This is a genomic window from uncultured Aliiroseovarius sp. (genome assembly GCF_947497285.1).
In the GTDB taxonomy this organism is placed as follows: domain Bacteria; phylum Pseudomonadota; class Alphaproteobacteria; order Rhodobacterales; family Rhodobacteraceae; genus Aliiroseovarius.
In genome coordinates this window covers 333,789-444,679 of record NZ_CANMFT010000004.1, presented here as the reverse complement: position 1 = coordinate 444,679, position 110,891 = coordinate 333,789, and the positions used below count along the sequence as shown (strand labels likewise).

Annotated in this window: 119 protein-coding genes, 2 tRNA genes and 2 pseudogenes (2 of these 123 cut by a window edge); 59 read left to right on the top strand and 64 right to left on the bottom strand. The window is 58.2% G+C overall.

What is annotated here, in order from left to right; genetic code table 11:
- Positions 1–547, bottom strand: partial view of a hypothetical protein gene (locus Q0864_RS10090; RefSeq protein WP_298568809.1) — the 5' portion only. Its footprint begins 8 nt before the window's first position; 547 of the gene's 555 nt are visible here — the first part of the coding sequence; the start codon lies at positions 545–547; the stop codon falls past the left edge of the window.
- 197 nt (positions 548–744) lie between these two features.
- The gene (locus Q0864_RS10085) at positions 745–1,257 is read right to left on the bottom strand and encodes an acyloxyacyl hydrolase (RefSeq protein WP_298568807.1); all 513 of its coding nucleotides are present in this window, start codon (positions 1,255–1,257) and stop codon (positions 745–747) included.
- A gap of 144 nt (positions 1,258–1,401) precedes the next feature.
- On the opposite strand from Q0864_RS10085, the gene Q0864_RS10080 reads away from it, so the two are divergent.
- Positions 1,402–1,478: transfer RNA gene (locus tag Q0864_RS10080), tRNA-Met, on the top strand.
- Positions 1,479–1,797: 319 nt separating this feature from the next.
- Here the strand turns inward: Q0864_RS10080 and Q0864_RS10075 are convergent.
- Genes Q0864_RS10075 through Q0864_RS10055 form a run of 5 tightly spaced genes read right to left on the bottom strand, consistent with a single transcriptional unit; the run spans position 1,798 to position 5,885 of the window.
- Complete coding sequence (locus Q0864_RS10075; protein WP_298568805.1) at positions 1,798–2,580, bottom strand: ABC transporter permease; 783 nt, start codon at positions 2,578–2,580, stop codon at positions 1,798–1,800.
- Complete coding sequence (locus Q0864_RS10070) at positions 2,580–3,290, bottom strand: ATP-binding cassette domain-containing protein (protein ID WP_298568803.1); 711 nt, start codon at positions 3,288–3,290, stop codon at positions 2,580–2,582. Before Q0864_RS10070 ends, Q0864_RS10075 begins: the two co-directional genes overlap by 1 nt.
- Positions 3,287–3,724 (bottom strand): hypothetical protein, encoded by a 438-nt coding sequence (locus tag Q0864_RS10065; protein ID WP_298568801.1) that lies wholly within the window; start codon positions 3,722–3,724, stop codon positions 3,287–3,289. The genes Q0864_RS10070 and Q0864_RS10065 overlap by 4 nt, the downstream gene beginning before the upstream one ends.
- 12 nt (positions 3,725–3,736) lie before the next feature.
- Positions 3,737–4,705, bottom strand: coding sequence for a PQQ-dependent catabolism-associated beta-propeller protein (locus Q0864_RS10060; protein WP_298568799.1), 969 nt, complete (start codon positions 4,703–4,705; stop codon positions 3,737–3,739).
- A 4-nt stretch (positions 4,706–4,709) separates the two neighbouring features.
- Positions 4,710–5,885, bottom strand: a complete 1,176-nt coding sequence (locus Q0864_RS10055) for an ABC transporter substrate-binding protein (protein WP_298568797.1) — start codon at positions 5,883–5,885, stop codon at positions 4,710–4,712.
- Positions 5,886–6,004: 119 nt separating this feature from the next.
- Here Q0864_RS10055 and pedF point away from each other — a divergent pair, with 119 nt between their 5' ends.
- A complete protein-coding gene (gene pedF / locus Q0864_RS10050; RefSeq protein ID WP_298568794.1) occupies positions 6,005–6,712 on the top strand; it encodes a cytochrome c-550 PedF in 708 nt (235 codons plus the stop codon).
- Positions 6,713–6,717: 5 nt separating this feature from the next.
- Positions 6,718–7,629, top strand: coding sequence for a transporter substrate-binding domain-containing protein (locus tag Q0864_RS10045; protein ID WP_298568792.1), 912 nt, complete (start codon positions 6,718–6,720; stop codon positions 7,627–7,629).
- A 3-nt stretch (positions 7,630–7,632) separates the two neighbouring features.
- Here the strand turns inward: Q0864_RS10045 and Q0864_RS10040 are convergent, their stop codons facing one another.
- From Q0864_RS10040 to Q0864_RS10020, 5 genes are read right to left on the bottom strand one after another with little or no spacing between them, the layout of a single operon-like run.
- Positions 7,633–8,517 carry an FAD:protein FMN transferase gene (locus Q0864_RS10040; RefSeq protein ID WP_298568790.1) on the bottom strand — a complete coding sequence of 295 codons (885 nt, stop codon included), beginning with the start codon at positions 8,515–8,517 and terminating at the stop codon, positions 7,633–7,635.
- Complete coding sequence (locus Q0864_RS10035; RefSeq protein WP_298568788.1) at positions 8,514–10,541, bottom strand: 4Fe-4S binding protein; 2,028 nt, start codon at positions 10,539–10,541, stop codon at positions 8,514–8,516. Before Q0864_RS10035 ends, Q0864_RS10040 begins: the two co-directional genes overlap by 4 nt.
- Before the next feature lie 50 nt (positions 10,542–10,591).
- A complete protein-coding gene (locus Q0864_RS10030) occupies positions 10,592–11,197 on the bottom strand; it encodes an ATP-binding cassette domain-containing protein (RefSeq protein ID WP_298568786.1) in 606 nt (201 codons plus the stop codon).
- Entirely contained in the window at positions 11,184–11,942 is a 759-nt protein-coding gene (locus tag Q0864_RS10025) for an ABC transporter permease (RefSeq protein ID WP_298568784.1), read from the bottom strand. The genes Q0864_RS10030 and Q0864_RS10025 overlap by 14 nt, the downstream gene beginning before the upstream one ends.
- Positions 11,943–11,950: 8 nt before the next feature.
- Positions 11,951–12,910 carry an ABC transporter substrate-binding protein gene (locus tag Q0864_RS10020; RefSeq protein ID WP_298568782.1) on the bottom strand — a complete coding sequence of 320 codons (960 nt, stop codon included), beginning with the start codon at positions 12,908–12,910 and terminating at the stop codon, positions 11,951–11,953.
- Between the two features lie 149 nt (positions 12,911–13,059).
- Between Q0864_RS10020 and Q0864_RS10015 the strand changes: the two genes are divergently transcribed.
- From Q0864_RS10015 to Q0864_RS10000, 4 genes are all read left to right on the top strand, one after another.
- The gene (locus Q0864_RS10015) at positions 13,060–14,811 is read left to right on the top strand and encodes a PQQ-dependent methanol/ethanol family dehydrogenase (RefSeq protein ID WP_298568780.1); all 1,752 of its coding nucleotides are present in this window, start codon (positions 13,060–13,062) and stop codon (positions 14,809–14,811) included.
- Positions 14,812–14,885: 74 nt separating this feature from the next.
- On the top strand, positions 14,886–15,578 hold the full coding sequence (locus Q0864_RS10010; protein ID WP_298568778.1) for a response regulator transcription factor: 693 nt from the start codon (positions 14,886–14,888) through the stop codon (positions 15,576–15,578).
- A gap of 31 nt (positions 15,579–15,609) precedes the next feature.
- Entirely contained in the window at positions 15,610–16,755 is a 1,146-nt protein-coding gene (locus Q0864_RS10005; protein WP_298568776.1) for an FIST N-terminal domain-containing protein, read from the top strand.
- Positions 16,748–18,985 (top strand): PAS-domain containing protein, encoded by a 2,238-nt coding sequence (locus Q0864_RS10000; protein WP_298568774.1) that lies wholly within the window; start codon positions 16,748–16,750, stop codon positions 18,983–18,985. Before Q0864_RS10005 ends, Q0864_RS10000 begins: the two co-directional genes overlap by 8 nt.
- Positions 18,986–19,087: 102 nt before the next feature.
- Here the strand turns inward: Q0864_RS10000 and Q0864_RS09995 are convergent, their stop codons facing one another.
- Positions 19,088–20,608 carry an aldehyde dehydrogenase family protein gene (locus tag Q0864_RS09995; RefSeq protein WP_298568772.1) on the bottom strand — a complete coding sequence of 507 codons (1,521 nt, stop codon included), beginning with the start codon at positions 20,606–20,608 and terminating at the stop codon, positions 19,088–19,090.
- Positions 20,609–20,907: 299 nt separating this feature from the next.
- On the opposite strand from Q0864_RS09995, the gene Q0864_RS09990 reads away from it, so the two are divergent.
- The 5 genes and pseudogenes from Q0864_RS09990 to Q0864_RS09970 form a co-directional block, all read left to right on the top strand.
- Complete coding sequence (locus Q0864_RS09990) at positions 20,908–21,399, top strand: sel1 repeat family protein (protein WP_298568770.1); 492 nt, start codon at positions 20,908–20,910, stop codon at positions 21,397–21,399.
- A gap of 30 nt (positions 21,400–21,429) precedes the next feature.
- Positions 21,430–22,050, top strand: a complete 621-nt coding sequence (locus Q0864_RS09985; protein ID WP_298568768.1) for a pyridoxamine 5'-phosphate oxidase family protein — start codon at positions 21,430–21,432, stop codon at positions 22,048–22,050.
- Between the two features lie 131 nt (positions 22,051–22,181).
- Complete coding sequence (locus Q0864_RS09980) at positions 22,182–22,598, top strand: c-type cytochrome (protein ID WP_298568766.1); 417 nt, start codon at positions 22,182–22,184, stop codon at positions 22,596–22,598.
- Positions 22,599–22,741: 143 nt separating this feature from the next.
- Positions 22,742–23,092, top strand: a complete 351-nt coding sequence (locus Q0864_RS09975; RefSeq protein WP_298568764.1) for a DUF779 domain-containing protein — start codon at positions 22,742–22,744, stop codon at positions 23,090–23,092.
- A gap of 73 nt (positions 23,093–23,165) precedes the next feature.
- Positions 23,166–23,357 (top strand): annotated as a pseudogene (locus Q0864_RS09970) (IS3 family transposase); the annotation flags it as partial.
- 136 nt (positions 23,358–23,493) lie between these two features.
- Here the strand turns inward: Q0864_RS09970 and Q0864_RS09965 are convergent.
- The 4 genes from Q0864_RS09965 to Q0864_RS09950 all read right to left on the bottom strand — a co-directional run bounded on the left by Q0864_RS09965 (position 23,494) and on the right by Q0864_RS09950 (position 27,165).
- The gene (locus tag Q0864_RS09965; protein ID WP_298568762.1) at positions 23,494–24,513 is read right to left on the bottom strand and encodes a TRAP transporter substrate-binding protein; all 1,020 of its coding nucleotides are present in this window, start codon (positions 24,511–24,513) and stop codon (positions 23,494–23,496) included.
- 14 nt (positions 24,514–24,527) lie between these two features.
- Complete coding sequence (locus Q0864_RS09960) at positions 24,528–25,838, bottom strand: TRAP transporter large permease subunit (RefSeq protein ID WP_298568760.1); 1,311 nt, start codon at positions 25,836–25,838, stop codon at positions 24,528–24,530.
- Positions 25,835–26,353 carry a TRAP transporter small permease subunit gene (locus Q0864_RS09955; protein ID WP_298568758.1) on the bottom strand — a complete coding sequence of 173 codons (519 nt, stop codon included), beginning with the start codon at positions 26,351–26,353 and terminating at the stop codon, positions 25,835–25,837. The genes Q0864_RS09960 and Q0864_RS09955 overlap by 4 nt, the downstream gene beginning before the upstream one ends.
- A 164-nt stretch (positions 26,354–26,517) precedes the next feature.
- Complete coding sequence (locus Q0864_RS09950) at positions 26,518–27,165, bottom strand: HAD family phosphatase (RefSeq protein WP_298568757.1); 648 nt, start codon at positions 27,163–27,165, stop codon at positions 26,518–26,520.
- A gap of 265 nt (positions 27,166–27,430) precedes the next feature.
- Here Q0864_RS09950 and Q0864_RS09945 point away from each other — a divergent pair, with 265 nt between their 5' ends.
- The 3 genes from Q0864_RS09945 to Q0864_RS09935 are packed head-to-tail and all read left to right on the top strand — an operon-like array spanning position 27,431 to position 31,749.
- On the top strand, positions 27,431–28,456 hold the full coding sequence (locus Q0864_RS09945; RefSeq protein WP_298568755.1) for an ABC transporter substrate-binding protein: 1,026 nt from the start codon (positions 27,431–27,433) through the stop codon (positions 28,454–28,456).
- A 3-nt stretch (positions 28,457–28,459) separates the two neighbouring features.
- Complete coding sequence (locus Q0864_RS09940) at positions 28,460–30,673, top strand: iron ABC transporter permease (RefSeq protein ID WP_298568753.1); 2,214 nt, start codon at positions 28,460–28,462, stop codon at positions 30,671–30,673.
- Positions 30,674–30,675: 2 nt separating this feature from the next.
- The gene (locus tag Q0864_RS09935; RefSeq protein WP_298568751.1) at positions 30,676–31,749 is read left to right on the top strand and encodes an ABC transporter ATP-binding protein; all 1,074 of its coding nucleotides are present in this window, start codon (positions 30,676–30,678) and stop codon (positions 31,747–31,749) included.
- Here Q0864_RS09935 and Q0864_RS09930 read toward each other — a convergent pair.
- On the bottom strand, positions 31,746–32,534 hold the full coding sequence (locus Q0864_RS09930; RefSeq protein WP_298568749.1) for an inositol monophosphatase family protein: 789 nt from the start codon (positions 32,532–32,534) through the stop codon (positions 31,746–31,748). The two genes, Q0864_RS09935 and Q0864_RS09930, sit on opposite strands and share 4 nt — an antisense overlap.
- Positions 32,535–32,743: 209 nt before the next feature.
- Positions 32,744–33,685, bottom strand: a complete 942-nt coding sequence (locus Q0864_RS09925) for a zinc-ribbon domain-containing protein (protein ID WP_298568747.1) — start codon at positions 33,683–33,685, stop codon at positions 32,744–32,746.
- Between the two features lie 157 nt (positions 33,686–33,842).
- Here Q0864_RS09925 and Q0864_RS09920 point away from each other — a divergent pair, with 157 nt between their 5' ends.
- From Q0864_RS09920 to Q0864_RS09905, 4 genes are read left to right on the top strand one after another with little or no spacing between them, the layout of a single operon-like run.
- A complete protein-coding gene (locus Q0864_RS09920) occupies positions 33,843–34,517 on the top strand; it encodes an ATP-binding cassette domain-containing protein (protein WP_298568745.1) in 675 nt (224 codons plus the stop codon).
- Positions 34,514–35,419: an FtsX-like permease family protein gene (locus Q0864_RS09915; protein WP_298568742.1), complete on the top strand. Its 906-nt coding sequence runs from the start codon at positions 34,514–34,516 to the stop codon at positions 35,417–35,419. Before Q0864_RS09920 ends, Q0864_RS09915 begins: the two co-directional genes overlap by 4 nt.
- On the top strand, positions 35,419–36,150 hold the full coding sequence (locus Q0864_RS09910; protein ID WP_298568739.1) for a lysophospholipid acyltransferase family protein: 732 nt from the start codon (positions 35,419–35,421) through the stop codon (positions 36,148–36,150). Before Q0864_RS09915 ends, Q0864_RS09910 begins: the two co-directional genes overlap by 1 nt.
- Positions 36,150–36,755, top strand: coding sequence for a pyridoxamine 5'-phosphate oxidase family protein (locus tag Q0864_RS09905; RefSeq protein ID WP_298568833.1), 606 nt, complete (start codon positions 36,150–36,152; stop codon positions 36,753–36,755). Before Q0864_RS09910 ends, Q0864_RS09905 begins: the two co-directional genes overlap by 1 nt.
- 17 nt (positions 36,756–36,772) lie before the next feature.
- On the opposite strand, the gene Q0864_RS09900 is transcribed toward Q0864_RS09905, so the two are convergent.
- From Q0864_RS09900 to Q0864_RS09885, 4 genes are all read right to left on the bottom strand, one after another.
- Positions 36,773–37,111, bottom strand: a complete 339-nt coding sequence (locus Q0864_RS09900) for a carboxymuconolactone decarboxylase family protein (protein ID WP_298568736.1) — start codon at positions 37,109–37,111, stop codon at positions 36,773–36,775.
- A gap of 22 nt (positions 37,112–37,133) precedes the next feature.
- Positions 37,134–38,099: an acetyl-CoA carboxylase carboxyltransferase subunit alpha gene (locus Q0864_RS09895; RefSeq protein ID WP_298568733.1), complete on the bottom strand. Its 966-nt coding sequence runs from the start codon at positions 38,097–38,099 to the stop codon at positions 37,134–37,136.
- 111 nt (positions 38,100–38,210) lie between these two features.
- Positions 38,211–38,639: a Spy/CpxP family protein refolding chaperone gene (locus Q0864_RS09890; protein WP_298568731.1), complete on the bottom strand. Its 429-nt coding sequence runs from the start codon at positions 38,637–38,639 to the stop codon at positions 38,211–38,213.
- Between the two features lie 172 nt (positions 38,640–38,811).
- Positions 38,812–39,771, bottom strand: a complete 960-nt coding sequence (locus Q0864_RS09885; RefSeq protein ID WP_298568728.1) for an L-malyl-CoA/beta-methylmalyl-CoA lyase — start codon at positions 39,769–39,771, stop codon at positions 38,812–38,814.
- Between the two features lie 282 nt (positions 39,772–40,053).
- On the opposite strand from Q0864_RS09885, the gene dgcN reads away from it, so the two are divergent.
- From dgcN to Q0864_RS09870, 3 genes are all read left to right on the top strand, one after another.
- Positions 40,054–41,055, top strand: a complete 1,002-nt coding sequence (gene dgcN / locus Q0864_RS09880) for an N-acetyltransferase DgcN (RefSeq protein WP_298568726.1) — start codon at positions 40,054–40,056, stop codon at positions 41,053–41,055.
- Between the two features lie 75 nt (positions 41,056–41,130).
- Positions 41,131–42,096 carry an N-acetyl-D-Glu racemase DgcA gene (dgcA, locus tag Q0864_RS09875; RefSeq protein ID WP_298568723.1) on the top strand — a complete coding sequence of 322 codons (966 nt, stop codon included), beginning with the start codon at positions 41,131–41,133 and terminating at the stop codon, positions 42,094–42,096.
- A gap of 10 nt (positions 42,097–42,106) precedes the next feature.
- Positions 42,107–42,961: a D-amino-acid transaminase gene (locus Q0864_RS09870; protein WP_298568720.1), complete on the top strand. Its 855-nt coding sequence runs from the start codon at positions 42,107–42,109 to the stop codon at positions 42,959–42,961.
- Positions 42,962–43,008: 47 nt separating this feature from the next.
- Here Q0864_RS09870 and Q0864_RS09865 read toward each other — a convergent pair whose 3' ends face one another.
- The 5 genes from Q0864_RS09865 to Q0864_RS09845 all read right to left on the bottom strand — a co-directional run bounded on the left by Q0864_RS09865 (position 43,009) and on the right by Q0864_RS09845 (position 45,276).
- On the bottom strand, positions 43,009–43,404 hold the full coding sequence (locus tag Q0864_RS09865; protein ID WP_298568717.1) for a hypothetical protein: 396 nt from the start codon (positions 43,402–43,404) through the stop codon (positions 43,009–43,011).
- Positions 43,394–43,801 (bottom strand): DUF5671 domain-containing protein, encoded by a 408-nt coding sequence (locus Q0864_RS09860; protein ID WP_298568715.1) that lies wholly within the window; start codon positions 43,799–43,801, stop codon positions 43,394–43,396. The genes Q0864_RS09865 and Q0864_RS09860 overlap by 11 nt, the downstream gene beginning before the upstream one ends.
- Entirely contained in the window at positions 43,798–44,031 is a 234-nt protein-coding gene (locus Q0864_RS09855; protein ID WP_298568711.1) for a hypothetical protein, read from the bottom strand. Before Q0864_RS09855 ends, Q0864_RS09860 begins: the two co-directional genes overlap by 4 nt.
- A gap of 93 nt (positions 44,032–44,124) precedes the next feature.
- Complete coding sequence (locus Q0864_RS09850; RefSeq protein ID WP_298568708.1) at positions 44,125–44,442, bottom strand: DUF1244 domain-containing protein; 318 nt, start codon at positions 44,440–44,442, stop codon at positions 44,125–44,127.
- Between the two features lie 93 nt (positions 44,443–44,535).
- Entirely contained in the window at positions 44,536–45,276 is a 741-nt protein-coding gene (locus Q0864_RS09845) for an N-formylglutamate amidohydrolase (protein ID WP_298568705.1), read from the bottom strand.
- A 131-nt stretch (positions 45,277–45,407) separates the two neighbouring features.
- Here Q0864_RS09845 and pyk point away from each other — a divergent pair, with 131 nt between their 5' ends.
- From pyk to rplT, 4 genes are all read left to right on the top strand, one after another.
- Positions 45,408–46,856 (top strand): pyruvate kinase, encoded by a 1,449-nt coding sequence (pyk, locus tag Q0864_RS09840; RefSeq protein ID WP_298568702.1) that lies wholly within the window; start codon positions 45,408–45,410, stop codon positions 46,854–46,856.
- Between the two features lie 44 nt (positions 46,857–46,900).
- Positions 46,901–47,137, top strand: a complete 237-nt coding sequence (locus Q0864_RS09835; RefSeq protein WP_298568699.1) for a hypothetical protein — start codon at positions 46,901–46,903, stop codon at positions 47,135–47,137.
- Positions 47,138–47,270: 133 nt separating this feature from the next.
- A complete protein-coding gene (rpmI, locus tag Q0864_RS09830) occupies positions 47,271–47,471 on the top strand; it encodes a 50S ribosomal protein L35 (RefSeq protein WP_298568697.1) in 201 nt (66 codons plus the stop codon).
- 14 nt (positions 47,472–47,485) lie between these two features.
- A complete protein-coding gene (gene rplT / locus Q0864_RS09825) occupies positions 47,486–47,851 on the top strand; it encodes a 50S ribosomal protein L20 (protein WP_298568694.1) in 366 nt (121 codons plus the stop codon).
- A 119-nt stretch (positions 47,852–47,970) separates the two neighbouring features.
- Here the strand turns inward: rplT and Q0864_RS09820 are convergent, their stop codons facing one another.
- Positions 47,971–48,477: a GNAT family N-acetyltransferase gene (locus Q0864_RS09820; RefSeq protein WP_298568691.1), complete on the bottom strand. Its 507-nt coding sequence runs from the start codon at positions 48,475–48,477 to the stop codon at positions 47,971–47,973.
- A gap of 160 nt (positions 48,478–48,637) precedes the next feature.
- On the opposite strand from Q0864_RS09820, the gene pheS reads away from it, so the two are divergent.
- The 7 genes from pheS to Q0864_RS09785 all read left to right on the top strand — a co-directional run bounded on the left by pheS (position 48,638) and on the right by Q0864_RS09785 (position 54,207).
- Entirely contained in the window at positions 48,638–49,711 is a 1,074-nt protein-coding gene (pheS, locus tag Q0864_RS09815) for a phenylalanine--tRNA ligase subunit alpha (protein ID WP_298568688.1), read from the top strand.
- On the top strand, positions 49,708–50,058 hold the full coding sequence (locus Q0864_RS09810; RefSeq protein WP_298568686.1) for a DUF2513 domain-containing protein: 351 nt from the start codon (positions 49,708–49,710) through the stop codon (positions 50,056–50,058). The genes pheS and Q0864_RS09810 overlap by 4 nt, the downstream gene beginning before the upstream one ends.
- A gap of 31 nt (positions 50,059–50,089) precedes the next feature.
- Positions 50,090–50,536, top strand: coding sequence for an ASCH domain-containing protein (locus Q0864_RS09805; protein WP_298568683.1), 447 nt, complete (start codon positions 50,090–50,092; stop codon positions 50,534–50,536).
- Entirely contained in the window at positions 50,533–52,929 is a 2,397-nt protein-coding gene (gene pheT, locus Q0864_RS09800) for a phenylalanine--tRNA ligase subunit beta (RefSeq protein WP_298568680.1), read from the top strand. The genes Q0864_RS09805 and pheT overlap by 4 nt, the downstream gene beginning before the upstream one ends.
- 47 nt (positions 52,930–52,976) lie before the next feature.
- Positions 52,977–53,426 carry a YtoQ family protein gene (locus tag Q0864_RS09795; RefSeq protein WP_248368509.1) on the top strand — a complete coding sequence of 150 codons (450 nt, stop codon included), beginning with the start codon at positions 52,977–52,979 and terminating at the stop codon, positions 53,424–53,426.
- 134 nt (positions 53,427–53,560) lie between these two features.
- Entirely contained in the window at positions 53,561–53,989 is a 429-nt protein-coding gene (mscL, locus tag Q0864_RS09790) for a large conductance mechanosensitive channel protein MscL (RefSeq protein ID WP_298568675.1), read from the top strand.
- 141 nt (positions 53,990–54,130) lie between these two features.
- Positions 54,131–54,207 (top strand) — tRNA-Met (locus Q0864_RS09785).
- 81 nt (positions 54,208–54,288) lie between these two features.
- Here Q0864_RS09785 and Q0864_RS09780 read toward each other — a convergent pair.
- Positions 54,289–54,699 carry a DUF1801 domain-containing protein gene (locus Q0864_RS09780; RefSeq protein WP_298568672.1) on the bottom strand — a complete coding sequence of 137 codons (411 nt, stop codon included), beginning with the start codon at positions 54,697–54,699 and terminating at the stop codon, positions 54,289–54,291.
- Between the two features lie 84 nt (positions 54,700–54,783).
- Complete coding sequence (gene ald / locus Q0864_RS09775) at positions 54,784–55,902, bottom strand: alanine dehydrogenase (RefSeq protein ID WP_248368517.1); 1,119 nt, start codon at positions 55,900–55,902, stop codon at positions 54,784–54,786.
- Positions 55,903–56,065: 163 nt separating this feature from the next.
- On the opposite strand from ald, the gene Q0864_RS09770 reads away from it, so the two are divergent.
- Positions 56,066–56,524 (top strand): Lrp/AsnC family transcriptional regulator, encoded by a 459-nt coding sequence (locus Q0864_RS09770; protein ID WP_248368520.1) that lies wholly within the window; start codon positions 56,066–56,068, stop codon positions 56,522–56,524.
- Here the strand turns inward: Q0864_RS09770 and Q0864_RS09765 are convergent.
- Positions 56,521–57,762 (bottom strand): MFS transporter, encoded by a 1,242-nt coding sequence (locus Q0864_RS09765; protein ID WP_298568659.1) that lies wholly within the window; start codon positions 57,760–57,762, stop codon positions 56,521–56,523. The genes Q0864_RS09770 and Q0864_RS09765 overlap by 4 nt on opposite strands.
- Positions 57,763–57,860: 98 nt before the next feature.
- On the opposite strand from Q0864_RS09765, the gene zapE reads away from it, so the two are divergent.
- A complete protein-coding gene (gene zapE, locus Q0864_RS09760) occupies positions 57,861–58,943 on the top strand; it encodes a cell division protein ZapE (protein ID WP_298568656.1) in 1,083 nt (360 codons plus the stop codon).
- Positions 58,944–59,388: 445 nt separating this feature from the next.
- Here zapE and Q0864_RS09755 read toward each other — a convergent pair whose 3' ends face one another.
- The 3 genes from Q0864_RS09755 to Q0864_RS09745 are packed head-to-tail and all read right to left on the bottom strand — an operon-like array spanning position 59,389 to position 62,633.
- The gene (locus tag Q0864_RS09755; protein ID WP_298568653.1) at positions 59,389–60,663 is read right to left on the bottom strand and encodes a folylpolyglutamate synthase/dihydrofolate synthase family protein; all 1,275 of its coding nucleotides are present in this window, start codon (positions 60,661–60,663) and stop codon (positions 59,389–59,391) included.
- Positions 60,660–61,655 (bottom strand): acetyl-CoA carboxylase, carboxyltransferase subunit beta, encoded by a 996-nt coding sequence (gene accD, locus Q0864_RS09750; RefSeq protein ID WP_298568650.1) that lies wholly within the window; start codon positions 61,653–61,655, stop codon positions 60,660–60,662. The genes Q0864_RS09755 and accD overlap by 4 nt, the downstream gene beginning before the upstream one ends.
- A gap of 30 nt (positions 61,656–61,685) precedes the next feature.
- The gene (locus tag Q0864_RS09745; protein ID WP_298568646.1) at positions 61,686–62,633 is read right to left on the bottom strand and encodes a type II CAAX endopeptidase family protein; all 948 of its coding nucleotides are present in this window, start codon (positions 62,631–62,633) and stop codon (positions 61,686–61,688) included.
- 231 nt (positions 62,634–62,864) lie between these two features.
- Between Q0864_RS09745 and Q0864_RS09740 the strand changes: the two genes are divergently transcribed.
- The 7 genes from Q0864_RS09740 (at position 62,865) to Q0864_RS09710 (ending at position 69,484) form a co-directional block, all read left to right on the top strand.
- Positions 62,865–63,584: a hypothetical protein gene (locus Q0864_RS09740; RefSeq protein WP_298568643.1), complete on the top strand. Its 720-nt coding sequence runs from the start codon at positions 62,865–62,867 to the stop codon at positions 63,582–63,584.
- Between the two features lie 119 nt (positions 63,585–63,703).
- A complete protein-coding gene (locus Q0864_RS09735) occupies positions 63,704–64,477 on the top strand; it encodes a DUF6478 family protein (RefSeq protein ID WP_298568640.1) in 774 nt (257 codons plus the stop codon).
- A 29-nt stretch (positions 64,478–64,506) separates the two neighbouring features.
- On the top strand, positions 64,507–64,887 hold the full coding sequence (locus tag Q0864_RS09730; protein WP_298568638.1) for a hypothetical protein: 381 nt from the start codon (positions 64,507–64,509) through the stop codon (positions 64,885–64,887).
- A gap of 3 nt (positions 64,888–64,890) precedes the next feature.
- Positions 64,891–65,382: a DUF523 domain-containing protein gene (locus Q0864_RS09725; RefSeq protein ID WP_298568636.1), complete on the top strand. Its 492-nt coding sequence runs from the start codon at positions 64,891–64,893 to the stop codon at positions 65,380–65,382.
- Positions 65,383–65,458: 76 nt separating this feature from the next.
- Positions 65,459–67,486: an NADPH-dependent 2,4-dienoyl-CoA reductase gene (locus Q0864_RS09720; protein ID WP_298568633.1), complete on the top strand. Its 2,028-nt coding sequence runs from the start codon at positions 65,459–65,461 to the stop codon at positions 67,484–67,486.
- A gap of 38 nt (positions 67,487–67,524) precedes the next feature.
- Positions 67,525–68,445 (top strand): AEC family transporter, encoded by a 921-nt coding sequence (locus Q0864_RS09715; protein WP_298568630.1) that lies wholly within the window; start codon positions 67,525–67,527, stop codon positions 68,443–68,445.
- A gap of 133 nt (positions 68,446–68,578) precedes the next feature.
- Positions 68,579–69,484 carry a LysR family transcriptional regulator gene (locus tag Q0864_RS09710; RefSeq protein ID WP_298568627.1) on the top strand — a complete coding sequence of 302 codons (906 nt, stop codon included), beginning with the start codon at positions 68,579–68,581 and terminating at the stop codon, positions 69,482–69,484.
- Between the two features lie 78 nt (positions 69,485–69,562).
- Here the strand turns inward: Q0864_RS09710 and Q0864_RS09705 are convergent, their stop codons facing one another.
- Genes Q0864_RS09705 through Q0864_RS09690 form a run of 4 tightly spaced genes read right to left on the bottom strand, consistent with a single transcriptional unit; the run spans position 69,563 to position 72,543 of the window.
- Positions 69,563–70,465 carry an OmpA family protein gene (locus Q0864_RS09705; RefSeq protein ID WP_298568625.1) on the bottom strand — a complete coding sequence of 301 codons (903 nt, stop codon included), beginning with the start codon at positions 70,463–70,465 and terminating at the stop codon, positions 69,563–69,565.
- Between the two features lie 35 nt (positions 70,466–70,500).
- Positions 70,501–71,076, bottom strand: a complete 576-nt coding sequence (locus Q0864_RS09700) for a peroxidase-related enzyme (RefSeq protein WP_298568623.1) — start codon at positions 71,074–71,076, stop codon at positions 70,501–70,503.
- 4 nt (positions 71,077–71,080) lie between these two features.
- Positions 71,081–71,818: a GNAT family N-acetyltransferase gene (locus Q0864_RS09695; protein ID WP_298568622.1), complete on the bottom strand. Its 738-nt coding sequence runs from the start codon at positions 71,816–71,818 to the stop codon at positions 71,081–71,083.
- The gene (locus Q0864_RS09690) at positions 71,815–72,543 is read right to left on the bottom strand and encodes a molybdopterin-binding protein (protein WP_298568619.1); all 729 of its coding nucleotides are present in this window, start codon (positions 72,541–72,543) and stop codon (positions 71,815–71,817) included. The genes Q0864_RS09695 and Q0864_RS09690 overlap by 4 nt, the downstream gene beginning before the upstream one ends.
- A gap of 38 nt (positions 72,544–72,581) precedes the next feature.
- Between Q0864_RS09690 and sfsA the strand changes: the two genes are divergently transcribed.
- From sfsA to Q0864_RS09675, 3 genes are all read left to right on the top strand, one after another.
- Positions 72,582–73,280, top strand: coding sequence for a DNA/RNA nuclease SfsA (sfsA, locus tag Q0864_RS09685; RefSeq protein WP_298568616.1), 699 nt, complete (start codon positions 72,582–72,584; stop codon positions 73,278–73,280).
- Positions 73,281–73,316: 36 nt separating this feature from the next.
- Positions 73,317–74,165, top strand: a complete 849-nt coding sequence (gene map / locus Q0864_RS09680; protein ID WP_298568614.1) for a type I methionyl aminopeptidase — start codon at positions 73,317–73,319, stop codon at positions 74,163–74,165.
- Between the two features lie 232 nt (positions 74,166–74,397).
- Positions 74,398–75,456, top strand: coding sequence for a TRAP transporter substrate-binding protein (locus Q0864_RS09675; protein WP_298568611.1), 1,059 nt, complete (start codon positions 74,398–74,400; stop codon positions 75,454–75,456).
- A 47-nt stretch (positions 75,457–75,503) separates the two neighbouring features.
- On the opposite strand, the gene rsmD is transcribed toward Q0864_RS09675, so the two are convergent.
- Both rsmD and Q0864_RS09665 read right to left on the bottom strand, forming a co-directional pair.
- Positions 75,504–76,067 carry a 16S rRNA (guanine(966)-N(2))-methyltransferase RsmD gene (gene rsmD / locus Q0864_RS09670; RefSeq protein WP_298568608.1) on the bottom strand — a complete coding sequence of 188 codons (564 nt, stop codon included), beginning with the start codon at positions 76,065–76,067 and terminating at the stop codon, positions 75,504–75,506.
- On the bottom strand, positions 76,064–77,272 hold the full coding sequence (locus Q0864_RS09665) for an FAD-dependent oxidoreductase (protein ID WP_298568605.1): 1,209 nt from the start codon (positions 77,270–77,272) through the stop codon (positions 76,064–76,066). The genes rsmD and Q0864_RS09665 overlap by 4 nt, the downstream gene beginning before the upstream one ends.
- 82 nt (positions 77,273–77,354) lie before the next feature.
- Here Q0864_RS09665 and Q0864_RS09660 point away from each other — a divergent pair, with 82 nt between their 5' ends.
- Complete coding sequence (locus Q0864_RS09660) at positions 77,355–77,849, top strand: peroxiredoxin (protein WP_298568602.1); 495 nt, start codon at positions 77,355–77,357, stop codon at positions 77,847–77,849.
- Here Q0864_RS09660 and Q0864_RS09655 read toward each other — a convergent pair.
- From Q0864_RS09655 to Q0864_RS09635, 5 genes are all read right to left on the bottom strand, one after another.
- Positions 77,846–79,033, bottom strand: coding sequence for a GNAT family N-acetyltransferase (locus Q0864_RS09655; RefSeq protein ID WP_298568599.1), 1,188 nt, complete (start codon positions 79,031–79,033; stop codon positions 77,846–77,848). The two genes, Q0864_RS09660 and Q0864_RS09655, sit on opposite strands and share 4 nt — an antisense overlap.
- 31 nt (positions 79,034–79,064) lie before the next feature.
- The gene (locus Q0864_RS09650) at positions 79,065–79,832 is read right to left on the bottom strand and encodes a glycerophosphodiester phosphodiesterase family protein (RefSeq protein WP_298568596.1); all 768 of its coding nucleotides are present in this window, start codon (positions 79,830–79,832) and stop codon (positions 79,065–79,067) included.
- On the bottom strand, positions 79,829–80,290 hold the full coding sequence (locus tag Q0864_RS09645; RefSeq protein WP_298568593.1) for a RidA family protein: 462 nt from the start codon (positions 80,288–80,290) through the stop codon (positions 79,829–79,831). Before Q0864_RS09645 ends, Q0864_RS09650 begins: the two co-directional genes overlap by 4 nt.
- 133 nt (positions 80,291–80,423) lie before the next feature.
- On the bottom strand, positions 80,424–81,725 hold the full coding sequence (locus Q0864_RS09640) for an HlyD family type I secretion periplasmic adaptor subunit (RefSeq protein ID WP_298568590.1): 1,302 nt from the start codon (positions 81,723–81,725) through the stop codon (positions 80,424–80,426).
- A complete protein-coding gene (locus Q0864_RS09635) occupies positions 81,725–83,461 on the bottom strand; it encodes a type I secretion system permease/ATPase (protein WP_298568587.1) in 1,737 nt (578 codons plus the stop codon). Before Q0864_RS09635 ends, Q0864_RS09640 begins: the two co-directional genes overlap by 1 nt.
- Positions 83,462–83,657: 196 nt before the next feature.
- On the opposite strand from Q0864_RS09635, the gene Q0864_RS09630 reads away from it, so the two are divergent.
- Entirely contained in the window at positions 83,658–84,401 is a 744-nt protein-coding gene (locus Q0864_RS09630) for a VacJ family lipoprotein (protein WP_298568584.1), read from the top strand.
- Positions 84,402–84,480: 79 nt separating this feature from the next.
- Positions 84,481–84,999 (top strand): ABC transporter substrate-binding protein, encoded by a 519-nt coding sequence (locus Q0864_RS09625; protein WP_298568581.1) that lies wholly within the window; start codon positions 84,481–84,483, stop codon positions 84,997–84,999.
- Positions 85,000–85,081: 82 nt separating this feature from the next.
- On the opposite strand, the gene Q0864_RS09620 is transcribed toward Q0864_RS09625, so the two are convergent.
- Entirely contained in the window at positions 85,082–87,286 is a 2,205-nt protein-coding gene (locus Q0864_RS09620) for a transglycosylase domain-containing protein (RefSeq protein WP_298568578.1), read from the bottom strand.
- A gap of 269 nt (positions 87,287–87,555) precedes the next feature.
- On the opposite strand from Q0864_RS09620, the gene Q0864_RS09615 reads away from it, so the two are divergent.
- From Q0864_RS09615 to Q0864_RS09605, 3 genes and pseudogenes are all read left to right on the top strand, one after another.
- A complete protein-coding gene (locus tag Q0864_RS09615) occupies positions 87,556–87,894 on the top strand; it encodes a P-II family nitrogen regulator (protein WP_298568576.1) in 339 nt (112 codons plus the stop codon).
- A 19-nt stretch (positions 87,895–87,913) separates the two neighbouring features.
- Positions 87,914–89,230, top strand: coding sequence for an ammonium transporter (amt, locus tag Q0864_RS09610; protein ID WP_298568574.1), 1,317 nt, complete (start codon positions 87,914–87,916; stop codon positions 89,228–89,230).
- Positions 89,231–89,440: 210 nt separating this feature from the next.
- A pseudogene (locus Q0864_RS09605) lies at positions 89,441–89,728 on the top strand (4a-hydroxytetrahydrobiopterin dehydratase); the annotation flags it as partial.
- Between the two features lie 197 nt (positions 89,729–89,925).
- Here the strand turns inward: Q0864_RS09605 and Q0864_RS09600 are convergent.
- From Q0864_RS09600 to Q0864_RS09560, 9 genes are all read right to left on the bottom strand, one after another.
- Positions 89,926–91,110 carry an amino acid aminotransferase gene (locus Q0864_RS09600; RefSeq protein ID WP_298568572.1) on the bottom strand — a complete coding sequence of 395 codons (1,185 nt, stop codon included), beginning with the start codon at positions 91,108–91,110 and terminating at the stop codon, positions 89,926–89,928.
- 3 nt (positions 91,111–91,113) lie between these two features.
- Entirely contained in the window at positions 91,114–91,968 is an 855-nt protein-coding gene (gene sseA / locus Q0864_RS09595) for a 3-mercaptopyruvate sulfurtransferase (protein ID WP_298568569.1), read from the bottom strand.
- A 146-nt stretch (positions 91,969–92,114) separates the two neighbouring features.
- Positions 92,115–92,405, bottom strand: coding sequence for a hypothetical protein (locus tag Q0864_RS09590; protein ID WP_298568566.1), 291 nt, complete (start codon positions 92,403–92,405; stop codon positions 92,115–92,117).
- Positions 92,406–92,539: 134 nt separating this feature from the next.
- A complete protein-coding gene (locus tag Q0864_RS09585) occupies positions 92,540–92,992 on the bottom strand; it encodes a YaiI/YqxD family protein (protein WP_298568563.1) in 453 nt (150 codons plus the stop codon).
- A gap of 6 nt (positions 92,993–92,998) precedes the next feature.
- Positions 92,999–93,832 (bottom strand): S-formylglutathione hydrolase, encoded by an 834-nt coding sequence (gene fghA, locus Q0864_RS09580; RefSeq protein WP_298568560.1) that lies wholly within the window; start codon positions 93,830–93,832, stop codon positions 92,999–93,001.
- A 36-nt stretch (positions 93,833–93,868) separates the two neighbouring features.
- The gene (locus tag Q0864_RS09575) at positions 93,869–94,981 is read right to left on the bottom strand and encodes an NnrS family protein (RefSeq protein WP_298568558.1); all 1,113 of its coding nucleotides are present in this window, start codon (positions 94,979–94,981) and stop codon (positions 93,869–93,871) included.
- Positions 94,978–95,904, bottom strand: a complete 927-nt coding sequence (locus tag Q0864_RS09570) for an AEC family transporter (protein WP_298568555.1) — start codon at positions 95,902–95,904, stop codon at positions 94,978–94,980. Before Q0864_RS09570 ends, Q0864_RS09575 begins: the two co-directional genes overlap by 4 nt.
- Positions 95,905–96,035: 131 nt before the next feature.
- On the bottom strand, positions 96,036–97,013 hold the full coding sequence (gene mbfA, locus Q0864_RS09565) for an iron exporter MbfA (protein WP_298568552.1): 978 nt from the start codon (positions 97,011–97,013) through the stop codon (positions 96,036–96,038).
- Positions 97,014–97,144: 131 nt separating this feature from the next.
- On the bottom strand, positions 97,145–98,257 hold the full coding sequence (locus Q0864_RS09560) for an S-(hydroxymethyl)glutathione dehydrogenase/class III alcohol dehydrogenase (protein ID WP_298568549.1): 1,113 nt from the start codon (positions 98,255–98,257) through the stop codon (positions 97,145–97,147).
- Between the two features lie 112 nt (positions 98,258–98,369).
- Between Q0864_RS09560 and Q0864_RS09555 the strand changes: the two genes are divergently transcribed.
- Entirely contained in the window at positions 98,370–98,651 is a 282-nt protein-coding gene (locus Q0864_RS09555; RefSeq protein ID WP_298568546.1) for an I78 family peptidase inhibitor, read from the top strand.
- Positions 98,652–98,730: 79 nt separating this feature from the next.
- Here Q0864_RS09555 and Q0864_RS09550 read toward each other — a convergent pair whose 3' ends face one another.
- From Q0864_RS09550 to paaI, 4 genes are all read right to left on the bottom strand, one after another.
- Positions 98,731–99,174, bottom strand: a complete 444-nt coding sequence (locus tag Q0864_RS09550) for a cytochrome c (protein WP_298568543.1) — start codon at positions 99,172–99,174, stop codon at positions 98,731–98,733.
- 106 nt (positions 99,175–99,280) lie between these two features.
- Positions 99,281–99,859: a TetR/AcrR family transcriptional regulator gene (locus tag Q0864_RS09545; RefSeq protein ID WP_298568540.1), complete on the bottom strand. Its 579-nt coding sequence runs from the start codon at positions 99,857–99,859 to the stop codon at positions 99,281–99,283.
- A gap of 3 nt (positions 99,860–99,862) precedes the next feature.
- Positions 99,863–101,170, bottom strand: a complete 1,308-nt coding sequence (gene paaK / locus Q0864_RS09540) for a phenylacetate--CoA ligase PaaK (protein WP_298568538.1) — start codon at positions 101,168–101,170, stop codon at positions 99,863–99,865.
- A gap of 36 nt (positions 101,171–101,206) precedes the next feature.
- The gene (paaI, locus tag Q0864_RS09535; protein ID WP_298568536.1) at positions 101,207–101,638 is read right to left on the bottom strand and encodes a hydroxyphenylacetyl-CoA thioesterase PaaI; all 432 of its coding nucleotides are present in this window, start codon (positions 101,636–101,638) and stop codon (positions 101,207–101,209) included.
- A gap of 367 nt (positions 101,639–102,005) precedes the next feature.
- Here paaI and Q0864_RS09530 point away from each other — a divergent pair, with 367 nt between their 5' ends.
- Positions 102,006–102,353, top strand: coding sequence for a DUF2794 domain-containing protein (locus Q0864_RS09530; protein WP_298568533.1), 348 nt, complete (start codon positions 102,006–102,008; stop codon positions 102,351–102,353).
- A 16-nt stretch (positions 102,354–102,369) separates the two neighbouring features.
- Here the strand turns inward: Q0864_RS09530 and Q0864_RS09525 are convergent, their stop codons facing one another.
- The 3 genes from Q0864_RS09525 to Q0864_RS09515 all read right to left on the bottom strand — a co-directional run bounded on the left by Q0864_RS09525 (position 102,370) and on the right by Q0864_RS09515 (position 105,040).
- Complete coding sequence (locus tag Q0864_RS09525; RefSeq protein ID WP_298568530.1) at positions 102,370–103,191, bottom strand: NlpC/P60 family protein; 822 nt, start codon at positions 103,189–103,191, stop codon at positions 102,370–102,372.
- A complete protein-coding gene (locus Q0864_RS09520) occupies positions 103,191–104,573 on the bottom strand; it encodes a leucyl aminopeptidase family protein (RefSeq protein WP_298568528.1) in 1,383 nt (460 codons plus the stop codon). Before Q0864_RS09520 ends, Q0864_RS09525 begins: the two co-directional genes overlap by 1 nt.
- A gap of 86 nt (positions 104,574–104,659) precedes the next feature.
- Positions 104,660–105,040 (bottom strand): hypothetical protein, encoded by a 381-nt coding sequence (locus Q0864_RS09515; protein ID WP_298568526.1) that lies wholly within the window; start codon positions 105,038–105,040, stop codon positions 104,660–104,662.
- A 141-nt stretch (positions 105,041–105,181) separates the two neighbouring features.
- Here Q0864_RS09515 and Q0864_RS09510 point away from each other — a divergent pair, with 141 nt between their 5' ends.
- From Q0864_RS09510 to Q0864_RS09490, 5 genes are read left to right on the top strand one after another with little or no spacing between them, the layout of a single operon-like run.
- A complete protein-coding gene (locus Q0864_RS09510; RefSeq protein ID WP_298568524.1) occupies positions 105,182–105,829 on the top strand; it encodes a carbonic anhydrase in 648 nt (215 codons plus the stop codon).
- A gap of 15 nt (positions 105,830–105,844) precedes the next feature.
- Positions 105,845–106,483 carry a lysophospholipid acyltransferase family protein gene (locus Q0864_RS09505; protein ID WP_298568523.1) on the top strand — a complete coding sequence of 213 codons (639 nt, stop codon included), beginning with the start codon at positions 105,845–105,847 and terminating at the stop codon, positions 106,481–106,483.
- Positions 106,480–107,421, top strand: a complete 942-nt coding sequence (locus tag Q0864_RS09500) for a phosphatidate cytidylyltransferase (protein WP_298568521.1) — start codon at positions 106,480–106,482, stop codon at positions 107,419–107,421. The genes Q0864_RS09505 and Q0864_RS09500 overlap by 4 nt, the downstream gene beginning before the upstream one ends.
- A gap of 17 nt (positions 107,422–107,438) precedes the next feature.
- The gene (locus Q0864_RS09495) at positions 107,439–108,056 is read left to right on the top strand and encodes a CDP-alcohol phosphatidyltransferase family protein (protein WP_298568518.1); all 618 of its coding nucleotides are present in this window, start codon (positions 107,439–107,441) and stop codon (positions 108,054–108,056) included.
- Between the two features lie 48 nt (positions 108,057–108,104).
- Complete coding sequence (locus tag Q0864_RS09490) at positions 108,105–108,638, top strand: SRPBCC family protein (RefSeq protein ID WP_298568515.1); 534 nt, start codon at positions 108,105–108,107, stop codon at positions 108,636–108,638.
- 418 nt (positions 108,639–109,056) lie between these two features.
- On the opposite strand, the gene Q0864_RS09485 is transcribed toward Q0864_RS09490, so the two are convergent.
- Positions 109,057–110,079: an aspartate-semialdehyde dehydrogenase gene (locus Q0864_RS09485; protein WP_298568512.1), complete on the bottom strand. Its 1,023-nt coding sequence runs from the start codon at positions 110,077–110,079 to the stop codon at positions 109,057–109,059.
- 402 nt (positions 110,080–110,481) lie between these two features.
- Between Q0864_RS09485 and Q0864_RS09480 the strand changes: the two genes are divergently transcribed.
- Positions 110,482–110,891, top strand: the start of a protein-coding gene (locus tag Q0864_RS09480; RefSeq protein ID WP_298568509.1) for a DEAD/DEAH box helicase. 919 nt of this gene lie beyond the right edge of the window; 410 of the gene's 1,329 nt are visible here — the first part of the coding sequence; its start codon is at positions 110,482–110,484; its stop codon lies off the right edge, out of view.

Genomic DNA, 110,891 nt, shown 5'->3' with positions numbered 1-110,891 from the left:
CCGTTGCACACCCCAGAAACCGCTCCACCCGGGCCTGAACCTCCGCCCACATCGGCAGCAGGTCCGCGCTGTAGTCCAGCACCACGCCAACGCCCCGCGTCCGCAACTCGTGAGTGCAGGTTTGGCGCGGTGTGGTCTTTGATCTCGAACATTCGATGATGGCACGGGGTGTGCCATTGGGCTGTGTGGCGACATAGATTTCGCGTTGCGGGTTGGCATCCGTGTTGGTCATTGGAATAAGGCCCAAATCATCCGGGGCGACTTTCGACCGTCCTTCGGTCAGCGTTCTCAGACGTGTCTCCAGTTTCTGGAAGTCACCGATCAGAATGGTGATAAACGCCGCCTGTTGGGAAAACCCTTTTTGAGTGTCGTGCAACACCTGTGCTTGCGCCCGGGTTACCGGCACAAAGCTTTTCAGCATCACCCGCAACAAGACCGACCCGTGGCGTAACCCGCTTAGTTGATCTGCAGGCTCTTCCAGATAGGAAAGGGGCAAGTTGATCTCTACCTCCCCATCGGACCCCATATCGAGGTAGAGCACCACCATGTCCGCCTCCGCCGTGAATAGGTGACAGGGATCCATTTTGGGAGTGCTCAGAAGCGTATCGTCACTGACCGCGCGCGCAGGCAAGGTGTTTGCGAGCGCGATGAAGCCAGTGGTTATCAGTGCGGAACAAATCTTCACACCTAACTATGCGTCCGTTTCCGCGTTTCGGCAAATCGGGAACTGGAGCAGGTGGTTGTCTATGGGTTGGGGATTGATACGCGAAGTTGAAGGGATTCCAGCCCCGGATTGACCGGCACGATGTCACCATTCGACCGATGATCAAGCGAGATGCTGTAGCGCATACCGTCCGGGCGCTCATATCCGGCATCTATGCCTGAGCGAAACTCAACCGGATGGCCCATGATCGGCCCTTTGCCGCGCAGCCAGATGCCGGGCATGAAAGAGAGTTGTGTGAACGCTTTTCCGTCCCAAAGATGAAAGGCATTCACCGCGCCAAGCCCGACCCAAGCATCTCCAAGGCTGTCAATCGATGCCCCGATTGTGGGTTGGAAGGGGCCAAAGCGAAGCGGTAAATCGTGGCGGTAATAGACCTCGGCGCCGATGGAATCAGCCTCGAAGATCAGGTCACCGGCGGACAAGACGTGGCGTGAAATTGCGGCCACTGGTTTCACACAGCTCGAGGCACAGTGATTGACCCACATGTCAATCAAGCCCGTCAGCAGAAACAAGACCGCAAGTGTGCCATCCATTGAGATAACCTTCCGTGTTCTCAGTTGGTTACCCAATTGAACTGACGATGTCACGCAACTCAAAACCAGTTCGGGTTTTTGTATCAGTTTTTTGCCATATAAGCTTGTGGTTCGCAAACCGTGCGCCTATATACACGACATTGGCGCGGGATGGAGCAGCCCGGTAGCTCGTCAGGCTCATAACCTGAAGGTCGTAGGTTCAAATCCTACTCCCGCAACCAACAAAACCGACACCCCGCCCGTAAAACGGCGGGGTTCGTCGTTTTTAGGTGCCGAGGACGCTAGGATCGCGGCCAACTCGCCATACAATTCAAAGTCATGACAGTCCGGCGCGTTTACATTTGGATGCAGCCGGACTTCCGACATCAAAGACCGCAGTAGTTCGATAGCTTGCGGCCTCGTGTTCACCTCTTAGAAGCTGTCGCTTGGCCTCTCTCCTGATCGATCCACGGCACCTCGGCATCAGGTTTCGCGGGGTTGGAATTCAATCGAACGGCATGGAGAACCTGATTGACCACGAGGGCTAAGAGTGAACCTTCCCTACCGAACTTTTCTGCTGAACAAAGATTTTCCGGGGTCATAGCCCCACAGGCTGAGAAGAAAGAAGCCGCATGTGCAGGCGCACACCCAAATCAGCGCATTCAGCTCAAGCTTCTGATACAGCGCGAACCGGACCAGTTCGACCGCGTAGGTGAAGGGGTTCCACACAACCACGGACGCAATATGCGGGGCGTTTTCTTGCATGCGCCACAGCGGGTAAAGCGCTGTCGACAGAAAGAACATCGGGAAGATGACAAAGTTCATGACTCCGGCAAAGTTTTGAAGCCGCGTGATCATGGAAGACAGAAAAAGCCCCATCGCGCCGAGCATCAAGCCGACAAGAAAGAGCGCCGGCAGCACGGCGCCGTAGCCGCCCAACGGCATGCGGATGTCAAACATCCACGCGATCACAAGAAAGACGACGCATTGCAGCACCGACACAAATGCGCTTGCGATGAGCTTTGCCAGCAATATCCACCAGCGCGGCACCGGTGCGGTCAATAGCAGCCGCATTGACCCCATTTCGCGGTCATAGACCATCGAAAGCGACGATTGCATCGCGTTGAAAAGAACGATCATCGCGCACAGGCCGGGCACGATGTAGGTCTCGTATTTGATGTAGGTCTCGTAAGGGGGGATGATAGACAGGCCAAGGGCCGCGCGAAATCCAGCGCCAAAGATGAACAACCAGACCAGCGGTCGAACGAGGGCGGCAAGGAACCGTTCGCGCTGATGCAGGAAGCGAAGCAGCTCGCGAATGACGATGGCTTTGAAAGCGGTCATCATAACTGCGGTCTTTCGTGGCCTGCATAGTGCTCGGACAATCCTTTTGCCCCTCCGAGTTCGGCAAAGCTACCTCGACTTACGACCTGACCAGCCTGCATCACGATCACGTCGTCTTCAGGCCAAAGCTCATCAAGCAAATGGGTGATCCAAAGGACGGTTACGCCCTGCGCGCTCATCGCGTGGACCGCATCGACGATGGCCTGCTTTGACGCAGGGTCCAGCCCAGATGTTGGTTCATCAAGCAACAGGATCTCGGGGCTTGGCAGAAGGGCGCGCGCGATCTCAAGGCGGCGGCGATGGCCGCCGTTCAAGTCGCGCACAGAACTGCCCTCGCGACCTTCAAGGCCAAGCTGCGCAAGAAGGCGCTCTATCTCGGAGTTCGGGTTTTTCATGCCGTGCAGCCCGGCAAAATAGCGCAGGTTCTGGACAACCGACAATTCAAGGTCCAAGGCGGATTGCTGAAACACCATGCCGACATGACGCAGCCCTGCGCGAGAGTGCGACGTTGACTTCCCCATCACGCGGACCTCGCCGCTGTCTGGGCGCAGCAAGCCCGCAATCAGATTGAAAACCGTGGATTTCCCGGCCCCATTCGGACCAAGCAATGCCGTGAACGACCCCGGCGCCAACCGCAAAGTAAACTGCGACAGAACAGACCGAGGCCCATAGCTTAGGTCCACAGCATCAAGGGTCACTGCATCCGTCATTCGATTGTGATCTCGATCCTTTGGCTGTCCCCGGTGCTGCCCGGAATGCGCAGCTCATAGCTGCCCGGCTTGATGGCGACAAACCCGATTTCCATCGTGCCTGCATCATCGAATTCGATTGAGTGAAGTGCATAGGGGCGCGTTTCCAGCCCTTCGATCACGACCTCATCTACCCAGATTGCACGAAAGAAGTCGGACCCCGCAAGACCGATTTCACCCGACCCATCTGCGGTGAACTCGACCTCGTAGTATTTGCCGGATTTAAGAACCCAAGGCGCGTCGGCGAGGGGTTCGCCGACGGAAAGAATGACCTCTGGCAGATCCACTTTGTTCGCGCCGGACAATAGCCCCGCCATGCCCAGACCGTCGTCATCGTTGTCTGCGATTGCAGCATTGGCCGCGAGAAGGCTGGCAAGAACAATTGCTTTTTTCATTTAATAGACTCCTTAGTTGGTTGGGCGTGCGACTGCGCCCCAAGGGAAGCGGCCAACTTTTATGGATTTGATGGCTTTGTTGGTCGCCAGATCGACAACACTGACGTCGCCAGAAACGCCATTGGTCGTGAACAGCTTTGTGCCGTCAGGTGAAAAAGCCATGTGCCAGACACGGCGCCCAACCAGGATATAATCAAGCACCTCGTAGTTTGCTGTATCGACCACCGCGACGTGGTTAGAGGGGCCAAGCGCCACATAGGCAAGGCTGTTGTCGTCGTTGAGTTCAACCCCAACGGGCTGCACCTTGTCATGGTGAACGCCGGTGATATCAAACTCGATCTTAGCGATCTGGCTTTGGTCAGAGGTGTTGAACACAGCAACCGTGCCGCCGATCTCAGAGCTGATCCACAGCTTCGATCCATCATCCGTAAACTCAGCATGACGTGGGCGCGCATCAACCAGCGAGTTGGCGTAGATGCTGTTGGTCTCGGTGTCGATCCAATGCGCCATGTTGGTGGTTTCGGATGTTGTGATGGTCGTTTTGCCGTCCGGGCTAACGGCCATGCCTTCGGGTTCAACGCCGACGTTGATCTGCGTGATTACGTGATGTGTTTCGGTGTCCACAACCGTGGTCACGGCGTCATCCTCGTTCGCGATGTAAAGTAGCTTTCCATTCGGATGCAGCGCGAATTGCTCGGGGTCTTCGCCAGACGGCAGCTCGTGTATGATCTTGCCAGCTTCGACGTCGAACACCTGCACCGCGTCGGAATCTGACGCGCAGATATAGAGATACTTGTAGTCGTGTGAAAACAGGATACCGCGCGGGCGTTCACCCACATCGTATTCCCGAACGACCTCAAGCTGATCAACGTCGATCACCGAGATCGTGTCGCTTTTTTCATTCGAAACCCAGATTTCGTCGCCAAGTGCTGCGGCTGGAAGCGTTGCGGCGAGGGTCATCAGACAGGTTTGTATCTTCATTGCTCTATTCTCCAAACGCGGTGCATTGGCTTTCCGGCGCATCAATACCAAGGCTGTCGAGCTCGTTTTCGGCATGCAGGAAACCTTCAAGCGGTGCCATCGCAACGAGGGCAGACGCATGCGTTAACCCAATGGGTTGGCGCATCTGGCCATTCCAGTTCCTGAATGAAAGCGGACGACCTTTGAAACCCGCCAACTCAATGCCATTCAGCAGGAAGGCGCGGATGTCTTTGTGGTCGGCAAAATCGGTCCGAAGCTGAGCTTCGTCCACCGCACGCAATGCAGCCCAAGCGGCGTAGTCAACATCCTGCATGTCGCGCCCAGCCAAGTCGTGAAAACGGCTTTGCAACTGGGCCGCCCCCCATTGTTCATTGACACGCGCCCAACCGGTCGCACGCAACCCGTCGCCGCCAACAATTGGGCGCGCAAGCCAGGTATTATACGCAAGGTAACGGGCAAAATCGTTGTGTTCATCCGCGACGATCAGCACATCGTAGTCATCAAGCTGCTGCGTCAATAACGGCACTTCGGCCCCGGCTTGCCGCCGCAAATCGCCGTCAAGCACCCACGGCACTTCGCTCTCGATGCTCATACCGAATTTGCGGGACGATTTGCGCAGCGCATCCGCAAACTTTGTATCCTCGGACGCGTTGCCGGTAATGAGCGCCAGATTTTCCCAACGCTTTTTCAACATGAACTGCATCAGCGCATCGGTGCGCATGGCGTAGCTTGGAATTGTGTGAAGCAGCGTGGCCCGACAGTTCTCGCCCCTAAGACTGTCGTCATACGACCGCACATTGAGAAAGAGCCGGTCTTCACTGCCGTCAACAAGGCTCATCATCTCATCCGCGCTCATGTCCAATACGACATAGCGTGCTTCGCTTGCCTGCAACGCCGCGCGTGCAGCGTCCAGATCGCCTTCGTCCAGATCGATCGTATCGAGGATGAACTGATACCCCATGAAACTGCCTGTCGTGTTGTTGTCGGCAACCGCTAGCTGGGCACCCGCAAGACCAAGGTCATCGGGGAGGGGGTCTAGGTTGGAAAAAACGGGCCGTTCAGGCGTGGCAATCCGCAGGTAAAGCACGGCCACATCGCGCAGCTCGCTTGCTGCGCTGATCGTCGTGGACATCAATCCGACAACCAGCACACTTAAAAGCGCTTTTATCAGTTTCGCCATATGGTCCTCCCCTCAGGGCAGTCTGGCCGAAGAGGCGATAATCGAGAAGTTGGACCAAGGTCGAATAGTGCGGTTCCAGAATGCCAATTACAAAGTTGCAAAAGAATGGAGGAGACACGATGAAACTCTCACTACAGTTACTTGTGCCGCCGCTCGTTTTGGCTGCCGCTGCCGCTTTTGCACATGGCGACGTTGCCCCGCAGGCTGTTGATACAGCCGGACTTCCTGACCTTGGCGAAGAGTGGCTTGAGGAGAACCCCTGGCGCGATCCGGCCGGTGAAAACTGGCAAACCGCCATTGATGTTGGCGCATCCGGTTACAACCAGAACTGCGCGCGCTGCCACGGGCTTGAAGTTGTCTCGGGCGGGTTGGCACCTGACCTGCGCTATCTCAGTGCGGACTGGGATGGTGACGAATGGTATCTGGAGCGCTTTCGCTATGGTATGACGCAAAACGGAACCACAAAAATGCCAGCCTTTGGTGACTTGCTTGGGCAGGAAGCCGCTTGGGCGATCCGCACCTATGTGGAAACCCGACCAGATGACGGGGCATTTGACGACCATCAGCCCCGGCTCGCTGCGATCCGCGATCTGCTGAACGCGCGTGCAAGCGAATTTCAGGGTGCCGACGACACATCTTCGTTGAGTGAGGAAATTGAAGCTTTGAAGACCGAACTGGCGGGGATAAATGCGACTGCCGAGACGGGTTCTGAAGCGCCCGTCGCAGAATCTGCCGTGTCGCGCGCGGCTCTGGCTCTTGATGGCAGCGCTGCGAGCTTTGCGAAAGCAGCCGAGCTGTTGACCATCGGCCTGTCTGCGGCGCACTGATCATCGTGCGTTTTTGGTCTCATATTGTCTTGGTTCTTGGCCTGTTGATCGGCTCGGCTCAAGTGGGCTGGGCACGGTGCGAAGATTTGGCCAAGGGCTATGGCGATGTGATTCCCAAACGATCGGACACTCGGATAGATGTCGGTCAGGACTTTGACACGATCCTCGAGCGTGGCTTTCTGACCTTTGCCGTTTATGAAAACTTTGCCCCTTTCTCATGGGAGGATGGGGGCAAACCCATGGGCATTGATATCGAGATTGCGCGAATCATCGCCGCGGATATCGGTGTCGAGGCCCGCTTTAACTTTGTGGCGGCTGACGAAAGTGTAGATGCCGATCTGCGCAATCAGATATGGAAAGGGCCATTGATCGGTGGGCAGGTGTCGAACATCATGATGCATGTCCCATACAGCAAGGACTTGCAGTGCCGGAACGAGTTCGTTGTCCTTAACGGCCAGTATTTCAACGAAACGCTGGCCACCGCCTACCGCGTCGATGTTTTCCCGGACGAACCACCGACGACGCCCTTTTACCGTTTTCACAAGGTCGGTGTTGAAAACCACACGATCTCGGATTTCTATCTGTCGAACTTCAATGGCGGAATGCTGTTGTCCAACATTCGCCACTACCCTGAGCATGAAGATGCCTTTGCAGCCATGGAAGCAGGAGAGGTTGACGCGGTGATGGGCGTGAAAAGCGTGTTGGAGTATCTGGACCAAAGCGACGAGATCGCAGTGGCGACGCCACCCTTGGTGAACTTCGCGCTCGACACCTGGACCCTTGGTGTTGCCGTGCGCCACAATTTCCGCGAACTTTCTTACGCTGCTGACTACGCGATTTCTGATGCAATTGCAGATGGGCGAATTGCCGAGATTTTCATACGCTTTGGCGTAACGCACACTGCTCCGGATTATTGATCGCTAGGTGATCTTCTCCACCACGCCATTCTGATCTTCCAACCAAATCGTTGTTATTCCCAGTGACCGCAGAGAGAGCCTGTCGATCTGCTGCTTCGGCATGAGCGCCACGGCCGTCGAAAACCCATCCGCAATCGCAGAGCTACGCGCCTCGACCGTCACCGTCTTCCAAATCGGAGTTTTGCCGAAGGGGTGGACAATGTGTGCCTGACCATTCGCGCGCGTCATTGCTCCGGGTGAGCTTGTTGCCAAGCCGAGATTTTCCAGATCTGTGTGCGCGACCCTTTGGGCGTCATCGTTTTCGATCGCCAACCGCCACGGCCCGTCCCCGGCCGCAAATTCACCGAGGTTGATCAGATGCTCTGCGTGGCCCCGGCGGCGCAACAAACGCGCCAAGCGGTCACTTGCATAGCCTTGCGCGATCCCATTCAGCGTAAGGGCGGCCCCCGCTTCTGCAAGCTGAATGAAGTCGTGTCCAATCTCGACCTGTTCGAAACCCATAGCCGGGTTCAGCGCATGTCCTTCAGCGCTCCAGACAGTTTGCACGGTCGGGTCAAACAGCCCCCCTGTCGCAGTCCAGATCAGCTTTGAGAGTTGGAGCAACTCGACCAGTTCTTCTGGCGGGTTTTGCATGACGCCGTTCCGATTCAGTCGCGACAGTGCTGAAGCTGGGCGGAATAGGCTGAACACGTCTTCCAGCCGCTCAACCTCTCGCTCGATTGCGGCGAAAGTCTGCGCTGTGTCGTTGTTGTTTTCATAGAAAATCACGGACAGATCAGCGCCAAACCCTTTCCCAGTCCAAACCCGTCGACTGGGTTCGTATTGCGCCAAAGCCAGCGCACCGATAGCCGCTGTTCCGAGCTTAAGAACGGTTCTTCGCTGCATCATGACGCCCGTGCCTTTCGCTTATCCGTGACGATCAAAGGCACGCATTTGTTGCGATCCTCAAAGATGTCGACGCAGTCCAAACACCCGAAACATTCTGAGTAATCGATTTTTCCGGTCGCTTTGATGGCTCCGTAATCGCATTTGACCTTGCAAAGCTGGCAAGGTGACCCGCATTCCGTGCGCCGTTCGATCCAGGGGGTAAGGCGCAACCACCCACCAATGGCCATCAATGCGCCAAGCGGACAGAGGTAGCGGCAGTAGGCCTTGAAGACGACAGCCGACGCGAGCAGGCAGAGAACCGCGTAAAAGACATAGAACCACTCGCGCTGAAAGAAGACCGAAATTGCTGTCTTGAAAGGTTCGACTTCAGCAGCCTTTTCGACATGTTCAGGGCGGTAGAACATGATGATCAACAGACCCAAAAGCACCAAATACTTCAGGGACTTCAAGCGCTGGTCCCACCGATCTGATACTTTCACCTGCTGCACGTTAAGGCGCTTTGCAACAGCCCCCACGAACTCCTGCATCGCACCAAACGGGCAGAGCCAACCACAAAACAGGGCGCGGCCCCAGATGAAAAACCCGATGATGGTTGCGCCCCAGATGATCAGCGAGAAGGGATCATAAAGTAGAAAGCTAAGCGACTTCCCGGCCAACATTGCAGAGAGGGTTGCAATGGGCGTCAGGATCGACAGTTGTCCCTGACCCCACCAACCGACAAATCCTAGTGTCGTTGCAAGCACGGCGTATCGGAACACGCGGTATTCGCGCCGCTTCACAAAGGCGCGGTTAAACGCCATGATCGCGAACACCAGCGCCACAAAACCACCAAGCAAAAGCAGATCAACCCGTCGGTTCAGCACCGCGCTTTCGAACGGGGAAAGCGGTTTGGGAGGGGTCAGAACATCAAAGAACCGTTCGTCTGCTTTGACCGTCCAGCTAAAGCGCGCCTGACCCTCTTCTGGCTGAAGCATACCGTGTTGGCGAACGGCAAGTAGGCTAAGGTCCCATTCCCGCACCGGATTAAATCCCAAGCGGCGATCCAGACGCAGCACCATGGCTTGTCCCTCGGGCACGTCGTCTTTCAGGTTGATCAGAAGGTCTGCGTCCCTTGCCGAAACCGGAAACTCGTCTTGGGCCGCTTCGATCCAGGACGGGGCGGTGTTTCTAACGAAATCTTCTGAGACAAGGCCGTGGTCTCCTGCCTCGATCAGCAATACGGTCTGATCATCCGGGGATATATCACCCAGCCGTTCCCAATCGCGAAGCATCCGGTCCCCCATGACGGCGCGCGCAACCGAGGGGGCAGTGACATCCACAATCCACAAGTCAATGAACAGATCACTGTCCGAGGCATCGGGAAAAGGATCGTCGCTCTGCCATATGGTGCCCGCAAATCCTGCGCGCACCTCGCCATGCGTGGTCGTCACATGGCGCGCGATCCCTTGATCGACCAAGTCCTGCCACGTGAAGGACAGGTCGAGATCTGGTTTGGGGACCACCTTTTCTTGCGGCCGAGAGATACCCTTTAGCTTCTGACGCGCCACTTCGCGCGCTGCTGCCATGACGCTTTCATGTGCAATCCTGACAGAAGCCGTCGCCTTGGTCACGCCATCCAGATACACCAAGGACCCACCACCGCCGGACCCATAGTTGGTGCCGATGGTGATCGGTGTGTTGATCGACAGCCCGCGATACTGCTCGAGGAACTGGCGAAATGGCGCTTCGCCCAGACCGGACACGAAGATGGGTTCGCTTTGGTTCAACAGTTTTACGTCGATGAACCCACCATCAAGGTCCAACACAACCATCACATTGATTGCTGCGCCCGAAAAGCCCGGAAGCGGCGAGATGGCTTCGGACTGAATGACATAGCCGCCTTTCGCACCACTGCCGTTCAGCAATTGCCAAACGCCTTCGATATCCGTTGGCTCGCCAAGGCTGTAGGGCGCAATCACGGCATCTCGAAGTTCAGCTTCATCGACAAGATCTGCAGCCGCCCATGGCGTGCTGAACAATAGCATGAGCAATGCCGCGAAAGACCTGGATAGAGTGGTGACAATTCGGTTCCCAATCATACCGCGACAAGCTCCGCTCCGGATTGCGCCGCATCGTGAAGCCGATAGCAACTGGCCCCAAGTGCGACCGCTTCATCCTGAGAATGAGTCACCAGAACCATCGTGCCATGAGAACGGTCCAGAAACTGACGCGTGAGTGTCAGCATCTCGCTTCGCAGGCTTGGATCGAGCGAGGTGAACGGCTCGTCAAGCAACACCAGTGGTGCAGGCGTCAAGAAACAGCGCGCCAAGGCTAGCCGTCTTTGCTGTCCGACCGAAAGCTGCCGTGGAAAGTGATCGGCCTTGTCCGCCAGTCCGACCTGCCGAAGTGCATTCTGCACGTCGGCTTCGTCAGACTTGGGGTGAAATATCTGCAGATTCTCTTTGGCTGTGCGCCAATCAAGCAAGGTCGGATTTTGAAACATCAGCGCGATTTCGTCGGGCGCATCGCAGGTGCCGCGAAACCGTTTGTCGAGGCCAGCAATGATACGAAGAAGGGTCGTTTTTCCGATGCCTGACGGACCCAAAACGGCAATCCGATCACCTTGGCTCAGATCCAAATGGATGTCTTCCAGCACGGTTTGACCCGCGAAGGATTTACGGTGGAGGTCAAGCTTCAGCATCAGCACGCCACCTTCCCATTCGTTTCTCGCTGGGCTGCATGATCGCGAATTCGATGAACAGGATGCAGACAACGAAGCTTAGGGCGTAGGCCAGGACACCGGTGACATCAAAGAGCGAAAACTGCGTGTGAATCTGTCGTCCAATGCCGTTGGGACGACCCAAAAACTCGACAACCAGGACGATTTTCCAGATGACGGAAAACCCGGTTCGTGCGGCCGAAACGATATGCGGGAACAGTTCTGGCAGGATGATGTGACGCAGCCTTGTCATCAACGGAAGGCGGTAAACGGCTGCCAGATCGCGCAGTTCCCAAGACGTATTGCGCGCGCCTTCGCGGATGATCGTGGTGGTCATTGGGACTTTGCTGAGTGTCACGGCAAGCACCGCCGCGAACTCGTTCAGTCCGACCCACAGGTAACAAAGGACGATCAGGACAAGAGCAGGCAAGTTCAGAAAGATAATGAGCCAAGGATCAAGCCACGCGTCTACCGCGTCAGACCTTCCCATGACATAACCGAAGGCGCAGCCAATGATCATTGCCAGCCCAAACGCTGCAAAGACGCGCCAGCCGGTCGCAATCAAGTTCTCTTGCAATTTACCCTGCTGCCACAATGCAATCATTTCGGCAAAGACTTGTGCGGGCGATGGCAAGACTTGCGGGTCCGCCATCAAGATCGAGAGGCTGCTCCAGAACAACAGGAACAGCCCCAGCGAGAAAACGCGTATGCCCGTATCCCGGCGCATCGTGTGAACTAGCTTCCGATAAACAGACCTGCTGGAAGGGTCGTCGCCTTGCCAACAAGGTCTTCGCCACCGAGTTCGCCCATAAGGCCGAGCATCTGTTCGACCGCGTCAGTGTCGATTTCAGTGCTTTGTGGAATGCCAGCGATGAAGCCGGCTTTCAGCGCGTCGAACTGGGCGTCATTCTCTGGTTTCATGCGAGGACGAACGACGTCCCAAGCAGATGCGTCATCACGCAGGATGTCTTTGGCGGCACGCGATGCGCGATAGAGCGCCTGCGCAAGTTTCGCGTCCATGTCACCCGAAACGATATAGCCCAGAAGTGGTGTCGTCGCGCTTAGACCTAAAGCCTCTGCCGCATCCTGAACCGAGATGATTTCAACCAGACCCGCCGCTTTGGCTTTCGCTTGAAAATGCCAAAAGTTGATCACGGCATCGATTTCGCCAGTCAGTGCGGATTTGAACATAAGCGGTGGTGCGCCGAACTCTTGCTTCGTGATCGCTTCAAGATCCAAGCCAGCGGTTTTTTCGGCATATGCCTGCAAGATCAGCCAGCTTTTATCAAGCGGACCACCGGCGATACCGATTTTCTTGCCTTCCAGTCCGGCAAGGTCGGAGATACCGCTGTCAGGCTTGACCATGATGCCGCCAACAGCCGTAGAATACGGGATAAATTTCAGATCGCGCCCTTCGGCACGTTGACGCGCGGCCCACACAACGTCCGAGACCATTGCGTCAACCTCGCCGCCAAGAAACGCGATGTCAGAGGCGTTCCCGCCACCCATCGGCACAACTTCAAGGACAAAGCCGTTCGCTTCGTCGAGGCCGTTGTGCTTGATCGTATCAAGCTCCCAATTGACGGTGCCAAAGGATAGAGCGCCAAGGCGTATGACGGGTAGATCGGCGGCCACTGAAATCTGTGCCACACAGGCAAGCATCGCGCCAAGCGCGGCTTTCTTGAATCCAAACATAACAGTCCTCCCTGTTCACTTGAAACCTAAGCAAACAGGGGGCGCCTCTCATATACGACCAATTGGCAATACCGCTCGCCGACACTTTCCGCGACCTTTTTCCAAGACAGAAATCTGACGTTTCTGTGGTCTCGGATTGGGAGGACATTATGAATAAATTGCTACTGACGACGTCTGCGATGCTGATCGCAGCAACGGCGTCGATCGCGGCGGTGACTGAAGAAGACATCGCCAACGATCAAAACATCACCACACAGATCGTAAGCAACGGCATGGGGCGCCATCAGCAGCGCTATAGCCCGCTCGACATGATCAACAAAGAGAACGTAAAGAACCTGGTTCCGGCTTGGGCGTTCTCGATGGGCGGCGAAAAACAGCGCGGGCAGGAAACCCAGCCGCTGATCTATGATGGTATCATGTATGTGACCGGCTCGTATTCGCGGCTCTACGCGATTGATATCGAGACGGGCGAAGAGATCTGGCAGTATGACGCGCGTCTACCTGAAGGCATTTTGCCATGCTGTGACGTGATCAACCGTGGCGGTGCGATCTATGGCGACAAGATCTTCTTTGGCACCTTGGATGCCCGGATCGTCGCGCTTGATCTGAAAACTGGCGATGTCGTCTGGAAAGACAAGATCGCAGACTACAAGGCCGGGTATTCTTATACATCCGCCCCGCTGATCGTGAACGGCCTTGTCGTCACCGGTAACTCGGGTGGTGAATTTGGCATCATTGGCGAGGTTCAGGCGCGCGACGCAGAGACAGGCGACCTTGTTTGGACGCGTCCGGTCATCGAAGGGCACATGGGCACGCTGAACGGCGAAGAAAGCACCATGACAGGCGAGCTGAACGCAACCTGGCCCGGCGACCTTTGGAAAACCGGCGGCGGTGCGACGTGGCTTGGTGGCACGTATGACGCCGATACGGACACGCTTGTGTTTGGTGCAGGCAACCCGGCACCGTGGAATTCTTGGCTGCGCGACGCAGGCGACAAGAATGACGGGTCAGGGGACAACCTCTATGCTGCTTCACGTATCGGGATCGATCCGGCAAATGGCGAAATCAAGTGGCACTTCCAGACCACCCCGCGCGAAGGCTGGGATTTTGATGGTGTGAACGAAGTGGTTCCTTTCGTGGACGCCGAAGGCAACAAGCGTTACGCCACTGCCGATCGCAACGGCTTCTTCTATGTTCTGAACCGTGAAGATGGCGCGTTTGTTTCGGCATCGCCCTTCGTGAAAGAGATCACTTGGGCAGAAGGCATCGACGAAAACGGTCGCCCGATCTACAACGAGGAAAATCGCCCCGGCAACCCGGCTGATGCAGCTGACGGTGGCAAAGGCGACGTTGTGTTCTCGGTTCCGTCCTTCCTGGGCGGCAAGAACTGGATGCCCATGGCACACAGCCCGGACACCGGCCTGTTCTACGTCCCCTCTAACGAATGGGGCATGGATATCTGGAACGAGCCCGTCAGCTACAAAGAAGGAGCAGCTTACCTTGGTTCTGGCTTCACGATCAAACCGATCTTTGAAGATTACATCGGTTCCCTGAAAGCGATCGACCCGAACACCGGCGATATCAAATGGGAATACAAGAACGATGCACCTCTTTGGGGTGGCGTGATGGCGACAGCCGGCGGCCTGGTCTTCACCGGCACGCCTGAGGGATACCTCAAAGCGTTTGACGCAGATACTGGTGAAGAGCTGTGGAAGTTCCAAACCGGGTCCGGCATCGTCGGACAACCCGTGACTTGGGAACAAGATGGCCAACAGTATGTTGCGGTTGCATCCGGTTGGGGTGGCGCTGTTCCGCTTTGGGGTGGCGAAGTGGCCAAGAAGGTCAACTTCCTCAACCAAGGTGGCTCGATCTGGGTCTTCAGGGTCCCGGTCATCAACTGACCTTAACCATCAAGCGAAGCCCGCGCCTTGCGGGCTTCGCGTTTTCGTTATCTAATCAGGAGGCGCTGGAGCAAATGGCTGAGGTCGTCATGCCACTTATCGGGGAAACCAACGAACTGAAGTTGTTGTTGATCGACGATCACCCGTTGTTTTGCGATGCGATGGCGATGACCGTCGGAGAGATTTTCGACGCCCCCATGATCCGAACCGCCTCAACGCTGAATGAAGCGCTGCTACAAGTTACCCGATCGTTGCCGGACCTCATTGTCTTGGATCTGAATCTGCCCGACGTCGATGGGGTGGATGGATTGATCAGACTGCGAGGGGCCGCGCCCGACGCGAAGATTGTCGTGGTTTCGTCCATCTCGGACAACCGTGTCACGTCGAGCGTTCTTGATGCGGGTGCTGTGGGCTTTGTTCCCAAGGGCAGTCCGCGCGACGAACTTGTGCGTGCATTCCAGATTGTCGCTGATGGTGAAATCTACACGCCAGAAGATTTCGTCGTGCCGCAGGGGGATTGTCTGGCGCAAGAGCACCATTCGATTGTCGAGAAGCTTACCAGCCTCACCCCACAGCAATCCGTTATCTTGAACCTGATCTGCGAAGGTAAGCTTAACAAACAGATTGCCTATGATCTGTCGATCGCCGAGACGACGGTGAAGGCCCATCTTACCGCAATAATGCGCAAGCTTGGCGTGCAAAACAGAACGCAGGCGGTATTGCTTGCAAAGAAAGTCAGTTATGCTTCTTTGTCAGGGGAAGGCTAGAAAGATCTAGCTTTTCAGGGAGGAAAACTGCTTGGACGAGCTTCGCGCGCGCATCATCGCAACCGTGTCTGTCGACTTGACGGATGAAACAGACCCAACCGCAAGGCTGGTCGATGCGCTGGGTGATACGGCCTATGCCTGTGTGATCGTGTTGGCGTCGCCGGAAGTGGACCTGGAGGCGCTGACCGCAACGCTGCAAGACAGGATCGACGCGCCGCATATCCTTGGCGCACGTACGGCAGGTGAGATTTGCGACGAGGGCTATAGCGATCAAAAGATCGTCGCACTTGGCTTTCCGCAAACCCATTTCGCGGCAAGCGCGCGCATGTTTCAGGCGTTGGACAATCCAGACGAGGTCGCCATTGGCCGCGAAGTTCTTGCCCTTCGCCACGATGCCCAGGCGCAACGGCACGAATTTGTAAACGAATTTGCCTTTGTTCTGGTCGACGGTCTGTCGCGGCGCGAGGACGCATTCGTTCTGAACATCTCGACCGCATTGGGAACGACCCAGCTTTTTGGTGGCTCGTCCGGGGATGGGCTGCGGTTCGAAAGTGCGCCTGTGTTTTACAATGGTGTGGTCAGCAGCAATGCAGCGATCGTTCTTGTTGTTCGCAGCGATTGTCGCTTCAAGGTGTTCCGGGAAGACCATTTTGAATCGTCGGAAAAACGGTTGGTGGTCACCGGCGCGATCCCCGAAAAGCGCCTTGTGACCGAGATCAACGCAGAACCGGCAGCGCCCGAATACGCCCGCATCGTCGGCATTGATCCAAACCAGTTGTCGCCGTTCATATTTGCGTCGCATCCGATTGTGGTTTCGGTGGGTGATCAACACCATGTCCGTGCCATTCAGCGCGTCGAGGACAACGGGCACCTGCGTTTCTTCGCCTCGATTGACGAGGGCATGGTGCTTACGGTTGCCAATGCAAGCAGTATTACCAGACATCTTCAAGATGTGCTCGAAGGTCTGTCGGCCGAGTGTGAACCTGATCTGATTTTTGCCTGTGATTGCATTCTCAGACGACTTGAAGCGGAGCAGAAACAAGAAGTCAGCAACATGTCTGCCCTCTTGAAGAAACACCGCGTGATCGGCTTTTCGACCTATGGTGAACAGCACAATATGCTTCACGTAAACCAAACCCTAACCGGGATAGCCATCTATCCGCCTGACCATGAGTAACATCCATTCAACAGACGGCCTTTTAAAGGCTTCCGACAGCCTTGAGCGTGAAAACGAGAAGCTGAAGGTCATTGTCGACAAGCTTATGTCACGGGTCGAGCGCGCGACCGTGGACAGTGCCAAGGGCTTTACGCATTTCGAGCGTGCGATTGCACTGGAAGGGGAAGTCCAGCAGAGGACACGCAAGCTGGAAGAAGCCTTGGACGTGCTTCATGCGACCAACGCCCAACTTGCGACAGCGCAACGGGAAGCCGAGGAAGCGCGGCGAGACCTTTCGACAGCCGTCGAGTCCATTCAGGAAGGCTTTGCTATTTTTGATGCCAGCGACAAGCTGGTTATGAAAAATTCCCGGTTTTCGGCGATGTTTCCAGACGTGGTCGGTGAGATCAAACAAGGCATCAGCTTCGAGGAATATCTTCGCCAGAGCGCTGGCAGTAAATACATCATCCGGCCCGACAAATTGTCCGTGGATGAATGGGTCGACCGAAGAATAGAGGTTCACGAAAGCAACTCGGTCAACTTCACGCTTGAGCTGAAGGATGACCTTTGGCTTCAGATTAGTGAACAAAACACCCCGGACGGTGGCACGATCGTGCTTCAGACTGACATCACTGACCACACGCGCCTTGAGCGAGAAGAGCGTGCAAAAATCCTTGACCGGCAAGCAAAGATCGTCAAAGCGACGCTTGAACACATCGAACAGGGCGTCCTGATTTTCGACGCAGATTGCAAGCTTGTGGAGTGGAATGATGCAGCCGTCGAAATTCTGAAAATGCACCGGCGGCTTGCGCGCGCAGGAATGCGTTTGGCAAGATTCGAGCGGCTTTTCGAGCCAGGTGTTGTGTTCACCACTGATAGCCAGCCAGAGCTTGTCTTTAATTGGGCGTCGCTTCGCAAAAACCGAGAGGTATTGCGCTGCGAATTGGAAGCGGTAAACGGTTTTCAGTATGATGTGATGGGGCAAGAGATGGCGGATGGGTCGTTCGTTGTCTCGTTTAACGACGTCACCAAGCTGCGCCAGACCCACAAGGACTTGCATCAGGCAAACGAAACGCTGGAACAGCGCGTCATAGAAAGAACTCACGAGCTTCGCGCCGCCAGAGATTCTGCGGAGCGGGCAAATGCTTCAAAATCGAGGTTCGTTGCCGCCGCAAGCCATGACCTTTTGCAGCCCGTGAACGCCGCAAAGCTTTTTATCTCGTCGTTGGAGCATACGGTTCTCGACAAAAAGCAAAACTCGATTGTCAGCAGAATTTCGAAGAGCTTTCAATCCGTTGAGGCCATTTTGGGCGCACTTCTCGATATCTCGAAGCTCGATTCAGGTCAGGTCGCTCTGAATGTGTCAGACTTCTCACTCGATCAGATATTTGATCGCCTTCTGGACGAATTTTCTGACTCGGCGTTAGAAAAGGGGCTTGAGTTGACCGTCGTTGGCACCTCGGCGTGTGTAAATTCTGACCCTGTTTATCTTCGTCGCATCCTTCAGAACCTCGTTTCAAACGCTATCCGGTATACGAACGAAGGCCGGGTTTTGGTCGGGGTCCGTCGCCGGGCAGATTGCATAGATATTCACGTGATTGACACGGGCGTCGGGATTTCACCCGAAGAGCAAGAACTTGTTTTCAAAGAGTTTCACAGGTCCGATCCGAGTCAGGCCTCGGATTCTGCAATGGGTCTTGGGCTTGCGATCGTAGAACGCGCTTGTCTGATGTTAGAGCACGACCTTTCTTTGACCTCGACCGTAGGAAAAGGAACATCCATCCGTGTTTCTGTCCCGTTTGCCGAGCAGGAACAACTTCCGGTCGAGACCATGCAGGCAAGAAGGGGGACGCCTCGTTCGTTAAAAAATGCCCTTATCATGGTGATCGAAAACGACCCCGCTGTGCGTGATGCGATGGAGCGTGTGCTTGAAACGTGGGGCGCGGCGCCGATCATCGCGGCGTCGCAGGAAGACGCAGAAGCGCAGATCGCTGAGCTTGATCTGACGCCGGATGTTTTTCTGGTCGACTACCACCTCGACGACAATAAAAACGGTCTCGACCTGATCCAGAACCTTCGCGCCAAGCACGGCCCATTGCTTTGCGTTCTCTTAACCGCTGATCGATCAAACGAACTGGCGCGAGAGGCGCAAGGGCAGGGGGTGTTTCTTCGCCACAAACCGCTCGACATAGAAGACTTGCAGGAACTGCTCGGCGGGCTTTTGGCAAGCCGTGCAAATGCGCAAGACTAAACTTGTCTAAAACTTCTGTCCGACAAAAAAACCCGCCTCCGAAGAGGCGGGTTGCACAGTTCGGGTGGCGCTCCATCAGGATCGCCCCCCAGGGAGGTAATCTTAGAAGAAGCCCAACTTGTTGGGGTTGTAGCTCATCAGGATGTTTTTGGTCTGCTGATAGTGACCAAGCATCATCTTGTGGTTCTCACGCCCGATGCCGGACTGCTTGTAGCCACCAAAGGCCGCATGCGCAGGGTAAGCGTGATAGTTGTTCACCCAAACACGCCCGGCTTCGATAGCGCGGCCAAAGCGATAGCACGTGTTGGCGTCACGCGACCAGACGCCGGCACCAAGGCCATACATCGTGTCGTTGGCGATCTGCAGCGCTTCTTCTTCGTCCTTGAAGGTCGTCACCGACACAACTGGGCCAAAGATTTCTTCCTGGAAGACGCGCATCTTGTTGTGGCCTTTCAGGATTGTCGGTTGCACATAGTAACCACCAGCAAGATCACCATTGAACCGTGCCGCGTCACCGCCTACCAGAACCTCGGCACCTTCTTCGCGACCAATGGTCATGTAGGACATGATTTTGTCCTGCTGTTCTTTGCTAACCTGTGCGCCCACCATGGTATCTGCCAGACGTGGATCACCTTGCTTGATCGCTTTTACACGCTCAATGCAGCGGGCCATGAACTCTTCATAGATGTCTTCCTGGACAAGCGCGCGGCTTGGGCAGGTGCAGACTTCGCCTTGGTTGAAGGCAAACAGAACGAAGCCTTCGACGGCTTTGTCCAGGAACGCGTCATCTTTGGCCATGATGTCCGAGAAGAAGATGTTGGGGGATTTACCGCCCAGCTCCAGCGTCACGGGGATCAGGTTTTCGGTCGCGGCCTGCATGATTACACGGCCAGTTTCGGTCGAACCGGTAAAGGCGATCTTGGCAATGCGGTTTGATCGGGCCAGTGGGGCACCAACTTCGGCACCGTATCCGTTCACGATGTTCAACACACCATCCGGCAGCAGGTCAGCGATGATCTCCATCAGGACCATGATTGCAGCCGGAGTCTGTTCAGCCGGCTTCAGCACGATACAGTTGCCCGCAGCCAGCGCAGGCGCCAGTTTCCAAGCTGCCATCAGGATCGAGAAGTTCCACGGAATGATCTGACCGACAACGCCCAAAGGCTCGTGATAGTGATAGGCCACCGTGTCTGCATCGATCTCTGACATCGTGCCTTCTTGGCTGCGCAGGACGCCGGCGAAATAACGGAAGTGGTCCACCGCCAGCGGAATATCAGCCGCCGTGGTTTCGCGGATCGGCTTGCCGTTGTCCCATGTTTCTGCAGTTGCGATAATATCGAGGTTTTCCTCGATCCGGTCGGCGATCTTCAAGATAATGTTCGACCGCTCGGTCGCTGACGTTTTGCCCCATGCCTCTTTCGCAGCATGTGCAGCGTCCAGCGCCAGCTCGATGTCCGCAGCGCCCGAACGGGCAACTTCGCACACGACCTCGCCTGAGATCGGTGTGACATTGTCAAAATACTTCCCCTCGACCGGCGGTACAAACTTGCCACCGATATAGTTGTCGTAACGAGTCTTGAAGGGTGAGGCAAAGGTCCCTGCCTCTTGTGCCATCTCGTTCATAACGTCTCCTCCCTAGTTGGTGAATGAAATGTTGATTGCGAAATCATGGACCTCGAAATTCAATTCAGCATCCCCGACTTTGGTCGGAGACCCAATTTGAGAAAAGAATTTCGCACGCGCTCGGTTTTGGTGCACACTTGGAAGATGCTAATGGGCCGGGCATTGCTCGCCGCACGCACCCATAGCGCAATCCATGGACCTGCATTGCCACGGAGGAACCAATGAACTCGAACAGGCTGCTACCGCTCTGTGTCGCCGTGTTGCTTGTCGCTGCAACGGCGAGTGCACAGGACAGGACAATGAAATCTGACGAGTTTGGAACCCACAACCCCGAAGAGCTTACACTTCATGGTGCGCTTGACCGGCTAAAGCATGGCGAATCCTATCCCATGGAGTATGCAATGGGATATTTCGCGGCAAAGGCTGGACTGCACGACGACGCGAAGAAACTCTTCCAAGGATCCGTGGATGAATACGCCAGCGCGCAAGGCATGACGTGGCTTTCATGGATGGCTGACAACGGATTGGCGGGGCCAGAAGACCCCGAAGCCGCTGCTGAATGGGATCGCCGTGCGGCTGAGGCCGGCAGCGAGGTTGGTATGTTCAATCACGGTCTCAACCTGCTGCGTGGCCGCGGTGTTGCCGTTGATGAAGAAAAGGGGCGCAGGATGATTGAAGCCGCTGCGGCGATGGGACAACCGCGGGCTCAGCATCTGATCGACAACGACTATGATCTTGAAAGTGTCACACCCGATGCGGACAGCTGGAAATACAATCCGCTCGCTTTCTAAGGGTATGCGCCATTTGAAAGGAGCCTTCGAATGGAAGACTACGCAAATCTGATGTTTCGCGGACAGGTCGCCGAAATCCAGAAGGCCGAAGGTTGTTATGGCGTTCACAAAGCCAGCTATCAGCGCCGAACGCAATCCGCACTTAGCCCAGATGACGTTGCCTTCATTCAGTCACGTCAGAGCATTTATATCGCAAGCGTGAACCCGGACGGATGGCCATATGTCCAACACCGCGGAGGTCCAACGGGCTTTCTGAAGGCCGTCAACCCGACCCGCATCGCTTGCCTGGATTATGTTGGCAACCGGCAATTCATTACCATGGGGCATGTCGCCGAGGATCCAAGGGTCTCGTTGTTCTTGATGGACTACATGCGTCGCGCGCGGATGAAAATTCAGGGGCGCGCCAGTCTGGTTCGACTTGGTGACGCGGATCCTGAGGTGTTGAAACACTTCCCGACCGAGGGAACACCCGCCGAGCGGCTTTTGGTTGTCGATGTCGTTGCGATGGACTGGAACTGCCCCAAATACATCCCGGCATTCGTGCCTGTCGATGTCGCGAACGCGGCGACGGAAAACTATGCGGCCGAGTTGCAAGCAGAGAACGATGCACTGAAAGCCAAGTTGGCTGAGTTGACGGCGGGTAGCAACTAGCCCAAGACAGGTGTCTTTCCGCACTGCCATCTACGACTAAAGTCGTAGGCAGTTACCCATGTTTTATTGACCTGCGTCAAATGGAGCCTCTCGGCCGCATTCTATCATCGGGCATCAAATCGGAGGTACCAATGAAACATCTCGCCCGCACTTTCAGCATCGTTTGCCTTGCAGTCGTGGCTTCACCGGCCGCAGCAGACTCCACCTTCGAGAAGATCAAGGTCGAAGCCGGAGAAAAACTATACAATTCGGAATGCCGCAAATGTCATGCGCCGGATGCTACGGGTCCTAGCTATGGGCCGCCGCTTGAAAACATCGTCGGGCGCGGTGCGGGTGTTATTCAGGACTACGACTACTCAACCAGTTTGGAAGCTTCGGGCATCGTTTGGACACCAGCAGCGCTCCGCGCCTGGATGGAGGACAATGATGGCTTCATTCCGGGCACGAAGATGCGCCATGTCGGCATAGAAGATCGCACAGTTCAGGACTTCATTCTTGCCTATCTCGGCAGCATCACGACCCGGGATAACGCCACGATATCCGAGTGACTTCGCACGTCTTGTGCGACCATCCTTTCTGCACAATCCATAGTGGTCGCACATATGTGTGACCGCAAGGAGCCTTGGACTTTAGTCGCATTCAGTTCTGCTTGCTTCCACAATACGCTATGTAGCGAAGAGGAGAGAATGCTATGCCGGACAAGTCAGAGAAGGTCGTTGTGACGGAAGCGGCGCTTGCGCTTCTGGCAGAGTTGCGCGCCGAGCATGGTGAGGTTGTTTTCAAGATCTCAGCCGGGTGCTGCGATGGGACCGGGCCTATGTGTTTCCGTGAAAGCGATGTCATGATCGGTTCGAATGACGTTAAACTCGGCGATGCAGATAACGCTGGGATATGGGCCTCTCCGTCAATTGCCGACCTTTGGAAGAACTCGCAAATGATCCTGGACGCTGGTCCTGGAAGCGGTGCCGGGTTCAGCTTGGACAATGGACGGACAACACATTTCCTGACCCGTTCACGTATCTTGTCGACGGGTGAGCAGTGAGGTGAAACAGTGATCCTCCCCCAGTGATGTAGTCCGCCCTTATGGTCGGGAGATGATGGATCAAAGAGGGGAAGGTGTTTCTGCCTATGTCAGGTCAGACAACGGTGCGGGGTTCATTGCTCAGACCGTCCGAGATTGGATCACAGCCGCAGAGGCCAAGACCGCCGACATCGAGCCGGGATCAACTTAGAAAAACGGTGACTGCGGAATCTTCAACGTCCGGCGCCGCGATGAACGGCCCAATGGCGAAGTCTTCTACTGCTTGTGGGATACCACAACGCAGCAAGGCGACGGCCAGAAACGTATTTTTTTGTTCGCTCTGGAAAGGATTGTTTTGGCCACGGGTATACGGCCCGGGTTTTGGCTTCTGCGGCGAGGGTCCGCCACAGAAGCCAATGGTGTCAGTTCAGATCGGTAAGTGCCTGATATTCGTTGTAGGACTTAGCATAGGCGCGATAGCTTTCGATCACCTTCTTGAAGGTTGGATCTTTGGCAGACCAGTCGGCATAGACCTTGTCAGCCGCCGCACGCAGGGCATCCATCACGCTGTCGGGAAAGCGTTTCACGTCAACGTCTTTGGCGCGAAATTCCTCAAGTACGGCGCTTTGTGCACCCGCTGCGGCCCCCAATGCGTAAAGGTTGGCATCAGCACAGGATACCTTGATTGCGGTCCGCTGTGCGTCAGTCAGCCCATCCCATTTGTCTTTGTTCATGTAGAATTCGATGAAGCCTGCGGGCTGGTGCCAGCCGGGGAAATAGTAGTGCTTGGCCACCTTGTCGAAGCCCAAAAGTTTGTCGACAAGCGGGAAGCTCAGCTCGGTTGCGTCAAGGCGTCCGGTTTCCAGAGAGGTTGAGATCTCGCCCACAGGCAGGCTCATGGCATTGGCCCCAAGTTCGCCAAGGATCGCGCCACCCAATCCGCCGATGCGGATGTTCAGACCTTGCAGGTCTTCGGGGCTGTTGATCTCTTTCGTGTACCACCCGCCTGCTTCAGACAGGATCACGCCGCAAGCCATCGGAACCAGATTATGCGGCGCATACAGCTCTTGCCACAGCTCCAGCCCTCCGCCGTGGTGAAGCCAGCCCACATAGGACAGTGGATCCCCACCAAAGGGGACCGAGCCGAACAGCGCAGCCGCTGGTTCTTTGCCTGCAGCATAAGCCGCAAAAGACCAAGCCGCGTCGATGGCGCCGACGCTTACATTGTCGAAAATCTCACCCGGCGGTGAAAGCTCACCTGCCAGCAGGTAGTCAAATTCAACCTCACCACTGGTCAGGGTCGCGACGTTTTCGACAAACCGTTTTGCCGTTGGGTCCAGCACCGGCAGGCCCGTAAACGCGCTTTGCAATGTGAAGCTGTCGGCCAGTGCGCCGGTGGCCGTCATGGTGGCGAGCGCTGTTGCGAAGAGTGTCTTTTTCATGAGGTTCCTCCCAGTCATGATGTGAACCCGGTGATCAATCCGGGAAACAAGATCAGCAGCGCCAAAACCAACAACTGCAAAGCAATGAAGGGCATGACGCCACGATAAATTTGTGAAGTCGTCAGTCGGTCACCTGCCGCCCCACGTAGATAAAACAACGAAAATCCGAAAGGCGGGGTCAAGAACGAGGTTTGCAGGTTCACCGCCACAAGGATACCGAACCAAATCAGAACATCATTGCCCGCCAGCCCATTCCCGAAATCAAGCCCCGCGATAATGGGCGCAAAGATCGGCAACAGGATCAGGGTAATCTCTAGCCAGTCCAGCACAAAGCCCAAAAGAAAGATGGCAATCATCACGACGGTCAGAACGGTGAACGGATCGGTCCCGAAGGCCAGGATGCCGGTTTCGACCAAATCATCTCCGCCAATGCCCTTGAACACGGCCGAAAAACACGTCGCGCCGATCATGACGAACAGGACCAGCGACGTCGTGACCACTGTCTGGCGTGCGGCATTCATCAACATCGAGAGGCTGAATTTACCGTAGAGAAACGTGATCACAAGCGCGCCAAAAGCGCCCAGTCCGCTGGCTTCGGTTGGTGTGGCAATCCCTGCGATGATGCTCCCCAAAACCGACACAACGAGCGCCAGAAGCGGGCCAAGGTCAAAGAGCAGGTTTGGCAGGGACACCGTCTCGTTGCGCGCGAGTGGTGGCAACCCGCGTGCCTGCCAGATGACATACGCGCCATAGGCGACGACGAGCAGAAGCCCCGGCCCAATGGCCCCGGCAAACATGTCCGGCACAGGCGTCTGCAGTTGATCACCCAGCACGATCAGCATGACCGAAGGCGGGATCAGAATGGCAAGTGTGCCGGACGAGGCGACCAGCCCCGCCGACGTGGCCTTGTCATAGCCCGCCTCTTCCAGTCTGGGCAGGGCCAATAGCGCCAGCAAAACAACCGATGCGCCGACGATTCCCGAGGACGCCGCCAGCAAGAGCCCAATCACCAGAACCGAAAACCCCATACCCGCCGCACTTCCGCCAAGCGCCCGTTGTGCCGCGCGCAAACTGCGTTCTGCCACGCCAGAGGTCTCAAGGATCAGCCCCATGAAAATGAACATCGGAATCGCGACCAAAAGCCAGTTTGACAGCACATTCGCATAGATGCGGCTGATCAGCAGATTGAAGAAGGCTGTGGGCAGGTCCGAGGCCAGTATGAACAGCGCCGCCGATCCGGCAAGCACCATGCCCACTCGATAACCCGCGATGATCCCTGTCAGCGTCAGCGCGGCCATAGCCAAGGGAAGGAAGGCTTCGCTCATCGCACGTGCCGCAGGATGCGGATTGTTTCGACAACAATGGCAAAGGTCAGAAGACCAAGCCCAAGGGGCAAAACGGCCTTGATCAACCAAAGATCGTTCAGCCCGCCGTTGCTGGACGCTTCACCCGAACGCCACGCGCGCTGCATGAATGCCCAAGAGGCAGGTAACGCCAGCGCAAGGAACGGCGCAGCAAAAAGAAGATTGCCCAGAAGGTTGATCCGTGCCTTCGTCTTGTCACTTCGGCCCTCATACAAAAAATCCACCCGCACATGGCGGTTGGTTATCCACACCAAGCCCGCGGGAAGAAGCCCGCAGATCACCAGCAAATGCCATTGCAGGTCCAAGAGCGAGTTCAGCGTTATCGCGTCTCCGACAAAGGCATGGGCATGTGCGAATGACAGCACCGGATTAACGTCCAGCGCGCTGCAGATCACCTGCAATACAATCGCGAGCATCAGCACGACCAGTCCGGCGCCCAGCAAGGTCAGGCACAGTCTTTCCAGCCGCTGTCCCATTGTTCCTCCTCTTTCGCTTTAGATCGAACGACATACTTACATCTGAGGCAATCTCTTCCTCTCCCCGTCCGCCAGTTTCATGAAACCTATCGACTTAGTGGACGCGACGCCATTTCCTATCACCACTCTTTTGCGTTTTTGGGAGACCCCATTTTGCGTCGAGTTTACGGCGCCCGAATTTCCTTGATCTCAATAACGTCTAAGCCTGCGTTCAGTGCAGCGTGGACACCCTGCTTGGAGTCCTCGATGACCAAGGTCTGGAGTCGCGGCGCACCCAGCAACTGTGCTGCCTTTTTGAAGATTTCTGGCGACGGTTTGGGTTTGAACCCGTCTGATATTGAGACGACATGGTCGAAACATTCCAGCATGTGCGTTGCGGTGAGAGAGGCCTCAGCGACGCTCCTTTCCGCATTCGTGCCGACCGCAAGGGGGAAATCGCGGCAGAGTTTTTTGGCGAGGCGTTCTGTCTCGACAATCGGCAAAACGCGATCGCTCATTTCTGTGAACAGGGAAATGCTACGCGCAACCGCGGCCTCAATATCAAAATCATTCGCGGTATCATTTGCAAACTCCCGAAAGAGTGTCAGCCGATCCAGACCGGTGCGTGCGAAATACCAATCCCGCTCAAGGTTGCAGTTTTGATCCTTGGCCGCTTCATGAAAAGCTGTGAAGTGAACGTCAGCGCTCTCGACCAGTGTTCCGTCGCAATCGAAAATGAAGGCGGTGTATCCGCGTTGCAAAATGTCTTGCTGCCACGTCGCTGATGTTGTGGCGCTTTCGCCCTCCTTTGTATGCAACGTTGCGTGGATCATTTCAGGTACACCCCATTTCACCCAGATGGCATTCGCCCCTTCATACTTGTGCGATTTTCAGCAAGATGGATAGGTTTCGTTTTTCTGCAACCGATCCCAGCGGTGATCGATTTACTTCCAAAATTTTGTAAACGCGCTAGGCTGGACTGATCTGCTGAGTCCCAACCGAGCAAAAAAAGATCGGGACCATTCCCAACAAGAAGCGCACCAAGCGTCTGGGTAAAAGAAAATATCGCCCAAAAGGGTGATGCAAGGGAGGACGACCATGAAGAAATTTAAGACACTTGCTTTGACGTCTGTTGTTGCAATGACGGCAAGCATGTCGGCCGCTCAAGCCGACAAGCTGACATTGTATTGTTCGGCACAGGAGGACTGGTGCCAGCTTATGGCGCGGAGTTTTGAAGATGCGACGGGCATTGATGTCAACATGACCCGCAAATCATCGGGCGAAACGTTTGCCCAAATCAAAGCGGAATCCGCGAACCCCAAGGGCGATGTCTGGTGGGGCGGCACCGGTGATCCGCATCTGCAAGCGGCGGAAGAAAACCTGACCGCAGCTTACATGTCACCGATGCGCGACCAGCTTCACGCCTGGGCAATCAGCCAGGCCGAAGGTGCGGACAACAAGACCATTGGCATCTACTCTGGCGCGCTTGGCTATGGATACAACACCGACCTTTTGGCGGCGAACAATCTGCCAGAGCCTACCTGCTGGAAGGATCTATTGAAGCCGGAATACAAGGGCCATGTTCAAATGGCGAACCCAAACTCATCGGGCACGGCCTACACGACGCTGGCGTCCATGGTGCAGCTTTTGGGCGAGGATGAGGGCTTTGAATTCATGAAAGGTCTTCACGCCAACATCAACCAATACACCAAATCTGGCTCTGCCCCGATCAAGGCCGCTGGGCGTGGTGAAAACACGATCGGCATCGTCTTTATGCATGACGCCGTGAAGCAGGCAGTATCAGGCTTCCCGATCAAGGTTGTCGCGCCGTGCGAGGGCACGGGCTACGAAATCGGCTCGATGTCGATCATCGAAGGCGCACGCAACATAGAAGAGGCGCAGAAGTTTTATGACTGGGCGTTGACACCAGAAGCGCAAAACCTCGCGCTTGAGGTGAATGCTTTCCAAGTGCCCTCGAATAAAGGGTCAGAAACGTCGCCATCGGCACCCGATATGTCTTCGATCACGTTGATTGACTATGATTTCAAGAAATACGGGTCATCGGATGAACGTAAGCGTTTGCTGCAAAAATGGGACGAAGACGTCTCGACGTTGCCGCAATAAACGTTGCGCGGAGACTTAAATGAATCGACCGCCCATCCGGCGCTGATCTTCTGGATCATTGCCGGGTGGGTCGGGTTTTTGCTTCTGCCTTGGTATGGGGTTGAAGATGGGTTCCTGTCGTTCAAATGGCTGGTTGACGGCTATCCATTTGACGAAGATTTCGCGCCAGCGGCGTTTCTGATTGGGCAAGGCGAAAAGCTGTGGTTGGCGCCGCTTCTGTTGCCATTGGCGGCACCATTTCTTGTCGTTCGGCGCAAGAAAAGTGATCCACTTTACGCGATTGTGTTGATCCTTGCGGGGGCCGTCGGCTTTGGCTGGCTGATCGCGCAGGGCTTTGGCATCGGCATTCGCGGCTATACATTTGACTGGTTGACCGCCCTGTTTGGCGACCTTGATGACCGACAATATGGTATGGGCTATGGCGCGTTGATCGTCGCGTCTGCCTTTCTTTTCCTGTTCACTCAAGGCATTGCCGCGCGCGGCGCAATCAACGGCGATGTCTTCGTAGTCAGCGCCATTGGCGGCGTGATTGTCATCGTGACCACCTTTGTTTTTTTCCCCATCGCTAAAATGCTACTGGCCGCATTCATCACGGAAGAGGGCGGATACTCCGCCGCCGTGTTCGCCTCTAAATTCTTCGACGACCGGCTTTGGGGGCTGGGATGCTTTGCCGGTGGACGGTGTGGCGCGGCATGGAACTCGCTGTTTCTGGCGATCCTTGTCGGTGTTCTGACGACGGTTCTGGGGCTGGTCTTTGCGCTGGTCGTGACACGGTCTGGCTTTCGCTACAAACGCGCGCTGCGCGCCCTGACCGTGCTGCCAATCATCACACCACCTTTCGTGATCGGTCTGGCGCTGATCCTTCTGTTCGGCCTGTCAGGGTCGGTCACCCAGTTCTTTGCCGAGCTGTTCGGGATTCAACCAACGCGCTGGCTCTACGGCATGCCGGGCGTGTTGATCGCACAAACTTTGGCGTTCACACCGATTGCGTTCCTCGTCCTGATTGGGGTGGTCGAAGGTGTCTCGCCTTCCATGGAAGAAGCCGCGCAGACGCTTCGCGCAAACCGCTGGCAGACCTTTCGCACAGTATCATTGCCTCTCATGCGGCCCGGATTGGCGAATGCGTTCCTGCTAGGCTTTATTGAAAGCATGGCGGATTTCGGCAATCCACTGGTGCTTGGTGGCAATTTCGACGTGCTGTCGACCGAGATTTTCTTCGCCATCGTTGGCGCGCAATATGACCAAGGCCGCGCAGCGGTATTGGCAATGGTGCTATTGTTCTTCACGTTGTCCGCGTTTTACGCGCAGCGCATGTGGCTGGGGAAAAAAAGCTACACCACCGTCTCTGGCAAAGGGGACGCAGGTGTTCACCCGTTGATGCCCAATGGACTGGCCGTGCCGGTTTTCATTGCCGCAGGCGTTTGGGGCATGTTCACCATTATCGTCTATGGCATGATCCTGTATGGCAGCGTGGTTGAACTGTGGGGCGTCAATAATTCGCTGACCTTCAAGCACTACATCACCGCGTTTTCTGTGCGGATAGAGGAGAGCGGTATCCGTTGGACCGGTGCTGCTTGGGACAGCTTTTGGACGACGATCTACATCGCTGCCGCTGCCGCGCCTCTTACCGCGATTGTCGGGCTGATCACCGCCTACCTTCTGACCCGCCAGACTTTCGCCGGAAAGAATGCGTTTGAATTCGGCACAATGCTCAGCTTCGCCATCCCCGGCACAGTGATTGGTGTCAGCTATATTCTGGCCTTCAACGTCCCCCCGATCGAGATTACGGGCACAGGCATTATCCTGATCATCAGCTTCATTTTCCGCAACATGCCGGTTGGCGTGCGCGCCGGGATCGCGTCGATGAGCCAGCTCGATAAATCGCTCGACGAATCTTCGCTGACGCTGGGCGCAAATTCCTGGCAGACCTTCCGGCGTGTGATCCTGCCCTTGTTGCGACCCGCGATCTTGGCCGCTTTGGTTTATAGTTTTGTGCGCGCGATGACGGCGATTTCGGCGGTGATCTTCTTGGTGTCTGCGGAATACGACATGGCAACCAGCTATATCATCGGACGAGTTGAAAATAACGACTACGGCCTTGCCATCGCATATTCGACCACGCTGATCGTGGTGATGCTGGCGGCGGTCGGATTGCTCCAAATTCTTGTGGGTCGCACCAAAATAGGACGCCGCACGCAATTCGGCGCGGGAGAGTAGACATGAACGAGAAACTGATCACCGGCAAAGCCGCCCCCGTCCGGTTCGAGGGTGTCACAAAGCGCTTTGGGCGCGATGTGGTGGCCGTCGACAATATCAACCTGTCGGTTGAAACCGGCAAACTGGTCACTCTGCTGGGGCCGTCTGGTTGCGGCAAGACCACAACATTGCGGATGATCGCGGGGCTGGAAATGGCAACCGAAGGGCGCATCTTGATCGGCGACCGTGATGTCACCACCTTGCCCGCCACCGACCGTGACGTGTCGATGGTGTTTCAATCCTACGCGCTATTCCCGCATATGAGCGTTCTTGAAAACGTCTCTTACGGCCTGACATTTTCGGGGTTTTCCAAGACAGAAACACGTGAACGCGCGGTAGCGGGGCTTGAGCTGGTCGGCCTCAAGGGGTTCGACAATCGCTTGCCCAGCGAGCTGTCTGGTGGCCAACAGCAACGCGTTGCCGTTGCGCGCGCCTTGGTGCTGGAGCCGCAGGTTTTGCTGTTCGACGAACCCCTGTCCAATCTGGACGCAAAGCTGCGCCGTCAGGTGCGCGAGGATATTCGCGCCATTCAGAAAGACCTTGGCCTGACCGTGGTTTATGTCACCCATGATCAGGAAGAGGCGCTTGCCGTTTCGGACGAAATTGTCGTCATGCGCAACGCAGCGATTGCTCAGATCGGGTCGCCGCGCGAATTGTATGACGCGCCCGTTGACCAGTTCGTCGCGGATTTCATCGGCGAGGCGAACATCGTGCCCTGCATGATTGACAGTGTGGAAAACGACACCGCGACAATTTCGATAGAGGGCTACCGACATGTGTTGCCCGCCCGCGGTCTTCTTGTTGGTCCCGCGAAGCTTGCGGTGCGACCGTCGCGGTTGGTCATCGGTGCTGAAAATGGCTTCAGCGCGCGTATCGCAAAGGCGACATATGTTGGTGTTCGTATGGAATACACACTTGAAGCGAGCTTCGGCACGATGTTTGGCGTGCAAGACGACGTCGACGCCCCGCTTGAGATCGGGTCGGACGTAACAGTCGGCTTCACCCACAAAGGGCCCGTTTTGTTGCCTGAAGCTTAAGGGCTTTTTTGGAAAGCGGTTTCAGAAATCTCCAAAAGTCGATCGAACACGGCCGATGTGCCAACAACGACGCGCCCCCCGTCGCGGATCATTGCATCTGCATCTTGCTGCTCGACCCGTCCACCTGCTTCGGCGACGATAAGTTGGCCCGCAAGGCAGTCCCATGCGTTCATGTGTTCTTCTGAGTATCCCAAAAGCCGCCCCGCCGCGACATAGGCGAGCGAAAGTGCGCCCGACGCGTTTCGGTAGAACATCGCTCCGTCGTCGATCAAGCCTGAAACCAACCTCAATATGCCACGATCATCAACACGGTTGGAATAGCCGACGCCCACCGTGCCCTGCGACAACGGGCGGATATCTTGCAGCTGCAAAGGCGCGCCGTTTAATGTCGCGCCACCCCCGCGCACCGCGACAAACGTCTCTGCATTGCAGGGATCATGGATGACGCCGATTTGCGTGGCACCATCTTGGACACCAGCGACCACCACGGTCCAAGCCGGTATGCCATTGACGAAGTTGGTGGTGCCGTCAATCGGATCAATGACCCACGTAAACCCCGACGTGCCTTCGCTTGGCGCGTGTTCCTCCCCTACGATCGCATCGTCGGGAAAGGCTTTAAGCAACAAGTCCCGCGTCAACAGTTCTACATTCCGATCAGCTTGGGACACGAAATCCTGGTGCCCCTTGTGGTCGATAACAAGTTTGTCCTGTTCACCAAAATACCGGGCAGCCAGATGCCCTGCTTGATGGCAAATCTCGATAAGAGTTTTGGATCGGTCGGCCATTGTCTTCCAGTCTTTCTGGGTCCTGAGGTAGGCCCGAAGAATACTGAACTGACGCTCACTCCATAGCAACAGATTTGCAGAGGTAGCAGACCGCAGCCCTTGCTCAGGCGGGGATTCCCCAACGGCTTCTTCCAGGCCTGACGGACAAGCGCAATGCACGCGCCTGTTTCAGCGAAGCGGGCGCGCTTCCAGAAGGTCAGTTGGTGATGTTAGCCGTTGTCCGGCTTATCGATCAGCCCCTGCATCTTCCCAATCGCAGAGCGCATCAATTCTTCCAGACCAAGGCGCACTTTGTCGGCCACGGCAGTATATTGATCAAGGGCAGGTTGCGCTGCCGGGAACCGTTCAGCCATGGCGGGGGCGAAGATATACAGCACCGCCAAAAGGCAGAAGATGACGACCGCGGACACAAACCCGCGCCGGAAGCCACCGGTTTTGCTGGTTTCCAGCATGGGATCATCCGGGCTTAGATTTCCCGGATCTGTTTCCCGGGCATCCAGCGTCGAATTGATTTCTTCTATGTCGGGAAGAACATCGCGCCCCTTCAGATCATCGGCGATGACTGGTTGATCTATCTCGTCGTCATAGCCGCGCAGACGCGCGATACGGGACTTAACGCCATCATCGTCTGTTGCGGGGGCGTCGTCCAATCCCAGGTCGGACTGGGTTTCAAGATTGTCCTGTTCGGCGTGCCGTGCCTGCAGCTCGAGATCTGCTTCTTCTTGCAAGATGGTGCGGACATTTTCATCCAGCTCACGCACAGGCAGGTCTGTCTTGGGAAGGTCCGCGGTGGGCAATTCAGCGTCGGACACATCAGCGTCGGACACATCAGGGTCGGAAACATCGGCGTCGGGCAGGTCGTCCTCAGCCACCTCGTCGGCGATTTCTTCGTCATCTTGGTCAAGATCGAAGGACGCGTCATAGCCGTCTTCACCAACAAGCGCACCAATATCATCGGCAAGCGTGTCGCTGTCTGCGTCGTCATCTTTCTGTGGTGGCTGTGCCGCAACGGCACTGTCCTCCACCGATTGCGGCGGCTGTTGGAACCAAGCATGGCCGCAATTTGAACATTGTACGTCCCGCCCGTTTTCGGGCATGACGCGGTCATCTACTTCGTATTGGGCGCCGCAATTCGGGCAAACCAGACGCATTCTTATCCTCAATCCCTCGGGTTAACCCAAGGCTTTACCTGCCATTTCGACCCTAATATGGCAGTTTCACTGCGAAAATCAAACCTTTGCAAGCTCTGCATTGAAACAATTGCTTAGCTGAGGCAAAACTGTCGCCAAGCAACCGAGAGGACAGTGTGTGATCGAGCTGGAACAAGTGTCCTACGGGTATGGAGCAGGCACGCTCTTGTCCGAAATTTCCCTGAAACTTGCGCCGGGGTCGTTTCATTTTCTCACCGGGCCGTCAGGGGCCGGTAAAACTACTTTGATGAAGCTTTGCTATGGCGAATTGATTGCCTCAAAGGGGCGTGTGACCCTGTTTGAGCGGGACGCACGGCAATTGACCCGCGATGACGTGGCGCAGGTGCGCCGCCGCATTGGCGTGGTGCATCAGGATTGTCAGTTTCTTGATCACTTGGACGTGGCAGAAAACGTCGCATTGCCGCTTACGGTCTCCGGTCGCAGCCTGTCCGATGAGTCCGAGCTTGAAGACTTGCTGGCGTGGGTCGGCCTGTCACGGCAACGTGCCGCCAAGCCGCCCGAATTGTCGGGGGGCGAACGTCAGCGCGCAGCCTTGGCCCGTGCCGTTATTATGTCGCCCGACGTGATACTGGCGGACGAACCGACGGGAAACGTGGATTGGGACATGTCGCTGCGGTTGCTCAAATTACTTGTGGAGCTTAACCGTATGGGCAAGACAATCTTGATCGCCACCCATGACATGAACCTGATCCGGTCCGCCAAGGCACAGGTGCAGGCACGGGTGTTGCGCATCGCCAACAAAACCGTCCAGCATGCGGGGGCCGACCTATGAATGCGCGCCTGTCCAAGTTGTTGCATTTCGTGGCAGGGGATGCCCAAGCCGATCGCGTCGTGCCGCCCACGGGATACACCGCGCGCCTGACGGTGTTTGCGGCGGCCTCGATGGCGTTTCTTGCGGTTTTCGCGCTCGCGTTGTCGCTGGCCACGGGTCGACTGGCGGATCGCTGGGGGGAAGCGCTTGCCAAAAGCTCGACCATTCGCATCAGTGCGCCAGCAGATCAGATGGACGCTCAAGTGCTTGCCGTGACCGAAGTGTTGGCAACAACACCGGGCGTCAAAGAGGCCCGTCCACTCAGCCAAGACGAACAGCGCGCTTTGCTGGAGCCGTGGTTCGGACCCGACCTGCCGCTTGACCAGCTTCCGATCCCCCGCCTGGTCGAGGTGATCGAGGACGAAGAGGGAATTGACGCAGAGGGGTTGAAAGCCCGGCTGGCTGGCGAGGCGCCGGGTGCCGTGCTGGACGATCATGCGCGGTGGCGCGAACCGCTTGTGCGCGCAGCGAACCGCCTTCGGCAACTGGGATTTGTCGCTATCGTGTTGATCGCGGCATTGGCGGCTGTCGTGATTACGCTGGCAGCCTCGGCCGCCCTGTCTGCCAATGAACAGGTTATCCGGGTGCTGCGCCTTGTCGGTGCGCGTGACAATTACATCGCCCGTGCCTTTGTGCGTCGCTATACGCTGCGTGCCCTCAGCGGGGCGATTGTCGGCACGCTGCTGGGCTCACTTGCCGTGTTTCTTTTGCCGCCAGCGGGAGATCAGGCGAGCTTTCTGACGGGTTTGGGCTTCAAAGGCTGGCAGTGGCTTTGGCCGCTGGCCATTCCGCCGCTTGCCGCGCTGGTCGCCTTTCTTGCCACTGGCCAAGCCGCAAAGACGGTCCTGCAGGAGAAACGCTGATGCGTCACGTTATTCAATGGCTTCGCTCGGTTGCCTTCATTATCCAGATGTATGTCATGTTGGGGATCATCGGGTTTGGTTTTGTCCCGCTGATCTGGTTCAACAAGAAATATGCGATGGTTGCCATTCACAGCTATTGCCATTGGGTGCGTTGGACCGCGTCGTGGATGATCGGGCTAAGCTCGGAAATCCGGGGCGAGCCGCCAACGGACGAGGTGATCATTGGTGCCAAGCATCAAAGCTTCTTTGACATCATCCTGATTGCAAGCGCCCTGCCTGCGCCAAAATACATTCTGAAAAAGCAGCTTATGTGGGCGCCGGTGATCGGGATTTACGCCAATTATACCAACAGCGTTCCCGTTGATCGTGGCAAACGCGGGCAGGCGATCAAACAGATGGTTGAGGCCGTCCGCTCTAGCCCCACACCCGGGCAGTTGGTGATTTTCCCACAAGGCACACGCGTCGCGGCGGGGGCCAAGAAGCCCTATAAGGTTGGAACCGGGGTGCTGTATCGCGAAACGGGCCAGCCCTGTGTGCCCGCATCGACCAATGTTGGGGTGTTCTGGAAACGGCATGGCATCATGCGCTATCCGGGACTCGCGGTTGTCGAGTTTCACCCGCGCATCGAGCCGGGCCTGGAACTGGCCGAGTTCATGGAACGCCTTGAGGATGTCGTCGAAACCGGCTCAAACGCGCTGATGCAAGAGGCGGGGCTGAAGGTGGAGCTATGATGGACTATCTAAACTCGGTCGAGGGCCTTGAAGCGCTCTATGGTGCCCCGAGCAAAGGATCGTTGATCAAGGTCGCAGATCACCTGACGCCAACCTATCGCAAATGGATCGAGGCATCTCGTTTCTGCGTACTGTCTACGGTTGGACCCGAAGGCACTGATGGCACCCCACGGGGTGATGACGGCCCCGTGGTCGCTATCCTTGACCCGCAGACACTGGCCCTTCCGGATTGGCGTGGGAACAATCGCATTGACAGCCTGCGCAATATCGTTCGTGACCCCCGTGTATCAGTTATGTTCATGGTACCGGGATCAACGAATGTGGTGCGGGTAAATGGAGAAGCCCGACTGACCGCGGACGAAGCTTTGCGCGCGCGGTTCATAAAAGGGGACAAACAACCCCAAACAGTTACCGTGATCCGAATAAACGAGATTTATGTTCAATGTGCAAAAGCGGTCATGCGGTCACAGCTTTGGACCGCTGGTGATGAAAGCAGCGATCTTCCTAGTATTGGAGATATGCTGAAAGAAATGAGTGCCGGGGAATTTGGCGGCGAAGCCTATGACAAAGAATGGCCAGATAGAGCCAAGTCGACCATGTGGTAATGACACGCGCGGGTGCCTTAGCCTGCGCTGAACTGCTCAAACGCCTCGCGCGCTTTGGCGCTATAGGCGATCGACGGGCCGCCGCCCATATAGGACGCCATCGCCAGAGCTTCGTTCAATTCGTCAAGCGTCGCGCCAAGCCGCACCAGTGAGCGCACATGAAAACCGATACAACTGTCGCAGCGGGTCGAGATGGCGATGCCAAGTGCGATGAATTCTTTGGTTTTCTCGCTTAGGGCACCGTCGGTCTTGGCGGCAGCGGCCATCTGGGCAAAACCCTTCATCGTTGCGGGAATATCTTTGGCAAGATGATTGGTGTTGCCTTCGATTTCGGCAAGAAATGCTTTCCAGTCCAAGGGGTCTTCCTTCTGCGCCCGCTTAGGCTGCCAATCCTTTTTCGCCCATTTTCAGGAATTTCTCGCGCCGCTCTTTCATAAGCGCGTCGCCTTTTTGCCGTTTCTTCAGGACCTTCAGTTCGGCTTCAATGGCCTTGCCGACAGCGGCGATGGCTTCGCTGCGCCCGCGTTGCGCCCCCCCTTTGGGTTCGGGAATGATCTGGTCGATCACGCCCAACTGCTTCAGGTCTTGTGCCGTCAGGCGCAGCGCCTCAGCGGCTTCGCGCATCTTTTCGGCGTCTTTCCACAGGATCGAGGCACAGCCTTCCGGACTGATGACCGAATAGATCGAATGTTCCAGCATCATCACCGTGTTTGCGGTGGCCAGAGCGACCGCGCCGCCAGACCCACCTTCACCGATGATCACTGAAATGACCGGGGACTTCACGCTCAGGCTGCGTTCGGTTGAGCGGGCGATGGCCTCGGATTGGCCGCGTTCTTCGGCCCCTTTGCCGGGATAGGCGCCGGGGGTGTCGACCAGCATGACGATGGGCAGGCCAAAGCGGTCGGCCAAATCCATCAGACGGATCACTTTGCGATATCCTTCCGGGCGCGCCATGCCAAAGTTGCGTTCAATCCGCGATTTGGTGTCGTTACCCTTTTCCTGCCCCATCACCACGACAGGGATGTCGCCAAGCCGCGCAAGCCCGCCCATTACGGCGTGATCATCGGCAAAGTTCCGGTCGCCTGCCAGCGGTGTGTATTCGGTAAACAGGGCTTCGATGTAATCCTTGCAGTGCGGGCGATCCGGGTGACGGGCGACCTGACATTTGCGCCACGGTGACAAGTCGGCGTAAAGCTCGGTCAAAAGCTTTGCGGCTTTGGCATCCAGACCTGCGGCCTCGCCTTCGACATCCATCTCTTCGTTGGCGCGGGCAAGAGCGCGTAATTCTTCGGCTTTGCCTTCGATTTCTGCCAGCGGTTTTTCGAACTCAAGATAGTTGGTCATGGCTCTGCCTGATTACGTTTCGTCCCTAGCTATATGCCGCTTGCAGCGCGGCATTGCAACTGGGGCAGGCATGTTGGACGGGCGATGTTGGTCGCCCGCCCATCTGATCAGTCAGGAAACGCCAGCAATCTTCAAAAGCTGTGCAAACTGCGCTTCGGACAACACCGCGCGCCAGTGATCGACGCAAGCCGACCGCATCATCACCAGCTTGACTTCATTCGCGCCGATCTTGTCTGCGATGGCTTGGCGTTCGTCTGTCGGGGCGCCGTCAACAATCGCTTTGCGCAAAGCGGCGCGCAAGCTGACGGTTTCACCCTCCAACGCTTTGCGTTGTGCGGGCATCGTTTCGACCCAGTTTTTCACATCCGCGCGCTGGGCGTCGTCAAGTTCCAGCTCGTCCATGCTTTTGGCCAAGAACCCGGTCAGTTGGATCACCGGGCGCGACAAGCCGGTTTCAGCAGGGTTCGAGGGCTGCATTTGCGCCATGGCTGCGCCAGACAGGCCCAAGGTCAGGGCTGTGGCAAGAAATAATGGTTTCATCGTTTCACTCTCATCAAAGGGATGCGTCCCCTTTTCGGACTTCGTCACGGCCCATCTGGAGTATATTTGGAAATTCGTGCATCCCCATGCGACCAGTTGCCCTGCGACAGGTTGGCCCAAAGAAAAAAGCCCCGCGTTGGCGGGGCTTTCCCGAATTTTTCTTTGGGCGGGCTTAACCGTTCGCGATCAGTTCAGACTGCGCCACGATCACCTCGGCCTGCTTGATCGAAGCGATATCGACAAGGCGACCCTTGTAGACCGTCGCACCTTCGCCGTTGGCCTTGGCCTGCTCCATCGCGGCAAGGATTTCGCGCGCCTCAGCCACGGCTTCATCTGAAGGGGTAAACACGTCGTTGGCCAGAGCGATCTGTTTGGGGTGGATCGCCCATTTGCCGACCATGCCCAGCGTGGCAGAGCGTTTGGCTTGCGCGATATAGCCGTCGTCATCCGAGAAGTCGCCAAATGGCCCATCAACCGGCAACACCCCATGGGTGCGGCAGGCGGCGACGATAGCGGCTTGCGCCCAGTGCCACGGGTCGGACCAGTGTTTTTCGCCATCACGCAGCATGTAGTAGTTCTCCTGCGTGCCGCCAATCCCAGTGGTTTGCATCCCCATCGAGGCCGCAAAATCAGCCGCACCCAGGCTCATCGCTTGTAGGCGCGGGGACGATGCGGCGATGGCTTCGACATGCGCGATGCCGGCAGCGGATTCGATGATTACCTCGAAAGAAACCGGTTTTTTACGTCCCTTTGCGGCTTCAATCGCCGTGACCAGCGCATCGACGGCATAGACATCTTCGGCACACCCCACTTTCGGGATCATGATCTGGTCCAGACGGTCCCCCGCCTGTTCCAGCAGGTCCACCACGTCGCGATACCAATAGGGCGTGTCCAGTCCGTTGATGCGAACAGACATATACTTTGTGCCCCAATCAATTGTGTTCAGGGCTTCGATGATATTGGCACGGGCCGCGTCCTTGTCGGACGGTGCAACGCTGTCTTCCAGATCAAGGTTGATCACATCTGCGGCTGAGGCTGCCATCTTTGGGAACAGCTTGATGTTCGACCCCGGTCCAAACAACTGGCAACGGTTTGGACGGGCGGGGGCGGCTGGTTGGATGCGGAAGGACATGGCGGGCCTTTCGGTAATGAAGTTGCGATTTTCTGATGATGATCGTTATTAAATTACCAACCCAACCGCAAGCGCGTTTTGCTCTCGCAGAAAAATGCCGCAGGGCAGCGTCTGGGTGTTGGGATTCTTGCTTGGCCTGAAGAAGCCACCGAAGAAAATTCTATAATTCAAATTATCCACGGGCAAAAATTCGAAACTGAAAGTACATTGCGGTGAAATCGCAACAAATTACGCGGATGTTTCGGGAATTATCCCATAGAATTCAGCAAAGGGGACGCGAGCATGATCAAGACACCATATCTTCTGTTTCTGGGCGATGCGCCCGACCAACTTGCCGCGAAAGTTGCGCAAGGCATCAAGGATTGGCGCCCCGAAAACGCGGTGGGCCAATACCGGATGGAGGGCTGCAAGGCCGACCTTGGCTTGACGGACATGACATTGGCTGACGCCAAAGCCGCGGGCGCCAAAACGCTTGTGATCGGCGTGGCCAACCGCGGCGGCGTCATCTCGCAAGCCTGGAAGAAGGTGCTTGTGATGGCGTTGGAGGAGGGGTTCGATCTTGCCTCGGGTCTGCACAATTTGCTGAGCAACGAACCCGACCTGGTCGCCGTCGCAGAAGCCTGCGGGCGCGATTTGCATGATGTGCGCGTGCCAGAAGTGGACTACCCTATTGCCAATGGCGAGAAGCGCTCGGGCAAGCGTTGCCTTGCAGTGGGCACCGATTGTTCCGTTGGCAAGATGTATACGGCGCTGGCAATGGATGCTGAAATGCAGAAACGTGGCATGAAGGCGACGTTCCGGGCGACCGGACAGACGGGTATTCTGATCACCGGCGATGGCGTTCCTTTGGATGCGGTCGTTGCCGATTTCATGGCGGGATCGGTCGAATATATCTCGCCTGACAATGACGCCGACCACTGGGATTTGATTGAAGGCCAAGGCAGCCTGTTCCACGTATCTTATTCCGGCGTGACAATGGCATTGATCCACGGCGGACAGCCCGATGCCCTGATCCTGAGCCACGAGCCGACCCGCTCCCATATGCGGGGTCTGCCGGGGTATCAGCTCCCGTCGCTGGAAACGCTTCGTGACACGGCGCTGGCGCTTGCACGGGTTGCCAACCCGGACTGTCAGGTCATCGGCATCTCGGTCAATACCCAGCACATGAGCGATGATGAGGCGATGGCCTATCTGGCAGAAACAGAGGCGCGTATGGGCTTGCCAACTGTTGATCCCTTCCGTCAGGGCGCAGGGCGGCTGGTGGATGCGTTGGCCGCGATATAGAGTTATGCAGCCAGATCCGGGGTCGCGATAGCCTCGCTTGGTCTGGTAGTTGCAGAACCGGAAAGGGGTGATCGCGTGGATATTTCCGTAACGGCCGATGTTTTCAGACTGGCCGAGGTCTTTACGATCTCGCGCGGGTCGCGGACCGAGGCGAGGGTGCTGACAGTCCGCATTTCGGATGGGGGTCAGCAGGGGTGGGGCGAATGTGTTCCCTATGCGCGCTATGATGAAACGCTGGAGAGCGTGCGGGCTGAGATCGAGGGGCTACCCTCCAATCTCACCCGCCAAGACCTCTATGATCTTTTGCCCGCCGGGGCAGCGCGCAATGCCGTTGATTGCGCGCTGTGGGATATTGAAGCGAAGCGGGCCGGGAAACGAGTGTGGGATCTGGCAGGTCTTGCAGCCCCTCGACCCGAAATCACCGCCTACACCCTATCGCTTGCCGATCCAGCCACGATGCAGGCTCAGGCGGCCAAGCATGCGCATCGCCCGCTGCTGAAGATCAAGCTTGGAACGCCAGATGACATGGCACGGCTTGAGGCTGTGCGCGCCGGTGCGCCCAAGTCCCGTATCATTGTCGACGCCAATGAGGGCTGGACCGCTGGGGTCTATGCCGACCTTGCGCCGCATCTGGTGCGCCTTGGTGTGCAACTGGTCGAACAGCCGCTGCCAGCCGGTGAAGATGATGCCTTGATCGGCATGGACCGCCCCGTTCCCGTCTGTGCCGATGAAAGCTGCCATGATCGTGCCAGCCTGCCGGGCCTGAAAGGCAAATACGATGTGGTGAACATCAAACTCGACAAGACTGGTGGTCTGACCGAGGCGCTGGCCTTGCGCGATCAAGCTCTTGCCGAAGGCTACAAGGTCATGGTCGGGTGCATGGTCGGGTCAAGCCTTGCCATGGCGCCGGCGACACTGGTGGCCCAAGGCGCGTTGGTGACAGACCTTGACGGACCGCTTCTTCTGGCCGAAGACCGTGACGAACCGCTTGAATTCGACGCCGCCGGGGTGCATCCGCCCAAGGCCGCACTCTGGGGATAAGGAGACACCCATGACCCGCACCGTATACGTAAACGGAGATTATCTGCCTGAAACCGAGGCCAGTGTTTCGATCTTCGACCGTGGGTTCCTGTTTGCTGATGCCGTCTACGAGGTCACCAGCGTTCTTGGCGGCAAGTTGATCGACTTTGACGGTCATGCCGTACGCTTGGCGCGGTCGCTGGGCGAGCTTGGGATGGACAACCCGATATCCAAGGACGAGCTGTTGGCTGTGCACCGCGAATTGGTGCGTCTGAACGGGATCGACGAAGGTCTGGTTTATCTGCAGATCTCGCGCGGGGCAGCGGCTGATCGTGATTTCGTCTTCCCAGATCCTGCCGAGGTGAAACCCACCATCGTGCTGTTCACGCAGTCCAAGCCGGGACTGGCATCGACCGTGAACCCCGCGAAGGTGATTTCGATCGAGGATATCCGCTGGGGCCGGCGCGACATAAAGACGGTGCAGCTGCTTTACCCGTCGATGGGAAAAATGATGGCCAAGGCGGCAGGGGCAGATGATGCGTGGCTGGTCGAAGATGGCTACGTGACCGAAGGCACGTCGAACAACGTCTATATCGTGAAAGACGGCAAGATCATCACCCGCGCCTTGTCCAAGGATATTCTGCACGGAATTACGCGTGCGGCCGTTCTGCGCTTTGCCGAAGAGGCGCAGATGGAGATCGAAGAACGCAGTTTCACGATCGAAGAAGCACAGAACGCGGACGAGGCATTCTTTACCTCTGCGTCGGCTTTCGTGATGCCGGTTGTCGAGGTTGACGGGAAAGCGCTGGGTGACGGCACGCCGGGCAAGGTCGCATTGCGCCTGCGCGAAATCTATCTGGATGAAAGCCTCAAGAAAGCCGTTTGACCCGAAGGGGCATCCCACAGTCAACGCGGTCTGCCCATGGCTGATCGCTAGCGCAAATTCATCCTGATGCAACCACTTGCACGGTCCAAACTGCCATCGGCAATGTCATAATCAGCGACCAGATCGGGCCGCTCGAAATCTGCACACAGCCGGAAGGATTTGTCAGAGAGCTTCTCGAACCGGTAATGCGCGTTGGAGGTCCGGTCCAGAAACGGCTGATCCGTGCCACAGCTGTCCATGGGGGCAAGCATTTCGGGGACTTCCTTGGTTTCCTGAGCGACGCAATTGATGAATTCAGACAGGCGCCGCAAATCTTCAAGCCGAGAAAGGTCACGCTTTTCGGCGCGGGCGGATGTGGGGCCACCAGTCACCCAAAGACCCGCAGCGATGGCTGCAGCGACCAAGCCGCCAATCACCAAGGGGGCAAGTGTGTCACGCTGCATCTGATCGCCCGTCATCTTCTTGCCGGAAATAGAAAAAGATTGCTCCGGCGACGCCGGCCACGACCAAAGCCTTTAGGATAAAGCGAACCGATAGGTCACCGCTCAGCAGCGCATAGATCACTGCCATCAGGTCGCCCAGAAGCGAAAGGGAGGCAAGGAACAGCGTCACATAGCCAAACCATTTGCGTACGCCTGACCGACGCTTGCCGGGATCCGCCTTGGTGGCTCGCACCACACGCCGGTTCAAGATCAGGAATGTCGGTGTGAACACGATCAACGCGGCGATGGACCACCGTGTGGAACTTAGCGCATAGCGCCCTTGGTCAGCATCAAGCGGGTCGTGCACCCAGTGGTCGATCAAACTGTGCAGCAGCGCCACAAGGTGCCATGCTGTCATCGCAAGCGCCACGAACAGAATGCCATAAAAAAGGCTTCGCGCGCCGAAACATAGGGGCGTGGGCGTGGAACAGGCGTCGGAAAGTCGCTATCTGCCCAAGCGTCCAGTGCTTCGGCGACCTCGTTCGGGGCCCAGCCAGCTTGAGACAGTGCATCGCGAATGTCTTGACGGCTTTTACCGGTGGCAAGCGCGTCGCGCGTAAATTCGGCAAGTTGATCTGAGGGGCGCATGACGGGCCCTTTCTTGTCGGTTCATAGTTGCAACATGGCACCGACCGACAGGCTTGAAAAGGGCGCAGATCCGGGCCGGGTGGCGCAGCGAGGTTAGTCCTTTTCGTTCAAAACATTCTCGCGAAAGGCAACGTCAAAGGCGGCCTGTTTCTCGGCGCTGGCATCGGCTTGATGCAGAGCCTTCCAGTCGTCATACGGCATACCGTAATAGGCCTCGCGACCTTCGTCCTTGGTCATGTCGATGCCGCGTTCGTTGGCCGCTTCCTGATACCAGCGGCTCAGGCAGTTCCGGCAAAACCCCGCAAGGTTCATCATGTCGATATTCTGCACGTCCTGACGGTCCTCCATCAGGTGCTTTTGCAGGCGGCGAAAGGCGGCGGCTTCGATCTCGATACGGGTCTGGTTATCCATGGTGTTGTCCTTTGCTAGGTGACATGTGGTAGCGTGCGACGGTTGCTGAGCCAAGGATCGATCAAATGCCGTCACGCCAAAACAGCCCGGGCATCACAGCCCGGTTTTGGCGAGCGTTTCCATCAGAGCCGGGGCCAGCCGTTCGGCCCAGTCGCGTTGTTGCGCCTCGGTTTGGATCAGGTCGTTCCGTATCTCGATCAGGACATTGACGCGACCGGTCTGGACCGCATGCCGGTCGATACTGTCTCCGTCCAAGTGCCCGCCATAAGGCTCGTTCTCGCCCACGCAAAGGTCGGGTTCGTCCCGCAGCCGTTGGATCAACGGCGTGGCAAGCCGACTGTCGCGGTCATGCAGCACGGCAATGTGCCACGGGCGAAGCTCGCGCCCCTTCAGTTGCGGTGTATAGGAGTGCATCGCGACGATCACCGTGTGGTCTTGTCGGGCAGCCATTTCGGCGAGAGCGTCGTGATAGGGGCGATAGCAGACATCCAGACGGCGGGCGCGTTCGGTTTCATCAACGCCACGATTGGCTGGCACCACGGTTCCGTCATAGAGCCTCATGATCAGGGTCGGGTCATCTTCGCCGCGGTTCGGGTCGATCACCAGTCGCGAAAAGTTCGACAGAATTGCCGGAGCATCCAGAAGCTGAGACAAATGCCGTGTGACACCGGCCGCGCCCACATCATAGGCAATGTGGCGGGCCAAATCTTCTTCAGCAATGCCCAGATCCCCGCCGCCGACACAAGGCGGCACTGTATTGGCGGCGTGGTCGCAGGTAATCAGCCAGCGTGATGGACGGTCTTTGCCGATGATGTAATAAGGTTGGTATGTCATGGTCTTGTTGATTAACTGTGCCAGTCCCGTTTATGCGAGGCGATTGGGGAACGCCAGTTGTCAGCGCTAACATTTTCGGGCATAGAGCAAACAAGCCCGAAACAACGAAAAAATAAGAGGAGCCGCGCGCTGTGAGACGTAACCGCAACGTAAAAATCGTCGCTACACTTGGACCAGCCTCCGATGACTATGATACGATTCGGGCCTTGTTCGAGGCGGGCGCGGACGTCTTTCGGATGAACATGTCCCACGGCACGCAGGACGAACAACGCGAACGTCACGCGCTGATCCGGCGGGTCGAAAAGGATATGGAGCGTCCAATCGCGATCCTGGCCGATCTGCAGGGGCCGAAACTGCGCTGCGGTGTATTTGCCGCTGGCGCCGCTGATATCGAAGAAGGTCAGGATTTTCGGTTCGATCTGGACGAAACAGCCGGTGAAGGCCATCGCGTTTGCCTGCCCCACCCCGAGATTTTCGCAGCACTGAAGCCGGGCTCTACGTTGCTGGTGAATGACGGCAAGTTGCGCATGAAGGTTAAGGATTGCGGACCGGATTTTGCGAATTGCCTGGTCGAAGTCGGCGGCACCATTTCGGATCGCAAGGGCGTGAATGTGCCCGATGTTGTGTTGCCTCTGGCCGCGCTTTCCAAGAAAGACCGCGCAGATTTGGAGTTTGCCTGCCAGCTGGGTGTCGACTGGTTGGCGCTCAGCTTCGTGCAGCGCCCCGAGGATGTGGAAGAAGCCCGCGAACTGGCCAATGGGCGCGCTGCGATCCTGTCAAAGATTGAAAAACCGTCTGCCGTGCATGCGTTCGACGCTATTCTTGAGGTTTCGGATGGTGTCATGGTGGCGCGCGGCGACCTTGGTGTGGAGCTGCCAGTCTATGCCGTGCCGCCCATTCAGAAACGCCTGATCCATGCCTGCCGCAGGGCAGGGAAACCAGTTATCGTTGCCACACAGATGTTGGAAAGCATGATCGAAAGCCCAATGCCCACGCGGGCCGAGGTGTCGGATGTGGCCAACGCCATTTATGACGGCGCCGATGCGGTAATGTTGTCGGCTGAAAGCGCCGCCGGGCAATACCCGATCGAGGCTGTCTCTACGATGAATGCCGTTGCCATCGAAGTCGAACATGACGCGACATATCTGGAGCAAGTCGATGCGGCCCGCGTTGCCAGCCGCAATGGCGTTGCTGATGGTATCGTTGCCGCTGCCCGCGAAATCGCGGAAACGACGGACATCAAGGCAATCTGCTGTTTCACCCAATCCGGCACCACCGCGCTTTTGACATCGCGCGAACGCCCGCGGGTGCCAATCATCGCCCTGACCCCGCTGCGGGGAACCGCGCGGCGTTTGTGCCTGTCCTGGGGGACAAACTGTTTTGTGACATCAGGCGAGGTTGAGCGGTTCAAAGCGGCCGTGGTCTCGGCCGCCCGTGCCGCCCGCAGTGCTGGTTTCGCCACAGCTGAGGATCAGATTGTCGTAACCGCAGGCGTGCCGTTCAATGTGCCCGGGACGACGAATATCCTTCGTGTCGCCCCATGCGACGAACGACTTATTTTTGCCGCAGATCAGGAATAAAGTTATGCTACCGCACCAGACAAAGGTGTTTGAACGAGGTAGCGATGCGAGAAGACACGTTTTTAGTAATTGGTTTAGTGGTGCTTGTTCTTTCGGTGCCATCGTTTTTGGCCGCGTTACGTGAAGGCCGCGCGCCGCGTATTCCGGCGATTCTATTGCTGATCGGTGGCGGGTTGATTGCGATCGCGATCACACAGAAACCGACCGGCTATGACATCGAAGGCATACCCGGCGTGTTCAACTCTGTCGTCCAACGCGCGCTTCGCTTTTTCTCGGCCTGACGGGCTGTTCGCGATCGCGGGCAGTTTCCTCTTGCCAGCCTGTTCGATTCCTCATATACGCCCGACTTCATGCGCGACCGGCTCAAGTGGCATGCCGAGTCGTGCGGAAACCGAACCCATGAAGGAGACGGAAATGCCCAAGATGAAGACCAAATCAAGCGCCAAGAAGCGCTTCAAGGTGACAGCGACAGGTAAAGTCCTGGCAGGTCAAGCCGGCAAACGCCACGGCATGATCAAACGCTCTAACAAATTCCTGCGCAATTCGCGCGGAACCACGACCCTGTCCGCCCCCGACGCCAAGATCGTCAAGGGCTTCATGCCCTACGATCGTTAAGAGGAGATACTGATATGTCCCGCGTTAAAGGTGGAACCACAACTCACGCCCGTCACAAGAAAGTCGTCAAAGCCGCGAAAGGCTATTACGGCCGCCGCAAGAATACCTTCAAGGTCGCGCGCCAAGCCGTCGACAAGGCGAACCAATACGCAACCCGTGACCGCAAGAACCGCAAGCGCAACTTCCGTGCGCTGTGGATCCAGCGGATCAACGCAGCCGTGCGTTCGCATGATGAGACACTGACATACTCGCGTTTTATCAACGGCCTGAACTTGGCTGGCGTCGAAGTGGACCGTAAGGTTCTGGCCGATCTGGCCGTGCACGAGCCCGATGCATTCGGTGCGATCGTTGAAAAAGCACAAGCTGCTCTGGCTGCCTAAGCCAAGCCGCGTATAAGTTCAAAGAAGCCGCTGGGGAAACTCGGCGGCTTTTTTGTTTGTATGTCTGAAAGATGACCAACGCGCGCATTTGGCAATTGGTCTGGCGCAGGCAAGCCGGATCACAGCGGTCGCTCGTAGTATCGGATCAAGTGATCCAGATACGGTGTGTCTTGGTGGTAGGGGGATCTCTCCTCGAACCCCAACGCCTCGTATAGCCCGGACGCTTCCACAAGGGCGCGGCCCGTATCAAGGCGGACAATCGTCTTGCCGTCTTTCCGCGCCCGGTCCATCAGCGCCAGTGTGATCGCTTTGCCTGCCCCCAAGCCTCTGGCGTCTGTCGTGACAAAGACGCGCTGAATCTCTGCGATGCCCGGCTCCATCTCTCGCATCATGCCGCACCCAATCGGTTTTCCGTCCAAGTAAGCGATCAAAAGTTCGCCATTGGGCCGCCCATGGTCCTTGGCAAAGCCTTCGACCAGGTCGTCAATCTTTTCGGGGTCATATTTCTTCAGAATATTCTTGCGTTCTTCCGGGGATCGTTTGAAAAGGAAGTCGATATACCCAAGAAACAGGTCTGCAACGACTTGCGCGTCCTTTGGAAATGTCGCTCTTTCGATTTTCAGCATTTGGTGTCTCCCCCAACTTGGTGCGACAAGTATACGCGAAAGTGAGCTTGCAGTCGGCTCGCGGTTTCGTCGGCGGCTGAACGAGCCATCCGGGTCGCGCCCGCTTGCCATTTTGCCCTGCATTCGCTAGCTGGAAGCGGTGCGACGCAAAGGGACCGACATGGACGAGCTTAGAACGAAATACCTTGATGCTATCGGCGGTGCCGCGGACGAAGCGACACTGGAAGATATCCGCGTGCAAGCCGTCGGCAAGAAGGGCGAAGTCGCCCTGAAAATGCGCGAGCTGGGCAAGATGACGCCGGAAGAACGCCAAGTCGCTGGCCCCAAGCTGAACGCGCTGAAGGACGAGATCAACTCGGCCATCGCCGCCAAGAAATCCGGGCTGGCTGATGCCGCGCTGGACGAGCGTTTGCGCACCGAATGGCTGGACGTGACCCTGCCGGGCCGCCCGCAACGCCAAGGCACCATCCACCCGATTTCGCAGGTCACGGAGGAGATCAGCGCGATCTTTGGCGACATGGGTTTCGCGGTTGCCGAAGGCCCGCAGATCGAAAGCGACTGGTATAACTTCGACGCCCTGAACATCCCGGCGGACCACCCCACCCGGACCGAGATGGACACCTTCTATATGACCATGCCGGACGGCGACGAGCGTCCGCCGCATGTGCTGCGCACCCATACCAGCCCGGTGCAAATCCGCGCGATGATGGCGCAGGGCGCGCCGATCCGCGTGATCGCACCAGGCCGCGTGTACCGCGCCGATTACGACCAGACCCACACCCCGATGTTCCATCAGGTCGAAGGGCTGGCGATCGACAAAGACATCTCGATGGCGAACCTGAAATGGACGCTGGAAGAATTCTGCCGCGCGTTTTTTGAAATCGACGGGATCGAACTGCGCTTCCGCGCCTCGCACTTCCCCTTCACGGAACCGTCCGCCGAGGTCGACATCCGCTGCTCATGGGAAGGTGGCACCCTGAAACTGGGCGAGGGCGACGACTGGATGGAAATCCTCGGCTCCGGCATGGTGCACCCGCACGTGCTGCAATCGGCGGGCGTGGACCCGGACAAGTGGCAAGGCTTCGCCTTCGGCCTCGGCATCGACCGTCTGGCGATGCTGAAATACGGCATCCCCGACCTACGCGCGTTCTTTGACAGCGACTTGCGCTGGCTGCGCCACTACGGGTTCAGCTCGTTGGATGTCCCGACGATGCGGGGGGGATTGAGTAGGTGAAACGCGACGATGATATGCTGCGAGAAATACTCTTCGAATTTGAAGAGCAGAAAGACTGGCTAGTCGCAGTTCTAAGCTCACTAGGTATGTCTGAAGAACGCCGAATGAAATTAGGGCATGTGAATTTGCTATGCGATGCCGGGATGGTGACTGAGGTGGGGGACCAGACCTTTCGCCTTACAAATTCCGGCCACGATTATTTGGACGCTATTCGGAACGATACCATTTGGAATAAAACCAAGAGTGGTGCAGCAGAAGTTGGCGGAATGACGTTGCAAATGATGAAAGACTTAGCGCTTTCCTACGTGAAACAGGAAGTGGCTGCGAAATTGGGAGTTACACTCTGATGAAACTCAGCACCAAACCGGAGCTTTCCAAATGAGCGACGACGACATCGAAGACCTCCAAGTCACCTATCCCGGCGCCGGAACCTTCAAATTCGGCGACAGCGCCAAGCTTTCGGCCAAGCTGATCAAGCGGGTGCGGGCGGGGCAGAAACATGCGACCTCGGGTGCATTGCGAGACTTCGCAGACGACCCGGAATCGATGCCCAAGGTTGGGCGCTGCGATATCGCCGCCAACTGGGACGGCACGCCAGCACTGGTGATCCGCACCAAGTCGGTTGAGAAGGTCCGGTTTTGCGATGTCACCGAGGAATTGGCCCATGCCGAGGGCGAAACGCTGGAAGGGTGGCAGCGCGGCCACAAGGCCTATTTCGAACGCAACGGCGGGTTTGACCCCGAGATGATGTTGCTGTTCGAACATTTCGAAGTGGTTGAAGATTTGGCAAGCCGACCGGCGATGCAGACAGAGGACAAGACATGAAATTCACACTCTCTTGGCTGAAAGATCACCTCGACACCACGGCCTCGGTCGATGAAATCGCGGACGCCTGCACCGATCTGGGGCTGGAGGTTGAGGGTATCTACAACCCCTTGGACCGTCTGGGCGCGTTCACGCTCGCCAAGGTCAAATCGGCTGAAAAACACCCCGACGCGGACCGTCTGAAAGTCTGCACGGTGGAGACCAACGAAGGCGACGTGCAAATCGTTTGCGGCGCGCCCAATGCGCGCGAGGGGATCACCGTGGTCCTCGCCAAGCCCGGCGACTATGTGCCCGGCATCGACGTGACGCTCTCTGTCGGTAAAATCCGCGGCGTGGAAAGCCACGGCATGATGGCGTCCGAGCGCGAGCTGGAGCTGTCGGACGAGCATGACGGCATTATCGAGCTGCCTTCGGGCGAAGTGGGCGAGAAATTCGTCGACTGGCTGGCCGCCAACGACCCGACCAAGGTGGACCCGGTGATCGAAATTGCGATCACGCCGAACCGTCCCGACGCGTTGGGCGTGCGCGGCATTGCGCGTGACTTGGCCGCCCGTGGTCTTGGGACGCTGAAGCCTCTGAAAGAGCACAAGGTTGCGGGCAACGGCCCCAGCCCGATCAACGTGACCATTGATGACGACACGCGCGACGATGCGCATGTTTTCATGGGGCGTCTGATCAAAGGCGTGAAGAACGGCCCGTCGCCTGCGTGGCTGCAGGCCCGTCTGAAAGCGGTTGGGCTGCGCCCGATCTCGGCCCTTGTCGATATCACCAACTTCTTCACCTACGACATGAACCGCCCGCTTCACGTGTTTGACGCCGACAAGGTCAAAGGCGACCTGCGCGTGCATCGCGCCAAGGGGGGCGAGACCCTGATGGGGCTGGACGAGAAGGAATATACCTTCGCGCCCGGCATGGTCATCATTTCGGATAATGAAGGTGTGGAGTCCATCGGCGGCATCATGGGCGGTCTGCCCACCGGTGCGACCTTTGACACCACCAACGTATTTCTAGAGGCCGCGTTCTGGGACACGAAACAAATTGCCCGCACCGGGCGTGCGCTGAAGATCAATTCCGACGCGCGCTATCGCAACGAACGCGGTATCGACCCGGCCTATAACGCGCAGGCGATCGAAGCCGCGACCCAGATGATCCTTGATCTTTGCGGCGGCGAGCCGTCGGACGTGGTGACCGCGGGCGAAGTGCCGGACACAAGCCGCGCCTTCAAGCTGGACACAGACCGAGTGCAATCGCTGGTCGGCATGGATATTTCGGCGGATGAACAGCGCAAGACGCTGACCGCGCTGGGCTTCACCATCAAGGACGGCATGGCCCACGTGCCAAGCTGGCGCCCCGACGTGCAAGGCTCGGCCGATCTGGTGGAAGAGGTCGCGCGTGTCGCCTCCCTGACCAAGCTGGTCGGCAAGCCGCTGCCGCGCGCCCATGTTGGCGTGCCCAAGGCGATCCTGACGCCGCTGCAAAAGCGTGAAGGCATGGCGCGCCGCACCGTGGCCGCGCTGGGCTACAACGAATGTGTGACCTACAGCTTCATTGATGAGGGCAGTGCCAAGCGGTTTGGCGGTGGGGCAGATGTGACGCAGTTGCAAAACCCGATCTCGTCCGAGATGAGCCATATGCGCCCATCCCTGCTGCCCGGTCTGCTGCAAGCCGCCGCCCGCAACCAGGCACGTGGTTTCATGGATCTGGCGCTGTTTGAGGTTGGACCTGTCTTCCACGGTGGTGAGCCGGAAGAATACGAGCAAATGGTCACCGGCATCCTCGTCGGCCATACCGGCCCGCGCAACCGTTTCGGCGCGCGCCGTCCTGTCGATACCTATGACGCCAAGGCGGATGTAGAGGCGGTGCTGAACGCCATCGGCGCCCCTGCCAAGCTGACCTATGTGCGCGACATGAACGCGTGGTGGCATCCGGGACGCTCTGCCAAGCTGGGGCTGGGGCCGAAGAACATCCTTGGCGCGTTTGGCGAGTTGCATCCGAAAGCCATCGCGGACATGGACGTAAAAGGCCCCGTTGTGGCCTTCGCCGTGCATCTGGCGAAGGTGCCGTTCCCGAAAGCCAAAGGCACAGGGCGCGGCGCGCTGGGGGCCAGTGATTTGCAACCCGTCGAGCGCGACTTCGCCTTCGTGGTGGATGCCGACGTGGAGGCGATCAACTTGGTGAACGCCGCCGCCGGGGCCGACAAGGCGCTGATCGTCGACGTGAATGTCTTTGACGAATTTATCGGCGGATCGCTGGGCGAGGGCAAGAAATCCCTCGCCATCACCGTGCGCCTGCAACCGCGTGACGCGACCCTGACCGACAAGGACATCGAAGCGGTCAGCGCCAAGATCGTCGAGAAGGTGGGCAAGGCCACTGGCGGCACATTGCGCGGCTGAACTGACTCGCGTGGCCCTAAGGGGCTGCACCAACAAGGAGGAATGACATGACCCTGAACGTATACCTGTCCGGCGAGATTCACACCGATTGGCGCGAGCAAATCATCGACGGCGCGAAGGGGCTGGATGTCACGTTTTCGTCGCCCGTCACCGATCACGACGCCTCGGACGATTGCGGCGTGGATATTCTGGGTGCCGAGGACAACAAGTATTGGCACGACCACAAGGGAGCGATGGTGAATGCGATCCGCACCCGCAAAGCGATCGAGGATGCCGACGTGGTCGTCGTCCGGTTTGGCGAGAAATACCGCCAGTGGAACGCCGCGTTTGACGCTGGATATGCCGCCGCGAAAGGCAAGTCGCTGATCGTCTTGCAGCAGCCAGAACATGACCACCCGCTGAAAGAAGTGGACGCCGCAGCGCTTGCCGTGGCGCGCGAACCCCATCAGGTGGTCGAGATCCTGCGCTATGTCCTGACAGGCAGCATAAGCCGCTAGACATTCGTCAACAATCTACGGGTAACAGCAGACTGTTTTTCCCCACGAAACAATATGCAAGCATTAATGTTTTACGCTAGGCTTCGCGCAGGCTGGTGGAAACGCGCTGGCGAACAATGTGTAGTGAGGACAGTATGCTTCAAGAATTCAAAGACTTTATCGCTAAGGGCAATGTCATGGACATGGCCGTTGGTATCATTATCGGTGCAGCGTTCACTGCCATTGTCAGCTCTTTGGTGGCTGATCTGATCAACCCGATCATCGGGCTGTTCATGGGTGGGATCGACTTCACTAACATGTATGCCACCTTGTCCGGCACCGTGGCCGAAGGCGCTTCGCTAGAGGCCGCGCGCGAAAGTGGTGCCGCTGTGTTCGCATACGGCTCGTTCATCATGGCGATCATCAACTTCCTGATTATTGCCTTCGTGGTGTTCATGCTGGTGCGTTACGTCAACAAGGCCAAGGAAGCTGCGGCGAAGGAAGAAGAAGCCGCAGAAGAAGCGCCCGCTGGGCCTTCCGAGGTCGATCTGCTGGTCGAGATCCGCGACGCGTTGAAGAAGTAAACGCGCCAGCGACCAAGTTTGAAGGGTGCCTCAAAGCGGGCACCCTTTTCTTTGGCCTTTTTCCAACGCGGGCGCGAAATTTCTATGTTTTTCGTTTGACACCGGGGGCGGGCCGGAATATCTGGACCTCCGATGTGAGATGGCGTGGTAGCTCAGCTGGTTAGAGCACAGCACTCATAATGCTGGGGTCGGCGGTTCAAGTCCGCCCCACGCTACCACATCCGGCAAGGTCCTGTGTTTGCAGGAAACCAGCAAAAGGAAGCCCCTCCCTGTGTGGGGCTTCTTTTGTTTTTGGGGCTTCATTTCAAGTGATAGGTCAGCGCGCTTTTGATCAGCAGTCGCAAGGTGTCATGAGGCAGATCTTGCCCGTCCGTGAAATGAATGGCGCGGTTGCCCTCATAGGTGAAACCGTCGGGAAACAGGGTCTGAAATTCTGACATAAGTGTCGTTTGGCAGTGGACGAACAACGCAAAGCCGCCGGATTTTGGGACGCCCAGGCGGATCGTGGTGCCGGATTTGCTGTCCGGTGTCAGATAGGCGGGTTGGCCCCACTTCAACGTCTCTTCAATGCGTCCAACACTGGGGGTCTTTTTCGCGGTTCTGAAAATCAGGTCGCGTAAGTCCAAAAGCCCCGCTCGCGCGTCGGTTGGGAAGCTATCAAACGTGTCGGCCACAGCCGCGTTTGCGAAAGGAGGTGAAGGGTCAGCCATAGGGGCAGGGTGCTGCCCCGCCGCCCATGTGTCAAAGAAAAAGCCCCGCCAGATGGCAGGGCTTTTCCAAATCTTGGTTAAACGTCAGATCTTCAGCGCATCTTCTGCCGAGATATAGTCGATGCCAAGCGCTTCACCCACTGCGGCGTAGGTCAGCTTACCCGCATGAACATTCAACCCGTTCAGCAGATGTTCGTCATCCTTGCAAGCTTGCTTCCAGCCCTTGCCGGCCAGTGCCAGCATGAAAGGCATCGTGGCGTTGCCAAGTGCGATGGTCGAGGTGCGGGCAACCGCACCCGGCATGTTAGCCACGCAGTAATGCACAATGCCGTCCACGTCGTAGATCGGTTCGGCATGGGTGGTGGCCTTTGACGTTTCAAAGCACCCGCCTTGATCGATGGCAACATCCACCAGAACGGACCCCGGTTTCATCAAGGACAATTGTTCGCGGCTGATCAGCTTGGGCGCTGCTGCGCCGGGGATCAATACGGCACCAACCACCATATCAACGCGCGGCAGCAACTCGGCCACAGCCGCCATGTCGGAATACTGCGTTGTCAGCCGCCCCATGAACACATCATCCAGATATGACAGACGCGGCACAGAACGATCCAGCACGGTGACGTTCGCGCCCATGCCGACAGCGACACGTGCTGCAGCTGCTCCCACCACGCCGCCGCCGATGATGGCCACGTTGGCCGGGCGCACGCCGGGCACGCCACCCATCAGCACGCCGCTGCCGCCATTGGCCTTTTGCAGCGCCCAAGACCCGCTTTGCGGCGCCAGGCGACCAGCAACCTCGGACATCGGGGCCAGCAGGGGCAGGCCGCCACTGCGGTCCGTCACGGTTTCATAGGCAATCGCGGTGCACCCGCTGTCCAGCAGGTCTTTGGTCTGTTCGGGGTCCGGGGCCAGGTGCAAATAGGTGAACAGAAGCTGCCCTTCGCGCAGCATCTTGCGCTCAACGGCTTGCGGTTCCTTCACCTTCACGATCATGTCGGCCTTGGCGAACACTTCTTTCGCGGTATCCAGAACGGTGGCGCCAACGGCGACATAGTCGTCGTCCATGAACCCGGCGCCGACGCCAGCGTTGGTCTCGACGATGACGCTGTGACCGCGTGCAATCGCTTCGCCTGCAGCAGCGGGCGTCAGACCAACGCGAAACTCCTGCGGTTTGATTTCTTTCGGGCATCCGATCAGCATGGGGTATCCTCCTCATTCCCTGTCGTCGGTTAATTCGATCTTTCAGGGGACAAGTTTGCGCGCATCTCTGCGCAATTGCTTTGAAAAGAAGTGGCGCAGGTGATAGAAAGTGTCGAATAAATCACCGCAATGATGCCAAAGTGCGCAAGAAGTTTGTGAGAAAATGGAACTGGACAGCATAGACCGTCGCATCCTTGGGGTGTTGCAACGCACGGGCCGGATATCCAACTCGGACCTGTCCGAGCGGATCAACCTTTCCCCTTCTGCCTGCCATCGCCGGGTGCAAAGGCTCGAGGCCGATGGTTATATCCGTGATTATGTTGCGTTGCTGGATGCGCGCAAAATGGGCTGCCCCTCCACCATTTTTGTCGAGATCACTCTGTCTGGTCAGGCGGATGAGTTGCTGGATGCGTTCGAACGCGAGGTCGCCTTGGTCCCCGATGTGCTGGAATGTCACCTGATGGCCGGGACGGCGGATTATATTCTGAAGGTCGTCGCACAAGACACCGAGGACTTTGCCCGCATTCACCGTCAGTATCTGGCGCGGCTTCCGGGGGTGCAAGGAATGCAAAGCTCGTTCGCGCTGCGCACCGTGTTTAAAACCACTGCGCTTCCGGTTTAGACCGCGCGCGCGGCCAGTGGTTGCTCTTTCACCGGCAAGTGGACGATGGCCGAAAAGGCACCGACGCCGACGCCAATCCACCACACCATGGTATAATCGCCGAACGCGTCATACATCCGCCCGCCCAGCCAAACACCCAGGAAGCTGCCCAACTGGTGTGAGAAGAAGACGATCCCATACAGCGTGCCCATATAGCGCAGCCCATAGATATGCGCGACCAGACCAGAGGTCAGCGGAACCGTGGCCAGCCACAGCGACCCCATTGCGATGGAAAATACGATGACGGATGTCGGTGTGATCGGCGTCAGGATAAACAGTGCGGCGACCACTGTCCGCGCCGCATAAATCCCTGCCAGCAAGTATTTCTTGGAATAGGTCTTGCCCAGATAACCCGCCAAGAGCGTGCCCGCGATGTTGGCCAACCCGATCAGGGAGATCGAGATTGCCCCCAGCGCCGACGTGGTCGAAACGCCGATCGTCGCCAATGTGCCAGAGGGGTCAATCGCGCCACACATCTCGGTCACGAAGGCGGGAAAGTGGGCGGTGATGAAGGCCAGCTGATAGCCGCAGGAAAAGAAGCCCAGAAAGATCAGCGCGAAGCTGGGATCGCGCATCGCCTTGGTCAGGATCTGACCCATGCTGTCTTCAAGTTCGGCTTTCGACGCGATTGTTTCGGTCTTCATCAGGGGAAGCAGCGCCAGCGTTGCAAGGATCGCGGCGGCGAAGATGACAAATACGTTCTGCCACGACATGAAGCCCAGCAGGTATTCCGCCAGCGGTGCGCCGAACACCTGACCTGCCGACCCCGCAGCAGTCGCGATGGCCAGCGACATAGACCGGTTGTCATCGCTGGCCGCCCGCCCAACAACGGCCAGAATCACGCCGAAGCCCGTGCCGGCGATGCCGAAGCCCACGGCGATTTCTAACAGTTGGTGCGCTTCTGGTGTGACCGCATAGGACGACGCCACCAGCCCCACCGCATAGATCAGCGCCCCCATGATGATGGCTTTGTGGTCTCCGACTTTTTCAGCGATAGCCCCAAAGATCGGCTGCCCGATCCCCCATGCAAGGTTCTGGATGGCAATCGCCAACGAGAACTCGGCACGCGGCCAGTTGAACTCGGTCGCAATCGGGATCTGAAACACGCCAAAGCTCGCGCGGATCGCGAAGCTGACAAGGATGATCAAACAGCCTGCCACAAGGACGGGCGTGATAAGGCGCGCGCGTGTCTCATTCATCCGTGCACGTTTAGCGAAATCGACCACTTGGTCAATTCTTCGTTTATGATCCGCGACTTCATCTTTCCTTATGGCTGGAAGCGTCTTATTCCTCGGCTATGGCAAGCCTGATCGAGATATACGAGACACTCGCCCAGAAGGGCGAAATCACCCGCGACCCGGCGCAAGAGGCATGCTTGCCCGCGTTAGAGGATATTCGCGCCCATCTGGAGGCCGCCCCCACGCGCAAGCGGGGCATTCTGGGCGGGCTGTTTCATGCCAAGCCAGAAGACGTACCGCAAGGGCTGTATCTGTGGGGGGGCGTCGGGCGCGGTAAATCCATGCTGATGGACCTGTTCGTGGACAGCCTTGAAATATCCGCCAAGCGTCGCGTCCATTTTCACGCCTTCATGCAAGAGGTGCACGAGGGCATGGCCGCCGCGCGCAAAACCGGTGTGGATGATCCGCTGGCCCCGGTGGCCGCGAAAATCGTATCGGACGTGCGCTTGTTTGCGTTTGATGAGATGCAGATCACCGACATCACGGACGCAATGCTTGTGGGGCGCCTGTTTGAAAAGCTGTTTGATGCGGGCGTCGTGGTGGTCACGACCTCGAACCGGCACCCGGACGAACTGTATAAGGATGGGCTGAACCGACAGTTGTTCCTGCCCTTCATCGCCCTGATCAAGGATCAGATGGTGGTGCATGAACTGGTCAGCCCGAATGATTATCGGCAGGACCGTCTGGCGGGTGAACAAGTGTATTTCACCCCCGCCGGTGCCGAAGCGCGCAAGGCCATCGACGCGATCTGGCGTGACCTGACCGGAGGTGACGCCGAGCCTTTGACCCTGACCGTCAAAGGGCGCGATGTCGTCCTGCCCGCCTATCGCAATGGGGCGGCAAGGGCCGGGTTCCATGACCTGTGTGGCGCGATGCTGGGGCCAGGGGATTATTTGACCATTGCCAACGCGGTGAAGCTTTTGGTGCTGGAAGATATCCCGCGCCTAAGCCGGTCGAATTTCAACGAGGCGAAGCGGTTCGTAACTCTGATCGACGCACTTTATGAGGCGAAGGTCAGGCTGATCGCATCGGCCGCGGCCCAGCCTGAAATGCTGTATGTCGAAGGCGAAGGGTCGTTTGAATTTGAACGCACCGCCAGCCGACTGCGTGAAATGCAGGACAAGGACTGGGGGACGCAATAGGACGGGGCCGCCCTTTGGCGACCCCTCAGGTTGTTACCTGCCTGCCAAACTTTGCGCGCGCCGTGACGCGGCTTGCGCCGGAATGTCGTATGCTCTGAAAAGGCATGGCGGGGAAGGTCTCGTCGCTTTCTGCCGTCCGAGCTTATTTGTGATCACAAACAAACTCACCGGTTTTGATGACAGTCGAACCAAGAGCCTCCCCGGTCATATGTACTGCTCGACAGGCCGTCCACTTGCTGTGAACTTTACCCGAAGAATACCCTATATGTAGATGCTAACCGCTTATTTTGTCAACATTTTGCTGCGAATCATTTGATGGTTTGGTGGGGGCCAAAAAACTGATTCTTTTCGGGGGGTTGAGTCGTGATCTGAAGTCAAACCACATGAGCCTACCAAAAAAATATGTGATCACGAAAAGCAGAAACATGTCAATCTGGCCGTTTCCCTAGCCGTTGGACTTCAACACATTCCCTGCCAGATACAGCGATCCGCAAATCAGGATACGGCAGCCCGGCGCATCGTTCGTGAGGGCGCGCACCGCGTCCAGCACCGAAGGCGCCTCGGATGCAGGCAAACCGACGCCCCTGGCTTCGCTTGCGGTGGTGCTGGCGGGAAGGGTGTTCACCTCGTCGGGAATGGAAACCGCAGTCAGGCTTTCGGCCACATTTGCAAGGGGGCGCAGATACCCGGCGATATCCTTGGTGTTCAGCATGCCACAGATCAGATGGGTTGGCCGGTTGGGTAGATCAGCAAGCACTTTGGCAAGCGTTTCGCCAGCGGCGGGGTTGTGACCTCCATCCAGCCAAAGCTCGGCATTCCCAGCCGCTTCGACAAGAGGGCCGTGGCGCAGCCGCTGCATCCGGGCGGGCCAAGTCACGTCACGCATCGCCGCCCCGCAGGCCACTTCGTCGAACCCAAGTTGACGCAGCGCAGCAATTGCGGCGCCTGCATTCTCCAACTGATGCGGGCCGATCAGGGCAGGCATGGGCAGGTCCAGAAGACCGGTTTCGTCCTGAAAGATGAACCGCCCGCGTTCTTCCCACATGTGCCAGTGCTGGCCGTGGACAAACAGAGGGCACCCCAGCTTGGCCGCGCGTGCCTCGATCACCTCCAGCGCGTCGTCGGGTTGCGGGCCGACCACACAGGGCACACCGCGTTTCAGGATCCCCGCCTTTTCCCCCGCAATCGCGGCGAGCGTGTCGCCCAGAAACTGCGTGTGGTCGATCGAGATTGGCGTGATGATCGTAAGCTCGGGCTTCTTTACCACATTGGTGGCATCCAGCCGTCCGCCCAGTCCGGTTTCCAGCAAGGTGAAATCGGCAGGCGTTTCCACAAACGCCATCAGCGCCGCCACGGTCGTGATTTCGAAATAGGTGATCGTTTCGCCGCCATTGGCAGCATAGCAGCGGTCGAGCACTTCGGTCAGCGCGGCCTCGTCGATCAACGCGCCCGCCAGACGGATGCGCTCATGAAACCGTGCAAGATGCGGCGAGGTATAGGCATGCACGCGCTTGCCTGCCCCCTCAAGCCCCGCCCGCAGCATGGCTTGGGTCGAGCCTTTGCCATTGGTGCCCGCCAGATGGATGACAGGTGGCAGCTTGTCTTGGGGGTCGCCGACCGCATGCAAAAGGCGCCAGACACGGTCCAGCGTCAGATCAATGATCTTCGGGTGAAGGGACATCATCCGATCCAGGATGACGTCCGAACCGATCGCGCTCACGCCTTAGGTGCCTCGGTTTTGGAGGGAGAGGCTTGCTTGGTGTCTTTGTCTGTGTCTGTGGCCGATGCTTTGGCCGTTTGCGTCGCGGGGGTCTCTGACTTGGCCGTATCGTCCGGCTTGGGCAAGTCACCCTTCACCGCGGGGCTTTGACCGGTCAACATGCGCAAGATCGTGACCAGCTCGTGCTTCATGTCCTTGCGATGGGTCACACGGTCCAACATGCCGTGATCCAACAGGTATTCGGCCCGCTGGAACCCGTCGGGCAGTTTTTCACGGATGGTCTGTTCGATGACCCGTGGTCCCGCAAAGCAGATCAGCGCGTTGGGTTCGGCGATATGCACGTCGCCCAGCATGGCATAGGACGCCGTGACGCCGCCGGTCGTCGGGTGAGTCAGCACGACGATGTAGGGCAGGCCAGCCTCTTTCAGCATCTGCACCGCAACGGTGGTGCGTGGCATCTGCATGAGGCTCAGAATGCCTTCCTGCATGCGCGCGCCACCGGCAGCAGAAAACAGAACGAGCGGGCGTTTGGCCGCAACGGCCCGTTCGGCGGCGGCGATGATCGCGTTGCCGACATACATGCCCATCGATCCCGCCATGAAGCTGAAATCCTGCGCGGCGGCAACGATCGGCGTGCGCCCGATTTCGCCTTCGGCAACAAGCATTGCCTCGCGTTCGCCGGTGTCCTTGCGGGCGGCCTTCATCCGTTCAGGGTATTTCTTTTGATCCTTGAAGTGCAGCGGATCGTCGACCGGCGCGGGCACGGCAATCTCGGCAAAAACACCACCGTCGAACAGCGCGTGAAACCTTTCGCGTGGCGTGATCGCCATGTGGTGGTCGCAGTTGGTGCAGACGTTCAGGTTTTCGGTAGATTCCCGATGAAACAGCATCGATCCGCATTCCGGACATTTGGTCCAGAGGTTCTCTGGCACCTCACGGCGCGAAAAAAGCGAGTTGATCCGTGGGCGGACGTAATTCGAGATCCAGTTCATCGCCTGTCTTCCTTGGTCGTTTCGATCTAACTAGTCCGCCTTTGCCATATTTGCAATTGGCGGCTTGCGTTGTGTCAGCACCCACCAGCCGACAAACGCAATCAGGACAAGGGCTGTTTGGGTCATGATTGACCATGACATATAGCTGCTTTTCAGGTCCATTTCGGCCAGAAACAACGAAAACCCATCTAGATTTCCCTCGGTGCCAGAGAAGATCAGCATGGCGTTGTTGCCGAAATGCAGACCGGCGGCCGCCCCGATATTTCCAGTCCTGATCGTAACCAGCGCAAGAACGATGCCGACCACCGTCGTATGGATGACGTAAAAGACAGCATTGATGCCATAGGTTTCGGGGTCGAAATGGAGCATGCCAAAAGCCAGCGATGGCAGGATCGCCCAGACCCAGACGGACCGGAACCGGGCGCGCAATTGCTGCAACACATAGCCACGAAAGACCAACTCCTCGGCAAAAATCTGAACCAAGACCAGCACAAGGGCAGGTGCAATCAACAGACCCCATGTTCGCAATGGCATCGCCTGACGCACTTCGGCGGCGCTGTTTTGCTCCATGATCAGCGGGTCTAGAAGTTGCACGGCGATGGCGGCAAGGCTGATGCCGATGGCAACCACCAGACCCTTGCGAAAGTGGCTCCAGTTGACGCGTTGGGCGGGTCCGAACAAGGATCGGAACCCGCGTTTGTGCAGCAGCCTCAAAGTGATCCACAGTCCAAGATGATACCCCAGAAACGTCAGAAAGAAGGTTGCCGCCTTGGCTGGCGACCCTCCGTCCAAAATCTCGTATGGCTCAACGCCAAGCAGATAGGCGCCAAGCAGAAAAATGCCGAAGGTCGCAGCAAAAAACACCACATGGAGCAGCATAAAGCCAAGCAATGTGCGCCAGATCTGGATACGCGGGAAGGCTGGCGCCCAGAACTCTGCGGCGGGCACGGTGTGGTCGGCTGCGGTATCTTGCGACAAGGAGGCTCCCCCGGTGAATGATCGCTTAGCGCTGATGATGGCTGTGGCTGCGGCGAACGACAACCGGGAAAATGGCAGGGGTGTTCCCCGGTCTTGTCTGGCGCGCTGTCATTCCTGTATCTCGCCATTGCGATGAAAAGGCGTGTTTGCACTCGGTCCGCAACATACGCTATTACCTGCATGTGTTTTGATGAGTGTTGAGAAGCAAGGCTTCGGGGTTTGGGGGGAGTTATGGGAATATGCCTGTCGGGTCGATTTAGACGCGCGCGGCCCTTGGTCGGCGGTTTTGCTGCTGTTGTGGTGTTGGCCGGCTGTTTCGGGGCAGACGCTGCCAAGACTCCTAAAGAGCTGGAAAAAAGCCCGCTGTTCTCGGCGGGGCGGGCGACGCCGAGTGTCGACTTGTTGCAAAAAGTCTCGGTCATGGCAGGCACGGTCGATATTGCTGGCCCGAAAGGCTTCTGCATTGACCGCACCACCTTGCAGGACGCAGACAGCGGCGCCTATGTGCCGCTTGGTGCTTGTGCGGCGCTGTCAAAGAACCCCGCTGACCCGTCTCCCGCGAAACCCGCCTTTCTGGCTGCTTCCGTCCTGCCCCTTCCGATCGAGGCGACGGGCCTGCCGACGGACCCAGCAGGCCGCATGGCCGCCGCACGTGCCTTTCTGGAGAGCGACGCAGGGTTGGCAGCGCTTAGCCGGTCAGGTGAGGCAAGCACGGTCACCCTGGTGGAGATTAAGGAAGCAGACGATTCGCTTCATATTCTGATCAAAGACACTTCGGCAGGATTGCCTGACGCGTTGTCAGAGGCGACGTGGCGGTCGTTCTTCGAACTTAAAGGAATGCTGGTCACGGCGAGCGTCACCGCATTTGCGGACCAGAAACTGGACCGCCGTAGCGCCTTCAAGATTCTAAGGGCATTTGTCGCGGCAATTCGATCCGCCAATGCGGGTTAAGCTGACCAATGTGCCACGCGCAAAAGACGGTGTGGAGGTTTGCGCAATGGAAACCAATCGGTTTAAGTATGGCGGCACGGTGAAGCTTGGACGAATCTGGTGATGGAAGGCCGTTTTTGATGGCGCGACGCGTAACAAATATCTCTGAACGGTTGTTTCATCGGCAGGCCCTGCGCCGCTGGCAGCAGACAGCGCGCAAGGCCGAAGGGCTGGACCTTGCCACGCTGAGAGTGTTGCGCGGGCGCGCTCGCCAGTTGCGCCAGCATCTGGACCGGGTTCTGCATATCGCCGATGGCCGTCTGACATTGCCCCTGATTGGCTCCAACGCCATCCAAAAACCCTTGTATTCGGACTGGGCCTATCGCCCCCAACTTTGGCGCGGACCGCTTAATCCGCCCGGCATGGCAGCGGTCGAAACCAAGGCGCAGTTCGGCGACGAAGTTACGGTATTTCACGATTGCCGCATCTCGGAATTGACAGTGCGCCAGATCAGAAACACTCGCGAAAGCGATCTGGCCCCTTTCGGGTTGCGTATGGATATGTTCCGGTTTGATGGCTCTTTCCTGTCTTTGGTGATCGAACTGCCCCCCTCTGCCGTTGATGGGCTGAAGCGCAACCATCTGGTGCGCATGACGGCTGTCGTCGAGCTGGAAAAACCGATCGAGATTTTCGCGCGCCTGAACGTCCAGCACGGCCCGAACACCGAACAGATTGTGCGTGAACTGCCCCTTGGTGAGGACGAAGTGGTTGTCGAATTCGACCTGGCCTACACCAAAATGAACGAAAAGCGCGTTGATCGCATTTGGGCCGATCTGGTGTTCGAGAACCCCGAGATGAGCCAGGTGACCCTGCGCGATGTTAATTTCAGCCGTCGGCCCCGGGCCGAAGTCTGAGCACGCACTGACCCGGTAAGGAGGGGAAAATGGCAAAGCTTCAACTGGCCAAGGCGCGCATTCAGGCAGGTGTCTGGGAAGGCGTTCTGACCACCGATGACAAAAGCGAAGCGCCACCGCAGCTTTCCGTCACGCACCTGACGCAACCCGTTGATGGGGTTAGCGTGACGACCCACCCGGATCAGGCGGACCAGTTCGTTGTGAAGGTGCCAATTCCGGCCGATCTTCTGTGCGACGGCGTGCAGACTTTTGTAATTTCGGATAAGGACAGTGGCGAACAGCTTGAAAGCTTCTCGATCGTGACCGGGCAGCCGCTGGACGACGACATTCGTGCCGAATTGGACCTGCTACGCGCCGAGCTTGATATGCTGAAACGCGCCTTTCGACGCCATTGCATGGAGGCGGGCTAGACGTTGGCCCGGCTGCTCGTTAGCGCCTGTCTGATGGGGCAGAATGTGCGTTACGACGGCCAGTCCAAGACCCTGCTGAATGCCACTTTGTCCCGTTGGGATCGGCTGGGCCTTTTAGTGCCGTTCTGCCCGGAACTTGCAGGTGGGCTGGCAGTGCCCCGACTTCCTTCAGAGATACAGCCCGGGTGCAACGGCGATGACGTTCTGGCCAGTCGCGCGCGGGTGATCGACGCCAAGGGCGGTGATGTCACCGCAGCTTTCGTGGCAGGTGCCCAAAGCGCGGTTGAGTGCGCACGCGCCCACGGTTGCAGTCACGCGCTGTTGACGGAAGCCAGCCCCTCGTGCGGTTCGTCGCTGATCTATAGCGGTGATCACGATGGCAAAAAGCGGGTCGGGATGGGCGTGACCACTGCGGCGTTGCGGGCGGCCGGGGTGACGGTCTACGGCCCTGATGACTTTGACGCCCTCGCCACGAGTTTTCCGCCGAAAGTCTGACGCGTTACGCAGCGTTTGGGGTGACAGCGCAAAGCCGCTCGTCCAGATTTGCCCGACACCACAGGAGACCGCCCGCATGACCAGCTATCCGACCCTTCTCGCCCCCCTTGATCTGGGCTTCACCACCCTGAAGAACCGCATGCTGATGGGCTCCATGCACACCGGGCTTGAGGAACGTGGCGACTGGCCGCGCGTGGCCGAGTTCTATGCCGAACGCGCCCGTGGTGGGGCGGCGTTGATCGTGACCGGCGGTATGGCCCCGAACCCCGAAGGCGGTGTGTATCCCGGCGCAGCAGGTCTTTACACCGACGAAGACATCGCCAATCACCGCATCGTCACCGACCGCGTGCATTCAGAAGGCGGCAAAATTGCGATGCAGATTCTGCACGCGGGGCGCTATGCCTACGGTCCCGATTGTGTGTCGGCCAGTGCGATCAAATCCCCAATCTCGCCTTTCCCGCCGAAAGAGCTGGACGAAGACGGCATCCAGAAACAGATCGCCGATTTCGCCACCGCCGCCGCCCGCGCGCAAGAGGCAGGTTATGACGGGGTCGAGGTTATGGGGTCGGAAGGCTATTTCCTGAACCAGTTCCTTGTCACCCACACCAACAAACGCCAAGACCGTTGGGGCGGATCGTACGAAAATCGGATGCGCTTGCCCATCGAGGTTGTGAAAGCCGTGCGCGCAGCCGTCGGACCTGAGTTCATCATCATCTATCGCCTGTCGATGATCGACCTTGTGCCCAATGGCTCGACCTTCGACGAGGTCGTGCAACTGGCGAAAGAGATCGAGAAAGCGGGCGCCACCATTATCAACACAGGCATCGGCTGGCACGAGGCACGCATTCCGACCATCGCGACCTCGGTCCCGCGCGCGGCCTTTACGTGGGTGACGAAAAAGCTGATGGGGCAAGTGTCGCTGCCGATCATCACGTCAAACCGGATCAACCACCCCGACGTGGCCGAAGAGGTTCTGGCGGGCGGCGCAGCTGACATGGTGTCGATGGCACGGCCTTTCCTTGCCGACCCGGACTTTGTGGCGAAGGCCGCCGAAGGGCGCGCAGGCGATATCGCGCCTTGCATCGCATGCAACCAAGCCTGTCTGGACCATACGTTCGGCGGCAAGATCTCGACCTGCCTTGTGAACCCGCGCGCCTGTTACGAGACCGAGCTGCGCTATGACATGACCGACACGCCCAAATCCATCGCCATCGTGGGCGCTGGCCCCGCGGGTCTGTCCACCGCGCTGGTGGCAGACGAACGCGGCCACAAGGTCACGCTGTTTGATCGGGCCGATCAGGTGGGTGGTCAGTTGAACATGGCCAAGAAGATCCCCGGCAAAGAAGAATTCATCGGACTGGTCGATTGGTATGACCGGATGGTCGCGGCCTCGGACATCGACCTGCAACTGGGCAAAGAGGTCACGGCGGATGACCTTGATGGGTTTGACGAGGTGATCATTGCCACCGGTGTTATCCCACGCGATCCGGGGATCGACGGGCAGGGGTCTGACAACGTCCTGTCCTATATCGACGTGCTGCGCCACGAGGTGCCGGTGGGCGACCGCGTGGCCATTATCGGCGCGGGCGGCATTGGGTTCGACGTGGCCGAGTTTCTGACGCAAGCGGGCGAAAGCCCGACCGAAAACCTTGAAGAATGGCTCGCCGAATGGGGCGTGGCCGATCCGGCCAAAGCGCGGGGTGGGCTGTCACCCGATGGTCCGAAACCCGAAGCGCCCGCACGCCACGTCACCCTGATGCAGCGCAAGGCCAAAGCGCTGGGCAAGGGGCTGGGCAAAACGACCGGCTGGATTCACCGCGCGACCCTGAAGATGAAAGGGGTCGAGATGGTGGGCGGCGTGAATTACGAGCGCATCACCGATGAAGGGCTGATGGTCTCGACCGGCGAGGCGCGCGAAGATCCGCGCGTGATCGAAGTCGACAACGTCATCCTTTGCGCAGGCCAAGTCAGCGACCGCAGCTTGGCGGACGCGCTAGAGGCGCGTGGTATGACACCTCATGTCATTGGCGGCGCGGATGTGGCCGCGGAGCTTGACGCCAAACGCGCCATCGACCAAGGATCGCGCTTGGCGGCCTCGCTCTGATCTGATCATGTGATCCGGGGTAGCGCCGCGGAGGTCACATGGTTTTCATCGCCGTCTTTACCGGACTTATGCCCGTCTTTCTTCTGGTCGGGCTGGGTGGGCTGTTGCGCAACCGCTTGTCGGTGAACGCGTGGCAGGGGCTGGACCGCCTGAACTTCGAGATCCTGTTCCCCGCGCTTCTTTTTGTTGCCGCCGCCAGCCGCCCTATCGAGATTGAAAAGCTGGTGATCATGGCCCCGGTGGTGTGGGCGACCCTCTCGGTCGGTTTGGGGCTTGGTTGGCTGGTTCGCCATGTCGGGCCCGACCGGTTTCTGGATTTCGCGGGTGCTTGGCAGGTTGGCTGGCGCTTCAACACAGCCCTTGGTCTGGTCGCGGTTGAGCTGCTGACCCATGGCGGCGCTGGCGAAATGGCTGTGGCCGTCGGCATGGGGGTGCCCGTGGCAAACCTGTTCGCCGTATCTGCCCTGTCACGCGGCGGTGCACTGGGCCTAGGGGCAACGGTGGCGAAAATCGCCCTGAACCCGTTCCTGCTGGCAAGTCTTGGCGGCGTGGTGTTCGGCCTGATGGGCTGGCGTTTGCCCACCCCGATCATGGCGCCGGTTGAGATGTTGGCGCGCGCGGCAATCCCGATCGCGCTGTTGTCCATTGGCGCGACGATGAATTGGGGGGCACTAGCGCGACTAGACCGCTTCAACGGTGCCATCTGTGTGATCAAGCTTTTGGCACTCCCCATGTTCGCGCTGGGCGTTGGTGTCGGGTTTGGCCTTGATCCGGCAATTGCGTCGGTTCTGGTGGTCTTTGCCGCCCTGCCAACGGCATCAGCGGCGCATGTCCTAGCCTCTGCATTTGGCGCAGATCGACAACTGGTCGCGACGCTGATCGCCCAAACGACGCTGTTGTCAGCACTCAGCCTGCCTTTGTGGATCACAATTGCCGAGCTTGTCTTTTCAACAAGATAGCCCCGATTCGTCGTTTCCAAGTCCAAAACGATCCGCTGAAATACCCTTGTATTGTCGGCTGCTCTTCACAGTCTTGCCCCAATTCGCATGGATACAGTCTCCCACTGGGGCGATGATTGTGGAAAGAGTAAAGATGGATCGACTGACCGAAATGGAAGCCTTTGCCACCGTGGTGGACCAAGGTGGATTTACGGACGCTGCCAAGAAGATGGGGATATCCAAGTCGGCAGTGTCAAAGCATGTATCAAGCCTTGAAGCACGGCTTGGCGCACGGCTTTTGAACCGCACGACACGCCGTGTCAGCCCGACCGAAATTGGACTGGCCTATTATGACCGTGCCCGCCGTGTTTTGAATGACGCGGGCGAAGCCGATGCGCTGGTGACTTCGATGCAATCTGCACCATCGGGTCTTTTGCGCATATCGGTAGCGACGGATTTTGGCGTGAACCACCTTAGCCCGGTTCTGGGGGAGTTCCTGAGCGATTTCCCTGATGTGAATGTGAACATGGAACTCGCCAATCGCTACGTCGAGTTGATTTCCGAAGGGTTCGACATGGCCATCCGTGTCGGAGAACTGGAAGACAGCTCGTTGCGAGCCCGCAAGATATCAACCACGACGCGCCGCATGGTTGGCAGCCCCGCCTATTTCGAGAAATACGGCCGCCCGGGCCGCATCGACGATCTGAACGAACACAAGCTTCTGCATTATTCGAGCCAAAGCTCGGGCAATGTTTGGAAGATCCCCGCGCCGTCTGGCGAAATGCGTCAGGTACGTTCGGCGGGGTGGCTCAGTGTTAATGACGGGCAATCCCTTTTGAACGCCGCCATTTCGGGACTTGGAATCGCGTATCTGCCCAGCTTCCTTTACGCGGATGCATTGGAGCAAGGCTTGGTCGTGGACGCAATCCCGGATCTTCCGGCGGACACACAGGGAATTTACGCCGTTTATCCGCCAGGGCGCTTTACCCAGCCCAAAGTGCGTGCGTTTATCGACTTTCTTGTCCACGTCTTCGCGGACAAAGGCCCAGACAACTGGTAAGCGTGTTCCCCTCACGATCGGGGACACCAAAAAAGCGCGGCAGGGATGGCTCCCTTTGCCGTGCTTTTTCATTTTGGGTCAGTCAGTGTTGATCAAAACGGCCTCTACGCGCCGGTTTTGTTCTCGCCCTTCCGGGGTAAGGTTGGAGGCCAAAGGCGCAAGGAAACCAACGCCTTGTGCAGAAACCTGGGTCCGGTCAACACCATAGAAGTCGACCAGTTGCGTCATGACCGAATTTGCGCGTTTTCGCGACAGCGCGACATTTCCCTCAAGCCCTCCTTCGGCGTCAGTGTGACCGACGAGCATGACCCTGCGAGAGGTGTCCTGGGTCAGATAGGTGGCCAGTTCCGCAAGCGCGGTGACCTCGCTATTGGTGAGTTGCGATGACCCCGTCGCGAAGTCCACACCGGCAAGAACAGCGCGACCGGTCGCCTCAAGCGCGCTGGCAAGTGTGCCAGAAAGCGGGGCCACTCCCGTCGAGACAGGCCGGCCCGTTTGCGCGGCGACCGGCGTGACAGGGCTTCCCGCAGGTGCGACCTGAACCATTTCGACAAAGGCTGCCGCGCTGGACCTGCTGACAAGAAGGCCGATGTGATGGTCCGATTTGTGCGCGCTGATATAGTGAAAATCGCCGAGGTCCACATACATGTCGGGGGCTTTGAAGTGGCCAACCTCAAAGCGGAAATCATAGCCGCCACAGGCCACCGCCTGACACTGGAAAAGGATCTCGTATCCGTCCTGTATCAACTGATCGCGCAGGTCGGTGAGAACCTGAAAGCTGCCCTGGCTTGTGCCCGGTATCTTCCAGGCCTGCCACGTCACCTGCCCTTCAACGGCGCGGGCCGGAACGGTTCGCCCGTCAAAGCGCGCAGTGGCAAGACCGACCCGCCCATTAGGCGTCTGTTCACTGGCTTGCTGAACCGCACCGGCTGGCAGGTCAAACGCCGACGCGGGTGCAACCATCAAACTGAGGACGAGCATACAAAGCGCTGCCCGGACAAGACCGACGACTGTGTTCATCTGTGCGACGCATGGTAGGCATCATTGGGTTTCATTCCGACCGCAGATGCCATGCGGTTCGACATGGAAAAGAAACCGACAGTTGCGGCAATGTCCCAGATGTCGCGATCCGTGAACCCTACGCTGCGGAGGGCGTCGCGATCGGCTTCCTCTGTTTCGGCGGAAGCTTTGGTTATTTTCTCGGCAAACAGCAGCATGGCGTGCTGGCGAGCATCCAGTTTGGCCATGCGCCAGTTCATCACCATCGCTTCGCCAAGCTGGGGGTTGCCGGACAGTTCGCGAACCGCTGCGCCGTGGGCCACCTGGCAATACCAGCACCGGTTGATCGAGCTGACGACGACAGCAATCATCTCTCGCTCCAGCTTGGACAGGCCGCTGTCACCCATCATCAATTCGTTATACATGGCTGAAAACGCGCGCAGCTTTTCCATGTCGAACGCATAGGCTTTCAGCACGTTCGGCACGAGGCCCAGTTTTTCGTCACAGATGTCGAAATACTTCTGAATGTCTGCGGGAAGCGGATCAACCATCGGCAGGTTCAGGTCCGTCACACCATTGTTCTTATGTGCCATGTCTTTACCCCTGCGATTTCTTGATCCGGTAATGATAGTGCCCGACAATGTGCATCCCAAGATTGGTATAGAGCGGATTTGCAGCGTGGTTGCCCTGTGTAACAATCAGGGCCAGATATTTCGCGCCTTGGTCCTTCGCCCAGATGGCCGCTTGCTTCAGCAGGTTTTGACCTGTGCCCTGCCGACGCAACCCTTTGTCGACATGCAAGGCGTGCACCACAGCAATGTCATCGTGCAGCCCAACATAGCCAACGCCGGATGGGGTGTCATCGGTGCGCGCCAAAAGGCCGGTTTTTGGACAGGTCGCCCGCTCCATCACGGCGCGACGTTCTTTGCCGATGCCCCCGGCGTCCCACAATTCGTGCATGATGGACAATGTCGGCCAGATCGAAAACGCCGAGACAGGCGGCAGCGCGTCTTTTGTCAGTTCTGCGACCTCGATGACCCAAATATTCACCGGGTCAACAATCTGGTATCCGTGTTTTTCCAACATATCATCAAGGTGTTCGTCGCCAATGCGGATTTGAAACAGCGGGTCCATGCCCAATTCACGCATCGCTTTTTCAGCGGCGGGCAGATCAGCTTCGGTGGTCGGCCAGTTTTCAGTGGCCGCTGACACGCGTTTGCCGCCGCCCGCGCCATCACGAATGATCCATGCCCCCACCCGTTTTGTTTCGGCCGGCGGCCATGTTGCTTCGCTGGCCTCGATGATCGCTACGGCATTTGGCAGGTCGTGTTTCATGTGTCCTCCGTAAATAGCCGAGACAAGGTTTGCGCGGCGGAATGAATTCTGTCGGTGTCGGTCCCGCGAATAACGATATTCGCCCCGAAAACACCGTTCTGTATGAAGGGATATGACCCAAAGCTGAGGTCTGCAAAATCTTCGACAACCTGACCCAGCGGTCCCGCAATCTCACCTTCGCCACGTTCGATTCTGATCGAGCGTGACAGAAGCGGCGCGCCGCCGGTTAGCCCCGGCAATACGCTGTCGACCATCGCCTTGAAGACAGACGGCACACCCGCCATCACATGGACGTTCTCAAGCGTGAACCCTGGCGCGACCGATACCGGGTTGTCGATCAATGTCGCACGGTCTGGGATGCGTGCCATGCGCTGCCTTGCTGCGTTGAATTCCTGCCCTTGTCGCGCGTAATGTGCGGCCAGCAATGCGCGGGCATCTTCACGAATGTCGATGTGATCGCCGAACGCACGGGCAATGCAATCGGCGGTGATGTCGTCATGTGTCGGACCGATTCCGCCCGAAGTGAAAACATGGTCATACGCAAGGGACAGTGCTTTTACCGCAGCCTCAATCGCTTGGGCGTCATCTGACACCACACGCGCTTCTTTCAGGTCAATACCATGGTCGGTCAATTTGCAGGCGAGATGGTGCATGTTTGCGTCCCGTGTCCTGCCGGACAAGATCTCGTCTCCGATTACCAACATGGCGGCTGTCGGGTTGGCCATAGGTTGTTCCTTTCCTCCTTCCGGTATAGGCCTGAGACATGCAATTTCCCAGCCCTCTTGTGCCCGCAAAGCTCATTCGCCGCTACAAACGGTTTCTTGCCGATTGCACGTTGGCAGATGGTCGCGACGTGACGGCCCATTGCGCCAATCCCGGTTCGATGATGGGGTTGGCTGAGCCGGGTATGAAAATCTGGCTGGAGCCGAATGACGACCCTAAAAAAAAGCTGAAGTTTGGCTGGCGGTTGGTCGACCATGAAAACGGGCATTTCACCGGCGTTGATACCTCGGTGCCGAACCGCGCTTTGCGCGCGGCGCTAGAGGCACGTTCGGTCGCTGGCTTGGGCGATTATCATACGGTCCGGGCCGAGGTGAAATACGGCGAAAACAGCCGCATCGACTTTCTGTTGAAAGGTGATGGCCTGACCTATGTCGAGGTGAAATCAGTGACCCTGTCCCGCCAGCCCGGCTTGGCCGAGTTTCCCGACAGCGTGACCGCCCGCGGCACCAAGCATCTGGGCGAGCTTGCGAAAGTGGTCGGGCAGGGGCATCGCGCAGTGATGCTCTACCTCGTGCAGCGCACGGATTGTGACCGGTTCGATCTGGCGCGTGACATTGACCCGACCTATGCCGCTGCGTTTGTTGACGCGCGCGCCGCCGGGGTCGACGTCATCGTGCTGGGCACACAGATCAGCCCCGATGGCATCCATGTCGCGGCCCCTCTGGCGTCTTTGGCCTGAACATCCTATTTATGGGCGAAGCAAGAGGACCAACCCATGGACGACACGATGCGCGTGACCAAAGAAGGCATTCGCCTATACGACCCTTCCGACTTTGCCGGAATGCATAAGGCGGGACATTTGGCGGCCGATATTCTGGACCGGATCGCGCCGATGGTGAAGCCGGGTGCCACCACCGCCGAACTTGACGCCGCGATCGAGGCAATGGTGGACGAGGCCGGCGCGGTGTCTGCCACCATTGGGTATAAAGGCTATAAGCACGCGTCCTGCATTTCGTTGAACCATGTGGTCTGCCACGGCATCCCCGGATCGAAAACGCCCAAGGGCAAGAACGAGAAGTCAGCGCGCAAGCACGACGAATTGATCGACGGCGACATCCTGAACGTTGATGTGACGGTGATTGTGGACGGCTGGTATGGCGACACAAGCCGCATGTATAAGGTCGGCACGCTGAAGCCTTTCGCAGAACGACTGATCCAAGTGACTCATGATGCCCTGATGAAGGGGATCGAGGCCGTGCGCCCCGGAAATACTTTCGGAGATATCGGCCACGCCATCCAGTCCCATGTGGAAAGCCAGCGCATGTCGGTGGTGCGCGATTTCTGCGGGCACGGACTGGGGCAAGTGTTCCACGCCCCACCCAATGTGCTGCATTACGGGCGTCCCGGTATGGGCCCTGTGCTGGAAGAAGGCATGTTCTTCACCATCGAGCCGATGGTCAATCTGGGCCGCCCGGAAACCAAGATCCTTGCCGATGACTGGACCGCGATCACCCGCGATAAATCATTGTCGGCGCAGTTCGAACATTCGGTCGGGGTCACGGCGGATGGGTGCGATATCTTCACGCTGTCGCCTGCGGGAAAATTCCATCCAACTTGGGGTTAAGCGCGCCGGTTGACTTAGGGGAAACTTCTACCGTTTCTCCCCCTTGACCGCAAAATATCCTTTTGAATTCAGGGTGTTTCTGTTGCCGATGTCCTTCGGTTGGGATTCCTTCGCTTTTCCGTTTGCACTCGCAGAAACTCGTGCCTAGGTTCCATATGCCGACCCGCAAGAGGTGGGGCGGCTTCCGCGACACTCATGCGCGGCTGTTTCTACGAAAAACGGAGGGTGTCCCATGACCCACTTCCGCTCCTTCACCCCGAAATCCATCATCACATCCATTGGTGCCGCCGCAGCCTTACTGCTGTCGACCAACGCGACTGTTGCCGAAGAAGTGACGCTTCGCTTCCAGCATTTCGTGTCGCCTTTGTCGGCGAACCCGACCTATTTCATGGCCCCATGGGCCGAGAAAATCGAGAAGGATTCCGGCGGACGCATCAAGGTCGAACTTTACCCGGCCATGCAACTGGGCGGCAAAGCGACCAGCCAGTATGACCTGATCCGCGACGGCGCGATTGACGGCGGCTGGGTCATTCCCGGCTATCAACCCGGTCGTTTCCCCGAAGCCGAGGCGATGGAGCTGCCCTTCATGGTCACCAAATCCGGCGAAGAGGCGTCGAAAGCCGCGTGGGTCTATACCCAGAAATACCTGATGGATGACTTCGCGGATGTGAAGGTGATTGCCGCCCACATGCATGGGCGCGGGATCGTTCACAAGAAGGGCGATCCGATTGCTAGCGTCGCGGACTTCAAGAATCTGAAGCTGCGCGGCCCGTCGCGGACCTCGACCCTGCTACTGGACAAGCTTGGTGCCACGCCGATTGGCATGCCCGTGCCCGCCTTTCCCGAGGCGCTCGCAAAAGGTGTGGTCGATGGTGGCGTGATCACTTGGGAAATGTCGCCGTCGCTGAAGCTGAACGAGCTGACGGACAGCCACACCGATGTTGCGGGCGATAAGTCGCTGTATAACCTCTATTTCATCTGGGCGATGAACAAGAATGTCTACGAGGGGCTGCCCGATGACCTGAAGGCCGTGATCGACGCGAATTCAGGCTTTCACACGTCGGCTCTGGCAGGTCGCGCGCATGACACCGGCGACGTGGTTGGGCGCGAGAAAATGGCGGCAGACGGCAATGCCATTGCCGAATTGTCCGAGGAAGAGACCGCCAAAATTCGCGCGCTGGGCGACGAAGTCATCGCCGAGTGGATTGAGGACATGAACGGCAAAGGCCTTGATGGCGCTGCGATGGTGCGCGACGCGCAGGCGGCAGTGTCGGTCACGCGGGCGCGGTAAGCCGCTGAAATTTTAGCAAAGGGCCGTCCCTCGGGGCGGCCCTTTTGTCATGCGCGTCCCACTCGTTCGAGGATCGAGATTGTCGTATCCCCATATCGCCGGGCATCCAGCAATTCGACCCCGTCCGGGGGCGTGATCGCCGCGCTTTCTTCCCAAACGATCAGCGCATCTGGCGCGACCCATCCGCCTTTGATCGCGGCGTCCAATGCTTTTTCGCCCAACCCACTTCCGTAAGGTGGATCAAGGAAGATCAGGTCGTGGGGCTGCCCATCAGGCAAACGCGTCGCGTCACGTTTCACCACTGTCACGTCGTCCGCACATCGACACTTGGCGACGTTTTCGCGGATCAGGGACAGCGCTTTGCGCCCATCATCCACGAAGGTCACATGGGATGCGCCGCGCGACAGGGCCTCAAGCCCCAGCGCGCCTGTGCCAGCAAACAGGTCCAGCACCCGTGCGCCCTCAATCGGGTCGCCAAAACGGCCGCCGATCAGCATGGAAAACAGGCTCTCGCGCACCCGGTCGGTGGTCGGGCGCAGATGCGCGCCCGCGTCGCCTTTACCAACATTGGCCAGCGCCAGCCCACGAAAACGGCCTGCGATGATCCTCATTTCAGCAGCGGTTTCAGGTCTGATGCCGAGTCAGCGACAATCGCTTTGTCCGGCGATTTGCCGCTTTCGATCAGCCGTTTGCCGACCATATAGGCGCGCGGGTCGTTCATCGCGTCAACCGCCAGCAGCGTGTCGCCCTGAAAATACCAGAAGCTCGCGCTGGCGTCGTCGCCATCACGGCGCGTGACCACGTTGTCGTAGCCCACATTGAGCCCGGCAATCTGAAGCTTCACGTCATACTGATCCGACCAGAACCACGGGGTGGCGATATAGTCTACGTTTTCGCCCATTATGTTGCGGGCGACAATTTCGGCCTGATCAATGGCGTTTGGCACGCTTTCCAGCCGGATGCGCGTGCCGTGATACGGGAAGGACGCACAATCGCCAGCCGCCCAGATGGCGGTATCGGACGTGCGACCCAGCGCGTCGGTCTTGATGCCGTTGTCAATCTCCAGCCCAGCAGCTTCGGCCAAGGTGGTGTCCGGCGCGATGCCCACGCCGACAATCGCGAAATCGACCTCAAGCGTAGTGCCGTCAGACAAAACGGCCCCGGTTACGCGTCCGTCACCTGTCAGTCGGTCCAACCCAACCCCTTCGCGGATATCGACGCCGTGGGCGGTGTGCAGAGCGCGGAAATAGTCCGAGGTTTCGGGTGCTGCGACACGTTGCAGGATACGGTCTGCCATCTCAACAAGGGTGACCTTCAGGCCCTTCTTGGCAGCGACGGCCGCGGCCTCCAACCCGATATAGCCGCCACCGATGATCAACACGCGGCGGCCTTGCGAGAACTCGGTCGCCATCCGGTCCACGTCATCAAGCGTGCGCACAACATGAACGCCCTCAAGTGCGCCGCCGATTGAGCCAGGCAGACGGCGGGGCACGGACCCGGTGGTCAGCGCCAGTTGGTCATAGGGGAGTTTCTCGTCCCCGATCACCACCAGATGATTGGCCGCGTCAATCGCATCCACCTGCGTGCCAAGGCGCAGGGTGATGTTGTTTTCCGCATAGAAACTCTCGGGGCGCAAATACAGCCGCTCCACTTCCATCTCGCCCAGCAGATAAGCCTTCGACAGTGGCGGGCGTTGGTAGGGTGGTGCGGTTTCGGCCCCGATCAGGGTAATTTCACCGTCAAATCCCGCGTTGCGGAGTTTGGCGACCAATGACGCACCGGCTTGCCCGGCGCCGATGACAACAACGTGAGCCATGAGGTTCTTCCATTTCTGCTGACCTGACGCGGTTTGCAGACTATGACTAGGCAGGACGGAAACACAATCAGGGATCTTGAAAATGACAATTTCAGTTGGTGACAAACTGCCAAACGCAACCCTTTTGACGATGGGCGCCGATGGCCCAGAAGGCGTCGAGCTTGCGACGTTGACCAAGGGGCGCAAGATCGTGTTGTTCGCCGTGCCCGGCGCGTATACTGGTACGTGCACGACAGCACATGTGCCCAGCTTCATCCGCACAAAAGCCGATTTTGACAAAAAAGGCGTGGACGAGGTGATCTGCGTGTCTGTGAACGACCCCTTTGTGATGCAGGCTTGGGGCGAAAGCACAGGGGCGGCGAAGGCTGGTATTACCATGCTGGCAGACGCTGAAGGCGCTTTTACGAAAGCGATCGGAATGGCCTTCACCGCACCGCCTGTCGGGCTGATCAACCGGTCACAACGGTTCGCGATGTATGTTGATGACGGCGTGGTCAAGGTGTTGAACGCCGAAGACAACCCCGGCATGTGCGAAACCTCGGCGGGCGAAGGGTTGTTGGCCGATATGAGCGCCTAGTCGTGGTCGTCCATGTCTGATTTGCGGAAGGGGCCGTATGTGGTGAGGATCTCGATATCCTCTGCGACGGCCTCTTTTTCCGCGACCAGAAATTGTTCGACAGCGTCACGAAAGGCGGGGTCGGCAATCCAGTGGAGCGAATGAGTGGCAACCGGCATGTAGCCGCGCGCGAGCTTGTGTTCGCCTTGGGCGCCTGCCTCGACGCGCCCCAACCCGTGGGTGATGGCGAAGTCAATTGCCTGATAATAGCACAGCTCGAAATGCAAGCAGGGATGATGCTCCAGCGCGCCCCAGTAACGCCCAAACAGCGTGTCCCGCCCGATCAGGTTTAGCGCGCCCGCAACCGATCGACCATCGCGCTGGGCCAGAACCAAAAGCACCTCATCGCGCATTGTGTCATGCAGCGCATCAAAAAACGCCCGCGTCAAATAAGGGCGACCCCATTTGCGCGCCCCTGTGTCCTGATAGAACTGCCAGAATGCATCCCAGTGATGAGGCTGAATGTCATCCCCGGTCAACGAGATGATCTCGCCGCCGAAATTCTGTGCCTGAGCGCGTTCCTTACGGATTTGTTTGCGCTTGCGAGAGCTCAGACCGGTCAGAAAATCATCAAATTGAGCATAGTTGGCATTCTGCCAGTGAAACTGCTGGCCTAGACGATGCAAAAGCCCCATCGCGGCACCCTGTTTCGCCTCGTCCTCTGTGCAGAACGAAATGTGGGCAGAGCTCAGGTCGTTCTCGGTCGCCACCTGTATCATTCCCTGAAGCAGCGCGGATCGACCGACAGCCTCATACCCCGGGCGAGTCAGAAAACGTCGCCCGGTGACCGGTGTGAAAGGGACGGCCATTTGCAGCTTGGGATAATAGCGCCCGCCCGCGCGTTCAAATGCATCGGCCCAGCTGTGATCAAACACATATTCACCCTGACTGTGTGACTTGCCGTAATGGGGCGCGACTGCAATGACCTGCCCATCTGCATGAACGCTTAGGTAGTGTGGATGCCAACCCGTGCCTTCGCCGACGCTGCGCGACTGCTCCAACGCAGACAGGAAACGGTGCGTCGTAAAGGGGTCTGCCGGATGACCACCATCCGTGGTTTCCGGGCAGGCGCAGGCATCCCAGTCTTGTGCGGCAATACCGTCAAGCGCCTGATGTGTGCGAATTTCAACCGTTGTGCCTGTCACAGGATCATTGGGCCGCAGAGCGCATCACAGGTCAAGCCGCGTAGCCTTCAAACGTCACGTTGTCAGCGATCTTGCGGGCGTCAATTTCGACCTCTTTTGATCGAACGGTCCAGCAGAGAACCGGAACGCCACGCGCCTTCAGACGGGCAACGGCAGCGCTGTGCAGGTCGTTTACGTCATGGCTGATGAAGCTTGCGCCAACACGATCAAAATCCGGGATATCGCGCAGATACCGGCGCGTCGCGGCGGGCAGCAGCGTGTTCTTTTTCTGTTGAAACGCCTCGGTCGTCAGGCCAAGCGGGCGACCCGTGTTGTGGTTGCCAAAGGCGGCCACTGAATGGGGGTTGAATGACATCACGGCGACATCGCCCTCATAGTCTTTCAAGGCAATTGCGGTGGCGTGTTCCAGCGCGCCGACACGTGGTCCCATGGCGCCGTCCTGATCCTTCAGCTCGACCAGCAAAGGGACACGCCCAGCGACGATCGCCAGCACCTCTGCGAAACTTGGTATGCTTTCGTCGCCATGCAGAAGCGTCATTTTCGCAAGATCATGTGCGGCTCGCTGCTGGATTGCGCCGGCCTCACCGGTCAGGCGCTTCAGGTCATAGTCGTGAAAAACCATAGCCTGAGCGTCTTTTGATAGTTGCAGGTCAAGCTCGATCCCGTAGCCATGTTCGATCGCAGCGCGGATTGCGGCACGCGAGTTTTCAGGACGGCCCGCGCCGATATCGTGATAGCCGCGATGGGCAATCGGGCGCGACAGAAAGCTGTCGGTCAGGGGGATCGGCGCGTCGGTCATCTGATCTGGAAGATGCCTTCGATTTCGACCGCGACGCCGAAGGGCAAGCTGGCGGCCGATACGGCGGAACGCGCATGGCGGCCTGCGTCGCCCAGGGCTTCGACCATGAAATCAGAGGCGCCATTGATCACTTTGGGTTGATCGCCAAACTCGGCGGTCGAGTTGACGAAGCCCACAAGTTTTACGACACGCACCAACCTGTCAAGATCACCGCCACAGGCGGCCTTGACCTGCGCCAACAGGCTGATCGCGCAGCTGCGGGCGGCTTTGGCCCCATCTTCGGCGGTCATGTCGTCCCCCAGCTTGCCGGTCAAGAACGCGCCGTCCTTCATCGAGATCTGGCCTGATACATGCACAAGGTCGCCAACCTGAACATAGGGCACATAGTTTGCCGCAGGGGCAGGCGCGTCAGGCAGGGTGACGCCAAGATCGGCAAGACGGGTTTCATAAGCGCTCATGTTGCGTCCTTTTTTGTTGAACTACCGCGCAGCGGGTCTGCACAGACGCTAGCCCGGCTTGGCGCACCAGAAAAGGGTGAAAGCGACCCAAGACGGCCCGGTTTCGACTGACCTTTGCGCCGACAGACAAGGGTCAGCTTTCGCGCAGGGCCTTGTTGAAATAGTCTGACAGGGGCTGCACTAGATAGGATAGCGGGCTGCGATCCACCGTTCGGATGAAAGCGGATACCGGCATGCCGGGAATCAACACGGCACCAGTCGGAAGGCGCGCAATCTCGCCTTCGTCCAGTTGGATTTCGGCCCGATAAAAGCTGCGCCCGGTCGTGTCATCTGAAAACGCGTCGGCTGAGACTTTGACCACGTGCCCCAGAAGATCGGGGGCTTCGGCACTGTCAAACGCAGGGAATTTCAGGTTCACTTGCTGGCCAATGAAAACCTGATCCACATGGATCGGATCAACCTGTGCTGCGATGACCAAGGGCCGATCCTGAGGCACGATATAAAGCACCGGCTGCGCGGGTTGAATGACCGAGCGTTCCGCATGGACCTGCATGCCATGAACCACGCCCGACAGCGGCGCCCGGATATCAAGCCGGTCAAGCTGTTCGGCGATGCTGCGTCGTTGTTCGGCAAGTTCAAGCGTGGTCGCCTGAAGATCGCGCAGATCGGTGATCGCTTGTTCGCGCCGTTCGGTGCCAAGGGCGAGCACTTGAAGTTCGGTTTCGGTCACGCGCACTTCGGCCTCAGCCTTTGCGGCGGCAATCTCGCCCAACCGGCCCAGAAGACCGGCCTCTTCACGCTGCAACGCCAACACGCGCGACGCTTGCGCCAGCCCTTTCTGAAGCAGCGTTTGTTGGTTGGTCAGCTCTTCGCGGATCAGGGCAAGTTGTTGGTCCAGGGCGATGCGCTGGGCCACAAGTCCTTCGATCTGCTGCTCAACCTGAGCTTTGCGTTTTTGCAGTTGTTCGACCTGCGACGCCAAGGTGACGCGCCGCGATTCAAACAAGCGGGTCTGACCGTCCATCAAGGCGCGCACCTCGGGCCGGTTGCGCGCGCGGGTTTCCAGAGCTTCGGGAAAGGCGAGCGCCTCTGTGCCGTCGCGTTCAGCTTCCAATCGCGCCTCCCGCGCCAGCAGTTCAAAATACTGACCGTCGATGATGGTCAGTTGCGAGGCCAGCCGAGATGGGTCCAGTTGGACCAGCAAATCGCCTGCGGACACGATGTCCCCATCTTCGACCCGAATGGATGTGACGACGCCACCATCCGGATGCTGGACAACTTGTCGGTTCTGGTCGACCTCGACCTGTCCCGAAGCAACGATGGCACCGGCAAGGCGGGTGGCGACAGCCCATGTGCCGAACCCGCCGACCAGAACAAGCAAGGCGACAAAACCTACAATCAGTGGCGCACGTGCGGAATAGGTTTTGTCTGCCATCAACTGATCCCGCCTTTGCCCTGCGCCGTCTGAATTTGCTGCGCGTTCTGAACATGGGCTTGCAGCACTTCGTCACGTGGGCCAAATCCTTTGACCATGCCGCCGTCAAGCACCATAAGCAGCTCGCATTCCTGAATGGCGGCTGGACGGTGCGCCATGATCAGCACCGCTCCGCCGCGCGCCTTGACCTGCCGGATCGCGGTGTTCAGCGCCCGGGTGCCGATGTTGTCGAGGTTGGAGTTCGGCTCGTCCAGCACCAGCACCGCCGGGTCACCGTAAAGCGCGCGCGCAAGCCCGATACGCTGCATTTGACCGCCGGACAGGATGCTGTCGCCCGGCGAAACCAGCGTGTCATATCCATCGGGCAAGGACAGGATCAGCTCATGCGCGTCGGCCAGCCGGGCGGCAGCGACCACTTGGGCCGGGTCCGGTTCCAGATCAAGCCCTGCGATGTTCTCGGCGATGCTTCCGCCAAAAAGCTGAACGCGCTGGGGAAGATAACCAAGATAGCGTCCCAGTGCTTCGGGCGTGTAGTGATCCAGCGCCGCACCATCCAGTCGGACGGTTCCGCCAGACGGCGTGACCACGCCCGTGATGACGCGCGCAAGCGTCGATTTGCCGGCGCCCGAGGGGCCGATGATGCCAAGCGCCAGTCCGGGCTTTACTTCGAAGGTTACGCTGCGGAGCACGGCCTGACTTTTCCCCGGCGGAAACACGGTGACGTTTTCAGCCCGCAGATGAGCGGTCGGACGGGGCAATTCGGTGCGTCGATCGTCCAGCGGCACTTCGGCCAGCAGAACACCAAGCCCAGCCCAGCCTGTGCGCGCTCGTTGGATCAGCGGCCATTGGTTGATCGCCATATCAACAGGCGCAAGCGCGCGCCCCAAAAGGATCGAACCGGCAATCATCGCTCCCGGTGAGATTTCGCCCTGTAGCGCCAGATAAGCGCCCAAACCCAACATTGCCGATTGCAGAAACTGGCGAAATGTCTTCGAGATCGTTGAGAACTGCCCCTGAAGGTCAGCTGCCCGCACGCTTTGGTCCAGGGCTGAAGACCGCGCCTTGTGCCACCGTTGATAGGCCGCACCCGACATGCCAAGTGCGCGCACCATTTCGGCTTCGGTTCGCAGTTGTTCGGCCATCTGGTCGGCTTTCATCGTCGCCGTCGTCGCCAATGTCACGGGCGCCTTCGTCAAAATCTGGTTCAGCGCCGTGATCGCAATCAGAATTGCGCCCCCGACAACCGCAAGTATGCCCAGCCACGGGTGGAAAATCGCGATGGCAAACAGGAAGATGGGGGTCCACGGTATGTCGAATGCGGCCGTGATGACCGGGCTCGACAGCAATTTTTGGATCGCCTCAAGGTCGCGCAGACCTGCTGTTGCGATCTGCTGGTTCGGACCCGGTGGGGCGCGGCGCAACACGGCCGAAAAGACGCGTTCGTCCAGCCCCGACTGGAACTGCGCGCCGACCCGCGCCAGAATGCGCCCGCGCGCATAGTCCAGAAAGCCCATCATTGCGAACAGAAACCCCATCAATATGGTTAGGGCAATCAGGGTCGCTTCGGACCGGCTGCCGAGCACGCGATCATAGAGTTGCAACATGTAGAGCGGCGCCGTCAGCATCAACAAATTAACGAATACCGAAAAGAGCGCGACGCTCCACAACAGGCCACGCGCATTGCGGCGCACAGCGCGCAATTCTTCCAACCCGCGTTCGTGTTCAGTTTCCTGCATACCCATCAATCCGCATGTTCACCTGCTTTTCAGACCTTAAGGATAACCCTTCTGGTGTCGGCGAGAATCTGCCTGTAGAGTGTCGCCAATTAGTCACATCGAATGGCTGCCAAACTGTTAACATCTGTGCATTGAGACTTCATCCATTATGTGTGACCAACGCCAAGTGAAACTGCCAAAATCAACGATTGCCAACGTGAAAATTTTTAACGCCAAATCCCTCCCGGCAGTGGCCGGTATCGCTTTGATGTCGCTTGGAGCCTGTGCGAAGGCACCAGCCCCATCAGGATATGATGACCCGCACGAGGTGAAGAACCGACGCACCCACGCAGCAAACGTGGATTTGGACAAGATTTTTGTCTCGCCGGCATCCAATGCTTACGGCGAAGTCCTGCCCCGGCCTGCGCGCGATGCGGTCGAACTGTTTTCCGACAATGCCGGACTTCCAGGCGTCGTGGCGAACAATATCCTTCAGGGCAACATCGAAGACGCCGCCCACAACGCTGTGCGCTTCTTGTTCAACAGCACGTTTGGCCTGTTGGGTATCTTCGATGTCGCGACCGATATCGGACTGGAAGAGCGTAAAAGCGACTTCGGGGAAACCCTGCATGTCTGGGGCGCGCCGGAGGGCGACTATGTGGTGCTGCCCTTCTTTGGTCCCTCGACCGAACGTGATGGTTTCGGCATATTGGTTGATTTTGTGCTGAACCCGCTAAGCCTGGCCTTGCCGACTGAGGTCAAGCACCTACCCAAGGCCGCGTATGTCCTGTCAAAATTTGGTGATCGCTACGCCTTTGGCGATACGATCGACGAATTTTACTATAGTGAAAGTGGCTACGAATTGATGCAGCTCTACTATCTGGATTCGCGCCGGTATGAACTGGGTATCGAAGTCGAAGACGACGAACTTGAGGATATTTATGATGCATATGATGGGTAACCGAACGTCACTGACACGTCGCGCCGTCCTGGGCGGAATCGGCGGGTTGTGTGTCTTGGCGACTTTTCCGGGCCGAGCCATGGCCGCAATCACGGCAGACAAGGCGGAAAGCCTGATTGGCAAAGTGGTCAGCGACATCAACGCGATCATCAATTCGGGCACTTCAGAAAGCGCCATGATTCAGCGTTTCGAAGGCGTGTTTGCGAAATACGCTGACGTGGATTTCATTGCGCTGTCTGCCCTTGGGCCGGATGGCAGGTCTGCCAGCGCCGCGCAGAAAAGCGCTTTCGTCAAGGCGTTCCGCAGCTATATCGCGCGCCGGTATGGCAGCCGGTTCCGCGAATTCGAAGGCGGTCGTATCGATGTCGTCAGCTCGAAAACGGTGAAGAGCCGCTTCGAGGTGCTGACAAAGACACAGCTGAAGGGCAAGTCACCCTTCGACGTTGTGTTCGTCGTGTCCGCAAAGAACGGCAAATTCATTGACATGCAGGTCGAAGGCATTTCGATCGTGAAGTCTGAACGCAAGGAAATCGGTGCGATGCTGGATCGGCGCAAAGGCGATCTGAACCAGTTGATCGCGGATCTTCAAGCGGGCTAAGCCGACTTGAAATCGAGAAGTACACACCCCCACGCGCCGCGTTGGGGGTGTTTTTTTGTTTTGGGTCCTGTGCGGCTCGAGACTAGTTTTTCTGGCCAAAGATCGACCGCAGCACGCCGATAAAGGCGTCCTCGACCGCTTCTTGCACGGTTTGCCCACCTTGACGCCCGTTGTCTTGGAACAGGCCGCCGTTTCGACCGTCCGAAGTCATGACATCGCCATCAAAGCGCGGAGCGCTGCCCGGGCGGATCATCGGAAGCGGACTTGGCACAAGCTCTGACTGGATGCGCACCATCGCCTCGTGCCACATCTCGGCGGGCAGTCCGCCGCCGGTGACGCCTTTCAAGGGAGTGTTGTCGTCATAGCCCATCCATACACCCATCACATATTCCGCGGTGAACCCAATAAACCACGCATCGCGGGACGAGTTCGTGGTGCCGGTCTTGCCTGCAATCTCTAGCCCGTCGATCTTTGCGCGACCACCGGTGCCGGCTTCGACCACGCGGCTCATCATATAGACCAGTTGTTGGGCTGCCTGTTGCGAAATCACGCGTTCGCCAATGCCGCCAGATTGCGTCATCAGCGGATCGTTTTCGCCGACAAGGCTAAGTTCTGTCAGGCCGTAGGGAATGACCGCGGACCCGCCGTTCAGAATGCCCGCAAAGGCCCCCGTGGTTTCAAGCAAGGTGCTTTCCGACGCGCCCAATGCCAACGCAGGCCCAGCGGCCAGATCGCTTTCAATGCCGAACATCGACGCGACACTACGCACCGCTTCCAGCCCCACATCTTCGGCCACTTTCACGGCGGGGATGTTCAGTGACCGGGCCAAAGCCTCGGTCAGGCTGACATTGCCATAGTGTTTGCGGGTATAGTTTTTGGGGCACCATTCGCCCGATCCGGGGACGTTTACGCAATAGGGTTCATCCAATATGAAATCATCCCAGCGATAGCCCATGTCCAACGCAGCCGCATAGACGAACGGTTTGAAGGCGGACCCGGTCTGGCGCTTGGCCTGCGTCGCCCGGTTGAAGGCACCTGTCACCTTGGTTTCACGCCCACCGACCATACCGCGCACGGCACCGTCTGAGCTCATCACCACAATCGCGGCTTCGGCTTTGGACCCGGACGAAACCTTGGTTGCAAAAATTTCGGCCATCGCGTCTTCCGCGGCGGTCTGGATGCGAGGGTCAAGCGTGGTCTTGATGATCACATCCTCTGTGGTCTTGCGCGTCAGAAAGGCAGGCAGGTCGCCCATGATCCAATCCGCGAAATAGCCGCCAGCTTGCGCTTTCGCGGCCCTCGACAGGGTTGCAGGGGCGGCTTGGTATTTCGCCGTTTCAGCGTCGCTCAGATAGCCCTGTTCGTTCATCAGGCGCAGCACGGTCGCTGCGCGATCCTGCGATCGCTTGAGGTTCGCAGTCGGCGCATAGATCGACGGTTTGGGCAGCATGCCCGCCAGCATTGCGGCCTGCGCCGGGTTCAGATCCGATGCCGGGATCGCGAAATACCGCTGGGCGGCCGCGTCAAACCCGTGCGACCCGGCGCCAAGATAGGCGCGGTTCAGATAGATCGTCAGGATCTCGTCTTTCGAGAACTTGGCCTCTAGCGCCAAGGCATAAATGGCTTCTTTGATTTTGCGCCGAAGCGAACCTTGCCGGCAATCCGCCTCATAGGCCGCTTCATTTTTCCACTGGTCGGGATCGTAGGGGACACCAAGGCAAAGCAGCTTTGCCACCTGCTGTGTCAACGTTGACCCGCCATGTCCGGACAAGGGTCCGCGCCCTTCGCTCAGGTTGATGCGAACGGCGCTGGCAATGCCGCGCGGGCTTAGACCAATGTGACCATAAAAGCGTTTATCCTCGCTTGCCACGACGGCGTTTTTCAGATCCGGGCTGACCGTTTGTGTCGTGATCGTGCGACCGCGCTGGTCGCCGCGCCAGGCATAGACCGCGCCGTAGCGGTCGAGGATCGTCACCGACCCCTTTGCGCGTCCGTCCAATAGCGCGTTCAGCTCCGGTATGGTCGAGGCGAAATAGAACACCGCGAGCCCGACGATCAACGCCACGACGACAGCCGCCTTCCATGTCAGACGCCAGATCAATCGCACGACCCAACCGATCAGGAAAATCGGCCAGCCAAGAATGCCCTTGGGACGTTGTGTGCGCCGTGTGCGTTTGGGCGCGGATTTGCGCGCCTTGCGCCGCACGGGCTTTTTCGCCGCCGGTTTCTTGGTCGAATGGCGTTTATCTGCCACCAATTTGGGGCGCTTTGGGCCGGATGGGCTCATGATACTGGTTCCGCGTCTGCTCGGTCGATCCAAATTAGCGAATCGTTTTCCTAGAGTGTAGCCCGTTCGACCGGGTCCTGCGACTTTTCGCGTTGTTCAAAAATTAGGCAGACCATTGTGCAGCCGCAGCATTTTTTGCGCAATGCCAGTTTTAGAGGTCGGCGAACCTCTGCCATCTCTATCCTTTATCCCTTCTTGCCCCGCTGAATGACCTCATAGGGCGCGCCTTATCAAGCGCGCCGTGGATGTGGGACAGAAAGGAAAAGGTTGTGAAGCTGATCATAGCAACGATCAAACCGTTCAAACTGGAAGAGGTGCGCGAAGCGCTGACCTCGGTCGGGGTGACGGGGATGATGGTCACTGAAATCAAAGGGTTCGGCGCGCAGTCGGGTCATACCGAAGTTTATCGCGGCGCAGAATACGCCGTGAATTTCCTGCCAAAACTGAAATTGGAAATCGTCGTGGGCGACGATCTGGCCCCTGACGTGGTCGAGACGATCGCGAAGTCAGCACATACCGGCAAGATCGGCGATGGCAAGATTTTCACTTTGGATGTTGGCGACGCTTTGCGCGTGCGCACCGGCGAAACCGGCTTGAACGCCCTTTGAGCGCGCGAAAGGAATGAAAATGACACGTAAATTTGCACTTACAACGGCCCTGCTGGCAACCATGCCCGGTTTGGCTATCGCGCAAGAGGTGAGCGGCGAGGCCGCAGCCCATACGCAGTTTATCCTGACATCGGTACTGTTCCTTTTGGGCGGTGTGCTGGTCTTCTGGATGGCGGCCGGGTTCGCCATGCTAGAGGCCGGTTTGGTCCGCTCCAAGAACGTGACCATGCAGCTGACCAAGAACATCGCGCTCTTTTCCATCGCGGCGATCATGTATTGGCTGTCGGGCTACGGGATTATGTATCCCGGCGATTGGTTGGTCGAAGGCTGGCTGGGACCGTTCTTCGCCGTGACCTCGCTTGATCCGGTTGGTGTTGCTGCGGAAGCCGTGGACGTCGGGTATGCCTCGGGCGCATCGGACTTCTTCTTCCAGTTGATGTTTTGCGCGACAACGGCCTCGATCGTGTCCGGCACCTTGGCAGAGCGCATCAAGCTGTGGCCCTTCCTTGCCTTCGTCGTCGTGCTGACCGGCTTCATCTATCCGATTGAGGCAAGCTGGCAGTGGGGCGGCGGTTGGTTGTCGGAGGCTGGTTTCTCGGACTTTGCAGGCTCGACTCTGGTGCACGCTGCGGGTGGCTTTGCCGCTTTGGCTGGCGCCCTGATCCTTGGACCGCGTCTTGGCAAATACAAAGACGGCCGCACAATTCCGATGCCGGGGTCCAACCTGACACTTGCAACGCTTGGCACGTTCATCCTGTGGCTGGGTTGGTTTGGCTTCAATGGTGGCTCGCAACTGGCGATGGGCACGATCTCGGATGTCTCGGACGTGGCGCGCATCTTTGCCAACACCAACATGGCGGCCGCGTCCGGTGCCATCGTGGCGATGGTGATGACACAGCTTTTGTTCAAAAAGGTCGACCTGACGATGACCTTGAACGGTGCGCTGGCAGGGCTGGTGTCTATCACTGCCGAACCGCTGGCCCCGTCACTGTTCCAGTCGCTGATCATTGGCGGCATCGGGGGTGCGATTGTGGTCTTCGTGGTCCCGCTGCTGGACAAATTGAAGATCGACGACGTGGTTGGTGCGATCCCGGTGCACCTTGTGGCGGGTTTCTGGGGAACGTTCATCGTGGCCTGGACCAACGCAGATGCCAGCTTCGGCACCCAGATCATGGGCTTCCTTGCCATCGGTATCTTCGTCTTCGTGGTCAGCTTCATCTTCTTCGGGGTCATCAAGGCCACGATAGGCCTGCGGGTCAGCGAAGAAGAGGAAGTCAACGGGCTGGACATGGCCGAAATGGGCATGGAAGCCTACCCGGAATTCACCAACGGGTAAGACAATAAACGCCGGGGGACAAACCCCCGGTCCACGCTGGCCGCGCAAATGCCAAGGCCAACAGGGTGGAAAAGGGGGCTGGAAGGTCCCCTTTTCTTTTTGTTTTGACTGCGAACGCTTTCTTGAACGACTGGATTGAGGCCAAGGGCGGATACGGATTTCCGGCGGCTGCTCGGTAAGGTATACTCCTTGGAGTGGAGGTGCGCAGATATGGCAGATATTTTGACACCCGAAGAGCGCCAGGAACTTCTAATCCCGTTGGGTGAAGCCGGATGGGGAGCGGTCCCGGACCGTGATGCAATCCGGAAAGTATATATCTTCCCTAATTTTGTAGAGGCGTGGGGCTGGATGTCCCGCGTAGCGATCTGGTGTGAAAAGTGGAACCATCACCCGGAATGGCTTAATGTCTATCGCACTGTCGATGTCACCTTGGCGACACATGATGTCGACGGTCTAAGCAATCTGGATATTAAGCTGGCGAAGAAAATGGACGCCCTCGCGGAGGCATCGAGCGGTGCAAGCTTTCAACCCGACCGTTCGGAGCCAATCGCCTGTCTGTGCAATCTGGACGCACGCGGTTGAGAACCAAGCGTTCAAAGCCTGATCGCAACAAGCTGAACCGGGCTCGCGCTTGGTATGCTGGACGGCGGCGCGGTCAATAGCGAAAGGCTGAACCGCTGAGAAACGGCTGGGGCCTAAACCCCAACCTTTACAATCGCCTCTGCCAGCAGGGGCACGGTCTCTTCATTCAACCCAGCAATGTTCATCCGCGAGTCGCCCACCATATAGATGCCATGATCAACACGCAGGGCCTCGACCTGTTCGGGCGTGGCGCCAAGGCGCGAGAACATGCCGCGGTGATCGGCGATGAAGCCGAAGCGGTCCGAGCCTGTGCGCGCGCGTAGCTCTCCTGCCAACGCCTCACGCAGGGACAACATGCCTTTGCGAACGTCCTCTAGTTCAGTCATCCACTCGGCTTTCAGCCCCTCATCCTCAAGGATCATGGTGACAAGGCGTGCACCGTGATCGGGCGGGAAGCTGAAATTCTGGCGGTTCAGGTGGGTCAGGTTTTGCTGCGTGATGCCAGCCTGCTCGGCGTTGTCCGAGATGCCGACCAGCAGCCCGGTCCGCTCGCGGTAGATGCCGAAGTTTTTCGAGCAGCTGGCCGCGATCATAGCCTCGGGCACTGTCTGCGCGATCAGGCGGACACCGGCGGCGTCTTCCTCCAGCCCGTCACCAAATCCCTGATAGGCGATGTCGATTAAAGGGGTTGCGCCCTTATCAACGATCAATGCGGCGACCTCTTTCCACTGGGGCAAGGTCAGGTTCGCACCGGTTGGGTTGTGGCAGCAGCCGTGCAGCAGCACCGCGTCACCTGCCTTGATGGCTTTCAGGTCTTCCATCATCCCGTCAAAATCAACCGCGCGGCTTTCATTGTCGAAATAGCGATACTCGGCCATCTTCATGCCCAGATGCTTGATGATCGACGGGTGGTTCGGCCATGTGGGCGCCGACAGCCAGATCGTGGCATCGGGCGACGCCATCTTGATCAACTCGACCGCTTGGTGGATCGCGCCAGTGCCGCCGGGCTGTGCGGCCATCGACAGGCGGTCAGCATCGACGCAATCGCCCAGCACCAGATTTGACAAAGCGCGCCCGAAAGCGGGATCTCCGGCCAGTCCGGTATAGGATTTTGTGCTTTCGAGATCCCACAACACCTTCTCGGCCGCCTTAACGGCACGCATCACCGGGGTCACGCCTTGCGCGTTCTTGTAAACACCGACGCCAAGGTCGATCTTACCGTCGCGCGGGTCTTCGCGGTATTGCTGCATCAGCGCCATGATCTTGTCTTTTGGCTGAGCTTTCAGCTTGGCGAACATTGTCTATTCTCCTGTTTCGACCTGTAGGTCGTTATACATACCCCATTCGGACCAGCTGCCGTCATAAATCGCATGGCGGTCATGGCCAATGCGCTCCAACGCCAGAGCAAGGATCGCGGCGGTGACCCCTGATCCGCAGCTAAGGATTGCGGGTTTTTCCAAGTTGACGGCTGCCGCTTCGAACGCTGCGCGGGTGGCTTCGGGGCTTTTCATCGTGCCGTCTGGGTTCAGAATATCACCGAAAGGCACGTTCTTCGAGTTCGGGATGTGACCCGACCGCAAACCTTCGCGCGGCTCGGGTGCGATGCCTCGAAAGCGATCTGACGACCGCGCATCAAGGATCTCGTAATCGCCCAGTTTCGAGGCCGCGGCGACCTGTGTCACGTCTTTCACCATATGAGCCTGCCGCACCACGGTCATGTGGCGGTCACGGACAACGGGTGGCATGTCTTCGACCGGGTGCCCTTCGGCCTGCCATTTCGGGAAGCCACCGTCCAGAACCGCAATGTCCTTGTGCCCCATCAGGCGGAACATCCACCAAACACGGGCAGAGGAAAACAGACCCATGCCATCATAAACCACAATCTGGTGACCATCCCCAACGCCCATGGCCCGCACCCGTGACATGAATTTTTCCACCGGGGGCATCATGTGCGGCAGGTCAGACCGCAGGTCGGCGATCTCGTCGATATCGAAATATCGTGCACTCGGGATATGCGCCGCATCGTATTCGGCGCGCGCGTCCCGACCCATGTCGGGCATATACCAACTGGCATCCAGGATGCGCAGGTCTGGGTCTTTCAGATGCTTGGCAAGCCAGTCGGTCGAAACCAGCGTTTTCGGGTCGCTATGCGGCATGACTTTCCCTCCGGTCAGTTTGCCATATCTGCCTAGTGCGCAAGGCAAGGTTTCGCAAGACTGCGCGCGCAAACATGTCAAACCCGGCATGAAAAACGGGGGGCACTGCCCCCCGGTTTCCGCGATTACATCCGTTTGGTGGTTTTTTACTTGGCCATCATGTTGCGGATGACGCCGACAATCGCCAGAACCACGCCGCCGCCCACGCCGCCCGAGGCGACCTGACCAAGGATTGCGCCGATATCAAGCCCGCCTGCACCGGCCGCGTCCGCCACGCCACCTGCGCCCAGCATCGACAGGATCGTGCCGCCAAGGCCGCCGCCCACGATCCCCGAAATCGAGTTGATCAACGTGCCTTGGTTCAAGTTTTTCAACAACCCGCCGGCCACGTTGCCGCCAACAGCCCCCGACACAAGATTGATAAGCAGTGCTTCCATGTTCTGTTCCCTTTTCCAACGGGCTTTGTTCATTTCGTTGCCCGAACAGCCCTTTTCCCAGCACAGGCATCAGAGCACGCGGGACCAAGCCCGATTAAGGGGAAAGTTGCGGGGGTGTCCCCCTTATCTTGCCGTCACTCAGCGGTGGGCGCCCGCCTCAACGCATCATCCAGAGCTTCACGAAAACGCGCTCTGTCGGCCTTGGAAAACGCGCGCCCCCCGCCTTGCCGAAACGGGTCGGCTGCCCGCAGGTCCGTCATCAGATCGCGCATCGCCAACTGTTCGCGAACATTGGCTTGGGTGAAACGCTCACCATTGTGACGCAGGACTTGGGCGCCGGCTTCGACGCATTTGGCGGCCAAGGGGATGTCTCCGGTCACCACGACATCGGCCGGCCCGGCACGATCGGCGATCCACATGTCAGCGACATCCGGTCCGTCGGGAACATAGATCATTTCGACAAGTGGGTTTTGCGAAGGGCGCAGCCCCCCGTTCGAGACCAGCAAGAGCTTGGTTTTGTGGCGCGTGGCGACGGCCTCGGCCTCGGATTTGACCGGGCAGGCATCGGCATCGACATAGACCACCATCGCCGCTTAGGCCCAGAGCGCTTCAGCGTGGAAGGCGATATGGTCTTCCATGAAGCTCGACACAAAGAAATAGCTGTGGTCATAGCCCGGTTGCAGTCTGAAGTTTGCCTGTTGGCGGTGGCGGGCGATGGCGTGGGCCAGGGCTTCGGGTCGAAGAAGGTCGACAAACTGGTCTTTGGTGCCGGTGTCGATCAGCATCGGACCGTCAAAGCCGCGCTGCGCCATCAACAGGCTGGCGTCGTAGGCGCTCCAATCGGCGTCGTCTTCATCGCCCAGATAAGCCTCGAATTGCTTGCGGCCCCAATCGGAGGCGATCGGGTTGCAGATCGGGGAAAAGGCCGACACGGACCGAAACCGTTCGGGCAGGGTCATTGCAATGGTCAGTGCGCCGTGACCACCCATCGAATGCCCGGTGATGCCCTGACGCTCGGGGTCCAGCGCGAACTTGTCAAAGACAAGCGCGGGCAGGTCTTCGGTCACATAATCCCACATCTGGAACTGTGCAGCCCACGGGTCTTGGGTGGCGTTCACGTAAAAGCCTGCGCCTTGTCCAAGGTCATAGTCTTCGTCATCAGGCACATGATCGCCGCGCGGGCTGGTGTCGGGAAAGATCAGGGCGATACCCTGTTCCGCCGCCCACCCCTGCGCCCCCGCTTTGGTCATGGCGTTTTCATGAGTGCAGGTCAGGCCAGACAGATACCACACAACCGGCACAGGGCCATCTTGTGCCTCGACCGGTTGAAACAGCCCGAAGGTCATGTCTGTGCCGGTTGCCGCTGACGCATGGCGATAGACCCCTTGAGTGCCTCCAAAGCAGGCGTTTTCAGAGAGTGTTTCCATCTGGCTGGTCCTTTCTGACATGTCTGGATGAGCTAACTAGACACGGGGCGACAAGGCAATGGGGAATGCGCGGATAAAGAAGCAGATCATCCCCACTGACCAGAACACACCGCCCAGGTAATAGAAATGTGCAGGATCGCCGGTCCAGTCCGCAGTGACGCGCAGCACCGCACCGATATGTAGAAAGTTCAGGAAGACACGGTCAAAGCGATTGCCCTCGATCGGGCGGCCAGAATGTCCCAGAAGCGCGCGCAGCATGACGATGACGGTAATCGTTCCGATCGCCCCCACACCAAGTGCGTGATGAACCTGACCGATATTTGCCACATCCGTCAGCGACGCCATTGCCAAAAGCGCCATCGACAGCGGCAGCCACGCATAGCCTGCGTGCTGCGCAAACAAGAGCGGCTCAGACGTCACCGCAAAGCCGCGCCACCGCGACAGGCGCAGCGCAAGGGCGATGGTGGCCAGCGCGGCAAGTGTGCCCGTCGCGGTCTGGGCACCAAGAGTGATCCAGCTTGCCGCCGCAGCAGCACTTAGCCCGATGGCGGCTTGATCAACGGGGCCGAAGGCTGCGGGCAGGTTGTCTTCACCACGCTTTTTCAGCCAGTTGCGACTGAACGCAGGGGTCACGCGGCCCCCAATGTGAACCATCAGCATAAAGGCCAACGCGAACCCCATGGTCAGGCCAAGCTCGGCATCTGCCATCAGAAAAATAGCCTGCGCCAGCCCCATACCAAGCACGACCAAAGCGACGATATAGTTGCGACGGTTTCGCGCGGCGATCAGCTCGCGCAGGGCCAGAAGGGCCACGATGGGAAGAAACGCCAAGGCGACAGTATGAGACAGAGCGCCTTCGGGCGCGGCAAACATCGCGATACGGGCGGTCAGCCACAGGGCAAACAAACCCGCCACTGATTTCGGCCCCAAGGCAGGGCGACCAGCCCAATTGGGGATTGCCGTGAACAAGAACCCGGCCAGAGCTGCGGGAAGATAGCCCCACAGCATCTCGTGCTGGTGCCAGAGCAACGGGTCGTTCATCCGCTCTACCAGTCCGGCATGATAGATCAGCCAGATCGGAATGGCGGTGCCGGCGAACAGCGCGGTGAATGGGAAGAACAGGCGATATGCGCCGGTCAGTAGCGTCATGGGATAATCCAGGCAAGAATGGCGGAGACGGTTAGAATTGAAGCCAAAGTCGATATCAGGATTGATGCCGAGACGCGCTGAGGGGCCACGCCATAGTGCTGCGCCAAGATATAGACATTGCCCGCCACCGGCAGACCCGCAGCAGCGACCATCACGGTGGCGGCAAAGGGCTCTACGTCAAATACGAAAAAGGCCAATACACCCACGGCCAAAGGGTGCAGGATCAACTTGGCGAAGGACAACCATGCCGCAACGCTGACCCGCTCGGCTGATTTGGCGGCGAGGGATGCGCCGATGGCGAACAGAGCACCGGGGGTCGAGGCGCCGGACAAGATGTCCAGAAATCGGTTGACCGGTTCGGGCAAGGCCCAACCTGACGCTGACCATGCAAAGCCAAGCGCCATCGAGACGATCATCGGGTTGGTGATCAAACCCTTGGCAACTGTGCCCAACACGGCCGGGCTGACCCGCCCGTCACGTGATCCGGTGATCAGGATGACGATCAGACTGCCAAACAGGAACAAATCAACGGCAAGCACCAGCATGACAGGGCCAACGGCAGCTTCGCCCATCAACAGCGCGAGCATCGGCACGCCCAGAAATCCGGTGTTGCCGATGACCGCGCATTGGGCTTCGACGGCCGCTTCTTCAAGCCCGCGCTTGCGCAATAGCGCGACGGTCGTGGCCAGCAGATAAACCGCCCCGCCACCAAGCGCATAGGCCCAGATAAAGGGCCAAGAGATGACCTCGGACAAGCTCAGGTTGGCCGCAAAGCGAAACAGCATCGCTGACAGGGCGAAGTAGAACACAAAACGTGTCAGATAGGCGGTTGCCTCGGGCGGGAAAAACCCGCGAGCGGCGGCGCCGAAGCCCAGTCCGATGAGCGCGAAGAAGGGCAGAGTTTGCAGCAAAACGTCGATCATGTTGCAGCCCTAGCATGGGGGATGGCGCTTGGCGAGATGTGCCTGCGTCGGGCCGGGTCTTGAAGATCGAATGGTGTTGGAATGGCCGCTAGGGCGGGCCGAGAGGCGGCATGCGCTGGGCGGTTTTGCGGCTATCCGCCCCCGATAATCACCCCAGCTGCAAAGACCAATGCACCGCCCACAACGACTTGCAGTGTGGCCCGCCAGAAGGGCGTTTGCATAAACCGGTTCTGGATCCACACAATTGCCCAAAGTTCGACGAAAACAACAAGAAGCGCGATGGTGGTTGCGGTCCAGAAATCTGTGATCAGATACGGCAATGCGTGCCCTAATCCGCCAAGCGTTGTCATGATCCCGGACGCAAACCCACGTTTCACCGGGCTGCCACGGCCAGAAAGCTCTCCGTCATCTGACGCCGCTTCGGTGAAGCCCATCGATATGCCCGCCCCGACGCTTGCGGCAAGGCCAACAAGGAAGGTCGTGTGCGTGTCGTGAGTCGCAAACGCGGTGGCAAAGATCGGCGCAAGGGTTGAGACAGAGCCATCCATCAATCCGGCCAGTCCCGGCTGAACCCAAGTCAGCACAAACTGGCGGTGCGCGTCGGCGTCCTCTTCCGATCGGGCATCGCCAGCAAGGTGCTCGGCTTCAAGTTGGCCAGCCACGTTGCCGTGATCGGCCTCGGCGGCGGCCAGATCCCCTAGCAGCTTGCGCGTGCTAGCGTCGCTGGTGCGATCTGCTGCTTTGCGATAAAACTGTTCGGCTTGGCGCTCCATCTCGCGGGCTTCGCCGCGGATGGTTTCAAGACCAAGGTTTTCAACCAGCCAGACCGGGCGGCGGGCATAGAAGCCGGCAACATGTTCGCGCCGGATCAGCGGGATAACATCCCCAAAGCGCGACGTGTGCGCGTCGATCAGAAGGCGGCGATGTTCGTCCTCTTCCTCGGCCATGCCGTCGAAGACTTTTGCCGAAGCGGGAAAATCAGCGCGCAGGCTTTCCGCATACTGGCGATAAATCCGCGCGTCGTCTTCTTCGTTGGAAATGGCCAGCGCAAGGATTTCCTGTTCGGACAGATCCGAGAAACGACGACGATTTAGAGTGCCGGACAGCATGCAAAAGCTCCTAAATTAGAACGGTTCTAATTTAGGGAAAATGCAGCTTTATGCAACCCTGCATTTTGCCGCTGGAAAGGTCGCGCAAGGGTCGGGAAAACCCCTCCCTTGCGGCTCATTTTCGGACCGGATCAATACAGAACGACACCGCGGATGCTTTCGCCCGCATGCATCAGATCAAACCCTTTGTTGATGTCGTCCAGTCCCATCGTATGGGTGATCATCGGGTCGATCTCAATCTTGCCGTCCATGTACCAATCGACGATCTGCGGCACGTCCGTGCGACCGCGCGCACCGCCAAACGCCGTGCCGCGCCAGACGCGACCGGTGACCAGTTGAAAGGGGCGGGTGGAAATTTCAGCCCCGGCGGGCGCGACGCCGATGATGACGCTTTCGCCCCATCCCTTGTGCGCGCTTTCCAACGCCGTGCGCATGACGCCCACATTGCCGGTGGCGTCGAACGTATAGTCTGCACCGCCGCCCGTCAGGTCGACCAAATGCGCGACCAGATCACCGTCGACCTTTGAGGGGTTCACGAAATGGGTCATGCCGAACCGGGTCGCCATGTCGACTTTGTTGTCGTTCAGGTCCACACCGACGATCTGATCCGCACCTGCAAGGCGCAGGCCCTGCAACACGTTCAGACCGATGCCGCCCAAACCAAAGACAATGGCGGTTGAACCGATTTCGACTTTGGCGGTGTTGATTACAGCCCCAATGCCCGTCGTCACACCGCAACCGATATAGCAAATCTTGTCGAAGGGCGCGTCCTTGCGCACTTTCGCCAGTGCAATCTCGGGCAGGACGGTGTGATTGGCGAAGGTCGAACAGCCCATGTAGTGCAGGATCGGCGTGCCATCCAGCATCGAGAACCGGCTGGTGCCATCGGGCATCAGGCCCTGGCCCTGGGTTGTGCGGATCGACTGGCACAGGTTCGTCTTCGGGTTAAGGCAGTATTCGCATTCGCGGCATTCCGGCGTGTAAAGCGGGATCACGTGATCGCCAACCTCAAGCGAGGTAACACCCGGCCCGACCTCGATCACGACGCCGGCCCCTTCGTGACCAAGGATTGCGGGGAAAAGCCCTTCGGGGTCAGCACCTGACAGGGTAAACAGATCGGTATGACAGAGGCCGGTGGCCTTGACTTCGACCAGAACCTCGCCCGCTTTCGGGCCTTCAAGGTTCACCTCCATGATCTCAAGGGGTTTACCGGCTTCGACGGCAACGGCGGCACGGGTGCGCATTGTGTATACTCCTGTTCAATCTAAGGGGTAGATTGCTGGAAAGAGGGCGCAGTTTCAACAGCTCAGCCGACAGGCTCTTGCCACATCACGACATTGCAGCGCAAATGGTGGGATGAGACACAGATATTTGACCCTGCCCATCATCGCCCTGCTGGCAGCGTGCCAGCCCGGTGCCCGCGATGAACCACGACCCGTTGATCTGACACCGCGTTGCGGGGCTGACCGACTGCGTGGTTTGATCGGTCAGGACGCCGCCACGTTGCGCGAGGTTGATCTGCCGCGCGTCACGCGTGTGGTGCGACCCGGCATGGCGCTGACCATGGATTATCGCCCGGACCGGCTGAACATCTCGATCGACGAAAATGGAATCATCGACCGCGTTTGGTGCACCTGAGCGCCCGATCCCAATGCCGCACAAAAAAGGCGGGAATGCCGCAAGGCGCCCCGCCTGATTAGGCTCAGCCGTCGCTGGCTTACTTGCGATAGTCGCGGTGACAGGCCTTGCAGGTGCCGCCAACTTGACCTAGCGCGGCGCCCAGAGATGCCGTGTCGGTGATGGTCGGTGCGCTTTTGGCTGCGACCACCATGTCTTCGGATTTCTTGACAAAGTCGTCGAAGTTTTCCCAGATGGCGGGCAATGCCTCGGTCGCGGGATCGGGTTCATTTGCTTCGAATTTCGCGGGGATCAGCACGCCTTTTTCAGCCATGATCGCCAACGCGGCGTTGGCCTTGTCCGCGTCAAACGGAATCTCGTTCTTGGCCATGCCGGCCAGCGTCTTCATGCCCCCACCAATGGCTTTCATCGTTTCCATTCGTTCGATTACGACGGGGTTTGTCGCGTCTTCGTGCGCCAGAAGTGGCCCGGCAAGCGGGGCGCTGGCTATCAGGGCAATCAATGTCGTTCTCAACAATTTCATCCGTAATCCTTTCGCGTCGAGGGCTGTATTCCAGCGATCTTACGCGGTGGCGTGGAAAATCAAAATGACAGGATTGTGATCGGCAGGTTTTGCAGGTCGCTGTGCCCTACAGGGCGTGGATGCCGCCCAGTATCATATCGGAAACCAGATCCGCGTATTCCTCGCGGCTTAGCCCTTTGCCGGGATGATTCCACATGTAATACCAGTTCAAAATTCCAAAAACCGACATGGTGACAGCGCGCAGATTGCGGTTGCCACTGAAGGCACCTGGAGCCTCTTTCTGCAGTGCCGCCCCCATCATTTCGATCAGCCGACGCTGTAGCGCAATCAATGGCGCCTGTTGTTCGGCTTCCAGAACCCCAAGGCTGTCAAGTTGAAGCTTATGTTCTGCATCGGCGCCCTTGTAGGCTTGCAGGATTGCCCGCACGAGCCCCCTAAGCCCATCAGTTTCGGGCGCAGCTTCTACCTGATTGACCAAGGTTGACAGGTGGGTGTCGAGGATATCGAACAGCAGCGCTTCCTTGCTGTCATAATAGTGATAGATCAGCGCTTTCGATACACCGCAATGCCTTGCCGCCGCCGTCATCGAGGCGCGGTCAAAGCCGTGTTCCGCGAAATAGGCAGCCGCCCCTTTGCGGATGGCCGAACGCTTTTCTTCGTGGTCGCGCGCGATCCCTCGTGGCATGCGCTACTCCTTCGGGCGGTTGTCGACGACCCTTACCGCTTTCCCTTCGCTGCGCGCAACCTTGCCACCTTCGGTGACATGCACCTTGGCGCTGACACCGACGTTGGATTTGATTTTGGCCGACAAGGTGCGTGCGGCTGCTTCAGCGCCGTCTTGCGACAGGCCGTCTGCCATTTCCACGTAAACATGCATTTCGTCCATGCGACCCGGGCGGACCAGCTCGATCTGGAAATGGGGGCTAAGGGCCGGCACATCCATCAACTGTTCTTCGATCTGGGTCGGGAAGACATTGACGCCGCGCAGAATGATCATGTCATCGGACCGCCCGGTGATCTTCTCCATCCGCCGCATGGAGCGCGCCGTTCCCGGCAAAAGGCGGGTCAGGTCACGGGTGCGGTATCGGATGATCGGGAAGCCTTCCTTGGTCAGCGAGGTGAAGACCAGCTCGCCCAATTCGCCATCTTCGACCACCTCGCCGGTGTCGGGGTTGATGATCTCGGGATAGAAGTGGTCTTCCCAGATGTGCAGCCCATCCTTGGTTTCAACGCATTCGTTGGCGACGCCCGGCCCGATCACTTCGGACAGGCCATAGATGTCGACCGCATGCATGTCGAAGGCGTCCTCGATCTCGCGGCGCATGTTGTTGGTCCATGGCTCGGCGCCGAAAATGCCGACCTTCAGCGGGCTTTTGCGTGGGTCCAGACCTTGCTTGGCGTATTCGTCCAGAATGGACAACGCGTAGGACGGCGTCACGGTGATACCATCGGCGCGGAAGTCTTCGATCAGACGCACCTGGCGTTGCGTCATGCCGCCGGACACCGGCACCACGGTCAGTCCCAACGCCTCGGCCCCGCCATGCACGCCCAGACCACCGGTGAACAGGCCATAGCCATAGGCGTTGTGCAGCACGTCACCGGGCCGCAGACCCGAGGCCCGCATGCAGCGCGCCACAACCGTGGACCACATCGCCAGATCGTTCTTGGTATAGCCGACCACGGTGGGTTGCCCGGTCGTGCCCGAGCTTGCGTGAACGCGCGCAATCTCACCACGTGGGACGGCAAACAGGCCGAACGGATAGTTGTCGCGCAGGTCTTGCTTCACCGTGAACGGAAATTTCGCCAGATCCGAAAGCGATTTCAGATCATCCGGGTGCACGCCCGCGTCGTCAAAGCTTTTGCGATAGAACGGCACGTTGTCATAGGCATGTTTCAGCGACCATTTCATGCGCTTCAGCTGAAGTGCGGCGATTTCGTCGCGTGACGCGATTTCAATCGGGTCAAGGTCTTGCTTGCGAGGGGTCAGGTCTTTCATGTTGGTCCTCCGTCGGGGGCGCATGCCCGTCGCGTTTCAGCTGTCGTCTTCAAAATGGGTGCCGGAAATTTGGCGTGAATGGCCGCGAAACTGCGCGATGACACGCCTGTCCGTGCCGGTGACCACGACATCATAGATCCCGGATCGCCCGGCGCGACTGACCTCGGTCGCTTGTGCCACCAGTGTTTCGCCCAGCTTTGCCGGGGCCAGATAGGTGATCGAATTGTGCTGGGCCACGACGCGGGTGTTGTAGCTGTTGCAGGCAAAGGCGAAGGCGCTGTCTGCGAGGGTAAAGATGAATCCGCCGTGGCAGATACCATGCCCGTTCGACATCTCGTCGCGCACGGTCATCGACATCTCGGCACGGCCCGGTGCGATCTGGTCCAGCGACATCCCCAATCCCTGCGAGGCCGGGTCATCGTCCCACATCACGCGGGCGGCGCGTTCTGCACGGTCTTGTGGCGTCATGTTCCCCCCTGAGCTATGCAAAGAGGATGCATAAAGCTGACCGTTCGGTCAATAGTGTTGTGGATCGGTCTCGCGTGACATCAAGCCAAACACGCGGCCCGCGTCCATCAGGCGTGCAAAGGCGATGGCACAGCGTTCTGTGCTTGGTTTGCTTTTCAGTGAGTTAGGCCCAAATGGTAGCCCCGGTGCCGCTAACTGGGTGGGGGCTGTTATGTGCGGCACCGGGTGAGCTTTCGCTCGCTACATCATCACCTATCGCTGCCTAACGCGGCGTCAAAAGGGAATGGATGTGAAAACAAGTGTCAATATTTGCGGCCAAAGTTGGGCAGGGATTGATTTGTTAATCATAGAACGGCACTCTGAAAGGATGAACATGCAGCACATGACGCCGCGTTCGGGTCCTGGCAAGCCAGTCGATCAGGTCGTTTTCAACCGCACCGAGCTTGGCGCGATTATGGGGCTTTACGGGCGTATGGTCGCGGCCGGTGAATGGCGCGACTATGGCATGAGCTTCCTAAACGAGGTGGCCGTCTTTTCCGTATTCAGGCGCACGGCGGAACACCCGCTTTATCGGATCGAAAAGCGCCCCAAGCTGCGCAACCGGCAGGGACAATATGCGGTGATCGGGATGGATGGTCGCATATTGAAACGTGGGGCTGATCTGCGCGCCGTGCTCAGGGTTTTGGAACGCAAGCTTATCCGGGCGGTGGACTGACCCCAGCCTGCAACCGCTAGAGGCGTTTTCGTGCAGTCACCGGCCCGTCGCCCTGCGCGGCAATGCGGGTGATCGCATCTTCAATATTTTCATAGGCGACAGCCATATGGTGCACGTTGGCGTGTATCATGCGGGCCTTGTCCACAACCATCGCGACATGACCTTTCCAGAACAAAAGATCTCCGCGCTCAAGCGGTGAACTTTCGGGAATGCTATGCCCCAGCGCGACTTGCATGTCGCTGTCTGCGGGGCACGAATGCCCGCCCGCCAGCAATGCCGTCTGGACAAGACCCGAACAGTCGATCCCCGCCCGTGAATTGCCGCCCCACAGATAGGGTGTGCCCAAGAACAGTTCGGCAATGGCGACGATGTCGTCGCAGACCTCACCGATTGGGGTTAGGTGAACCATCGGGATGAACGCGTCGCTATCCGTTCTGGCGAACCGTCCTGAGGTTCCGACAACGGTCACATGCGCCCCAAGCGACAGCGTGTCGGCCTCACGGCATTTGAAATCCGGCTCAGGGTATAAATGCGTTCCCAAGCTGTTGACCCGATGCGTGGCCGCGAAATCGTCGGTCAAGCTGGACAGCGCGACATAGCCGACATAGCCGTCGCGCTCTGCCTGGATGAACGCATGACCGTCCGAAGCATCCAGCTCCAGCACACGTTCGCCGAAAAGCGCTTGCCGATTGCGCGCGCCAAAAGGGCTGCGTAAAATGTCAGCGACGCTGGTTCCGACACGTCGCCAGCGCCCTTCGGTGAAGGCCGGGGCGTCCACCTTGCCCCGCAGGCTTTCGTGGGCGATCCGGGCGTTGGCGGGGGTCAGGCGGGCATCCATCACAGGTCCAACAAATCTGGAAGGGCCGCCAGAAGCGCGCGCGCACCCATGCCAACACCACCTTTTGGCCGGGCTGGCGCCGCGGTCGGGTTCCAGCCATAGATGTCGAAATGCACATATCGCGGCGTGTCGGTCACAAACCGTCGCAGGAACAATGCAGCCGTGATTGAGCCTGCAAACCCGCCCTTCGGGGCGTTGTCCAGATCCGCGATACCAGGTTCGATCAACGCGTCATACGGGTCCCAGAATGGCAGCTCCCACACCGGGTCTGCTGCATTTCGCGCGCCCCCTCGGATTGCATCTGCATCTGCGTCACGGGTGGCATAGAAAGGCGACAGATCTGGGCCGACGGCCACGCGTGCAGCCCCCGTTAGGGTCGCCATAGAGATCAGCAGATCCGGCGTTTCCTCGTCCGCCAAGGCCAGCGCATCGGCCAAGACCAACCGGCCTTCGGCGTCGGTGTTGTTCACCTCTACGGTCAGTCCCTTGCGAGAGGTCAGAATATCGCCGGGGCGGAAGGCATTGCCGGCCACCGCATTTTCAACCGCCGGGATTAGCACGCGCAGCTGCAGCTTAAGGCCAAGCGACATGATCATCTGTGCAAGCCCCAGAACGGTCGCGGCCCCGCCCATGTCTTTCTTCATCAACCCCATCGAGGCACCGGGCTTCAGGTTCAGCCCGCCGGTATCAAAGCAGACCCCCTTGCCAACCAAGGTCAGGGTCGGACCCGTGTCGCCCCAGCGCATATCAATCAACCGTGGCGCGCGGCTGGCGGCGCGCCCGACGGCGTGGATCATCGGCAGGTTCTTATCCAACAAAGCCGCGTCCTTGGTGACCGTGACCGTTGCACCGAAGCGCTGAGCCAGTGTGCCGATTGCCGCCTCAAGTTCGTCCGGGCCCAAGTCTTCGGTTGGAGTGTTGATCAAGTCACGGGTCAATGCCTCGGCAGAGGCGATGGCCTCAACCCGGCTGGCATCCACCCCGTCGGGGGCGACCAGCATGGCTTTGGGTGGCTTCTGGGCGGCGTAGCGGTCGAAACGATAGCCTTCAAGCAGCCAGCCCAAGGCCGCTTCTTCAAGGGCCAGGGCGTCAAGTGAATGCTGCAGCCGATAGGTGCCGCCGGGCAGCTTCGCCCTTGCGCCGGCCAGTCCGAACCGGGTGCGCGCGCGCGATTTTTCGTCCCCGTTTCCGATCAGCGCCAGTTCGGGACTGCCGCTGTCATCGTGCAGCACCAAAGCGGTGCCCAACGCACCCGAAAAGCCGTTTGCCGCAGCCCATTTGCGGGCCCGATTCGGCAAAGAGGCCAAAGCAGCGTCGTCGCTTTCATTGATCACGATAAGCGGGATCGCGTCGGGCGTGTCGGGTGCGAAAGTCAGGGTCATTTTTGCCTCGGGTCAATTGAGCTGACCCCAGACTAACGCCAATATACGCCGCCGCAAGGTCCAGAAGACCGGGCGCTCCATTGTCCCTAAAGTGACATGTCCTGAAGGTCCCAGACGGCGATCAAGCTGCGTTCGCCAATCCGTCCCAGCCGCGCAAGTGTCGCGCTGAAGCCGGCAACGTCGTTTCCCTGTGCCAGATCAAGCACATCGCGCGCCACACGCCCAAGACTGGTCATGCCGATCTTGTTGGCGATCGCAATCAGGTGACGGACCCCTTCGCACAGCAAATCTGTTTGACCGCGCGCGTTTGCCTTTTGCACACCCGCAAGCGCAACCGCCAAATCTTCGAGCGATTGATTGATTTCCTTGTCGGCGCGTGCTGGTCCCATTTGCACAAAAAGCGTTTCCAATTGCCCGCGATCCAATCGCACAGCTTCCACATGTTTCATTTTTACGATGTCAGACACCTGCTTACCCCTGAATTCAAACCCTCTGATTGAGGATTGTGACGTAACGGTCTCAAGAAATCGTATATCGATGCAGCAAAATTTTCTCGAATTTCACGGGATTGCAGCCTACATACGATGGAACGCCTACAGGAGGATCTTATGGAACGTGCGCAACCGCTGCCAACTTATCTTGCTCAACGCTATCAGGGCTGGAAAGCCACAGGATATGCAGAAAACAAAGCTTGGTATCGCCGCTTGGCAGAAGAAGGACAGCATCCGCGCGCCATGGTGATTTCGTGCTGTGATTCGCGCATTCATGTGACCGCCATTTTCGGCGCGGATCAGGGCGAGTTCTTTTTGCACCGCAATATCGCGAACCTCGTGCCGCCATATGCGCCGGACGGGGACTATCACGGAACATCGGCGGCAGTTGAATATGCTGTGAAGGCGCTGAAAGTGGCCCATCTGATCGTGCTGGGTCATTCGACCTGCGGCGGTGTGAAAGGGTTTCACGATATGTGCCACGGCCGCGCGCCTGAACTGGCCGAGAAAACTTCGTTCATTGGCCGCTGGATGGACATTCTGCGCCCCGGTTATGAACGTCTTGGCGGCAATGATGCCGAGATTGACGGCGCGATGCTGGAAAAAGAGGCCGTCAAGGTGTCAATGGACAACCTGATGACCTTCCCCTTCGTGCGCGACGCGGTTGAGGCTGAAAAGCTGTCCCTGCACGGGTTGTGGAACGATATTGGTGAAGGTGGACTGGAGTATTACGACGCCAAAACCGATTCCTTCCTGCCCGTCTAAGCAAAGGGTCGGCGGTTGTTTCGCGCTTTCCTTTCGCAACGCGTCGGAACGGCAATTGCCTTGTTCGCCCGGCTTGTTACGGCAGTGCGCGGGGTGTGGCACGGCGTGGATCCTGTGCCACATCAACGCATCTATTTTGCGAACCACACCTCGAATGGTGACTTCGTTCTGATCTGGACGGTTCTGCCCCCAGCCCTTCGCGCCCGGACCCGGCCCGTCGCCGGGTCGGATTACTGGCTGACGAACAAGTTGAAAACCTTCATTGGGCGCGAGGTCTTCAACGCCGTGTTGATCGACCGAAACCGTGACACACGCACCAATGACCCGGTCACACAGATGGTGTCCGCCCTTGATGATGGCGCCAGCCTGATCTTGTTTCCCGAAGGCACGCGCAACATGACCGATGAACCATTGTTGCCCTTCAAGCCCGGCCTTTTCCATCTGGCGCAGGCCCGATCCAAGGTCGAGCTTGTCCCGACATGGATCGAAAACCTGAACTCGGTGATGCCGAAGGGAAAGGTGATCCCGGTGCCTCTTTTGTGTTCCGTGACCTTCGGCGCCCCTCTTGAGGTTGTTGCAGGCGAAGACAAGGCCGCCTTTCTGGCGCGTGCCCAAGTGGCACTGGCCGAGCTTGCGCAGGAGGCCGCGCGATGATCGTCCATGCCGAATTCACCAAGCTGCTGACCGGCGTTTTTGCCATTTTGGTGGTCGCCACCGTGATCGGACAGATCCTGAAAGCCCGCCTTGGCGCCGAAAATAACGTGGTCGAAAACCTTGTCGCCCGGATCAACGCATGGTGGGGGATGGTTGTGCTGCTGGCGCTGGCGATGCTGGGCGGGCAGGCGGGCGTCGTGATCCTGTTCGCGCTGCTCAGCTTTGCGGGGCTGCGCGAGTTTCTGACGTTGACCGCCAAACGGCGTGCAGATCACTGGGCGCTGGTGGTCAGTTTCTTCGTGATCCTGCCGGTGCAATACGTGCTGATCTGGGTGGATTGGTATGGCATGTTCTCGGTCTTCATCCCGGTCTATGCCTTTCTTCTTCTACCCATCGTCATCGCCGTCCAAGGCGATACCGACGGATACCTGACCCGCGTCGCCGAAACCCAGTGGGGTCTGATGATCTGCGTGTTCGCGGCCAGCCACGTGCCCGCACTTCTGTCGCTGAATATCCCCGGATATGAAGGCAAGAACGTGCTTCTGGTCGCCTTCCTTGTGGTCGTGGTGCAGCTATCGGATGTGCTGCAATATGTCTGGGGCAAGCTCATCGGTCGCCACAAGATCGCGCCGCACCTGTCACCCTCTAAAACGTGGGAGGGGTTTGTGGGCGGGGTCGCCAGCGCTTCGGCCGTCGGGGCGGGGCTTTGGTGGATGACCCCCTTCACCCCGCTCGAGGCCGCTGGTCTGGCCTTGGTCATTACGCTGATGGGGTTCTTTGGCGGGCTTGTGATGTCCGCCATCAAACGCGACAAGGGTGTGAAGGACTGGGGCCACCTGATCGCAGGGCATGGTGGGTTCATTGATCGGCTGGATAGCGTGGTCTTCTCTGCCCCGGTCTTCTTTCATCTGACCCGCTATTTCTGGTCGGTCGCCTAATCGGAAAGCAACGTCGCATGACACAACGTCGACCCATCGCAAGCCGCGACCGAAAATGGGCGCAACGCATCGCCGGCGCGCTGGCTGCCCGTGCTGTGACGCCAAACCAGATCAGCCAAGCCTCGTTACTGTTTGCTGCACTGGCCGGGGCCGCGTTCTGGCTGTCGGGTGGCGTGTCTCCGGTGTGGCTGGTGGTCGCTGCACTGGCGGTGCAGGGGCGACTGTTGTGCAACCTGTTCGACGGCATGGTCGCAGTCGAAGGTGGGCGCGCGGAACCGGATGGGCCATTTTGGAACGAAGCGCCTGACCGTTTCGCCGATATCGTGATCCTGGTTGGTATGGGCTTGGGGGCAGGCACGCCCGCGCTGGGCTGGGCGGCGGCGACGATGGCGGTTTTGACGGCCTACACGCGCGAAGCGGGCGCAGCGCAGTCGTTGGCGCCAGATTTCAGCGGCCCAATGGCAAAGCCGCACCGCATGGCTTTGGCGACCGGGGCGGCTGTCGTCGCGCTGTTCGTGCCTGTGATTTTCAGCGTGCCAACCATTGCGCTTGCGCTTTGGGTGATCGCGCTTGGGGCGATGGCTACGACACTGCGGCGCAGCATGAACATGATTACAAACCTAAAATCGCGCTGACCCGTTTTCCGTGCTATGGTTAATGAATTGGAGTGTAGGGAGTGTGCGATGAAATTCATTTTTAGCGCAATAAAGGGCTTTGTTCTGTTAACTCTTGCTATGTTCGCACTGGCGTTTTTTCTGCCGGACGAAGTAACGGTCAGCAGGTCAACCGTGGTGTCGATCGAACCAGAAGAAGTCTTTCCCTATGTTAACTCGATGCAATCCGGGGAAGCCTGGTCGCCATGGCTGGCCCGGGATCCGGATATCCAGATGACATATGAAGGGCCGGTGGAAGGTGTTGGGAACACCCTGCGTTGGACCTCGGACCATCCGGATGTCGGCAGCGGCATGCAAGTCATCACCGAAAGCATCCCCTCTGAACGGGTTGTGATGGGATTGGATTTTGGCGGGCAAGGGCTTGCCACCGCCACGTTCGACCTTGAGCCCATCGACGGGGGAACCGAAGTGACGTGGAGCTTGAATACCGAGCTTGGCTACAACCCGGTTGCCCGTTGGATGGGGTTAATGTTCGATGGCTGGATCGGCCCTGATTTCGAAGCTGGTCTGGCAAATTTGAAGACGTTGGTTGAAGGCGGGTGAAGCGGCTTGGATGGCCGTTCTATGGACTTTTCAGTCGATGAATATCGACAAGAAAGTCGTCTTACATCACCCAGAATCTAAGTCTTATCACCATCGCTCTTCGACTTAGCAATTTCTTCAAGCGCGTCCGCAATGCGCGCTTGTTCTCTGGATTTTCTCTTACTTGAGCGTCTTATAAGCCAAGTCGGCAAACCGATAATCAACACCAACAAAAACAATCCTGGTAAACCAATGTTATTGAGCATCTTGCTTGACCTTTGTGTGAATTAGACATCGTTGACCAATCTATGCAGAGGCTAAAGGAAACCTCAAGGTCAACTTTTGGTTGTTCTTGAGGTTTGTACAATGGACTCCCATCAAGCACACAAAAGCCCCCGTCAATAGACGAGGGCTTTGGCAGTCAAATCAAAAGCGTCAATCAGCCCTTCTTCAAAACCTCACGGCCCAGAAGTTCGGCGATCTGAACGGCGTTCAGCGCAGCCCCTTTGCGCAGGTTGTCTGACACACACCACAGGTTCAGGCCGTTTTCCACGGTCACGTCCTGACGGATGCGGCTGACGAAGGTGGCATAGTCGCCGACGCATTCCACCGGCGTGACATAGCCGCCATTTTCGCGCTTATCGACGACCAGAATGCCCGGAGATTCACGCAGAATGTCGCGGGCTTCGTCTTCGTCCAGAAACTCCTCGGTCTCGATGTTCACCGATTCCGAGTGGCCGACGAAAACCGGGACGCGCACGCAGGTGGCGGTCACCTTGATCGACGGGTCGACGATCTTCTTCGTCTCGGCGACCATTTTCCATTCTTCTTTCGTGTCGCCGCTGTCCATAAAGACATCAATATGCGGGATCACGTTGAAGGCGATTTGCTTGGGGTAAACCGAAGGCTCGACTTCCTGACCCGGCACATACATGCCCTTGGTCTGGTTCCACAGCTCGTCAATCGCGTCTTTGCCCGAGCCGGACACCGACTGATAGGTCGACACGACAACGCGCTTGATCTTGGCGCGGTCATGCAACGGCTTCAGCGCCACAACCATCTGCGCGGTCGAGCAGTTGGGGTTCGCGATGATGTTCTTCTTGGCATACCCGTGGATCGCCTGTGGGTTCACCTCGGGCACGATCAGCGGAATGTCGGCGTCGTAGCGATAGAGCGACGAGTTGTCGATGACCACACAACCGGCCTTTGCCGCCTTGGGGGCGTATTGCTTGGTGGCCTCGGACCCGACGGCGAACAGGGCTATATCCCAACCAGTGAAATCGAACGTGTCGAGGTCTTTGGTCTTAAGGGTGGTATCGCCAAAGCTGACTTCGGTGCCGAGCGACCGGCGCGACGCAAGCGCGACAATCTCGTCCACAGGAAACTGGCGCTCTGCCAGAATGTTCAGCATCTCGCGGCCCACGTTCCCCGTGGCACCAACGACAGCGATTTTATAGCCCATCACGGCCTCCTCTAATATCTATGGCCCGCCCGCCTTGATGTAAGACTCGGCTGGACCGAGGGCGTCCATAGCGCAATTGCCGCGATTGCGAAAGGTTCTAGCACGCAGTTGCAGCGTTTTATCATTGACTTGGCCGCTTCATGCTGTGATACGGGCACAATTCTGTCCGGCTGACGCGTGAGCAGCCCGCCCCTTTATGCGGCAGACAGAATCCCAAGGCGCATACCGCGCCTGACACAAGTTCCCAAATCACGCGGGGTTCTGACGGCCAGATCGGCGGGCAGGAAACTGTATAGGGCACTCGGCCCACCGCGAGCATCAGCCGCTAACCGAAGCGATGGGGCATTTGCCCCCAAACCCGCGTGATAGCGGTGTGCCAGCGTGCATGCCAGAAAGACGATAATGACAAAATTTGCAGAGCTCGGGCTTGACCCGAAGCTGGTCACAACCGTGACCGAAGCCGGATATGAAACGCCGACACCCATCCAGATCAAAGCGATCCCGCTGGTCCTTGAAGGCCGCGATGTGATGGGTCTGGCCCAGACCGGCACCGGAAAGACGGCGGCCTTTGGCCTGCCTTTGATCCACCAACTTTTGGGCAATCATGACAAGCGCGAACCGAAATCGGTTAAGGCGCTGATCCTTGCCCCCACACGCGAACTGGTGAACCAGATCGCAGTGAACCTGCACGACTATGTAAGCGGCACCCACTTGAAAGTCCGCACCGTGGTGGGCGGCATGTCGATCAAAAAGCAAATCAACACTCTGGCGCCGGGCATCGACATTCTGGTCGCCACCCCCGGTCGTTTGAT

Excerpts from the sequence above, each read along its gene's own strand:
- Q0864_RS10085 (WP_298568807.1), bottom strand. The coding sequence starts at position 1,257 with ATGGATGGCACACTTGCGGTCTTGTTTCTGCTGACGGGCTTGATTGAC.
- Q0864_RS10075 (WP_298568805.1), bottom strand. The coding sequence starts at position 2,580 with ATGACCGCTTTCAAAGCCATCGTCATTCGCGAGCTGCTTCGCTTCCTG.
- Q0864_RS10070 (WP_298568803.1), bottom strand. The coding sequence starts at position 3,290 with ATGACGGATGCAGTGACCCTTGATGCTGTGGACCTAAGCTATGGGCCT.
- Q0864_RS10065 (WP_298568801.1), bottom strand. The coding sequence starts at position 3,724 with ATGAAAAAAGCAATTGTTCTTGCCAGCCTTCTCGCGGCCAATGCTGCA.
- Q0864_RS10060 (WP_298568799.1), bottom strand. The coding sequence starts at position 4,705 with ATGAAGATACAAACCTGTCTGATGACCCTCGCCGCAACGCTTCCAGCC.
- Q0864_RS10055 (WP_298568797.1), bottom strand. The coding sequence starts at position 5,885 with ATGGCGAAACTGATAAAAGCGCTTTTAAGTGTGCTGGTTGTCGGATTG.
- pedF (WP_298568794.1), top strand. The coding sequence starts at position 6,005 with ATGAAACTCTCACTACAGTTACTTGTGCCGCCGCTCGTTTTGGCTGCC.
- Q0864_RS10040 (WP_298568790.1), bottom strand. The coding sequence starts at position 8,517 with ATGATGCAGCGAAGAACCGTTCTTAAGCTCGGAACAGCGGCTATCGGT.
- Q0864_RS10035 (WP_298568788.1), bottom strand. The coding sequence starts at position 10,541 with ATGCTATTGTTCAGCACGCCATGGGCGGCTGCAGATCTTGTCGATGAA.
- Q0864_RS10030 (WP_298568786.1), bottom strand. The coding sequence starts at position 11,197 with ATGCTGAAGCTTGACCTCCACCGTAAATCCTTCGCGGGTCAAACCGTG.
- Q0864_RS10025 (WP_298568784.1), bottom strand. The coding sequence starts at position 11,942 with ATGCGCCGGGATACGGGCATACGCGTTTTCTCGCTGGGGCTGTTCCTG.
- Q0864_RS10020 (WP_298568782.1), bottom strand. The coding sequence starts at position 12,910 with ATGTTTGGATTCAAGAAAGCCGCGCTTGGCGCGATGCTTGCCTGTGTG.
- Q0864_RS10015 (WP_298568780.1), top strand. The coding sequence starts at position 13,060 with ATGAATAAATTGCTACTGACGACGTCTGCGATGCTGATCGCAGCAACG.
- Q0864_RS10010 (WP_298568778.1), top strand. The coding sequence starts at position 14,886 with ATGGCTGAGGTCGTCATGCCACTTATCGGGGAAACCAACGAACTGAAG.
- Q0864_RS10000 (WP_298568774.1), top strand. The coding sequence starts at position 16,748 with ATGAGTAACATCCATTCAACAGACGGCCTTTTAAAGGCTTCCGACAGC.
- Q0864_RS09995 (WP_298568772.1), bottom strand. The coding sequence starts at position 20,608 with ATGAACGAGATGGCACAAGAGGCAGGGACCTTTGCCTCACCCTTCAAG.
- Q0864_RS09990 (WP_298568770.1), top strand. The coding sequence starts at position 20,908 with ATGAAATCTGACGAGTTTGGAACCCACAACCCCGAAGAGCTTACACTT.
- Q0864_RS09985 (WP_298568768.1), top strand. The coding sequence starts at position 21,430 with ATGGAAGACTACGCAAATCTGATGTTTCGCGGACAGGTCGCCGAAATC.
- Q0864_RS09980 (WP_298568766.1), top strand. The coding sequence starts at position 22,182 with ATGAAACATCTCGCCCGCACTTTCAGCATCGTTTGCCTTGCAGTCGTG.
- Q0864_RS09975 (WP_298568764.1), top strand. The coding sequence starts at position 22,742 with ATGCCGGACAAGTCAGAGAAGGTCGTTGTGACGGAAGCGGCGCTTGCG.
- Q0864_RS09965 (WP_298568762.1), bottom strand. The coding sequence starts at position 24,513 with ATGAAAAAGACACTCTTCGCAACAGCGCTCGCCACCATGACGGCCACC.
- Q0864_RS09960 (WP_298568760.1), bottom strand. The coding sequence starts at position 25,838 with ATGAGCGAAGCCTTCCTTCCCTTGGCTATGGCCGCGCTGACGCTGACA.
- Q0864_RS09955 (WP_298568758.1), bottom strand. The coding sequence starts at position 26,353 with ATGGGACAGCGGCTGGAAAGACTGTGCCTGACCTTGCTGGGCGCCGGA.
- Q0864_RS09950 (WP_298568757.1), bottom strand. The coding sequence starts at position 27,165 with ATGATCCACGCAACGTTGCATACAAAGGAGGGCGAAAGCGCCACAACA.
- Q0864_RS09945 (WP_298568755.1), top strand. The coding sequence starts at position 27,431 with ATGAAGAAATTTAAGACACTTGCTTTGACGTCTGTTGTTGCAATGACG.
- Q0864_RS09935 (WP_298568751.1), top strand. The coding sequence starts at position 30,676 with ATGAACGAGAAACTGATCACCGGCAAAGCCGCCCCCGTCCGGTTCGAG.
- Q0864_RS09930 (WP_298568749.1), bottom strand. The coding sequence starts at position 32,534 with ATGGCCGACCGATCCAAAACTCTTATCGAGATTTGCCATCAAGCAGGG.
- Q0864_RS09925 (WP_298568747.1), bottom strand. The coding sequence starts at position 33,685 with ATGCGTCTGGTTTGCCCGAATTGCGGCGCCCAATACGAAGTAGATGAC.
- Q0864_RS09915 (WP_298568742.1), top strand. The coding sequence starts at position 34,514 with ATGAATGCGCGCCTGTCCAAGTTGTTGCATTTCGTGGCAGGGGATGCC.
- Q0864_RS09910 (WP_298568739.1), top strand. The coding sequence starts at position 35,419 with ATGCGTCACGTTATTCAATGGCTTCGCTCGGTTGCCTTCATTATCCAG.
- Q0864_RS09905 (WP_298568833.1), top strand. The coding sequence starts at position 36,150 with ATGGACTATCTAAACTCGGTCGAGGGCCTTGAAGCGCTCTATGGTGCC.
- Q0864_RS09895 (WP_298568733.1), bottom strand. The coding sequence starts at position 38,099 with ATGACCAACTATCTTGAGTTCGAAAAACCGCTGGCAGAAATCGAAGGC.
- Q0864_RS09890 (WP_298568731.1), bottom strand. The coding sequence starts at position 38,639 with ATGAAACCATTATTTCTTGCCACAGCCCTGACCTTGGGCCTGTCTGGC.
- Q0864_RS09885 (WP_298568728.1), bottom strand. The coding sequence starts at position 39,771 with ATGTCCTTCCGCATCCAACCAGCCGCCCCCGCCCGTCCAAACCGTTGC.
- dgcN (WP_298568726.1), top strand. The coding sequence starts at position 40,054 with ATGATCAAGACACCATATCTTCTGTTTCTGGGCGATGCGCCCGACCAA.
- Q0864_RS09870 (WP_298568720.1), top strand. The coding sequence starts at position 42,107 with ATGACCCGCACCGTATACGTAAACGGAGATTATCTGCCTGAAACCGAG.
- Q0864_RS09865 (WP_298568717.1), bottom strand. The coding sequence starts at position 43,404 with ATGCAGCGTGACACACTTGCCCCCTTGGTGATTGGCGGCTTGGTCGCT.
- Q0864_RS09860 (WP_298568715.1), bottom strand. The coding sequence starts at position 43,801 with ATGACAGCATGGCACCTTGTGGCGCTGCTGCACAGTTTGATCGACCAC.
- Q0864_RS09855 (WP_298568711.1), bottom strand. The coding sequence starts at position 44,031 with ATGCGCCCCTCAGATCAACTTGCCGAATTTACGCGCGACGCGCTTGCC.
- Q0864_RS09850 (WP_298568708.1), bottom strand. The coding sequence starts at position 44,442 with ATGGATAACCAGACCCGTATCGAGATCGAAGCCGCCGCCTTTCGCCGC.
- Q0864_RS09845 (WP_298568705.1), bottom strand. The coding sequence starts at position 45,276 with ATGACATACCAACCTTATTACATCATCGGCAAAGACCGTCCATCACGC.
- Q0864_RS09835 (WP_298568699.1), top strand. The coding sequence starts at position 46,901 with ATGCGAGAAGACACGTTTTTAGTAATTGGTTTAGTGGTGCTTGTTCTT.
- rpmI (WP_298568697.1), top strand. The coding sequence starts at position 47,271 with ATGCCCAAGATGAAGACCAAATCAAGCGCCAAGAAGCGCTTCAAGGTG.
- rplT (WP_298568694.1), top strand. The coding sequence starts at position 47,486 with ATGTCCCGCGTTAAAGGTGGAACCACAACTCACGCCCGTCACAAGAAA.
- Q0864_RS09820 (WP_298568691.1), bottom strand. The coding sequence starts at position 48,477 with ATGCTGAAAATCGAAAGAGCGACATTTCCAAAGGACGCGCAAGTCGTT.
- pheS (WP_298568688.1), top strand. The coding sequence starts at position 48,638 with ATGGACGAGCTTAGAACGAAATACCTTGATGCTATCGGCGGTGCCGCG.
- Q0864_RS09805 (WP_298568683.1), top strand. The coding sequence starts at position 50,090 with ATGAGCGACGACGACATCGAAGACCTCCAAGTCACCTATCCCGGCGCC.
- pheT (WP_298568680.1), top strand. The coding sequence starts at position 50,533 with ATGAAATTCACACTCTCTTGGCTGAAAGATCACCTCGACACCACGGCC.
- Q0864_RS09795 (WP_248368509.1), top strand. The coding sequence starts at position 52,977 with ATGACCCTGAACGTATACCTGTCCGGCGAGATTCACACCGATTGGCGC.
- mscL (WP_298568675.1), top strand. The coding sequence starts at position 53,561 with ATGCTTCAAGAATTCAAAGACTTTATCGCTAAGGGCAATGTCATGGAC.
- Q0864_RS09780 (WP_298568672.1), bottom strand. The coding sequence starts at position 54,699 with ATGGCTGACCCTTCACCTCCTTTCGCAAACGCGGCTGTGGCCGACACG.
- ald (WP_248368517.1), bottom strand. The coding sequence starts at position 55,902 with ATGCTGATCGGATGCCCGAAAGAAATCAAACCGCAGGAGTTTCGCGTT.
- Q0864_RS09770 (WP_248368520.1), top strand. The coding sequence starts at position 56,066 with ATGGAACTGGACAGCATAGACCGTCGCATCCTTGGGGTGTTGCAACGC.
- Q0864_RS09765 (WP_298568659.1), bottom strand. The coding sequence starts at position 57,762 with ATGAATGAGACACGCGCGCGCCTTATCACGCCCGTCCTTGTGGCAGGC.
- zapE (WP_298568656.1), top strand. The coding sequence starts at position 57,861 with ATGGCAAGCCTGATCGAGATATACGAGACACTCGCCCAGAAGGGCGAA.
- accD (WP_298568650.1), bottom strand. The coding sequence starts at position 61,655 with ATGAACTGGATCTCGAATTACGTCCGCCCACGGATCAACTCGCTTTTT.
- Q0864_RS09740 (WP_298568643.1), top strand. The coding sequence starts at position 62,865 with ATGGGAATATGCCTGTCGGGTCGATTTAGACGCGCGCGGCCCTTGGTC.
- Q0864_RS09735 (WP_298568640.1), top strand. The coding sequence starts at position 63,704 with ATGGCGCGACGCGTAACAAATATCTCTGAACGGTTGTTTCATCGGCAG.
- Q0864_RS09730 (WP_298568638.1), top strand. The coding sequence starts at position 64,507 with ATGGCAAAGCTTCAACTGGCCAAGGCGCGCATTCAGGCAGGTGTCTGG.
- Q0864_RS09720 (WP_298568633.1), top strand. The coding sequence starts at position 65,459 with ATGACCAGCTATCCGACCCTTCTCGCCCCCCTTGATCTGGGCTTCACC.
- Q0864_RS09715 (WP_298568630.1), top strand. The coding sequence starts at position 67,525 with ATGGTTTTCATCGCCGTCTTTACCGGACTTATGCCCGTCTTTCTTCTG.
- Q0864_RS09710 (WP_298568627.1), top strand. The coding sequence starts at position 68,579 with ATGGATCGACTGACCGAAATGGAAGCCTTTGCCACCGTGGTGGACCAA.
- Q0864_RS09705 (WP_298568625.1), bottom strand. The coding sequence starts at position 70,465 with ATGCTCGTCCTCAGTTTGATGGTTGCACCCGCGTCGGCGTTTGACCTG.
- Q0864_RS09700 (WP_298568623.1), bottom strand. The coding sequence starts at position 71,076 with ATGGCACATAAGAACAATGGTGTGACGGACCTGAACCTGCCGATGGTT.
- Q0864_RS09695 (WP_298568622.1), bottom strand. The coding sequence starts at position 71,818 with ATGAAACACGACCTGCCAAATGCCGTAGCGATCATCGAGGCCAGCGAA.
- Q0864_RS09690 (WP_298568619.1), bottom strand. The coding sequence starts at position 72,543 with ATGGCCAACCCGACAGCCGCCATGTTGGTAATCGGAGACGAGATCTTG.
- sfsA (WP_298568616.1), top strand. The coding sequence starts at position 72,582 with ATGCAATTTCCCAGCCCTCTTGTGCCCGCAAAGCTCATTCGCCGCTAC.
- map (WP_298568614.1), top strand. The coding sequence starts at position 73,317 with ATGGACGACACGATGCGCGTGACCAAAGAAGGCATTCGCCTATACGAC.
- Q0864_RS09675 (WP_298568611.1), top strand. The coding sequence starts at position 74,398 with ATGACCCACTTCCGCTCCTTCACCCCGAAATCCATCATCACATCCATT.
- rsmD (WP_298568608.1), bottom strand. The coding sequence starts at position 76,067 with ATGAGGATCATCGCAGGCCGTTTTCGTGGGCTGGCGCTGGCCAATGTT.
- Q0864_RS09665 (WP_298568605.1), bottom strand. The coding sequence starts at position 77,272 with ATGGCTCACGTTGTTGTCATCGGCGCCGGGCAAGCCGGTGCGTCATTG.
- Q0864_RS09660 (WP_298568602.1), top strand. The coding sequence starts at position 77,355 with ATGACAATTTCAGTTGGTGACAAACTGCCAAACGCAACCCTTTTGACG.
- Q0864_RS09650 (WP_298568596.1), bottom strand. The coding sequence starts at position 79,832 with ATGACCGACGCGCCGATCCCCCTGACCGACAGCTTTCTGTCGCGCCCG.
- Q0864_RS09645 (WP_298568593.1), bottom strand. The coding sequence starts at position 80,290 with ATGAGCGCTTATGAAACCCGTCTTGCCGATCTTGGCGTCACCCTGCCT.
- Q0864_RS09640 (WP_298568590.1), bottom strand. The coding sequence starts at position 81,725 with ATGGCAGACAAAACCTATTCCGCACGTGCGCCACTGATTGTAGGTTTT.
- Q0864_RS09635 (WP_298568587.1), bottom strand. The coding sequence starts at position 83,461 with ATGCAGGAAACTGAACACGAACGCGGGTTGGAAGAATTGCGCGCTGTG.
- Q0864_RS09625 (WP_298568581.1), top strand. The coding sequence starts at position 84,481 with ATGGCCGCAATCACGGCAGACAAGGCGGAAAGCCTGATTGGCAAAGTG.
- Q0864_RS09620 (WP_298568578.1), bottom strand. The coding sequence starts at position 87,286 with ATGAGCCCATCCGGCCCAAAGCGCCCCAAATTGGTGGCAGATAAACGC.
- amt (WP_298568574.1), top strand. The coding sequence starts at position 87,914 with ATGACACGTAAATTTGCACTTACAACGGCCCTGCTGGCAACCATGCCC.
- Q0864_RS09600 (WP_298568572.1), bottom strand. The coding sequence starts at position 91,110 with ATGTTCGCCAAGCTGAAAGCTCAGCCAAAAGACAAGATCATGGCGCTG.
- sseA (WP_298568569.1), bottom strand. The coding sequence starts at position 91,968 with ATGCCGCATAGCGACCCGAAAACGCTGGTTTCGACCGACTGGCTTGCC.
- Q0864_RS09590 (WP_298568566.1), bottom strand. The coding sequence starts at position 92,405 with ATGGAAGCACTGCTTATCAATCTTGTGTCGGGGGCTGTTGGCGGCAAC.
- Q0864_RS09585 (WP_298568563.1), bottom strand. The coding sequence starts at position 92,992 with ATGGTGGTCTATGTCGATGCCGATGCCTGCCCGGTCAAATCCGAGGCC.
- fghA (WP_298568560.1), bottom strand. The coding sequence starts at position 93,832 with ATGGAAACACTCTCTGAAAACGCCTGCTTTGGAGGCACTCAAGGGGTC.
- Q0864_RS09575 (WP_298568558.1), bottom strand. The coding sequence starts at position 94,981 with ATGACGCTACTGACCGGCGCATATCGCCTGTTCTTCCCATTCACCGCG.
- Q0864_RS09570 (WP_298568555.1), bottom strand. The coding sequence starts at position 95,904 with ATGATCGACGTTTTGCTGCAAACTCTGCCCTTCTTCGCGCTCATCGGA.
- mbfA (WP_298568552.1), bottom strand. The coding sequence starts at position 97,013 with ATGCTGTCCGGCACTCTAAATCGTCGTCGTTTCTCGGATCTGTCCGAA.
- Q0864_RS09560 (WP_298568549.1), bottom strand. The coding sequence starts at position 98,257 with ATGCGCACCCGTGCCGCCGTTGCCGTCGAAGCCGGTAAACCCCTTGAG.
- Q0864_RS09555 (WP_298568546.1), top strand. The coding sequence starts at position 98,370 with ATGAGACACAGATATTTGACCCTGCCCATCATCGCCCTGCTGGCAGCG.
- Q0864_RS09550 (WP_298568543.1), bottom strand. The coding sequence starts at position 99,174 with ATGAAATTGTTGAGAACGACATTGATTGCCCTGATAGCCAGCGCCCCG.
- Q0864_RS09545 (WP_298568540.1), bottom strand. The coding sequence starts at position 99,859 with ATGCCACGAGGGATCGCGCGCGACCACGAAGAAAAGCGTTCGGCCATC.
- paaK (WP_298568538.1), bottom strand. The coding sequence starts at position 101,170 with ATGAAAGACCTGACCCCTCGCAAGCAAGACCTTGACCCGATTGAAATC.
- paaI (WP_298568536.1), bottom strand. The coding sequence starts at position 101,638 with ATGACGCCACAAGACCGTGCAGAACGCGCCGCCCGCGTGATGTGGGAC.
- Q0864_RS09530 (WP_298568533.1), top strand. The coding sequence starts at position 102,006 with ATGAACATGCAGCACATGACGCCGCGTTCGGGTCCTGGCAAGCCAGTC.
- Q0864_RS09525 (WP_298568530.1), bottom strand. The coding sequence starts at position 103,191 with ATGGATGCCCGCCTGACCCCCGCCAACGCCCGGATCGCCCACGAAAGC.
- Q0864_RS09520 (WP_298568528.1), bottom strand. The coding sequence starts at position 104,573 with ATGACCCTGACTTTCGCACCCGACACGCCCGACGCGATCCCGCTTATC.
- Q0864_RS09510 (WP_298568524.1), top strand. The coding sequence starts at position 105,182 with ATGGAACGTGCGCAACCGCTGCCAACTTATCTTGCTCAACGCTATCAG.
- Q0864_RS09500 (WP_298568521.1), top strand. The coding sequence starts at position 106,480 with ATGATCGTCCATGCCGAATTCACCAAGCTGCTGACCGGCGTTTTTGCC.
- Q0864_RS09495 (WP_298568518.1), top strand. The coding sequence starts at position 107,439 with ATGACACAACGTCGACCCATCGCAAGCCGCGACCGAAAATGGGCGCAA.
- Q0864_RS09490 (WP_298568515.1), top strand. The coding sequence starts at position 108,105 with ATGAAATTCATTTTTAGCGCAATAAAGGGCTTTGTTCTGTTAACTCTT.
- Q0864_RS09485 (WP_298568512.1), bottom strand. The coding sequence starts at position 110,079 with ATGGGCTATAAAATCGCTGTCGTTGGTGCCACGGGGAACGTGGGCCGC.